This is a genomic window from Oceanobacillus timonensis, from assembly GCF_900166635.1.
Classification (GTDB): domain Bacteria; phylum Bacillota; class Bacilli; order Bacillales; family Amphibacillaceae; genus Oceanobacillus; species Oceanobacillus timonensis.
Genome location: NZ_LT800497.1, coordinates 818,331 through 933,673, shown reverse-complemented (window position 1 = coordinate 933,673; position 115,343 = coordinate 818,331). Strand labels below are relative to the sequence as shown.

Here is a 115,343-nt window from a genome sequence, read left to right as displayed (position 1 = left end):
CAGCTTCTTCTGTATCAATATTATTATAACCTACAGCCATATTTGCAATGACTTTTAATTTATTTGCAGCATTCAATACCTCTCGATCTATTACTTCTGTTAACAAACAAAAGAGGCCGTCTGCTTGTTCTATTTCATGTAATAGTACTTCTCGAGGAACAGGTTCATTCTCCTCTTTCCACATTCTTACCTGACATACTTCCTCTATTTTATTTATAATAGATTCAGGGAGTTTCCTTGTAATATATACTTTGGGTTTCATTTCTAATCACTCCAATTTCTTTAAACTAATGTTATATTTTCATCCGATAACTTGAAAAAATCTTTGAGCATTGGATAAAGTTTAATGAACTTTTTATAATAAGAATCATAATCTTTAAATGTAGTCATATCTGGTTTAACGGTATACAGTGTTTGATTTCTTACATATGGGGCAATATCTTGCATATCAGAAAAATAGCCAATGGTTTTCGCCCCTATTAAACAGCTTCCATAAACACCTGTCTCTGATATTTGTTGAATATCTATTTCTGTTTTTAGTACATTGGCCTTTATTTGTGCCCATATTTTATTATGTGCGCCACCACCAATTGATCTGAGACGTTGAATATGCAAACAATAGTTATTTTCTATAATTTCATATATTTGTCTTAATCCAAAAGCAGATCCTTCTAAAATAGCTCTAAGCATATCTGCTTTCGATGTCTGTAAGTGCATTCCAGCAAACACTCCACGAGCATTCTGATCCCAGATTGGGCTTCTTTCTCCTTGCATATAAGGTAAGAAAAAAACGCCGTTTGCTCCTATTTCCGATTGTTTAGGTAAGTATTCGAGAATATCTGATTTTTCATTTTCTTCTAGGAAAGTATGATGAAACCATTTAATAGAGGCTCCAGGAGTAGACATAGCTCCATGTGAAAGCCACTGATCCTTCCAGACAAAGCATCGATTTAAAAAACGGGTATCCAGTTGTTCTGGTTTATTTGTACATACTGTGAGTACATTGGAAGTACCTACAGATTCAAATATTTCATCTGGCTTTAAATCCAAGGCTAGTCCAGAGCTTGCCGTATCTGCTGCTCCAGCAATAACAGGAATCTGTTCAAACTCACCAATATAATCAAATGGACTAACTACTTTTGGTAAAATAGACATATCTATACCAAGGTTTTCACAAATATCTGTAGACCATTGGTATTTCAAAACATCAAATATACCGGTGTAAGAAGCTTGCGTCCAATCCATGACAAACTTTCCCGTCAATTTATGATGGATAAATGTAGATAAGTTTCCCCATTTATACGTTTGACGAAATAAATCCAAATGATTTTCCATTTTCCATAACATTGACGTAACCGTATACATTCCTGGCTCCACTCTATTTCGAGTAATTTTATAAAGAAATTCTTCGCCAATCATACGATAAATTCGTTCCGCTTGTTCTTTACTACGGCTATCCAAATACATAATTCCATTTGATAAAGCATTTCCATCCTTGTTCATCAGTACAGAAGAATTGCAAAAAGTGGAGAGGGAAATTGCATCCACTTCTCCACCATTATTTCTTATATTATAAATAGCTTCATATATCATTTGCTGTGTTTTATTCCATACATCATGAACATTTATTTCCATCCAACCATTTCTAGGATATATAAGGGAATATGCTTGTTTATTCATGATATCCAAATTGAAATTTTTGTCCATCATTCCTATTTTTATCGAACTAGTACCAATATCCACACCAATGATATGCGACATATAATCACCTTTTTCAATTATTAATTTTCATTTAAAAGCTGTTCATGAAGTTCCATTGCTTCTTTTACTGTACCATTATGATGAATGATATGCTTAAATGCTTTCACAACGGCTGTTGGGTTCTGGCGGTTCCATACTATTCGACCAAATGTGATTCCTGTTCCGCCTGCATCCATCACGTCATGCACCATTTGAAAATAATCTTCAATATTATTACCGATATCTCCACCAGCAACAACCACTTTGGCAGGTGTGGAAGAAACTACTTTATGGAATGATTCCGGATCGCCAGTATATTTTGTTTTGACAATATCTACCCCAACCTCGGCACCTGTACGTACTGCATAAGCAGCATGTCTCCAATCATTTAATTCCGTTTTTGGAATTTGATTTCCTCGTGGATATATATGAGCAATCACAGGCAATCCTACTTTATGTGCTTCTCCTGCTATCACAGCCAGATTCTGTAGCTGTTCTGGCTGATCATCCCCGCCAACAATACATCCCATAGATATGGCATCCGCTCCGAAACGTATCGCTTCTTCCACATTAGCTACCTGTACGTCAGAATTTGGCTGCCACGGGGAAAAAGTAGATGCTTTAAATATAAGACTCGTTTTCCCTGCATGTTTATGAAAACAAGTATCTGCAATTCCTTTATGCATCGTCATCGCATCTGGTCGCGCAGCAGCGATTTCATCGATTTTTCTTTCAATCGGCATTAGTTCATCAAAAACTCCTCTGGCAGTTGCTTGATCCACAGCAACTCCTAATAAACGACCATCTTCATGCAATAATCGCTTTAAACGAATTTCTTTACCTAATAATGACATATAAAACACTCCTGTAAATAGATTTTTTAATAGATTCCTAGTTTTCCATGTTTACGTCATTTCAATTAGCGATTTCATTCCCACTCCGTCTCGGACATCTTCAATAGCTTGTTGAACTTCATCCAGGGTATAACCCGGTGTTGTAATAACTTCCGTATTGATTTTCCCATCCGCAATTAATGATAAAGATTCGTGATAATTAGAACGCGTTAAAGAGGAAGTTCCATTTACATTGATCTCATTATAGTGAATCACATTAGGATCTACCTCAGAAAAAACGCCTTTCGTAAAACCAGCAAATAAATTTAATGTTCCTCCTTTCTTTAACAAGGTTGCTCCCTGATTGACTAATTGCGGAATACCTATTGCCATAATGACAACATCAGCTCCGAGCTGGTTGGTTGCGTCTAAAACGATCTCCTCGATGGATTCCTCTCCAGGATTAACAACTATATCAGCACCAGCTACTTTTCCTTTGTCTCTCCTATGTTCTACCAGCTCACTCAAAATAACTTGTTTCGCACCTGCTATCTTAGCCAGCTGCACGTGCATCATCCCAATTGGCCCGCCGCCAATCACAACAACCGTATCATTCATCTTCACATTTGCTTTTTTATTGCCGTTTAAACAACAAGCTAAAGGTTCTGTAATAACAGCCTCCTGGAAACTGACATGGTCAGGGATTATCACTACATTTCCAGCTTGGATAGCCGCTGCTGGAATCCGAACATACTCTGCAAATCCCCCATCAAACTCATAGCCAATTGCTTTACGATTAGCGCAAACGTTTTCCATCCCATTTTGGCAATAATGGCAATTCCCACAAGGAATAACTGGTATAACGCCTACTCGGTTTCCTGTTTCATAACCAGTGACTTCTCTCCCTACCTCAACAATTGTACCGACAAGCTCATGTCCAATCGTAGAAGGCGTGCGAACTCCTTTTGTTTTTTTTCCTAAATATATCCGTACGTCTGTCCCACATACCGCACTCATATTGACTTTGAGTAATATTTCTTTTTCTGTAATTTCTGGCTTTTTAACTTCTTCTAATTTCAAATCATTTGGTCCATAAAATACAGCAGCTTTCACCTGAACAACCCCTCTACAAATATTAAATATAGCGTTAGTATAACAAAGAAGGAAATTTCCTTCAATATTATTTAAATAAAAATGAATATTTTCTTCATTAATGAGCATAATAACCTTTTATCGAGCTTATGCTCTAATTAGGCTGAATCCAATTAAGAGGCCCTGTTAAAAGAACTGGGAAAATAATAAAGAGCAATAGAATAAACATCGTTATAAAAATCCATGGTACAACTGCCTTTGATACTTTCTCGATACTTAAACCAGTTACATTACTTGCAGCATATAGTGCTACACCAACTGGCGGTGTTACTAATCCAAAAGATAAAGCTAAAACTAAAAATATAACGAAGTACAACGGATCAATGCCAACCTCTGTCACAATAGGCATCAATATTGGAACAAGAATAAAAATAGCAGCTGTCGCATCCATAAACATGCCCACAATAATTAAAAATACAAACATGACAAGTAAAATAACAAATGAACTTTCACTAACATTCGTAATACTAGATGCAATCCGGGTTGGTAAACCATCATATTCAAATGCCCAACTAGCAGATTGTGCAGTTACCGCGATAAAAAGTATTGTCCCTGTCATATTGGTTGTTCTATAAAACATATTCGGCAACTGTTTAACAGTTATTACTTTATAGAAAAAAATAGCAATTATCAGAGAATAAATCACTGCAACCGCTGCGGCTTCTGTCGGAGTAAATATTCCACTTAAAATACCACCAAGCAGAATAACCGGAATCAGCAAAGCAGGAAGGGCTTTCATAAATTCTTTCATTAACACCTTAAAATCAAATGGAACAGGTTCTCCTATATTATTTTTCTTACTATAAACATGGTTACAAATCATGAAAATAACAGCCATGATTATCCCTGGAACCAATCCTCCAATCAATGCATCTCCAACAGATACTCCAGCAGTTGCAGCAGCTACAACCATTAAAATACTAGGCGGGATTACTGAAGCGAGAACAGAAGTTATTAGTGTTAACCCTGTAGAATATATAATTGGATAATTATTTCTTGTCATCGCATTAATCGTCATTCTTCCAGTACTGGCAATATCAGCAATCGAAGACCCTGCCATACCAGCAAACAAAAGACTCACCACAACATTAACATGACCTAATCCACCTCTCATCCAGCCTACAGCGCTATTAGCAAATGAAAATAATCGATTCGCTATCCCACCTTCATCCATAATAATACCTGCTAAGATAAATAAAGGAACTGCAACCATAATAAAACTATTCATCGAACTGTACATAGAATGAATGACTAAACTGATTGGCACGTCAGTAAATATCAAAATCGAAAGGATAACTGAAATACCTAAAGATGCAGCAATCGGGATACCAATAATCAACAGAATAAAAAATAAAATCAATAGAAATATTGACAAGTTTTTACACCTCCTTAAATTAAATTTTTGTGGTATATAAGAGACTGAATAATATTGAGTATTCCAAGAACACCAGATATAGGGACACTTATACCGACCAGCCATACCGGTATGAGTAAAACAGAGCTTGTTTCATTTAATGTTACTTGTTGATGTACTAAATGTACTCCGTAGATAACCATAAATAACAAAAAGCTTATAGAACCAACAATATATGTCCATCGTCCTAATTTTTGTATAGAAGATGGCATCCAATTTAAAAATACCGTAACCCTTGGTGACTCAGCTTTACGAAAACCAAGTCCAACTCCTATAAAAATCATCCATATAAACAAATACCTTGTCATTTCTTCTGTCCATGGAGATGGACTTCCTAACCATCTTCCTCCAATTTGCATCACCACTACTACTAAAAGAGCCACAGCAATAAGACCAGCTATAAAATTAGATGCTTTATTTAAAATGTTAAAGAAGAGGCTATATGGTTTTATTTGATTCTCTTCCATTTGCTTAATTCTCCTTCCAAGCTTTGAAGTTTTTCTATATTTTTGTCTAGACTATTATTATAATTTTAATTTTTCCCAACAAATTCAAGTACTTCATCAAAAAAAGCCTCGTCTCCTATAATTTCTCTAAAAGCTGGATATAATTGTTTTGAATTTTCAATAAACATTTCTTGTTGTTCTTTTGTTAACTTATTAACTTGCATCCCTTCAGTCTCTAAAAAGTCAATCGTTTCTTCTGTATTTGCTTTTTCCTCTTTTGCATTCCAAGCCTGTATTTCTTGAGAAGCTTCCAAAAGAATTTCTTGTTGTTCTTCCGTTAATTCATTAAATTTTTCTTGATTCATTCCTACTAACCAAGCTTCAGCCATATGGTTCGAAAGAGTTAAGTACTCTTGCACTTCATGCATTTGTGACGATTCAATCACTCCTATCGGATTTTCCTGTCCATCAATTGTTTCTAACTGAAGAGCATTATAAACTTCTCCAAAATCCATTGGTGTTGTTGCTGTTCCTGAATCCCCAAAGAATTCTACCCATAATGAATTATTCGGTACTCTTAATTTAATTCCATCTAAATCAGAAGGTTGCGTGATTGGCTGGACAGAATTAGTAATCTGTCTAAACTCACGTGTCCAATACCCAAGACCTTTAATGCCCATATCTTCTACAGAATAGAGCAGTTCTTCGCTAATATCACTATTTAAAAAATCAATAAATTGATCCGTATCATCAAATAAGTAAGGTATACTAATTGCGTTAAACTTTGGTTCAAAGTTTGTATACAAAGAGGTTGATAAAATAAGCATATCTAAACTTCCACCTCCAAGCTGTTTTACTGCTGCAGAAGGATCTCCTCCATATAACGATCCATTGGCATGAACACTAATCTGGATAGAACCATCACTTTTTTCTTCCACTACCTCCGCAAATTTTTGAGCAGCCATCGTAACTGGTGATGAATTAGGATCTGGTGTGGCTAATTTGAATGTCACCGTATCTCCCTTCTCTGCCCCCTCTCCTACTTTACTGCACCCAATTAAAGCAATTACTGCTACTACACTGAACAAAGAAACAATAATTTTCTTCACTATTTTCCTCCCCTTATTAGTATCATTCATTTTAATGACAGCGCTTTCTTTATTAAGAAAAAATTTAATAAAGAAAGAATTAACTTAATATGAATTTACCGAAATAAATTTTCAGTAAATTCATATTAACATACGGTGGTAATTTCCTTCAATATATTACTAAAAAAAATAAATATAATTTTCATGTTTATATTTTTTTATTGGTTGTGGAATTTCTAGTCTTCTGTAAATCACTGTAACTTTGATCATAATTTTGAATTGCCAAGGCTGCTACTAAAATATCAATGATGGTTAATTGCGCAATTCTAGAAGATATTGCATCTGTTCTGAATAAAGTTTCGTTGGATGCTGTCTGCAGAATAATATCTGAAATTTGTGTAATAGGGGATTTAGATGAACTAGTGATGCAAATCAAAGTTGCACCTGTCTCTTTAGCCAATTTCATTGCATGTAATACTTCTTTATTAGACCCTGTATGCGAAATTCCAATAACAACGTCGTTTTCTCCTAACACACTGGCTGACATGGATTGTAAGGTTGAATCATTATAAGCAAAAGATTTAATCCCTAATTTTAATAGTTTATGTTGAGCATCTGTCGCTACCGAACCAGAACCACCAGTTCCGTAAAATTCAATCAAATTTGCATTATATATAGCATTTACTGCATGTACGAGCTGTTCATCTTTACATACTTCTAAAGAATCATACAATGCTTGAATATTTGCCTGAAAAATTTTCTTTTTTACCATAAGAACATCATCATCTTTTTCAATAACCTCATGTATCTGTTTTTCAGGAGAAATTACTTCTTTCGCAAAGTGAATTTTCATATCTTGAAAACCTTTATAACCTAGCCTTTTACACAACCGTACTACAGAAGACTCACTTGTTTGACTTCTTTCAGCAACTTCTGTTATCGATAAATGAATAATTTCTTCTCGATTTTTCTCAATAAACCTTACTACTTTTTTTTCTGCTCCTTTTAATTTTGGCTCAATCGCCTCTATCCTTGTAAAGAGCCCGGGATTCTTATTTACATTTAAATCATTCACAGAATATTCCTCCTCGCCTCGTTTAATACAATTTATCTCTATACTTACAGCAAGTAAATTATAGCATATCACCATCCAGTAGCCACGCTAAACCATTCATTTTTCTATTTTGTTCAATCAAATTCAGTTATCAATTATAGAACACTTTGTAATTTATTAATAAAAACCATTCACTAACACTCTATCCACATCTCCCAAACAAGAAAATAAAAAGAAATACCTTTCCACTCTCAAACCAACCCCACAAAAATCAGCAACATAAACACAATAACCAAATAATTCACCGAATAAAGGAAATTCCATTGCGCCCATTTCCGCTGATCCTTCACCCAAAATCCAGCTAATGCTAATACAATCCACCCAATGTTAACCATGGTGGCAATCACAACAAAAAGAATGCCTAATTGCGCAATCAAAAAAGGTAAGGGGAACAAACAGATAATATATACGAGCATCTGTCTTCTTGTTATATCAAAACCATATACGACAGGAAGCATAGGAACCCCTGCCGCACGATACTCTTCACTTCTTTTTATGGCAATGGCAAATGTGTGTGGTACTTGCCAGATAAATAAGAGTAAGAACACGGTCAAAGGAATAATATGAATCGCCGAATCCACTACCGCCCAGCCAATCAGTGGAGTGACAGCTCCAGAGATACTGCCGATAATTGTATTTAGCGTATATTTTCTTTTCGACCACATTGTGTATAAAATAACATATGTAAACCAGCCGATGAATGCATAGAAGGTAACTTCCAGATTAACAACAAGAAGCAAGATAAACCCTGACACCGTCGCTCCAAGTCCCGTGATGAATACTTGCCTTTTTGTAAACTTTCCTGTTACTGTCGGGCGTTTTTTCGTTCGTTCCATTTTGGCATCAATATCAGCATCATACCAATTATTGATGATTAATGCCCCCGCCATCACGAAGGCAGATCCAATACAAGCAAGCAGAAATAAAAGCCAATAATCCTGAAATACAGCATTCGAACTAGCAATAGCCAAGACAAAACCCGTTATTACCGGAAGCACATTGGCTACGAGTACATTCCATTTAATTAGTCGTTTGATATCATCTAAGACATGGGATTGTTTTTTTCTTTGCACGATGCATCATCCTTTTTTGACACGTATTCCAATATTCCATTTCCAAATTCTATTAACTATCTATATTGAATTTCACCATAGCTTAAGCTAAACTTATTATGAACTCTTAAGAAAAGTCAGGTGACGAACATGACAAATTTCACCCATTTTAATGACGATGGACGGGCAAAAATGGTCGATGTTTCAAACAAAAATGAAACAGCCCGTAAAGCCATTGCAAGATCCAGTATCCAGATGAACCGAATCGTTTATGAAAATATTACACAGCAAAAGATTAAAAAAGGGGACGTATTATCTGTCGCACAGGTTGCAGGGATTATGGCCGCAAAACAAACGTCTTCTCTCATACCGATGTGCCATCCGATCCCGATAAGTGGCGTTGATTTATCTTTTGAATGGGTTCATACGGAAAAAGACATGTATGAACTTCTTATCGATGCCGAGGTGAAAACAGTTGGTAATACTGGTGTGGAGATGGAGGCATTAACTGCTGCTTCCGCAACCGCATTAACTGTTTATGATATGTGCAAAGCGGTGGATAAAGGCATGGTTATCGGACAGACATATTTACTTGAAAAAAGCGGCGGTAAAAGCGGCGATTATAAAAGATAATGCAGACGGGTATTTATTCCTGTCTAATTCCCCCTCTATCCTTTATACGCAGCTCAACAAACACCATAGAGCCTGTACGCACAACTCACAGGCTCTATCCACATTTTACTCATTTGATTTCATTCGATTAATAAGAAACAGAAGCAGAAAAGAAAAGCCGATGCTGATTAACACGTAATACCAGGCAATTGTCGTTTCTCCCGTTTCGATAGCTAGATAAATTGCTGTTGGGATGGTTTGCGTTTTTCCGGGTATATTGCCAGCAAACATTAAGGTAGCACCAAATTCTCCAAATCCCCTGGTAAATCCAAGTACCGCACTTGTGGTAAGTGAACGATACGATAGCGGGAGAATGACTTTTACCAGGACAGCCCAATCATTTGCGCCATCTACTTTGGCAGCTCCAATAATATTTTTATCCACCGATAAGAATCCAGTTTTGATGGATTGATAGATAAGCGGAAATGCGACAACAGTAGCTGCAATGATGGCAGCTGTTGAGGTGAACAATACACTCTCACCGGCTATTTTCTCTATCATTTGGCCGACCCAGCTATTGGTACCAAACATCATAATAAGAAAAAATCCTACAACTGTCGGCGGTAACACCAAGGGCAGGAAAAAGATTGTCTCTATGATTGCTTTCCCTTTCCTATCTTTCCGAATGATCCAAAAGGCAGATAGAATAGCTAGAAGAAAGGCAATAACGGTCGCGATTGTTGCTACATAAAAGGATAACTGAACAGGATGCCATGACCATTGCATGTTACCCACCTACTCCGCTGGTTGGAATCCGTATTTTTCAAATACGTCTTCAGCTGTTTGACTGGATATAAATTGATAAAATGCATCTTTTGCTTGCGCCACGTCCTCTTCCTGTTCTTCATTTTGAAGCGTAGCTATATAATATTCAATGGGGGAATGCAGGTTGGAATCAACGTTTTGGATCACCGTGACACCTTCTTCATCGATGACATCACTGGCATACACAACTCCGACATCAGCAGCTCCTTCTTTCACTAATGTAAGTACCTGCGTAACATCTTTTGTATACACAAGCCGGCTTTCTTCATCCAATTGTTCCCATAAATCTAATTCTTGTAATGCTTCTTGCGCATAAGAACCGGCTGGAACCGCATCTGGTGTACCCACTGCCATCACTTGATTTCCTGCTACAAAATCGTCCAAAGAGTCTACGTCCCCCTCATTTGGTTTGATTAAAACGAGTTGATTGGAAAGTATTGCCTTCCCTTCATCAACATGGCCTTTCTCAACTAATTTTTCATAGTCTATACTTGATGCAGACAGAAATATATCAACTGGAGCCCCTTGTTCAATTTGTTTTCGCAAAGAGCCGGAACCACCATAGTTATAAGAAATAGCAATGTTAGGATGTTCCTCTTCAAACATTGCCGTCAACTCTGTTAAACTTTCTGTCATACTAGCTGCGGCAGAAATGTTTAATTCTACTTCCTCCGTCTTACCTTGTGAACATCCTGCAGCAAATAAAATAAATATAAACATCAGCATATAATACTTTCTCATAGGAAACATCCTTCTTATTCGTGTTTAACGTCTTTATGAATTTCTTGAACCATATGACCAACTTCCGGCAAAATAATTTTTTCCATTGCTAATGTTACCGCACCTGTTGACCCCGGAATGGAAAAAAGAATGCAATGCTTTCGAACGCCGCAAATTGCTCTCGATAAAATACTGGCTGTACCAATATCATATTGAAAACTCAAATGTCGAAATAATTCACCAAAACCAGGAAGCTGTTTTTCAAATAAAGGTTCAATCGCTTCTATCGTGACATCTCGATTAGATATCCCTGTTCCGCCATTGACAATAACTGCGTCTATTTTTCCACTGTCAATCGCTTTTTCCACCGTCGTCCGAATTTGTTCTCCCTCGTCTGGAATAATTTCATAAAAATGCACTTGATGTTCCTGATTGATTAATAAATCGATTATTTTTTTCCCGCTTTTATCGGTTTCTTTTGTTCTTGTATCGCTAACCGTAATAACTGCACATACAAGATGTTTCGCAGCATGTTTTCGATGATCTGTGAGCATCTAAAAAATCCCCTTTATTCTTTTTCATTTCTCAATCAACAATCCACCGATGATAATCCGCCTGCCGATTTATATTATAAAAAAACCTTTCCTCTTCCATCGGGACATAGACCACATTTAAGTGCCCCAGTAATTGATGAGCAGATAATTCTGTTTGTTGAAGCTGGTCAAAAATGACTTTTTTCACACTACCATGGTAAATGGAAAGAAGCGGTTGAATTTTTCCGGAAACGATAGGCACAATGGCATCGATCCCCTCTTTTTTATAGGTTAATAACGTTTGGAAAACCGATGTATCCATAAATGGCACATCAATGGGCGCAGTCAAATACCAATCTGCCGAAACATATTCCATTCCCGTATACATCCCCGCTAACGGCCCCAAGCCTTTCACATGCGTTTGATCTGTTAGAATAGCAACATTCTCTTCTTCATCGTGGAAAAATGCTTCCAATTCTTCATTGGTTACCAGAACAATAGAATCTGTAAACGTCCTTACAGAATCGATGGAATATTGATAGAAATATTTCCCGTCTCTTTGCAGAAAAGCTTTGGGGCTGCCAAATCTTCTTGATTGCCCTCCTGCCAAAAGGATACCTGCTATTGTTTCCATACCATGCGCCTCCTTTCTTAAACTTCACAAATTCGTAACGGAAAATAAGTCAACGTAAATATACGAATGTTAAAATGGAGATAGGATATTTCATCCACAAAGGAGTTGACTGCTATGCAAACGAGCGCATTATTACAATCAAAAACAGGAAGGGACAGCATTTCTCAAGAGCTTAGAGCGGTTTTAAATTCCATTGGCACTGTAAAAAGAATGGAGAAACACATGTATCTTTTCAATGAAGGTACAGAATCAGAACAAATATTTATCATTAAGTCAGGACTGGTTCAAGTTTCTAAATTGACAGCTGACGGGAAAGAAATGATTCTTCGTATTTGTAAACATCAAGATATCATTGGTGAATTAACCATCTTCAGTGATGATTCCAGATATATGCTCAGTGCGAAAGTGATTGAAAGCGGTGAAGTGTTGGTTGTTCAAAAAGATCAATTAGAAAAAGCATTAATGTCAAACCCGCACGTCACATTCGAATATTTAAAATGGGCAAGCAGCCATATGCGAAAATTTCAATCCAAAATGCGAGACTTACTGTTAAACGGAAAGAAAGGTGCATTATATTCCACCATAATCCGTCTTTCTAATAGCTATGGCATACCTAAAAAGGATGGCATATTAATCGATTTAGTTCTGACCAATCAAGAATTAGCAAAGTTCTGTGCTGCAACCCGTGAAAGCGTAAATCGGATGCTGGTCGATTTAAGGAAACATGATATCATTTCCATGGACAAATCCGGCCGAATCTTCATTAAAGATATGGCATACTTACGGGAACAAATTGGCTGTGAAGACTGCCCAATAGACATATGCAATATCAATTAGAACATGCAGCCGTGTTTTTATTTTTTTAATTGTCCCTCCAGCCACTTACAAATCCGGTTTATCTCAAAAGAATGAAAAACTGGAAATGGATAGGAATTTTTTTCAAGGGCTACCCGGGTAATGATAGCTTGTACGTTTTCAACTTGATCTAATAAGTCGAGCTCCTCTTTCCTGCTTATGAGCAGCACTTTTGGAAAGGGATAGGATTTAAAACCTTCCATAATGAGCAAATCGATGTGCATCATGTTGTAAATGGGAATCATTTCATCCACTGTCCAGTTTTCTTTGGATAGCTGGAATACACTGCCTCCCTCGACACCAGAAATAATAGCCCCTGCCAGCCTATGTTTTTCACTATCTGTATCCTTGATTCCCTCTGGAATACCGCCATGGCCATGATGTTTTAAAGACGCTGTACGAATCCCTTTTTTTGTTGCATATTCAATGAATGTAGTTGCGACCGTTGTTTTTCCGCTATTTTTATAGCCGACAATTTGAATAATATCCATTTAGCCACCACTGACTGGCGGAATAAAAGCGACTGTATCTCCAGCTTTCACCATATCCTCTTCCATTGCATATTCCTCATTTACCGCTGTCATGACGTGATCTATTTCCAATAGTCCATATGCTGTTTTAAGTTTTTCTTTTAACTCTTTGATCATGATAGAATCACATGCATACGTCAATGTATCTTTACCAATCTTTTCTTGTATATCTGCGAAAAATAAAATGCGAATCATTATTTCACATCCTTTATATATGGACTTCCATCAGGATATGGAACCTTTTCTAATTGATCTCCTATCCAGGTCGCGCCATCTTCCCAATGTTCTTTCTTCCAGATTGGCACCATTTGTTTGATTCTTTCTATTGCATATTCATTTGCTTCATATGCTGCTTTTCGATGCGGAGACGAAACACAGATGACAACAGCGATATCTGAAATATCCAACCGGCCAATGCGATGGGTAATGGCTGCCTTTGTGTCTGGCCATTTTTCTTCCATTTCCCAACCAATTTTTTCAAGCATTTTGACAGCCATCGGTTGATAAGCTTGATAGGTTAAATACATCGTACGTTTCCCATAGGTCCACTCACGTACCGTTCCAATAAACGTATTAATCGCTCCCGCTTCTCTGCGTTCCACTTTTCGAATGACTTCCTCAACGTTGATCGGCTTTTCTACAACCTCATATAACGAATAACTCATCCGCCTTCGACCCTTTCTGCCATTTCTAAATCGCTATCTATAAATTGCTCCATTGTCATTCCTTCCTGGTCTTCTAACAGCAGGACAGAGACGTTCCTTCCTGCTTCATACCCGCTTGTTCCTCCTGGAAGCTGAATAAGAATATTGGCTTCCGCTAAAGACGAAACAACATTTGATTTATCCAATCCAACCGGGGTGGCAACGAGCTGTCCATGTTGATACCGAATATGTCCTCTTACAAAACGATCAAACGGATTGGGCTTCAGAAGATCGGCGTCAAGTCGAGCCGTTGCTTTCTGTATAAATGGCGTCCCGCTATACAAAAAGGTACGGATGGCAGGCCGCGTATATAATTCAAAACCTACAAAACAGGCGGATGGATTCCCGGATAAACCGTATAATAACTTGCCGTCCTTTTCAGCTACCGTTGTTACACTGCCAGGTCGCATTCTGATTTTATTGAACAAAACATTACACCCAAGCTTGGCATAAATATCTGGTAAATAGTCATAATCACCGACAGAGACGCCTCCGGTAGTAATCAGCATATCCACCTCATCCAGCGCATTTTTCACCTGGTTATAGCATAGTTCCAAATCATCACTAAACTGCCCAAAGTAAAGCGGTTCCCCACCTGCGCGAATAATTTGCGATTGAATCATAGAAGCATTGCTATTACGAATTTTCCCCGGCACCAAAGGAGCATCGATCTCTAATAGTTCACTTCCCGTGGCAATCACGCCAATTTTAGGTTTCTTGGCTACGGGGACATTTTTATAGCCGAATGTTGCCAGCAATGCTACTATCCCAGGTGTGATATAGGTTCCCTTCTTGGTAAGAAGACTGTCTTTTTTCGTATCCTCTCCGGTAAACGAAATATTGTTTCCTGACTGGATATTCCGTTTTATTTGGATATAGATATTTCCGTTTTTTTCTATTTCTTTTACTTCTTCAAGCATCACAACAGCATCACAGCCCTCAGGAATCTGTGCTCCCGTCATAATTCGTACAGTTTCTCCTGCTGCTACAGGACGCTCAAATACATATCCAGCACCAATTTCTCCGGCTACTTCCAATTCTGCCGGGCTATGACGAGACGCATGATTCGTATCCATCGCGCGTATCGCAAACCCATCATACGGAGAACGGTCAAATGGCGGAACATGATGGTCAGCGATTAAATGTTCTCCCAAGAAGCGACCATAACTCGCTTCAATCGGAACATATTCCACACTTCCTGTTTTGGCAACATTCATCACACGTGCAATGGCTTCTGTTACTTTAATCGGTTGTCTTTTTTCTACCACAGCTATTCACCTTCATCCTGCTAACTGATAATATATACTTTTTGCTTTTTCGATGGAATTGGTTCCATGAATCAACGTTCTTCCATCTGGAAAGAAAACCAGACGGTATGTCTTATATTCAACAGATACTAAAAAATCATTTGCCTTCACCGATCCAATTTTTTTTAACCGTTCCTTTAATACATGGACATTTGGTTGGCGGGAGGTTCTAATCTGCACAGTATTTCTGCCGCAGAGCACTTCTGATTTGGTACTGGACGAATCATGTAGCGCTGGATAGCTAGGATGCTCCCCACATGATGGACAAGCCTTTTTCTTCGCCCGTTCCACTTTCATGGTATGATAATGGTTATTCCATAAATCAAACGTCAGAAGGGATGTACGCAGTGCCTCTTTATCCCCTACCAGGATTTTCAAGGCTTCGGTCGTTTGATGGGCAACCACCATCTGTACAGCTGGCGAAATGATCCCCGCCGAATCACAGGTTGCACCATTGATAGGTATAGTATCCAGTAAACATCTCAGACATGGGGACTCATTTGGAAAAATCGTATAACTCATTCCCGTACTGCCAACACACGATCCAAATATCCATGGCAATGGATGTTGCTGTAATAAATCATTCAGCAGAAAACGGGTATCAAAATTATCCGTCGCATCAATCACCAAATCAATTCCATCTAATAACGGCTTTAAAGAAGTTGCGTCAGCATCCAGCACTCGGGCTTCTATCTCCACCTCAGAGTTGATGGCTTGCAATCTTGCTTTTGCTGCAACAGCTTTTGGCATTTGTTTATCTACGTCTTCTTCTGTATATAGTTGTTGTCTTTGAAGATTGCTTTCCTCCACATAGTCTCGATCAACAAGTACTAACCCGCCGATACCTGCACGAGTCAAATTTTCAGCATTTGCTGAACCAAGCGCTCCACATCCAATAATAAGCACACGCTTCTTGGAAAGTTTGCGTTGGCCATCTTCTCCTATAGGGGTAAATAATGTTTGTCGAGCATATCGATTCATCTTCATCACTTTCCTTTAACCGCCCATATAAGACATTTCCATTTTATTTCTATTTTTGGCTGATTCTTCTGTTCGTTCATCGGAGTAGCGATCGGTTCGCTGATTCCAGATGTTAACAATGTGCGCTTTTATATCTTCATTCTGCATACCGGAGCGTAGCATGTCTCTAAAGTCAAATCCGTTTTCAGCAAATAAGCAGGTATACATTTTTCCGTCTGCCGCTATTCTTGCTCTTGTACATGTGGAACAGAAGGATTCTGATACAGAGGTAATAAATCCGACCTCTGTGTTTGTCCCGCGATAACGGTACCGTTTGGCAACTTCACCAAGATATGCCGGTTCCACAGGTTCCAAATCAAAATGGTTATTCAACGCTTGGAAGATTTGTTTTTTCGTGATAACCTTGCTGAAATCCCAGCCGTTGGATTGACCCACATCCATAAATTCAATATATCTTAATGCAATTCCCTGTTCTTTAAAATAGGTTGCCATCGGAATAATTTCCTTGTCATTCATCCCTTTTTTCACAACCATATTCACCTTTACTTCCAGGCCTGCTTCTTTTGCTTTTGCGATCCCTTTTAATACGCGTTCGGGCTTAACATTACTATCATTTATGGATTGGAATAATGTCTCGTCCAATGCATCTAAACTCACGTTGACACGTTGAAGACCGGCTTTTTTTAATTTCTCTGCCATATGACCCAGTAAAGAACCATTTGTCGTTAAACCGATATCTTCTATCCCATCGATTCCTATTAATTTTTGTATTAAATTGGGCAAATCTCTTCTTAAAAGAGGCTCTCCCCCGGTTATTCTTATTTTTCGAACGCCCAAATCTGCAAAAATACGAGCTAAGCGTTCGATTTCTTCAAAGTCTAGTAATTGATCTTTTGGCATAAAGACAAAATCTTTTCCAAAAATTTCTTTCGGCATACAATAGGTACATCGAAAATTACAACGATCAATGACAGAAATACGAAGATCCTTTAACGGGCGGCCCAATTTATCTGTTATAACGGACATTTTGGATCCCTCCTTTTATCTATCATAGGCATAGTTTACATGTTTCGGTCTGCGCAGGCTGTGAAAAATGTCACTAACCCAAGCTGATTCTATGATTTTTTATAACTTGAGACTTGTTATGATTTCTTATTTACGAGCTTCACAAATTTATCTTCATAGCGCTGCTTTTTCTTCGGCTGATTATTTCGATTGTAAAAGTCAATCATGCCGGCCAAAGCTTCTTCCAGCAGTTCTTGATTACGGGTTTTTTCGATTTGTTTAAAACCTTTTTCATAACATTGATCCGCTTTTGAGATATCTTGCTTCTCTCTGTTTTCGTAACAGTATCCCAGCCGGATGAGGGTCAGTCCCTTTTCCTCTTTAACATTTGGTATTTTTTCGTAGATAGCCAGTGCTTCCTTGTAACGTTCAAAAGCTTGTTCTATTTGATCCTGTTCAATATGATTAAAGGCCATCGCTTGAAGTGTATTTCCGTACGCAATGGAATTTTTCCGGTCATCCTTCTCCAGTCCTTCTAAAAACGCTGTAAAAACCTTTTGTGCTTGGTCATAGGTTTTTTCATCGGAATATATCTTCCCTAATGCATATAGAAATTGCATTCGGATTTTTGGAAATGGATGCGATAAGGTTAACCCTTTTTCTAAATAGGATTTCGCTTGATCTTTTTTTAAGGTTCGGATCGAGAGCGTTCCGATTTTAGAATAAATATATACAATCATAAAATGATCTTTTTCATAGACTTTCGTTAACTGGTCCAGTGCCTGTTTATAATAATTGATTGCTCTTGGAAAGCTTCCCATATTTTCATCGATTTCGGCGAGCATCAATACAGCCTTGGATATGTCTAATGGAAATGCTTCTGACAGTCTGTGATTTCTTTAATTGCTTTCGTAATGATTTTTCGTGCTTCTTTTAAATCGATATAAAAGTGTATTTCTCCAATTTTTAATAATTCTCTAGCTTCGGAAAGCTTATCTTTCTCTTTCTTATAAGCATTCCCCAGTTGCTGATGCAGATTGACAGCATCGTTGTAATTTTCAATCTGAACCAATACATCCGATAATTCATATATAGCAGCAATCATCACGGGGTGTGTTTCAGGAAGTGCTTCTTTATAATAGCTCAAAGCTTTCTCATACTGTTTAACACTATTTTCTATATCGCCCTCTTTAAAGGATATTTTCGCTAAGTCCCTAAAAATAACCCCATAAGTGTACATATCCGGATAATGATTTGTATCTAACATAGCTAATAACTTCGCAAGCTCTATCCTGCCGTTGGATTCTTGTCCATATTCTATTTCCAAATGCGCATAATCCAAATACGTATCAATGACTTCCTCCACATGCTCCTGCTCCACATGTTTAGAAAACCGAATAGCCTCACGAAAATACGTTCCAGCTTTATCATAATTTTTTACTTTACGATAATATTTCCCTAAAATACTTCGCACATAGAATGCTTCTGTTGCGGAACATGCATGCTCCTCCAACTGTTGTTCTAATTCTTGAACCCTTTCTGTCACTTCATCGATATGTCCAGCTTTAATCTCTCCCCTTAATGCTTGATAAAAAGAGAAAACATTATCTACATTTACCACCATCAACACGCACCACCTTCTTGTTTATTTTCTATCAATTTTTAAACGATAGCCAAAAAGAGAGCATACTTATAAGCTCTCTTTGGTTGAATGTGTTGGTACACGTTTTTTATAAATCACATAGCTTCTGCGCAAATAACGGAGCGGAAAACTAAATGCATGCACCAACCTTGTAAATGGCCAAACAACATATAAAGCAAAGGTGCAATAAATGTGTATCTTAAACCAAATAGGGACAGACTGCATCAGCTCCGGTTGTACGTTAAAAATAAATAATCCTCTTAACCACGGCGCAATTGTTGTTCGATAATCAAAACCTTGGGCATCCACATTGAAAGAAGTAGCGATGAGACCAGAAAGAAGTGCTACCAGAACAAAAATTAAAGCAACCCAGTCACTCGCAGAAGTCGTTGCTTTGATTCGTTTCACGCTAATCCTTCGATAGGTTAATAGAAGAATCCCTGCAAATGCTGCGATTCCAGCAGGTACACCAAAGCCGATGGCAATGACATGATACATATGCTCCGTAATTCCCAAGGCATTATAGAAACCGACAGGAATAATCAGTCCGAGCACATGTCCTCCAAACACGAAGAGAAGCCCCCAGTGAAATAACAGCGAACCTATCCGGAGCCGCTTCTTCTCCAAAAACTCACTTGATTTCGTTGTCCAGCCGAATTGATCTTTCTGATAACGGTAAACATGTCCTAAAATAAAAATGGTTATTACAATATAAGGAAATACGCCCCATAATAATAGGTCCATCAGTTTCCCTCCTAAACGGCATCTTCTGCTGCAATGTGCAGTCCATGAGCTTCCATCTGATTGAATAGAGCATCGAATAATAAATAATAAAAATTATGTTGCTCCCTTAATTTCTTCTGGATTTCCGCAATGGTTTTTCCATGCATCTCCAGCAACTCATTGCTTGTTTCTATGGGAACTCGAGCACAGAACTCCAATAGAAGCGGTAAGTAATCTGGCAATTCCTTATCGGTTACTTCAAATCCATGTGCCTCATAATATTTTTTTAGCTTTAATAACTCCAGTCCTCTTTCCCGCTGCTCGCCTAATTTCAAATACGTTACATACAGGTTGGTTACTCTGCCGAAATCAAAGTTGTCAATATAATACGTCACCCACTCATCCAGGGACATATCTTCCACTTTTTGAATAAACTTCCGCAGGTTTTCTGCTACGTCCTCATTGGAAATATCTTCTACTTCTTCTCTTATTTCTGGTAATGTTTCTTTCATTTGTTGATTAGGATAAGCTAAAAGAAAAGAAATCAATTGATAGATTGTGGAATTCATCCTCTTCACTCCTTATTGAAAGCCAGGATTGGTAAAACAATGTTTACCAATCCTGCTTCTTTATTGCAATACACCGCAGCTTCCCGGTCCGCCAGCAAAATCCAAACCGCATGCACCTTGCTCTGCGTATAGATCTGCGACTTCTTCTTTATGACTTTTAGGGATGACAAAGCGATCATCATATTTTGCAATGGCTAATAAACGATACATTTCTTTGATTGCTTTTTCGGTTAAGTCAAGTTCCGTAATTAAATCACGGTCAAAGTCTTTTCCAGTTTGTTCAGCCCGCATATAACTGCGCATCACGGCCATTTTTTTAAGCACCTTCCGAATATGATCGGTATCTCCAGCAGTCAATAAATTAGCCAGGTACTCGATTGGAATACGCATATCATCGATTGCCGGGAAAATGTCCGCTGTATCTGCTGTACTTCCTTTTCCTTCAATCATATTCATCACCGGACTAAGCGGTGGTACATACCAAACCATCGGCATCGTTCTATATTCCGGATGTAATGGTAAGGCAATTTTCCAATCAATAATCATTTTATAAAGCGGTGATTGTTGTGCCGCTTCAATCCAATCCATTGGAATACCATCTTTTTTCGCTTGCTCGATGACTTCCGGATCATTTGGGTCAAGAAAAATATCAAGTTGCGCATGATAGAGATCTTTTTCATCTTCTACAGATGCTGCCTCCAGGACACGGTCCACATCATACAGCATGATTCCGATATAACGGATACGTCCCACACATGTCTCGGAACAAATCGTCGGCTGTCCATTTTCAATTCTTGGATAACACATCGTACATTTTTCTGCTTTATTGGTTTGCCAGTTAAAATACACTTTTTTATACGGGCAAGAAGTCGTACAGTGTCTCCAAGCACGGCATGCATTTTGATCAACCAGCACGATGCCGTCTTCATCCCGTTTGTACATCGCACCTGATGGACAAGAAGATACACAAGGGGCATTAATGCAATGTTCACAAATACGTGGAAGATACATCATAAATACTTCTTCAAATTCCGTTTTAATGGATTCTTCCATCTGCACAACGTTTGGATCACGCAGCCCGGTAATATGACCTCCAGCCAGGTCATCCTCCCAGTTTGGGCCCCATTCTATATCCATGAATTCGCCAGTGATTGCTGATTTTGCCCGGGCAACCGGCTGATGATTTTTTTCCGGACTATTGGTTAACGTTTCATAATCATAGTTCCACGGTTCATAATAATCATCCATCTCTGGCTGGTGCGGGTTATGAAACAGGTTCATTAAACGGTTTGTTTTGGAACCTGATTTTAAACGCAATTCCCCCTTATGCAGTTCCCAGCCGCCTTTATATTTTTCCTGGTCTTCCCATTGTTTCGGATAACCAATACCAGGTTTGGTTTCTACGTTATTGAAGTACATATATTCTGCACCCGGCCGGTTTGTCCATGTATTTTTACAAGTCACACTACATGTATGGCATCCAATACATTTATCCAGGTTCATTACCATTCCTACTTGCGCTTTAATCCTCAAGCCAATCCACCTCCTTCAATTTGCGAATGACTACATTTAAGTCCCGCTGGTTTCCTGTTGGTCCATAATAATTGAATCCGTAGCTTAATTGACCATATCCGCCAATCATATGCGTTGGTTTAACGTGAATGCGTGTTGGACTATTATGGGTACCGCCGCGATTCTTTGTTAAATTGGTTCCCGGTGTATGAATATGACGGTCCTGCGCATGGTGCATAAACGCCATGGTTCTTGGAATCCGGTGGGAAACAACCGCTCTTCCGACTACCACCCCATTCCGGTTAAAACATTCAATCCAATCATTATCCTCCACATCCACTTCTGCAGCATCCTCATTATTCAACCAAATCGTCGGACCTCCACGGAATAGGGTCAACATGGGCTGTGCATCAAAGTACATACTATGGATGGACCATTTATTATGCGGTGTTAAGAAATTTAATGTGATTTCTTTCCCTTCGATTTCCGGACGGTTTGACCGAAAAGGTTTTTGATTCAAAATAGGTTTAAATACCGCAAAGGATTCGCCAAATTCCTTCATCGTTTCATGATCCACAAAGTAAGATTGCCGACCCGTAATCGTTCTAAATGGAATCATTCGTTCAATATTCGTCGTAAAAGGAGAATACCTTCTTCCACCCTTTTCCGAACCACTAAATGCCGGAGACGTAATTACCGTCTTGGGCTGCGCATTGATTTGCTCCATCGTAAATAATTCTTCTTCCCGCTCTTCCGCCAAATCTTTCAGTTCAAGATTTGTTTTTTCTTCTAACGCTTCCCATGCTTTGACAGCAACCTTTCCATTTGTTGTCGAAGAAAGCATGAGAATGGCTTCAGAAGCATCCTTGGCATTTGTAATGTCTGGATGACCATCTGCAATCGAATCATTATCTATCGTTCCCAACGTGCGTTTAGCATGTTCATATTCTTCTTCCATAGACCAATTAATCCCTTTTTCTCCATAAGGTCCTTTGGCGATATTCGGTCCGAGCGAAGTCATTTTATGATAAATGTTTTTATAATCCCGTTCGACAACATGAATCTGCGGCATGGTTTTGCCGGGAATCGGTTCACATTCCCCTTTCGACCAATCTTTTATTTCTCCAAATGGTTGGGCCATTTCCGCTTTGGTATCATGATTCAATGGCGTAGCAACAATTTCATTCATCGTATCCATATCAACTTCTTCTGCTAAATTAGATACGCCTTTTGCCAATGCTTTAAAAATATCCCAGTCCGATTTTGCTTCCCAAGGAGCTGAAATAGCCGGATTGAACGGATGAACAAACGGATGCATGTCTGTACTGGATAAATCATATTTTTCGTACCAAGTGGAAGCTGGTAAAATGACATCTGAATATAACGCCGTTCCTGCCATGCGGAAATCCAGGTTGATCAGAAGGTCTACTTTTCCTTCAGGAGCTTCTTCCCGCCATTTTATTTCCTCCGGACGAAGACTGTCTTCGTCTGTATTTAACACACCATGGGACGCACCAAGTAAATGCTTCAGGAAATATTCATGACCTTTTCCGGAACTGGAGATTAAGTTCGCTCTCCAAACAAATAAATTTCTTGGAAAGTTTATTGGGTTATCCGGATCTTCAATCGCAAATTCCAATTTTCTCTCTTTTAATTGTTCCGCTACATACTTCCCGATTTGTTCCGTTGTTTCATTTCCTGCTTCCAATGCTTCGTTATACAAATCAATCCCATTCTTATTAAAAGTCGGATACGATGGTAACCAGCCCAGGCGTGCTGCCAAAACATTGTAATCTGCGGGATGATCATATCTTGCTTTATCCACCGTTGGACTCGCTAATTCATTGATCGACGTCTCTTCATAACGCCATTGGTCCGTTGCAAAATAGAAGAATGAAGTACCATTTTGCAATCTTGCCGGGCCGCCCCAGTCTTTTCCTGATTGAATGGTTGTCCAACCCTCTACCGGACGTAATTTTTCTTGGCCGACATAGTGCGCCCAGCCGCCGCCATTGACTCCCTGCGCTCCAACCATGAGAACAAGATTGACAACAGCTCTGTAAATCGTATCGGAATGGTACCAATGATTGATTCCCGCTCCCATAATAATCATGGAACGGCCATTGGTATCAATCGCATTTTGAGCAAATTCACGGGCAATTTTAATCACTAAGTTGCGGTCCACACCGGTAATCTGTTCTTGCCATGCAGGCGAAAACGGCGCAATCTCATCATAGGACGCAGCAGCTTCCCCGCCCAGACCACGATCAATGCCGTAGTTTGCAAGCATTAAATCATAAACGGTTGCGATATATTCTGTCTCGCCATCTATCTCCATTTTCTTCACAGGCACCGTACGAGAGAGCACTTTCTTAGTCTCTGCGTCAAAGTACGGCATATCCACAGACACCACGTCATCTTCTTTGCCGAGAAAACTTAATACCGGCTCAATTTTTTCATTTGTTCTTTCATCAAATAGTTTTAAATTCCATTTACCCTGATCATCCCAGCGAGACCCCATCGTGCCATGCGGAATCGAAAAACCGTCTGTCAGGTTGTTATACATTGCTGGCTTCCATTCATTGTTCTCTAATTCCATTCCAAGATCTTTCGCATGTAAAAAACGATCTGCTGTGAACTTTCCATTTTCCTTTTTCAAACGTACAGAAAACGGAAAATCGGTATATTTCTTTGCGTAGTCTTCAAAATAAGGTGTCATGTTTTGCGCATAAAACTCATTCAAAATAACATGCCCCATCGCCATGGCCACAGCACCATCTGTCCCTTGTTTGACAGATAACCAGTCATCGGAAAACTTCGTGGACTCTGCATAGTCCGGACTTACGGAAATAACCTTGGTGCCCTTATATCTAGCTTCGACTAAAAAGTGTGCGTCCGGCGTACGTGTTAACGGAACATTCGAACCCCAGGTAATAATGTAGCTCGAATTAAACCAGTCCGAACTTTCTGGTACGTCCGTCTGATCTCCCCAAATCTGCGGAGATGCTGGCGGTAAGTCTGCATACCAGTCATAAAAACTCAACATCTGTCCGCCAAGAAGGTGCATAAAGCGACTGCCTGATGCGTAACTAACCATGGACATGGCAGGAATAGGAGAAAATCCAACATTTCGATCCGGACCATATTTCATCGCAGTATATAGACAGGATGCAGCAACTAGTTTGGTTACCTCTCCCCAATCCGCACGAGCCAGGCCACCTTTTCCTCTTGCTTGTTTATAGGACGCTGCCTTCTCTTTATCTTCTACAATACTTTTCCAAGCTTCTAATGGATTATCATGGGTTTGTAATGCTTCTCTCCATAAATCAAGCAATCTTTTTCTGACGTAAGGATATTTCACACGTAAAGGGCTGTATAGATACCAGGAGAAACTTGCTCCTCTAGGACACCCACGCGGCTCAAATTCCGGCATATCCGGACCCGTGGTCGGATAATCCAACGCCTGTCCTTCCCATGTCACGATGCCGTCTTTTACATAGATGTTCCAGCTGCATGACCCGGTGCAATTGACACCATGGGTAGAACGAATAACCTTATCATGCTGCCATCTTTTTCTATAAACATTTTCCCAATCACGATTTCCTTCTTGTAATTGGCTATGATTATTGGAATATTTCTCTTTCGGCTTTAAGTAATTCAATCTTTGCCAAAGTGGAGATGGTTTCTTCGCCATCTAAATCCCTCCTAATGGAATTGCTAATCAATCTGGTGCCTATTAAATCATTTCTCATTCCCCTTCGTTGTGAAAAACATCACACGGATGGCAGAAGTCAAAATTTAGTCAAATTTAGATGGTTTGTTATTAGGGGGCTTTAAAAAGTACTGTTACAGTTAACGAAAAAATCTATCTTAAGATCTTAAAAAAACATTATTCTTAAGATCTTAAAAAAACATTATATGGATGTTCTACCGACATTTCCCCATAACCAATACGTATTTTCAAAAAGATGACACAAATTATGTGATTTATTTCACTACGTATTTGTTAAAGAAAGATTAAAATTTTCACCGTAATCGCATCAATAAACAAACGGACACCTTATGAAGAGCACAAGCTCTCGCCTCCTTCATCAGAAAAAGGAGACACTCGATTCGACGTTCTTTAAATGATTGCATTCTTACACTTCCTTATCGTGTAAGAAAAAGAATGACTTCATATTGGAAGGAGATCAAACATGAAAAAACCTGGATTACAATTAACCTTACAAACTTCAAATCTCGTTGTTGGATTTATGGTGTGGGTATTGATTTCATCACTCATGCCATATATTACAACGGACATTCCATTAACAGGCGGACAAGCATCTATCGTTACAGCTATTCCTGTTATTTTAGGATCCCTGTTGCGTATTCCAATCGGTTTTTACGCAGACCGTTTTGGCGCAAGAATGATTTTCCTGATCAGCTTCCTGATTTTACTATTTCCTGTTTTCTACTTGAGCATCGCGAACTCTTTTGTGGATTTAGTTATCGGCGGTTTCATTTTGGGGTTAGGCGGAGCTGTATTCTCTATCGGCGTTACATCGCTTCCGAAATATTACCCGAAAGAAAGACATGGATTTATTAATGGAGTATACGGTGTTGGTAACGCTGGTACAGCCATTACAACTTTTGGTGCTCCTGTCATCGCGCAGGCAATCGGTTGGCAAGGAACGATACGCATCTTTCTGATTATCTTACTTTTATTTGCCGCACTTGTGTTTATCTTTGGTGACCGTAAAGAAGAAAAAGTCAAGAAATCAATGGCCGAACAACTGAAAGGTGTCTATAAAAATACCACCTTATGGTTCTTAAGCTTATTCTATTTCATTACATTTGGAGCTTTTGTTGCGTTTACCATGTTCCTCCCAAGCTTTTTAGTAGATAACTTCGGATTAGAACCGGTAGATTCCGGTATTCGTACAGCTATCTTTATTGTGCTTGCGACAGGATTAAGACCAATTGGCGGTTTATTGGCTGATAAATTCAATGCATTTATCATCTTAATGTTTGTATTTATCGGTGTGGCATTCTCAGGTATCTTACTGTCCTTTTCACCAGGAATCGGCTGGTATACAGTCGGGGCATTAGCCGTTGCCATAACAGTAGGAATTGGAAATGGTACTGTCTTTAAATTAGTTCCATTATATTTTTCCAACCAAGCTGGTATTGTAAATGGTATTGTTTCTGCCATGGGCGGACTGGGTGGATTCTTCCCGCCATTACTATTAACAGGAGTTGCGAATATCACCGGCCACCATGCGATTGCATTTATGTTAATGTCCGAGTTTGCTATCGTCAGCTTTGTCATTGTTATATTTATGTACTATCAAGATCGGGTAAATACAGAAGGGAAAATTATTGAAGGCGTTGCTGAAGGCATGATGATAACCAATAAAAATAAAGTCATCCAACACGTTAATCCTGCTTTCACACGAATTACTGGTTATTCCCAAGAAGAAATCGTTGGCCATACACCTAAAAAGATTAGTTCCGGAGAACATCATAAGACATTTTATGAAGACATGTGGGATTCCATTAACAATAAAGGCTTCTGGCAAGGAGAAATTCGAAACAAGCGAAAAAATGGGGAAATATATAAGGAACTCCTCTCCATTAGTCCAGTCAGAAATAATGTTGGTGACATCATACAGTATGTTGGGGTGTTTAATGATATCTCGCATATGAAAAACCGGGAGTAGACAGCCATTTTTTCTTAAAAATAATCGAAGCAGCTCATACCACGTATGGGCTGCTACCTATTAAAATACAATTAGTTGCATATCCTCTTTTATTGATTTCTCTTTCTTCATTATAAGTCATTATCACGAATATCATTTTTACCATTGTGTTAGAAAAAGCATCTTTAACTGAAAATATACCGATAAAGCGAATCCTTTGTAAACGCTCCTTCCATTCCAGGTTTGGTTAAAAAATAAGCCACAATCTCCTCTTGAGAAAGACCGATTTCTTTTAACCCGCTGGAAATCATAGATAAATAGGAACGAGGCGGGGTAGTATACGCATGCGTTCCCATTGTATCAGGAGCTGTAAATGTAAACATCGGTGCCCCTTCTTCTTTTCCCAAGTAAATAACCCTTCCATACCAGCCTGCTGTTAAGTCAGCATAGCCTTTATCTATAATCTCCTGCACATCGATATTTAAAGAATCAACGTTATTTTCCTGCTCCACAACTTCCCTGAATTGCTCATCTGTAATTAGATACTTTCTGGCATATGTCTTTGTACTTTTATTCGGTGTATGTCCAATAAAGGCAACGCCCCCTTTTCCCCATTTACTTTGCTCTCTCATAAAATAAAGTGGATAAGGGAGCATCACTTTTTTTATTTCCTTTGGTGGCGTGGTATTTTCACAGCCTCTTTCCTCTTTCTCCGATCCTTCAAGCATACCACCCTCGATATAACAAGAAAAGCGTTTTTCGCTAATATTGGAACCGTAGCTTACATACCATACGTCCATCTTGAGGCCTCCTTGCTTCGTATCACTTTGAATCAATCTATAAATGATAATGTTTTATGGCAATTTCATCTAAGCCCGTTTCTTTAAGTGTAGATACAGGTGCTAAAAATGTAACTGTTACAACTCCAGGATTACGTCCAATATCAACAGATCCAGTAATGGTTGCGCGGTTCATAACTTCCGGAACACTCATCCCAAGTATAGAAGCAGCACGTTCTAAACCATTATCTGTTGCTTCATTTAAATCTGCACCAGTTCCAATAAACGACGAGATTGGAGCAGTATCCTCAATTTCCTCAAAACCATGCGCTTTAGCAACTTTTAAAGCCTCGGACTTTTCATGCTCAGATAATGGCTTCGCGTTATATGGAAGGTCTTCCTCAACAGGTAACAAAATAGGTCCTTCTATCTTGATTCCTTTTAGTAAGTCTACTTTTAAAGTAGCAATTCCAGAAACGTCTGTAGTATGACCGGCAATTTCCCCATTTCCTTGCATCGCATGCATATCTCCAAGATAAATGCCGCCACCTTCCGTTTTTACAGGACAAATTAAAATTGCCCCTTCCCGGACTCGATTAATATCCATATGCCCATCTGTACGTTCTTTCAGCTGTTCTTTTTTTATACCATAATCGTGAGGAGCATCCAGCAAAAATTGGCCGAAGTCTCCCGCATTATGAGAATCCGGCATGGCTCTGGCCGGTGTTGTTCCAATTTGCCCTAAAAAAGGACGAGTCCTTGCAACCATTCCTACAATATCATGAGGAGCAATAGATACGATTGGATGTTGTACAGAGTGCTCAGGTGTACACATATTTCTATGTCCTTCTTTTCCCAATTCTTCAGCTGCGTCTTTGGGTAAGGTGACTCCTATTGTTTTATCATCATCAAAGGCAATGGTATACCCACTCGTAAACTTAAAAGGGGTGACTACTGCTCCACAATTTGAACAACGAACTGCATTTTCCCCAACATCCGTTATAGTCGTATTCGGATTCACGGTTCCACATTCAGGACATTTCCCATCAACAAATGGATCTGAAACGGAATGACCTTCTACAACACGGTCATTTCCAGAAGCTGTTACCATGGAGGTTACTTGAATGGAGGAAATATGAATAGCAACCGCATCTCCAACCTCTGCCCCTTCAACATAAACTGGTTGCGTTACTTCATGTCCCCCTTGAAGAGATGGTGTAATCATCGGCCCCCAACATCCAGGTGCAGTATTAGCAATAATATATCCTCCGTCTTTTACCGGCCCAAGCATTGCTTTTTCCGGATCCAGAATCCCATCCGTAAAAGTGTTCACATATACAATTTGCTTTGCTTCTTCATTTTTCATTTTCATCTCCTCCTTAAATATATTGTAACCCTTTTCATAACCTGATACAAAGGAATGAATCAGCTGCTAATAAACACTCATTACCAAAGAAAATATATATTTAAAAAACAACTACAACCCGGATTATTTCATATATGCTAAATTCATTGCATATGTAGAAAGAAACGATGGCTTCTCTTTGTGGATAGGTAAAATCGGCATTCCAATAAAAATCCTGGTGTAGTTTCCTAATCACAATGAAGCAATTACGCTTTTAAATCAGTCTTGTTTAGTGTACGATAATTTACAGTATGTTTAGTTTTTAAAACCTTGAATTGGATTGAAGGCATATGTTTGATGTATTAAAAAATTATGAAGAACTGACAGTAAGCGAGAAGAAAGTGCTAAACTATATCATGGAAAACCAAAATTTGATTCCACATATAAAAATTAATGATCTAGCAGAAGCAACTTATGTTTCAAAAACAGTCATCATCAATTTGGCACAAAAACTGGGTTTTAACGGATTCAGAGAAATGAAATATTATATGAACCAGACGATGATTGAAAAATTATCTGATCAGAAAGTTAGCACGGTTTCATATCGGGATACTTTAAAACAGTCCATTGATAAAACTTTTTCCCTTGTTACCGAAGAGAAACTGCAGGAAACAGCAAGTAAAATCAAGTCGGCAAATAACGTATATATTATGGCTAGAGGAACTAGTAAAGCAGCTGGTTACTATTTAGAACATCTCTTATTAACTATTGGAATTCAATGTATTTTTATAAAAGATTATAATCTATCGGAATTATTTACAGATTTTGTGATTGAAGATGATATTGTCATCTTTATTTCCATATCAGGGGAAACGAAAAAAATCATCGATACGGTGAAGAAAATTCATTTAAAAAAAGCCGATATCGTCAGTATTACGTCATTTAAGACGAATGCATTGACCCGATATACGACGGATAATCTTTTTTGTTATTCTGATCACGATAACACGAGCAAGAATGATATCATTTCAAGAATTGGCTTTTTTCTCACTATAGATTTGTTGATCGATAAGTTAACAAAACTTTAAATTGTTTATATCGCGTAATTATGTTCTAAAAATATAAAGAGTCCATTAAATAACACAGAATAAAGCAAAAAAGTGATAAAGACATAAAGAAAGTATTTAATTTAAAACGAATCACGCACAAAAACAGCAGAAGAAAGAGGCTGTACCTCTGCAGAGGAAAAACATAGGTGAGACACTGTAGTTCTTCAGTACAAGGCTACTCACCTATGTTTCCTCTGCAAAGTGGGAACCCTATTTTCTAAGCGGCTATCTGCATAATCTTTATTCGAATTTATCGGTGGAAACACGTTACCCTAACCTTTTAAACTCTTATTGATTAGACTTCATAGTTTTTAGTAATTTTTTTAGCTGTCTCTTTTGCCCTTTCTGCCTCTGTTTCTGCTAAAGTAACAGATAAACCAATATAGTTTCTTGGATCAATCATATGTTTTAGTTCTTCATCAGAGAAATTCGAACTGATTTGTTCGTTTTTTCTTAAATTATCATAGAACGCTTCCCCTTCAGCAGCCGTCTTCATCGCAATATCATACATAAGCGAATGAGCATTATCCTTGCCCAGTTTCTCTGCCAGTTTCATCATAACGTATTCGCTATTATCAAGACCTTTGTTACGCTCGGCGTTATGAAGCATTCTGTCTTTGTGAACTGTCAGAGTACGAGTTAATTCTTCACACCTTATTAAAATTTCAGTCATCAGCTCCATCGATTCTTCCAGCAATCCATCAAATAGCATGTAAGAACTACTATCACCTTCGTACGGACGCACTGCTGAATTCATACCTGTACTTGGAAGGGAGTACAGCTTCTGAGAATTAGCGATGATCCCTTTAGCAAGTTTGGGATTGATTTTATGTGGCATCGTGCTGCTGCCGACTGTCCCCTTGCTGAATCCTTCAGATACTTCAGCAATTTCTTCCAAAGTTGTACTATACACTTCCTCAGCAATTTTGTGACAATGATTTGCCAACAAGGTCAAGTTCGACATATACTCTAATTTGTGTGTACTTATGTTTCTTGACGGTACCGGCATTGGGTACATACCTACTAACTCAGCCACTCGATTTTGAACTTTCACCCCTATGTCGGGCATAGAACTGAAGGTGCCTACCGCACCGCCCATCATTATCTGAAATACTCTTTTTTCTGATTCAGCTATTCGTTGATAACAACTGATGAATTCGCTGATCCAAACAGATACTTTATATCCGTAAGTAATAGGAATGGCATGTCGTCCATGGGTTCGCCCGGTCATAACCGTATCCTTATTATCAAACGCGAGCACACTTAAATTTTCTAAAATCTGCCCGATAATCCTCATAAATTTATGGTGTGCTTTCTTTAAAATATAAAGCTGGGAACTTTGTTGAATATTTTGTGTTGTTATTCCATAATGGACATATTTTCCGCTATCTTCTGGGCAGGCTTTGACCAAAACCTTTAAAAATGGGACAAAACCATGCCCAATTTTTTTATAAATACGATCCATTTCTTCCAGATCCAAGTTTTCAATTTTAGCTGCTTTCTTAATTTCATTCGCAGCGGTTTGAGGGATGAACCCAAATTCAGCTTGAGCCTGAGCTAATGCTGATTCAAACAACAGCCATGTTTTATACTTTTCTTCCTGTGTGAATAATTGTTTCAAACCTTGATCATCAATCGTTTTACTTTTAGAATCATATAAAGCTTTCATGATACCAACTCCTTGCACTATATTTTTTCATCGACTGCATTTTTTATAAACTCGACTTGTGTGCCATAAACGATATGAATATGCTTGGCTGTTGGAAAAAAGAATCCCGAGCATCCCGTTTTGTTTAATAAATCTTTATCAATATCTCTTACTTCTTTCAAGTCAATCCGAAGCCGCGTAATACAATTGTCCACGTTTACAATATTTTCTTTCCCTCCTAATGCTTCTATTACCTTGTCTGCAATTTCATCATATCGTTTTTCTTTTAACAATGTACTGTCTACATTCTCCATTTTCTCTCTGCCTGGTGTTTTTATATCGAACCGGACAATTGCCCAATAAAAGATGAAATAGGTAATTACAGCCAACCCTAAACCAATTAAAACAAGAAAAATCCAGCGAGAGTTTTCATACAATAATCCGAAAATCGTGAAATCAAAAATGGTACCTCGTATATACCCAATCGACACATCAGCAAGTGACAGCAATACTGCACCGATCCCAACTATACCGGCGTAAACAACGTATAATAACGGCGCTAGGAAAACAAATGTAAACTCCAGCGGCTCTGTCACGTTACCAAGAAAAGCAGTGAGAACCATTGTAACTAACATCGATTTCACATATGTTTTATTTTCCTTATAAGCCGTTCTATACATGGCAAGTGCAATGGCAGGAAATAAGAACAAGACTACGAGCATTTGCTGCTGCGCCATGAAGCGTGATAGACTCGGCATCATTGACCAGTATTCACTATTTGGTCCTTGGTTAAATAGAATTTCCGTTATAGCAGGGACAACGCCAACAAATGTTTCCCCATCAATGGTGTAGGTCCCGCCTGCTTCTGTGAATCTAAATAGGGCATTCCAGACATGGTGGAGACCAAACGGTATGAACAAACGTTCACCTGCAGCAGTAAAAAAGGGACCAAAAACACTTAAAAATAAGGATGACAGGTTTGTAAGCAGACTTACAAAATAGGTCCAAATAAAAGGAAGAAGCAAACCTACTGCCGTCATAAAACCAATCGTGATAATAGGTACTGATTTTTTACCGGAAAAGAATGCGAGGGCTGCTGGAAGTTCCAGGTTATAGTATCTGTCTGTAGCCCAAGCAGCAATCAGTCCAGTTATAATTCCTCCGGCGGCACTGATATTCACGGTTTGAATACCAAGTATTTCGATTTGTCCCTGTTGCGTCATAACATCTGGATCTGCCATTTGCCCTGTAACAGTCAACCATACATTCATAGCAACAATCAGGGTCAAATAACCTGCTGTAGAAGCAAATACGGCAATCCCTTTGTCTTTTTTACTCATGCCATAGGCAACGCCCATTGCAAATAGTAAAGGGATGTTATCAAAGACAATATTACTAATCGATTGAATACTTTCTAACACAGTGTTTACGATTTCATTTCCTAAAAAAGGAACTTTTTCAACCATATAATCTTGCGTAAGTGCCCCACTAATCCCCAATAACATACCAATTGGGGCTAATACACCAATCGGAAGAAGTAACGTTCTGCCGAATTGTTGAATAGCATTACTGATTTTTCTTTTTTTCATCACCTGAAACCTCCCTATACATATACCTAATTTCTATTTATTTTCCACTTTCGAAATTCATACGAAAGGTCGGAACAATAATTGAAAACCTGTTATTTGATTCCATTCTATCAATTAGAATAAATTGTGGAAGTTCCTTCATTTTTTATTAACTTATATAGGTCAGAAAAAATGACCTAGGTCATTAAAAATTGATTTTTCATGTAATGATTTATCCTGTACCAAATGATATAGTTAAAGTGTTACCAATTGAATTGAACTGAAAATAAAAGATATATTTCTCAAAAATACATACAGAGGGTGAATGTTGGTATGGATATAAAGTTACTTGCGTTGGACATGGATGGTACTACATTGAATGATGAAAAATGCATTACGAGTTTGACGAAAAATCAAATTTTGAAAGCATATGATTCAGGGGTAATCATCGTTTTATGCACCGGAAGACCCTTTCAGCATTGCTATCCTTATATTCAAGACTTACATTTAAACTCCCATTTAATAACCTGTAACGGAGGACAAATATATTCAAGCGATTATACTGTTATTACGCAACACTTGTTAGATGCTGACGCCCTCGCTTCTTTATTTCATTTTGCACAAGGATTGGGAACGAATACCTGGGTGTTTTCCACAGAAGAAGCATATTACAACGAGTTGCCGCTTAATTACAACGAAATACAATGGTTAAAATTTAGTTGTTATTATAAAAATGAAAAAGTTTTAAATCATATGTTGAAGAAATTGTCATATGTGGAAGGAGCAGAGATAAGCAACACCACATCCAAGACGATTGAAATCAACCCTCCAGGTGTTAATAAGGCCATGGCTCTCAAACTAGTCTGTGATAGATTAGGAATAACAATGGAAAATGTAATGGCGGTAGGAGACAGCCTAAATGATAGCAAAATGATACAAACCTCAGGAATTGGGGTAGCAATGGAAAATGCCCAAAAAGAAGTTAAGCAAGTTGCCGATGCTATCACAGATACCAATAATAACGACGGTGTTGGAAAAGCAATTGAAAAATTCATTTTATCTGCGAAGGTGTAATTTAATAAAATGCTTCTTTTACTTTACAGCTCTATATTTGGTATGAGTGTAAACTTTAGGAAAGAGATGCAAATCCCCCTCAAGATAAAGATTTTGTATAGTGATTCTTAAGCGTGTTTACATGATTCCATAGCACTCCCATTTTTAAAATTTTATCGATTTTATCAATAATCATCGATATAACCAAGACAAATCGTTACATTTCAAACTGTTCATTGTTAGCATAAAGCTAGTTACCAAGAGAAAATAAAAATAACCTGACACCGTTGGAATATCGGTATCAGGTTATTTTTATTTTTATATTTCAGTATCACATCATACTCGACAAGGATGAAACCAAGCGCAGTACATAGCCTTATCTTTCTCTATCATTTTGTTCATCAGAATGATTCAGCGTATCTTTCACATCGCCTTTTGTGTCTTTGGCTGCACCTTTGGCTTTGTCCGCCTTTCCTTCTGCTTGTTTTTTCTTGTCATCTGTTATTTTGCCAAATGCTTCTTTTGCTTCTCCTTTTACTTTATCTCCTGCACCTCTCATTTTATCTTTAAAACCGTCACTCATGTTGATTAACCTCCTTGTGATTAAAAAATGATTGTGCTTTATTTTATTTTATATTAATAGATTACCGCTGCGTTATAGATATAAACATAAAATTTTGATACGCTTTTTATATAAATACACACAAACGTATCGACGGTACGATTGTTTCATGATATTAAGCGTATTTTACAAAAATATTACTAGTATGTTATATTCAAAACAACAGTTACTTTTGGTAAAAAATACTAGTAATATTTAAATCATATGGTAACTGTTAAATGATTAAATACATATAGGAGGAGTGAGAAAATGAAAAGAACACGTTTAACGTTTGTTGCCCTTCTTTCCGTTCTTTTGATGTTCGGTACAGCTCAATCTGTTTTTGCTGCGGACAACTTGAACTGTGAAGATTTTGACACGCAACAAGAGGCTCAGGAACATTACGATGCTGATCCAAGTGATCCGGATAGGTTGGATAATGATAACGACGGCATCCCTTGTGAAAACCTTCCTGGTGGCGACTCTACTTCCAGCGATAACGAAGCATCCGAGCCTTCCAACGAATCGGTAGAATCTGAAGACACATCAGCGGATGAATCTAGTTCTTCTGAAGATGCTGCAACATCCGAAGAAGATACTACTTCCTCTGAAGATGCTGCAACCACAGAAGAAGAAACGACAGCTTCTGAGGATAATGCAGCTGCAGAAGAAACAACATCTTCTGAGGAAGATGGCGGCGATTTACCAGATACTGCAACAGCACTACCACTTGGTATGCTAGGTGGATTAGGCGCTATGATTCTTGGCGGACTTGGTTTACGCAAGCGTCAATAAAATGTAAGGCAGGCGAGTCATTCGTCTGCCTTTCTCTTAAGCAAGGGGGACAGACGAATGATTCGTAAATTATCACTGCTCTTATTTATAGCCGGTTTCCTTATTGTTGCATACAATGGTTGGAATTATTTTCAAGCAACCAAATCGGTTCAGGATATTCCAGAAACAGAAAATAAGACAGAAGCAGCGCCTGTGGATACACCTGAAAAAGATATCCCGGAGAAGGAAACGCCGGAAAAAACGGAAGAAACAATCGATCCATCAACACTTCATTATGATATCAAAGAAGGTTCAGAGGTAGCAACCCTGGACATTCCGGACATGGGGAAACGTTTTACAACCTACTGGGGAGCGGATGAGAGCACTCTTGAACAAGGTGTAGGCATGTATGTAAGTGAATGGACGACCGTTCCAAACCGTGAAGGTGGCCATACGGTTCTCTCGGGTCATCGCGACACCGTTTTTACCGGATTGGGTGAATTAGGTGAAGGAGATACATTGGAAGTTCATTACGACGGGGAAACTTTTGAATATGAAATCAATAAAACATGGATTACCGATCCGGATGATCGAACCGTTATCGTCGAAAAAGAGGAACCTACATTGACGCTGACAACATGTTATCCATTTGATTTTATCGGGGCTGCCCCTGAGCGTTATATTGTAGAGGCTACGCTGGTTGAGTGAATGGGCGGGAATAGAGCCGCCCTTAGGTTGTTTACTCATAGAAATCTCAATAGACTTACTCTTAGATATTATTTGTAACTATATTTTTGAAATATGGTTGGTATGCTAAGTTTTCAACTCTTCAAGAAAATCTTCATCCTCTCCCCCTATTAATTGAAAAGTACTGCTTGTTGAAAATATAATGTCTTCATCTTTCTCATTTATAAGTTTTAGAGGTTATTTACCTTCTGATTTTAACGACAAAAACACTTCCACCCATAATATGAACAGAAGTGTTTTCCTATTACTGCGCTTTGCTTACTGGTTGAACATAATCATCATCTTTTGTGTAAATAGTTAATCCTTTAATATTTTTTCCTTTATCAGAGAATGCAAAACTTGCTAGATAACCGACAATAAAAGAAACCAGAAAGGAAACCATACTAACTGCAAATGGTGTTAAATCAGTACCTTGAACAAAATATGCTACAGCTGCCGCTGTTCCTAGACCAATAAACACTCCGGGCGTATTTGCCCTTTTCGTTAATATCCCTAATGCAAAAACAGCAGCAATTGGAACACCAAACAATCCAGTTATATCTAAAAATAAGTTCCATGTTTCTGCCCTATTTGTAGAAACCAGGTATAGTGCAGCTGTCATTCCCAATATGCCAGCAATAATAACTATCATCCTTGCAAGTAATACATCATTACCCCGTCTCTCTTTTTCGAAAAAACGTTGTTTAAAATCTGTAATTACACAAGCTGAAATACTATTTAAGCTGGAAGAAATCGTTGATTGAGCAGCTGCAAATATCGCAGCAATTAATAATCCTGCTACGCCTGCCGGAAGCGTTGTCACTATAAAATAAGGGACAACGGCTGAGGTATTTACTCCTTCAGGCAAACCACCTGAATTCGAATAATAACTGAACAACATTGTCCCCATTCCATAAAATAACGGAATAGTGACTAATGCAAGAATCCCGTTAGTCCAAAGTGATTTGTTCGTTTCTTTAATAGATTTGGTTGTCTGATAGCGCTGGACAACATCCTGGCTCGCTGTATATTGATGCAAATTATTGAAAATTGACCCTAAAAAGATGATTGGTATGGCAGCAGCTGCCGTTCCAAACTGAAAATTACCTGATGTTATCAATTTATCATTCTCCAAAGCATCCGTGACAATTGTTGAAAGACCACCATTTATATAATTTATTCCAATAGCAATGATAAAGACAGCTCCCCCCAAGAGAATAACACCTTGGATAACATCGCTCCATATTACTCCTTCCATACCTCCTAAGAAGGTATATATAATACACAAGATACCAATGATGGAAGCTACCAATATAGGGTTTATATCTGAAACCGCTGTAATAGCAAGTGTAGGCAAATAAACAACAATCGCTATACGACCAATATGAAATAAAATAAATAATAGACTTCCTGCCACTCTTAATGATGCGCCAAACCTTACTTCTAAATATTCATAAGCACTTGTAACATTCAATTTTCTAAAAAACGGTATATAAAAATAGATCAAGATAGGGATAATCGCAAAAATAGCAAGATTTCCCGCTGCATAAGACCAATCAGTCAAAAATGCCTGTTCAGGTGTAGACATATACGTAATCGCGCTTAATGTTGTAGCATAGATACTAAAACCCGCTGCCCAAGCAGGTATTTTTCCACCAGCTGTAAAAAATTCATCTGTATTTTTACCAGCTCTTTTTGTAAAATAAAGTCCAACTGCCAACATCGCAATTAAATATGTAATGATTACCACCCAGTTAAATGTTCCAAGCCCTACTTTATCCATCTTATTTCACTCCCATAACAAAAATATTTTTAGTCAACTTACTGCTAAAGCGCTTTCTAAACTAGATATAAAAGCCATTATAAAAATGGCTTTTGCCTACCCCTACAATTGAAATTGCTCTACTAATGCAACTACTTCCTCACGCTTTGATTCATCAAAAGCTTTCATTGGTTTCTTCGTAGTCCCTGCATCGATCCCTTTTACCTTTAAAATTTCTTTTAACGTCTGATAAATTCCTAATTCAAGAACTTTTTCAATCAAATCATTGGTAGTATGCTGAACCTCATAAGCATCAGAAACATTGCCCTGTTGACAGAGGTGTAATATCTGCTTTGCCCGTTTACCATTAACATTAAATGTACTTCCAATCGCTCCATCTACTCCAGAAATTGCTCCGTAAATTAACATTTCATCAAAACCAGAATAAATTAGCTTATTGGGAAACTTGTTTCGAAGTCTTTCCAACAAAAATAAGTTGCTATCTGTAAATTTGACCCCGATTACTTTTTCATGTTGAAACAATTCTTCAAATTGATCAGTCGTAATGCCTACACCAGTCAAAGCTGGAATAGCATAAATAATCATATTATTGTTCGTTTTTTCAATAATTGTTTCATAATAAGCTTTTATTTCTTCAAAACTAAATGGATAATAAAACGGCGTAACAGCAGATAGACTGTCATAACCTAGATCCGTAGCGTATTGTCCCAGTTCTACAGCTTCATCTAAATTAATAGAACCAACCTGCGCAATTAACATTACATCTGATTTCGCTTCTTCTTTTACAGTTTTGAAAATAAACTTTTTTTGTTCCAGCGATAACATGAAGTTTTCCCCAGAGCTCCCATTTACATATAATCCATCGACTTCCTGCTCATCTATATTCTGTCTTACAATTTCCCGTAAACCATTTTCCTTTACCTTTCCTTCTTCATCAAAAGGAACCAATAACGCTGAGAAAATACCTTTCATCCTAAAAACCTCCAAAGTAGTTGAAATAAATAAACTCAATATATATAATATGGTCAGACCAATTTTAATATGTTTATCATAGAAGGTGCTACCTGAAATGTCAAGATAATTTTTAGTAAATTTCGATTCCTGTATGCGTTTTACATTTTAAATTCTTGGTAATAAGTCGGTTGGAAAGATTATTCTTTTGGATGCAAAAATAATTAAGAGCTTCTTTTTTGCCTTCTGCTTACACGGCTTCCTTATATGTTATGATTATTTTAATAGGAGTGGTGTAGATGGCAATTCAAAAAACATCATTAGTAGAAATAGCAATGGATCGGATTAAAACATATATTCTTGAAAATAAATTAAAAGAAAATGATAAACTGCCAACGGAAAAAGAACTTACTGCCAAACTGCAAGTAAGCAGGACAGTAGTAAGAGAGTCATTAAGATCATTAGAATCTATTGGCATCTTAACAATCAAACCCGGCGGCGGGGTTTTTGTCGGGGACGCTGATTTCCGTTCCATTAAATCCATTCTCAAACATCATTATGAAACACACGGAGTAAAAATTAGAGAGCTGGTTGAGATCAGAAAAATTTTGGAGCTGGGCGCTTTACGACTGATTATCGAAAAAAATGTAGAGGTCGATTTCGATTATCTGGAAAACCTGAATCAAGAATACTACGAGGCTATTACCCATCATCAGGATACCAAAAAATACGATCAGCTTTTCCATCAACATATTATTCGAGAAGCAGATAACAAAACATTTTATAATTTCACAGAGGTCATACAAGAGTATTTTTCACTTGTAAAAATTGACTTAATGCAAAGTCAGGAGGATTTGTTAGCATCTTATCAGGAACATAATGAGATACTGACAGGCCTTAAAGACAATAACTTAGAATACAGCCACAAAATGATGTCTGCACATTTTGAACCTATCTTTGACTATATTTATGAAATGGAAGGGTTAAAAGAAAATGGAACCAATTAATGCATCGGAAAGAAAATCCTTAAAACAAACAATCATTCAAGAAGTAAAACAATACATTATCGACAACAATTTAAGAGCAGGCGACAGGCTACCTGCAGAAAGAAAGTTTATGGAGATATTTGGGGTGAGTCGTTCTGTTATCAGGGAAGCGTTAAGTTATTTGGAAAATACAGGTGTTGTCAGAGTCCGGCAAGGACAAGGTGCTGTTTTAAATGAATCGAATATTGAGAAATTACTCGATAGTTTCTTTTTCCTGTGGCAGGTGAATGGCGGCAATCTAAAAGATATTCAAAGCTTGCGCGTGATCTTTGAATCCAGCGCCATGGAGGAAATCATAAAAAATGAAAACACTGCAGATCTTCTGAAACTGAAAGAATCCATCTTAAAATATAGAGAAGCTGTAACGAAAGAGGCGTTTATAGAAGCAGACATGAACTTCCATAAACAGCTGTTAGAAGCAACGAATAATATTTTGTTCATACAAATGACCAATATGATCACCAGCTACTTTTTTGAATCAGCATCACGTATTGATATCTCCTATCAAGAATTTCAAAAAATAAATGATGAACACGAAAAAATGGTAGATATGCTCATTAAAAAGGACGTGCAAGGAGCTAAAAGTCTCTTAACGGCTCACATAAATAATACAAAGAAAGCATAGGTGGTGGAAGGTGAATTATGTATCGATAGATATTGGAGGCACTTTCATAAAATACAGCGTGTTGGACGCGAATCACGTCTTCCAATTTCAACACAAGGTGGAGACAAAAGAAAATATAGACGATGCGATTTATCACCAGGTTGAAGCCATTATCACGGACCAAATGCATAACGGTTCGATTTCCGGAATTGGCATCAGTACAGCTGGAATTGTGGACAGAAATAAAGGAGAAATCATCTATGCTGGGCCAACTATCCCCAATTATACGGGCACAGCTTTTAAAAAAAGATTGACTAAAAAATTTAAACTGCCCGTACATGTTGAAAATGATGTGAATGCAGCCATGCTGGGGGAAGTTTGGAAAGGTGCGGCCCAAGGAGCGGATAACGTATATTGTTTAACACTTGGGACTGGTATCGGAGGCGCTCATTACGATAACCAGCAAATCATAGATGGAGCTCATTTAAAAGCTGACTCTATTGGCTATCTTTTATATGACCCGGAAACAAAGCTAAATTATGAGGCAAGAGCCTCCACTTCTGCACTGAATCATGCATTAAAACAAAAGCTCGGAAACACGTTTCATGCTGAAAAAGCTTTTGAACTTGCACGTTCCGGTGACAAGGATTGCTACGATACAATCTGCCAATGGGCTGCAGAAATAGCAAAAGGATTAGCCCAAATCATTCTTATGAAAGACCCTGCGATTATTCTAATTGGCGGAGGAATTTCCAGACAAGGTGATTATCTGCTCGACCTCATAAAAAAACAACTAAATACATTTTTACCAGCTAACTTTTTAAATACAGAATTAAAAATAGCACAACTTTATAACGATGCTGCTTTATATGGAGCAGTTTTCCCATTTTTTAAGGAGGATTTATAATATGCTAGAAAAAGTGGAAAAAGCTTTGATTGTTTCCTGTCAGGCATTACCTGATGAACCGCTGCACAGCTCTTTTATAATGTCTAAAATGGCATTAGCAGCTAAAGAAGGCGGTGCTGCCGGCATCCGAGCCAATACCAAAGAAGATATTTTAGCAATTAAAAAGGAAGTAAATTTACCAGTTGTTGGCATTGTTAAAAGAGATTATCCTGACAGCCCTGTTTTTATTACTGCCACATATAAAGAAATCGATGAACTGTTAGAAAGCGGCTGTGAAATGATTGCGCTCGACGCCACAGCAAGAAAACGGCCAAATAATATAGAGCTCGGCGAATTAGTAGATTACATTCGCAGGCAGAACAGCAATGTGGAAATCATGGCAGATATCGCTACACTAGAGGATGCCAAGGTAGCTGAGAATTTAGGATTTGACTGTATTTCTACTACGCTTCATGGGTATACAGAGGAAACAAGTGGGGAAAAACTTTATCATCGTGATTTTCAATTTTTAAAAGACGTATTAGAGACAGTCCAAATTCCTGTTATTGCAGAGGGGAACGTCATCACTCCAGAGATGTTTAAACGTTGCCTGGATTTGGGTGCTTATGCAAGTGTTGTTGGCGGTGCAATTACTCGACCAAAGGACATTACAAGAAGATTTATTGAGGATTGATAATTTAAAAGGTTATTTTTTTATAAATATACCAGTAAATACAAAAAGAAGGTATTGTTCCAATTATGCGTATCATACATTTTGTAACAGTTCCTTCTTTTTTATATACATATTCTACTGTTGTAAAAGCATTAATCAGCTTTTGCAATATAGTTACAATGATAATTCAAAGCATCATATTCTTTACGCTTCAAGTTCACTCTATCATCTACTAAATCACTCACACCCAATACCATCTCCATCACGGTCTAAATGAGACGCATATCCAGGGTCTCCTTCATGTACTGGTGCTGCACCAGCTTCTCTCGCTTCGGTACAATTCTTATAATACACACTGGAACCAGAGGACGATTCACTTGAACTCGAATCAGACTCTGACCCGTTACTCGTACTCGATTCAGATCCAGAGTCACTGCTGGTGCTTGATTCAGAACTAGACCCAGAACTTGAATCAGAGGAGCTGCTGCTACTTGCAGTGGCAGTATTAGATTCTGCACTCGCAAGATCTGATTCCAAATCACTTATTGTATCATTTAAGGAATCATTCTCTGCGGATAACTCATCAATTTCATCATTCAACGAATCAATTTGCTCATTTTCCTCTTCCAATTCCGCTATCTGTTCTTCGTATTCTTCCAGGTTACCGGAGGATTCTTCTATTTCTGCGGTTAAATCAGCTATTTCTTCCTCATGTTGTTGTTCTAATTCGGAAAGTGCTGTTTCATGATCAGAGTCAATACTTTCTAATTCATCGTTGAGTTCCTCATTTTCCTCGGTTAACGTTTCGACCTTCTCCGCATTTTCATCTTCCGTTAAAAACCCGCTTCCGAAAAACGTAAGCACTAGTCCCGTTATCAAAGAACCATAGAAAACCTTTTTATTTAGTACTTTGTCACGTTTCGAACCTCGTTTTTGAACAAAGTAGATAATGATATAAACAATTGCAAACAATAAGGCTAATGACCCCAGGTTCATTATTGCAGTAACCAATTTTCTTATCTCCCCTTTTATAAATTGCTGCACCTCACATACATGAGGTACGCTGCTTGCACTTATGCCCTAATATAAACCCTAAAAATAACAATTCTTTTCATTATGTATCCAAAATATAAGAGCGTTCTTTATTTCAATTACTTTCAAGACAGCACATAGGAATTTCTAATAGGATATAAGATTACAATACCATTATCATAGTTAATTATACCTTAAAAAACAAGAGGAAATTGAAATTTATTATAAATACATATAAATTTTTAACATTGACTTTATAACTTAGAAAGATAGATGTCTTCATATAACGTATACAGTCTTTTAACACTTTTTGAAGCAGAAAAGCATTCTTCTGTTAGACCAACATTCAATGCGAAAAGCTTAAAAAATTGGCACAGGGTTCAATTAGTTATACCTATTTAAATTTACTAATGTTACGGGAATTAAAAACCCCTGTATTCCTAATATACATAGCACCCGCTCTATGACATTAAGAATACAGAGGTTGATAGAATTTATACTTTTTAACTACCCTTTGACAGCTCCACTTGTTAACGCTCCTACAATAAATCTTTGTAATAAAACAAATAAGATCATAACTGGCAATATGGAAAGAATACTTCCCGCAGCTAAATAATGTGTTGTAATAGCTTGTTGTGTCGATTGAAGATTAATTATTCCCACCGATACTGGATAAAGATCGATATTATCTAATAAAATAAAAGGAATAACAAACTGCGACCAACTTTGCACAGATACTAAGATAATAACGGAAATAATCCCTGGAATACTTGACGGAAGTATAACTTTGACTAAAGTTTGGAACTTATTGCATCCATCTACAGTAGCTGCTTCATCCAATTCTTTAGGTATTGTATCAATATAACCCTTTAAGAACCAAGTAGAAAATGGAAGCACTACAGCAACGTATACAACAATTAAAAAACCAAGATTATTAATTAAACCTAAATTGATAAATAATCGATACAAAGGAATCGCAATAACTACTGCCGAAATCATTTGCGTCATTAATATAGTAATTAATATGATTGGTTTTAATTTAAATTTATATCTTGATAATGCAAAAGCAGCCGGCACAGCTATAATTAATACAAGAAGAACTGTGAGAAAAACAATCTTTGTTGAATTTGCAAGATAAAGAAATATATCATTGTTTTGTATAACATGAAGGTAATTATCAAAGTGTAAACTTTCTGGTATAAGGCTTGGAGGTACTTTGTATAATTCATCAGATGTCTTAAAAGATAATGATAGTACCCAAAATAAAGGGAAGGTAAAGAATAATACAATGACAACAAAACTCGCGTATAAACTCAGCTTTGTTAATAAATCACGAATCGGTTTTCGCATTATTTATTCCCTCCTCTACCTAAAAACAATATATAAACAATGGTCATAACAACATTTATACCTAATAAGACAACAGATGTAGCAGCACCTTGCCCCAGATTAAATTGATTGAATATAGAACTATAGATACTTAAAGAAATAACTTCTGTACTCTGGCCAGGTCCCCCGCCAGTTAATGCCATCACCATATCAAACGTATTAAACGTATCTATTGAGATAATTACTAAGTTTATTAGTAACATTGGGGCTAACATTGGCAAGATAACTTTTAACGTACGTTGCAACACATTAGCACCATCTATTTTTGCCGCTTCAATAACGTCGGTTGGCAATGTTTTTAATCCAGCATAAATTAAAATCATACTAAAAGCTGTTCCCCGCCATATATTTGCAAAAATTACTGCAAATAAAGCCACTTCCGGATCGGATAAAAACGGAATTGTATCTAAACCACCTAGACTTAGCAGGTAATTAACGATACCTGCATCTGTTTCATTATAAAGAATTCTCCAAATGACCCCTATTACTACGCCTGGAATGGCCCATGCGGTTAAAACCGCTGTTCTGGTTATTACTGTTCCTTTTAAACCCCTTTTTTGACCTTGGTCAATGATTGTAGCTACAATAAAGCCTAATAACATCTGAAAAATAATACTGATAGAAACAAAAATACCTGTGGTTATCAACGTTTGAAAAAAATTAGGATTTGAAAATATATTCTTATAAGAATCAAGCGTATAGTTATAATTATTATCTATTAATGTAGCATCCGTAAAACTAAGACGAACAATCTCAAATACTGGATAGAAATATACAAAAAGCAAAATTATACCAATCGGCATTAACCAGGGTAATGCCGATTGGGAAAACATTTTATGAATTACCGTACCTTTTGAGTTCATATATATTCATCCTTATTCTGTATTTACTACTCTCCAAGCATCATCCACTGCTTCTTCCGGCTCTTTATTACCGGAAATAACATCAGAAATTGCAATTTGCATTTCGTTAGAAATCTCAGGATAATATTCTGAACCAGGGCGTACCCTAGCATAGTCATCAAGCATTTCTTTATATTCGTTACTAAATTTAGTGCCTTCATAATGTTCAGAGTCGTAAACTGAAAATCTTGCAGGTAAACCTCCGTGTACTGATGCGAAATCCCCCATACCTTCTTCACTTATAAAAGTATTGTAAACTAAGTCAAATGCAGCTTCTTGTTTTTCAGGATCGTCAGTGAAAATTCCCCATACCCATCCACCTGCAGTTGTTGTGTTTTCACCGCCTTCAAGTGTCGGTACTGGAGCAATATCCCACTTTTCAAACTCTTCTTCACTTAATGTATCTTTCAAAGTTGCCTCTTGCCAACTGCCTCCAATAAACATTCCAATATTTCCTCCAGCTATTTCTTCATTTTGGTCATTTTCGCTGCCATATCCTGCTACTCGTTGAGGTAATACGCCTTCAGCTACGGAATTTTGAATTGTCTCCAGAACTTCAATCATAATTTCTCTATTTTCTCCCTCACCAAAAACTGGTTTTCCTTCATCATCTACCAATTTGCCGCCTTTCCCCCAGAACAAAGGCCATAATGTTGTTACAGAGGTTCCCTCGCCTCTTCCGCCAGGTGTCGTGATTGCATCGTAGCCATTTTCATTTAATTCTTTGCCAACCTCAACAACTTCTTCCCATGTCTCAGGAGGTTCAGGTACTAATTCTTTGTTATAAAACAAAACTCTCGTATCTGTAGTCATATATAAGCCATATATTTTACCATCTGGTCCAGTTATTACATCTTCTGCAAATGACAAAAAGTCATCTGGTTCTAATCCATGTTGTTCCATTAAATCATCTAGTGGTTGTAAATAATCAATATATTGTGGAAATAAATAAGAATCGATTACGGCAAGATCAGGGGCTCTTCCTTGGTTGGCTTGTTCTAATAATCTGGACATTGCCTCTGCAATATTTGTAGATTGTATTTGTGTATTAAGTTCTATATCCGGGTAATCGCTTTCAAATTTTTCTACCTTCCCAGATATATATTCAGCTGTAGCAGTCGTAGTGGACTGCGGTGAATAACCCGTTGTAGTATACCAACTTAATTCATTACTGTCAGCATCACCAGATTCCCCTGATTGGCAACCTGCCAGGAATGTAGCAGTTAGCAAAAGCACAAAGATAATGTATTTTTTCACTTTTACAACTCTCCCTATTTTAGGTTTATAATTCTATAGCTTTCGAGCTTGAAAAGTATTTTTCTTAAATACTTAGTTTCTATTATCATTTACATTTATCCAGCTAACTTCTTTATTTGATTTAGCTGCTGCTTCATTTATCAAAGTTAAATGCATAACATCAGATCGTTTAATGGTTGGAGTGGTTTTATCTACGATAGCTGATACCCATTGTTCCATGGGAATTGGCAATGCTTCCGGCGGCTTATCGAGGTTTGTCCACTCGTTATTCCCTAATGAATAACGGATTTGGCTACCTTCAATTCGTATCGTTCCTTCTGTTCCGTAAAGTTCTAATTGAAATGGACTTCCTTGAGATAGGAAACCAGTCTCGATGATACCCATTGCCCCAGATTCGTACGCTAGTAAAACGACTGCATTGTCATCCACTTCAAACTCGTTTGTATGCTGCATATGGGCAACCAGTGTTTTCACTTCACCAGCTAAACGGTTTGTTAAATAGATTGGATGGGCGCCCAGATCAATTAATGAGCCACCTCCACATTGTTCTTTTTTCAGAAAACGTTGAGGTAACCAACCTTCTCTCTTCTCCGGACTTGCAACCGCACCATTATGTGCAAGACGGCACCGAATCGTAGTAAGCTTTCCAATCCACCCATTATCTATTACTCTTTGCGCATATAAATAATATGGCTCTGTTAACCTTGGAAGGGAAACCATTAATTGGACTTCATATTGATCTACCGCATTATAAATTTCTTCACAATCTTTTACCGTAAAGGCTAGAACCTTTTCAGTAAAAATATGTTTCTTATTTTTTGCAGCTGCTAGAATGACTTCTTTATGCAGATTTGTTGGAGTATTAACAACAACCCCATCAATTAACGTATTTGTTAACACTTTTTGAATATCAGCTTCAAAGGGAACCCCTAATTCCTCTGCCCACTTTTTACCCCTTTCCACATTTTCATCCCATACAAGCTGGATAGATAAATGATCATTATTCTGAATTTGACGAACATAGTCATCAGCATGTACATGCCATCTACTTAACAATGCAACATTAATCAATTAAAATCCTCCCTAATCATTATCAAACATGCACCCAGTTACCTTCTCGTTTTAAACTGCTAATTAAAATATACAGCTTGCCCAGTCCGCGCAGATTCATATATCGCTTCCAATATTTGCGTAACAACAAGTGCCTCTCTTGGCTTCACGATTGGTTCGGTATCATTGATAATACTTTCAATCCAATTTCTTGCTTCCACATCAGGATCACTTTCAGATGTACCGTCATAAAAAGCAACCCCTCCAGCATCCAGTTCTATATTTTGCGTATATAATTTACCGAAGTTTTCTCCATTAATTCGTAGTCCATTTTTCATATCTGCACCACTTTTCGTACCGCTAAGCGAACATTTTGCTTCATCCACATCTAATGAATTCAATGCCCAACTAGATTCAAGAACAATTGTTGCTCCATTTTCCATCGTTATAAAACCAAATGCAGCATCTTCTACTGTAAACTTTTCTGGATTCCAAGAGCCCCATGCATTTGCCGCATTTTCTTTGTTTCCTAACTTATGATAAGTTGTTCCCATAACCGATTTTGGTTTATAGTTGTTCATCATCCATAATGTTAGGTCAAGTGCATGTGTACCAATATCAATTAATGGTCCGCCTCCTTGCTTTTCTTCATCTAAAAACACTCCCCATGTAGGTACTGCCCTCCGCCTTATAGCATGTGCTTTGGCATAATATATTTCTCCTAAATCTCCACGCTGACAAATTTTGTGCAAATACTGACTATCTGTCCTAAACCTGTTATTATATCCAATCGTTAATTTTTTTCCCGTCCGTTCAGCTGCAGCTACCATCATTTTAGCTTCTTCCGTTGTTTTTGCCATCGGCTTCTCACACATGACGTGTTTTCCAGATTCCAATGCAGCAACTGTGATTTCAATATGGGAATTATTTGGGGTACATACATGAACAACGTCAATCGATGGATCTTTTAATAATTTCTTAAAGTCAACATATATTTTTGCATTTAACGTTCCGTATTTCTTTGCAGCTTTTTCTGCTTTTTCAATGACAACATCACAAAAAGCAGAAATTTCCACTTGTTCAAGTTTGCTAAGGCTTGGAAGATGTTTCCCGTTTGCAATTCCCCCACAGCCAATAATTGCTATTTTAAGTTTTCGTTCCATATAATATCCTCCTTCGAAAACGATTACATGTATCTTCATTTAAATCCAATCTAAATAACCTTGTCATTATGGACATATTAGGTTACCCACTCACTAGATATATTTTTCATATTCTTCATTATTAAGTAAACGATTTCATTTATTTCAATCGTTATCCCATGATAATTTGCCCTCCTCAGAAAACGTTTATAACTTGTTCGATAATCAATATATGAATCTGAAACAATAAAAATACGTATTATCTAGGATTCAAAAATTTATTCCGAGTTGATGCATCCTTCGCTAAATCTTGCTAACCAAGGCATATTTCCTGGTTCAAATAAATTTCATTATCTTAAAATAAAATTAGCTAGATTTGCAATATATACTTTGGTTATTACTACATAGCTCATAATAATGACAAAATAATATTTTTTTCGTTGGAAAAATTGAATTGGTTTTGAAAAGAGGAGCAACATAGGAAGGTAGTTCCACAATGAGAAGTTGTTTTTTTCATTATCGAATACACTTTCGTTTGAATTACAAATGTTGTTTGGAGATTATTAAAGCAGAAAATGTACCCAGGAATAATGTTGTGATTATAGCGTAATCAACTATATTCTCTATAAAATCTATAAAATTATTATTGTACTAGATTTATATTCTTTTATCTCAACATAGCTTACAATACGTCAAAAAACCTTAACTATGCTCATTTTTGGTTTTTTCACTATCTATGGTACATTAACAAACAAGTGTCTGATGTACCAAGAGATGAATATTAATCTATATTTTGAAAAGTACGATAAACCTTATAACAGCATAAAGTTGGTTACACATACACTTCAATTCAAGCATCTATAAAAACAAGGAGGAGAGAAAATGAAAAACAAGCTTTTGTGGACTTTCATATTTACACTTCTATTTGGAATGATTATATCTCCAAAAACAATGAAAGCACAGTCAGCTGAAGGATTTGACCCTGCTGACGAAATGTATATAAAAGCAGATACAGACCACTACTGGAAAGGACGTTATTCAAATGGTCGGGTCTTTGCTGAATATATTGCAAAAGAAGTAGCAGGTGATTATGATAATTTAACCAATTATGCAGTTGGCGGGGCTTTTTCCGGTGACATGGCAAATACGGAAGAGGAACAATCCAACTGGTCCTCGTGGCTAAAAGGCTGGGGTGGCGTAGAACAGACAGAAAAGTTTCTTACTGAGATGAACGGAGAGGCAGACCCTGAAGCACTTTATATTATCAGTATCGGCGGAAATGATACATATGCCATTGAAAACTTAGGAGTAGAACGTACAGCAGACCTTTCTAGTGATTATTCACTTGAAATGGTTCAAAACCTTGTAGAAGGAGGCGCAAAATATATCTTGTTGCCAAATCGCTTTGAGGATCAACGGAAAGATTTAACGGATTTCGATGATTTAAGAAATCAACAGGTTGTCCAAAAAGTGGAAGATTATCTTGCTCAAGATAGCACTCCTGATGATGTAGAGGTTATCTATGGACATAATCAGCAGTTACGTGAAAATATTGATGAGCAAGGTTTTGAAAACTTCGGGTATAAAAGCATGGGCTTCTATCTCGTTTCCGATTGGGTTCCAGCTTATGGTTATGGCTTAGCTTCGGAAGATAACAGTGATATCTTTCCTACCAGTGAAGCAGAAGATTTCTATGGGGCCTATGGCCAATACTCAACGGACAGCGAGTATTATAATCCCGAGGCAGCTGATTGGGAACCTGATGATTTCTATACTTACGACGAATATCATTTATCCAACAGAAGTCAAAAACACTTAGCAACATACCTTTTAAATTCTGATATCCATACAGATGACGGCGATGGCACCTTCGAACAAGTTTATAATGGAGAAGTCAGCGGTTTTGCTGAAGCAATTGCTGATGGGACAATTCCTTCCGATTATACGACCGTTTATACTTTTGGCGATAGTAGTATTGATACTGGGCGAGGCTTAGAAGTTACTACCGAGTTAGTAGAAAATCGTGGGAAACCAAAAGTATCTTCCTATGTCGTGACAAATGGTGACAATCTATGGAATATTGCAAAGGAAAATTATCATGGGGAGCAAACCAATGCGCAAATTCTAAAAGAAGTTCAAGCTATTTATCAAGCGAATCAAGATCAAATTCAAAACCCAGATTTAATATTTCCAAACCAAACAATAACATTACCTAAATTGGACGATTCTAAAAGAATGAAATAATATTCTAATCAAAGGAAGCTTTCGTAAAAAGAACTTTACGAAAGCTTCCTTTATCTATGTCATTTGAAATTCCCTCTTTCTTCTATAGTTAATTTACATTTATCCTTTTGATTCTGTTTAATAAGTTTGAGTAAACTAATTGATGCGCTTATTGATTTCTTTCATAGTTCGTTCAATGATAAAAAGTTGTGTTTTCATAGCGGAGAAAAATACTCAAAGATCCAGGAGCTCTCGTAAAAGACATATCATTCATTTTGCGACAGCTCCTGAATAAAAGTTTATGGTTTTTAAATCAAATGAAACCCAGTCTTAAACCCAACGTGTCGTGATAACTTTTTTGCGTGTATAGAATTCAACCCCATCTTTGCCATTAGCATGTAAATCGCCATAGAAGGAATCTTTCCAACCGGAAAATGGAAAGAAAGCCATTGGTGCTGGAACTCCAATATTAACACCCAACATACCTGCATCAATCGTTTCACGAAATTGACGTACACTTCCCCCATCTCTTGTGAATAGGCATGAACCGTTTGCAAAAGGAGACTTATTCGTTACATCTATTGCTTCCTCCAAATTTTTAACACGAATAATAGATAGTACCGGTGCAAAGATTTCATCTTTCCATATCTTCATATCTGTTGTAACACTATCAAAAATAGTCGGCCCGACAAAATACCCTTTTCCCTGCGCGTTGGCATCCTCCCGGCCATCACGCACTAACGTAGCTCCTTCTTTTTCTCCTGTTTCGATATAATGAAGTGTTCGTTCTTTATGCTGCTCACGGATAACCGGACCAAGGAAGACACCTTCATCAAGCCCATTACCAATTTTAACTTCATTCGCTTTTTGAACAAGTTGATCAATAAATTCATCTGCTACAGATTCTTCTACAGCTACTACTGAAGCTGCCATACAGCGCTCCCCAGCAGATCCGAATGCCGCGTTCAGAATTTGCGTCGATGCATTATCCATATTCGCATCGTTTAGTACAATCGAATGATTTTTAGCTCCAGCCAATGCTTGCACACGTTTCAGATTATCCGTGCCGCGTTTATATACATACTCTGCAACTGGTTGAGAGCCAACAAAGGAAATCGCCGAAACCTGTTTATGATCGATTAGACTATTTACCACTTCATGCGCTCCGTGCACAATATTAAATACTCCTTCAGGCAGTCCTGCATCCGTCAACAATTCAGCAAGTCGATTAGCTAAAAGCGGCGTGCGCTCAGATGGTTTTAATACAAATGTATTTCCAGTTGCTATTGCCATCGGAAACATCCAACAAGGAACCATCATCGGAAAATTAAATGGTGTAATGCCGCCAACTACGCCAATCGGATAACGATACACACCCGACTCCAACCCGGATGCAATAGAGGAAAGTTGATCTCCCATCATTAAATTAGGAGCACCTGCTGCAAATTCTACATTTTCAATCCCCCGCTGTACTTCTCCTTTTGCTTCCTGCAAATTTTTCCCATTTTCAATGGTAATAAGTTCGGCCAGTTCATCCGAATGTTCAACTAATAATTGTTGGTATTTAAATAAAATACGCGCCCGTTTTGGAACTGCTAATTCTCTCCATTCCTGAAATGCCTCATGTGCCACTTGTACTGCATAATCAACATCCTCACTGGATGAAACAGGGACATTTGCTATAACTTCTCCTGTTGCTGGATTATAAACAGATTCTGTCTTCTCACTTTTAGGTTCAATCCATTGACCTCCTACAAAATTTTGAAGTGTCTTTTGTTCTATTTTTGATTGTGTCACATTGAGTCCTCCCTACATGTTATTTATATATTGCTATTTTCATAGCAACCCACTACTATTCAATAATGCTACAACCGAAATATCATTCTAGGATGCATTCTCTTTGAAAACTTTTTTTATTACGGACAGGATGAAGTCTAAATCTTCATCTGTACTAGACAACGGCGGACATAGTGTTAGTATATTATTATATCCAGCTACGGTGTCGCCGTTCCTTCCAATAATTAAACCATTATCCTTACAATCACTTATAATTTTCTTTACACGTCCGTCATGTGCCGGCTCCTTTGTCTCTTTATCTTCTACCATTTCTATCCCCATTAAAAAGCCCTGATGTCGAATATCTCCCACATACGGATGCGCTTCCAGTTCCTTCAATTCACCTCTCAATCTATCACCTAAAACAGCAGCCCTATTTGTTAAATTATCCCTTTCTATTATTTCAATGTTTTTTAGTGCTAAAGCACAGGCTGCTGGATTTCCTCCAAATGTATTTACATGGCGGAAGTGGCTATTTTCATCCTCTGAGTTAAATGTTTCATATATATCTTTACGAACAGCTGTAACGGATAAAGGCAAATAAGCACTTGTTAATCCCTTTGCCATCGTGATGATATCAGGCTTTATATCATAATGCATATGTCCAAATGTTCTTCCTGTCCTTCCAAATCCACAAATCACTTCATCAATAATTAACAACACACCATATCGATTACAGATTTCCTGTACCTTTTCCACATATATCGGATCAGGTATTAATACTCCTCCGCCAGTAATCAATGGCTCCATAATAACAGCAGCGATAGTTTCTTTTTGCTCCCATATAATTTTTTCTTCAATTTCTTCGGCTTTTTGTATATTATATTCCTCAACAGATTGCCCTTTAGGTCTTCGATAGTTATCAGGAGGAGCAACATGTAAAAATCCAGAAGTAAGTGGTTCATATTTATATTTACGAAGGGATTGGCCTGTGGCAGCCAACGCTCCTAACGAACCACCATGATAAGCTCGGTAACGCGATATAAATTTATATCGTAAAGCATCCCCATTTTGCTGGTGATATTGACGAGCTATTTTAAAAGCAACCTCATTGGCATCCGAACCGCTATTAGAGTAAAAAATCATATAGTCTTCATCGAGCATTTCATTGAGCTTCTCAGCTAGTTTGATTCCTGGTAAGTGGCTTTGTGTCATTGAGATATATGACATCTCCTTTAACTGATCATAAGCCACTTGAGCTAATTCTTCACGTCCATAACCGACATTTACACACCAAAGACCAGACATGCCATCGAGATATTTCTTTCCATTATGATCCGTAATCCATGAGCCTTTTGCTTCTTTAGCAATCATCGGGTGCGTCTTTTCATCATACTTGGAGATATGATGCCATATATTTTTTTGGTCTTTTGCGAGTAATGATTGCGCTTCCTCTTTTACGTTTTTCATTTAACTTCTCCTCTCTATAAGAATATTAAATAAATACAAAAGCATCGTAAAAAATTTAACTGAGTGTCTAATTACTGATTTTATATCCTTCTAAAAACAACCACTCCTTATGCAACCAATCCATATTGACAACGGTTACAAATTCCATCATACTGTATTATATGAATTTTTTTAATTATTTTCATTTTACAATATGTTAAGTTGTACAGATTCTTTTTTTACAAGTTAACATAAAGAAGCGACAGAGGTACCTTTAATGCCTATATTATAGATCCTATAAACTTTCTTCTTAGCATATTTACAAGTAATTACTCATATCGTAGTTTCACCCTATTTAAATAAATACACCGTTTTCTTTTGTGGAGGTGTGGACCTTGATCGCTAAATTTGAATTAACTATGAACGATATTCTGCAAAGGGATATTTTTAAAAATGCCAAAGTAATTGCAGGAAGTCAGGGTTTAACGAAGCCTGTTAAATGGACACATATATTAGAAACAAATAAATTTGATTCTTTGATCAATGGTGATGAGTTAATTCTGACAACCGGTGCAGGTCTTAAACTTGACTCTTCTACGGAACTAAACCATATGAATAATTTGATTAAGAGAAACGTTGCAGGTATTTGTGTAGAAATAGGCACGCACGTCAATCATATTTCTAATGAAGTCATCCAGTTGGCAGATGATCATCAATTCCCCATTATTATATTTGATCAATTTGTAAAATTTGTGGATATTACCCAAGACCTTCATTCTCTAATCATTAACCGGCATCATCAAATGCTTCATCAATTAAACGAATTGTCAACCAAATTTAATGAACTTTCATTATTACCAAATGGGATTTTAAAGATACTACAAGAAATGTATATTTATTTAAAAAAAGATGCACTTTATATTACAGAAGAAGCACGGTCATATTACTATCCACCAGAAACAAAGCACATTGAACAGAAAATTCGAGCCCATTTCCCCTATTTAAACGAATATAATAAAAAGCAGCGATTAATTCCATTAGATGAAGGAAATTTTGTCTTAGTACCTGTAAAAGGATTAGGACAAATTTTGGGATATCTATGCCTGAAAATACAAGATAACAGTCTGGATAATTTTCTTTTTTCTGTTATGGACCGTGCAGCGTTGGCAATTGCACAAATCGTGTTACGAAATAAAACGATTGAAGAAAGAAAGCAAAATATTGAAAATAACATCGTTCGAAATTTATTACACGGAAAAGATTATGATTCCGATGAACTACAAACATTTTTACCTTTTTCCGCGTCAAATTTTCGGTACCGACTTTTTCTCATTCAAATGGACCAAGCTAATAGTGAAGAAGATGACTGGAATGAATTAAAACTGCAACGTTCTGCGATGTTCCGTTCCTTATTTAAACAACATGGTTTCTATCCTGCCGTATCTGTTGGAAAAAATGATATTGCTATCGTAGCATCCTTTAAAATAAAAGATAATGCCGATCAGGATATTGATAGGTTTTCTTCAATCTTGGATATGATTAAAAATACATATGCTAAGAATATATTTGATAGCAGCAAATGTATTTTTGGCATTAGTAAGGTCAATAAAGATATATCAGCTTTAGCAACGAGTTATCAGGAAGCCAAAAAAGTTCTTTTTTTACAGCGGATAAACATCACATCAGCCGTTTTTTATGAAAATATTGGTGTATATCGACTATTGTTAGACCAACAAAATGAACATTTAAAATCATACATTTATGATTGTTTGGAACCGATCATTAAATATGATAAGGATACCAACAGTGAACTTTTTCGAACCTTGGAAGTATATTTGAATAGCTGCGGTTCCAAAAAAGAAGCTGCAGACCAATTATTTATTGTTCGACAGACATTGTACCATCGTCTGAAAAAAATAGAAGAATTACTTGGAAGTGACTTCATGGAACCAAATAACCGTTTAGCTTTAGAGCTCGCTATCAAGGCATATTATATGTCGCGTGCGAATAGAAATGGTTGAAAGAAACAGATCTTTTAGATTTCTTTCAACCATTCGCTAAATAAGCCTGATTAAGCTTCATTTATTACTAGATCCAAAACGGTTTGTAACATGACATTAACTCCGTTTTCACAATCCTCCCAAGGTGTTAGTTCATCCTCCGAATGACTTTTTCCGTTTATACTTGGCACAAAGATCATAGCTGTAGGAATATAAGTAGCAATAAACTGTGCATCATGCCCAGCACCACTTACCATGCGCTTATAAGAATAGCCGCTATTTTTAGCGGATTTTTCCACTCTATCAACAAGGTTTTCATTAAACCATACGGTATCCCGGTCCCATTGTTTAGTTATTTGTACTTCACATTTTTCTTTACCAGGAGAAGCCGTAAGTTCCTGAATGATTTCCTCCACCTGTCTAATGGTTTCAGAATCTTGATGTCTTGCTTCAATGGTAAACACAACTTTATTTGGTATAACCGTATGAATGTTTGGACTGATATTAATCCTGCCAATTGTATAAACTAATTCATCATCTAATTTATTCATTTTCTCTCGTATTTCTGCAATTAAATTATTTGCAGCAAACAATGCATCTTTTCGCATTGACATAGGTGTTGTACCGGCATGATTGGACTCTCCGGTAATCTCGACTTCATAATTGACCATACCAACCACGCCTTCTACGACACCAATCTGCAAGGATTCACTTTCTAAGACTGGCCCCTGTTCAATGTGTAATTCTAAAAAGGCCGCAGCATCTTTTAACCGATTTTTTTCTTCCCCTTCAAAGCCGCTATTTTTGAGTGCCTCCCTAAATGTCATTCCTTCTGTATCCGTTTTCTGTAACATCGTTGCTTTATCAAATTTTCCTGAGATTACACCGGAACTCATCATAGCGGGCTCAAATCTTGCTCCTTCTTCATTGGTAATATTGGCAACAACAATAGGTACCTGCGGTTTAATGCCACTATGAACAATCGTTCGAACTATTTCCAGACCAGTAAGTACACCAAGCACACCGTCAAACCTTCCTCCTTTTTTCACGGAATCCAAATGAGATCCTACAACAACTGGAAGCTGATTATTATCGACTCCAGACAACGTTGCATACATATTCCCCATATCATCAGAGACAACTGTCATTCCAAGCTTTTCACACTCAGATTGGAAATGCCTTCTTACTTTAATGTCTGTATCCGATAATGCTAAACGGGTAACCCCGTTGTTTTCAGTCCTGCCAAAATCGGCGAACGCTTCAATTGTTTTCCGGAGTCTTTCTCCATGAATTAGAATTTTTTGTTTCTCCATCGTGCACTACCTCCTATTCTGTTTACGTATTATTTACGTCGTTGTTTTGTTGTTGCTGTTTGATGTACAATGTTGCAAAATACTTTCTACTATCTGGGTTGGTTAAACGTATTGATTTTTTATCGGATGTTTTTTTATGCTCAAAATCTACCACATCTCCATCAAGTGTTCCTTTTGAACCGGTTATGATATATCCATCTTTTACTAAATCATCCACTTGACGTTTTTCCGTTTGATAAGCATCATAGCTGGTCAATGTGACATCTCTCCTTTACCTCTTACTTATTTCTGTCTAACAATCTCCTCATCTTCATCAATTACCCAATCACGTCCAACCGTTATGCCCAAATATTTTTCGTCATTCGGATCTTTAATCTCTTCCTGTGGAAACTTTTTGAAGTACCAATACTTAGCCAGCACATAGTAAATGGCTCCTGCTACAACAAACCCCACAATAAATGAATAATCCATAAGAAGAATAGCTGCGAAACCACCAAGCACCCAGGCAAGGAAACCTACAATGTTTACACCTCCGTGATACGTAAACTGTCCTTTATGCTGATAAAGTTCCTGTACATTTACCCTTCTTTTACGCAACAAATAATAATCTACAACAAGAATCCCGCTGATCGCTGATAAAACCGCTCCGAAAAAGAGCAATGCTTGTGTCAATATTTCATAAACACTCCAAGGTTGAATAATTGTTCCTACAATCCCAACAACAAATACCGCTATCGCATTGGTTACCTTAGGCCCAAGTACATTTGAAAAAATAGCAGCAGCAGGAACAATATTTGCAGCCGTATTCGTCGACCATTGTGTCAGGACAATCATGAGAAGTAATATGGCCAACATCCAACCAGATGCAGTCTCTTGCAGAGCAATAACTGGATTAGAGCTGCCAGCAACCATAAATGCTGCCGCTCCAATCATAATCATAAATGTCTCCGTAAGCGGCATGGCAATCAGACTGCCTACCAAATTTGTTTTGTTTCGTTTAAACCAATTTCTTTCATATTTTGGAGCTTTAAAAAAACGTGATATCGTAGGGATGTCACACCCTAACGTTGCCCAAAAACCCATATTTGCAAAAATGACGACCATAAATGCTGTAATGGCCGCTCCTCCCGTGACTGGACTTTCTGCCCAAGCCCAGACGCTGCTTCCACTCTCTGCAATATCTGATGTCAACGTGTGATAAATAATTAAAGAAAGAATAATAATAATTGGAGCAGCGAAATCCGCAAAACGTTCCACCCATTTAATACCGGAAGCAGTATTAATCAGTTGTACAAGCGCAAATATGATATAACATAACAGCCAGTTATCAAAACCTGCGTTGATTGTATGGATAATGGAATTTATGGCTGTTGAACCAAAATACGTATTTAGCCCAAACCAAAATGAAGCTGTAACTGCTCGGGCTAACGATGGAATATGAGTGCCTAAGATACCAAAGGGAGCCCGCATGTAAACTGGAAAAGACAAACCATGTTCAACTCCGATATCTCCAACAATTGAAATAAAGATACCAACTGCAATACAACCGAGCAACGTTGCAAGTACTACCCAAGGTAAGGAAATACTTTGAACTCCAGAAGCTCCTATATCAAAGGTTGCTAAAAGTATGGCCATCCCAACCCACATTGCAAAAAATCCCCTGACTCCAATCTTCCGTTCGCGATGATTAATTGGAAGTAAATCCGGTGATTTTAGGTACGAGTTATTTCCAATATGCTTCCCCATCATTTATCCCCTTTTTATTTATTGAGCAGGCTGTTTAACTTATTAACAGCCTGCTCCTTAATTACTCATTTACATTCACTAACCCTCCACCTTTTTACGGATTATTTTGTAAGAAGTCGTACACATGGTAAATCTAAACATTAGTTGCTGCTATTCATCTCTCGTAAGGCCGCTTCTCGATCATTCCATGACATTGGCGGTTCGGTTGGCTTAAGGTCAATCATGTCAATCGCTCCTTCAACCGGGCAAACGATGGAACAGAGATTGCAGCCTACGCAATCGTCTTCTCTCACCTTTAAATAATCATTACCATGTTCATCTACCAGCATATCGATACACTGGTGAGAAGTATCTTCACAAGCAATATGACACTTATTGCAATTAATGCAAACATCATTATTAATACGAGCAACCATTCGATGATTTAGATCCAAATCGCTCCAGTCTGTATATTTTTCTACTGATTTGCCAATAAGTTCACTGACAGAAGCAATCCCTTTATCATCCAAATAATTACTTAAACCCTCTGTTAAATCTTCAATAATACTGAATCCGTGATGCATGGCTGCTGTACATACCTGTACACCACCAGATCCCATCAGCATAAACTCTACCGTATCTTGCCATGTCGAGATACCACCAATACCTGAAATTGGAATATTAAAATCGGGTTGCCGTGCGCATTCACCAATCATATTCAGCGCAATCGGTTTCACAGCAGGACCGCAATATCCGCCATGAGCAGCTTTTCCATTTACATTTGGAGTTGGGTTCCAAGTGTCCAAATCAACGCCTACTAAACTGTTAATCGTATTGATCATACTAACAGCATCAGCGCCGCCACGTTGTGCAGCTCTAGCTGTGGCAGTTATGTCCGTAATATTCGGCGTTAATTTCGTGATGACCGGTACTTCTGCAACTTCCTTGGCATATAGCGTTGATTTTTCAACTAAATCCGGATGTTGCCCCACCGCTGCTCCCATTCCCCGTTCAGACATCCCATGTGGACAACCAAGATTTAACTCAAATCCATCTACACCTACATCCTGAACTCGTTTTACAATTTCATGCCATTTATCCCGCTCGGGTTCCACCATTAATGATGCAATAATAACGCGATCCGGAAAGCGTTTTTTTGTTTCATAGATTTCTTTTAAATTTTCCTCAATAGGTCTGTCAGAAACTAATTCAATATTATTAAAACCTGCTACTCGTTGACCATTAAAGTGATGCGCTCCGAAACGAGAAGTCACATTCAATACCGGTTCACAAAGTGTCTTCCATACGGCACCTCCCCATCCTGCTTCGAATGCACGCTGAACTTGGTATCCTGTATTCGTTGGCGGTGCAGATGCAAGCCAGTATGGATTAGGCGATTTAATTCCTGCAAAATTAATGCTGATATCAGCCATATTCATCCTCCCATCTATTTACGTTAAATTTTCTTTTATCCCTTTTAACTGTTGGTGCACCGCATACGCTGTTTCTTTTCCCTGTTGTGATGCAGATACAGCCATCGCTTCACCGACGCCCTTCGCAAAAACTACGTCACCTGCAGCATAAACATTGGATTGGGAAGTTTTAAATGTTTCTGGATTTACGTTGACAACACCATCCTGATGTTCCAAATCAAATGCTTCAATTAACGGAAGATGTCTTTCTTGCCCAATCGCTTTGATAATGCTATCTACATCTATGAGAAATTCAGATCCCTTGATTGCTACTGGGCGCTTACGTCCATCAGATTCTGCTTCTTTTAATTCCATACGAATGCATTCCATCTGCTTAACATGGCCATGCTCATCTCCGATTAAGCGTTTTGGAGCAGTTAACCATCTAAACTCAACCCCATCCTGCTTAGCAAATTCATATTCAAAGTCATACGCAGACATTTCCGCCTCTGTCCGCCTGTAAAGGATTTTAACATTATCTGCGCCCAGTCTTACTGCTGTCGTTGCACCATCAATTGCCGTATTTCCAGCTCCAATCACCGCAACACGCTTCCCAGCGAATTCCGTTGGATAATTTTCATTCTTTGTTTCTTCAACTAAGTCAATAGCATCATAAATACCCGCTAAGTCCTCTCCTTCGATTCCGAGCTTTGGAACCTTTGCCATCCCTGCCGCAACAATAACCGCATCATAATCATCCATAAGATCTGCCGCCTGAATATCTTTACCAACAGTAGTATTTGTTTGAATTTCTACACCCAAATGTTCAACCTGTTCTACTTCCCATAAAGCAATATCCTTTGGAAGTCGAAACGGAACAATACCATGTGTATCTAAACCGCCAGCTTCATGTTTAGCTTCAAAAATAGTTACCTTATAGCCTAGTCTTCCGAGTTCGCGCGCTGCCGATAAACCAGCAGGGCCGCTGCCAACAATAGCAATATGCTTGCCATTTTTCTTTCCAGACTTAAATAATACTTGTTCATTTTTAATTGCCCAGTCCGTTGCATAACGCTGCAGATCACCAATCATAATCGGTTTTGTGGAATGATTAAGTACACAAGCTCCCTCACACAATTCCTCTGTAGGACAAACACGTGCACAACTTGCTCCAATAGGATTTGCTTCCATAATTGTTTTTGCTGAGCCTTTTATATTCCCAGATGCAATCTTTTTAATAAAACTCGGAATATTAATACCCGTTGGACAAGCTGTAATGCAAGGTGCATCATAACAATAAAGACAACGATTCGCCTCATCTAATGCTTCCTGGGCATTATAACTAGGCTTAGATTCATCAAAATTTGTTGCTAAGTCTTTCGTCGACATTAGATTTTGCAATAAATGTTCCAATGAAAAGCCTCCTTTTTGAGGTTGCCTTGCTATAACTCTGGCAAAACTCCTTTATTCACAGCATACATACTTATAATCTGAAATCCCCCTTGAATGCCAATTACGAATTAGAAGTACCAACGCTTTAAAGTAAGCGGTCACATAATATATCTAGTATTATATTATTTTAATTCTTTAATATATTTTACATTGTGTAACAATTATAAAGTGATTATAAGTCGTTTTGTAATAAAGGAGTTATATCGGCAGTTTCACTTCAATTCAATAATAAAAAAGAAGAATTGTTCTTCCATCGTCGAGTTAAGTCGTGGAGTATTTGTTTGGATAAGTTTAATAAGGTTAGTAAATATTTATCACAGTGTAACTGGCCGGGACTGGAATTACCAATGTTGTCAGGTTAATGAATTTTATAAAAATGATAGTTACTACAAGTAGATAGCAATAAAACTATCTAGCGAAGGAAAAACACGGAGACTCCTGTGGGAATGCGCAGTGGGAAGACCCCGCAGAAAAAAGTGAACTTCTTTTTTTACCCGCGGGGCATAAGAGCGACTTTAGCTCTGTCTGCGCCTTTCGACTTGCCAATCGCTAAGTCTCCTTTATCGAGGAGGCTGAGCACAAGCCCACGGAAAGCGTAGTGTTTTTCCGTAGCGGTCGGATTAACCTGACAACCTTGCTGCGGTTACTCGTCCCAGTCCCAATCCAAAGGGCGTTGCGAACTCTGCCCTTGTTCCTTTAAGATTCAGTGAGGGGAGGGAAGCAGGTTAAGTTCGCGACGTCGTGTCTCAAGCGTCTGCACTAGCATATCCATATCCGTCGAAAACCCCACTAAAGAAAATTTTACTTTAGTGGAAGAGATAGACGGTATTCAACTCTGCTGTTTTTTTAATTTCATTTATATACGTTTTAGCTCTTTCTTTTCCTTTACATCATCAAAACAAAGCGCAAATGGCTTGCCAGGAATAAATTTTCCATCGCCTTTTTCACCAATAAACGCCCCTTCATCAACAACAAGTTTGCCTCTGAGGAATACTTTAGCCACTTTTCCATCCTGTTTATACCCTTCAAATGTGCTATAGTCAACACCATGTAAACTGTTTTCATTTGAAATAACAGAAGAACCATTAGGATCATATATAACAATATCTGCATCCATACCAACGCCAATATGTCCTTTGCAATGATCTAATCCCATGTTCTTAGCTGGCGTAGTGGCAAATAAATCAACAAATCGCTGTTTGGAAATTTTTCCAGTGTTCACACCATATGTCCAAAGAATACCTAGACGATTTTCGACACCCGGTGCGCCGTTCGGTATATTCGTAAAGTCATTGACTCCCATATGTTTTTGTGATTTCCAGTCGAATCCACAATGATCTGTACTTATAGCATTAAGCCAACCATTATCAACCGCTTGCCATAAGGCTTCCTGATCAGATTTTGTACGTAATGCTGGTGACATCACGTATTTGGCCCCTTCAAAATTTGGTTTGGCTAAATCATCTTCATCAAGCATGAGATACTGAACACACGTTTCTCCGTAAACTGGAAGTCCTTCATTTTTAGCAGATCGAATGGATTCCATAACACTTTCTGCTGTAACATGAACAATATAGACAGGTGCTCCTACCATAGCTGCCAGATTAATCACGCGTTGTGTAGCTTCCAATTCTACTCTTTCGGGTCTGGATACTGCATGGTAATATGGGTCCGTCTTTCCTTCCGAAATCATTTTCTTTTGAAGAAGATCAATAACATCAGCATTTTCACAATGAACCATAACCGTTACGCCAGCTTCTTTTGCTGCTTTTAGCGCTTTATACAGAGCCTCATCATCACTATGAAACGGCATCCCTTTATAAGCCATAAACAATTTAACCGTAGAAATCCCTCTACTAGGTAAATCATTAATTTCCTCAAAAGTTGCATCTACTGGATCGCATACGACAGCATGATATGAGTAATCTGCCATGGCTTGATTAGATACTTCTTTTTTATCCATATCAAAAATCGTATCTGCCATACCCTTGCCCTGCTCTTGATTGACAAATTCAACAACCGTGGTAGTTCCGCCTGCAACAGCAGCATTCGATGTTTCAAATCCTCTTACCCGTTCTCCTTTAAATTCAAAGGAATAATGAACATGTTGATCAACACCGCCTGGAAGAACATATTTCCCCTTAGCGTCGACGGTTTCATCAGCAATTGCGTCTAATTGTGTACCCACAGCAACTATTTTTTCTCCTTCAATTAATACATCCCCAACAAATTCATCGATAGCAGTTATAATCGTTCCATTTTTAATTAATGTACGCATGCATATCCTCCTCTTAGAAATTCGTAAGCGATTACAATAATGATTCATATGCTTCCTGGCTTTTGGCAGCTAAGTTATGAACTACACGAAGTAATCAATCACCTCCCAATTTAATATCTTCCTCTTACGTATATTCGTCAGGCGAGTGACTTTTTCCTCCCGTACTTGGAATAAAAATCATTCCCACATCAGCTACATTCATCATCATTGCCGCATCGCGAACGGTGCTACGATTCATTTTTATATAGTTATAACCATGTTCGATATATTATTCACTTCTTAAAACCTCAAGCACCATACGTGCTACAAAAGCACCTCTAACAGCAATATCTTCTGTATTAATATATTCCTTGCCAGGCTGGTGCGCGAAATCCCCGCTCATTCCCATGCCATCAAGTGTTGGACAACCAACAGACGCAATGAAATTACCGTCAGTCCCTGCTCTGCCAACATATCCTTTCATATTCATATCAAACATTTTCCCAACCTCTTTAGCGAGCTCATAAAGTTTTCTATGGGCAGCGTCCTTTTCATCAAAAGTCGGTTTTTCTATCCCTCCCTTTGTTGTTATTTTAACCTTAGCATTAAAAGGTTCAAGATTTTGAAACAGTGAATCGTACTTTTTAGCAATTTTTTCTGAAGAAAATCTGGCATCTATGGTAAGTTCTCCATTTCCAGGAACAGTTGGCCAGCCAGCATTACCGCTATTTAAACAAGTACAAGCAACTGTCACACCCTTTTCTAGGTCCGTAAGGCTTTCAAGATAGATAGCCTGCTCTGCCAGTTCTTTTAAACCACTTTCGGCTTTTTCAGGCTCTTGGCCAGAGTGTGCCGGGCTCCCTTCTACAACAAATGTATAGTTCCCCCGAGAATAGCGTCCAGTTGTTAAACCAGCAGTGCAGTCTCCAAAAGTAGGCTCCATAACAAAAGAAGCTTTACTCTTTTTGGCAAGCTCCTGATAGTGTCTATGTGACGTAGGACTACCTGCTTCTTCATCAGAGCTTAGAAAAAATACAATTTTTTTGTTTTCAGGTAAAAGTTCAAGCTCCTTCAGTGCTTTTACAACCATATAAACCTGTACATCTCCACCCTTCATATCAAAAGCACCTGGTCCCGATATTTTTGTACCTTCTTGTTCCCATAAGCTCCCAAATGTACCCTTTTCATATACAGTATCATAGTGACCTACAAAAAGTATCTGCTCATCGCCCTCTCCAAATTCCATGTAAAGATGATCTCCATAACGGCTATCATTACTTGGTACAACATGGCACTTGAAGCCTATACTTGAGAATATTCTTGCAAAATAATCTCTGCATTTTTCTAAATCTGCTTTATTTCCCTCAGTCGGGGATTCTAATTTCACAGCTTCTTTTAACATATCCAAAAACGCTTCATTATGTTTTTCCATATATTCTAACAACATTTTTTCTTCCGACATTAAAATCTCTCCTCTTTTGTAAAATAAGTTGCCAGCATCCACTGCGTCCAAGTATTATTCGTTGGCGCTTATCTTTCTCATCTATATTTCAAGTTTTGAAGAGTAGATTTTATCACTCCTTTCTGTTCCTCCAGAATTCTGTCATGCTATTAATGTAGCCATTTCCCCTATGCTCTTCATATCCTTCACCATGTATTTTTAATATTTCATAATCTGGTGCCTATACTTTATTCCATTCTTAGAAGTAATTCAGAATGACTGATTTATCATTTCACAAGGCTTCCCTTTCATCCAAGACAATTTCTTAGCTGTCAAATCCATAACAATGCTGAAGACTGTTTCCATTCCTGAAAACTTTGAAGTGTTCTCATCAAAAGCATGGCGGCAGATGGAGGCTGGATAATTCTCATGGTCTGAAAGCAGTAAAAATAAATCTTCTGCTTTTATATTTTCTTTTGTTAAATTTCTTGTTAATTTATCAATTGTAAGGAGGCGATCATAGGAATCTGCAGAAACCTCTTCTCGCACTTTCTGCTTCATTTCTTCTGCACAAATATGATTCGTATGAATTAACGCACCATTTTTCGCATGTATTTGTTCTGTGTGGATAGGCGAAACCTCCATATTTACGGATTGGCCAGTATGTGAAGCTATTAAAAAATTAGCTGGAGATGCTATTTGGTTGTTATCCACTTTAGAAATAGCCTTTTCAATTGAATCCGACTCAAGTATGGCTCTTAATCCTAAATGTAAGGGAACTTTAGGTTCCCAAGTATTTGTCACTAATGCATTAAGACATACACCAATTCCTTCACTATTACAACCTATTTTTCCAATAATTCCTGCTTCTGTTACAAATTGCAGTGTTGGAAGATTTGCTTGTTGAATTTCTAAAGATATTAATGAATCCGTTTGTTCTCCCTTCCAATCCCAATTTTGAGCTAGCCAGGTTCTATGCGTCTTGGGACTTGTTAAAGCAAATGACGTGCAACCATCCGGTGAGTCCGCTAAAGCAATTTCACTTCTAGTATTAAGGGTGAGAATGTCTTCAAATTTAACATTGGCACCAGCAGCTACTCCTTCCATTTCTTTCATATAATTTAGATTATATTCTTCAATAGCTGTTAAATGTAATAAAGCTTTCTCACAGGCCTCTTTCCATGAATATCCTACTGTCTCTCTAAACATTTTTTCATACGTTGCTAAGCTATTATGGACTTTTTCTTTCAAAGTACTGCCATGCTTATATCCAATTTGATATGATGTACCTGATAATTTAAGTGTTGCATCCCCATTTAATGAAAATTCCGTCACTTTATCACCATCCTCTCTTTTTTCTTCTTTGTTTACTGGAATAGTATATCAATCCAAAAACAGATATGGCCGCTCCACTATATTTATTTAAAATGGGCTGAAATGTCACTTTCATCTTCGTAAAGTTCATCTATCATTTCAGGGAAAAATCGTTCGACAGTATCTTTAGAAACCGGCTGAGTAATTAATGAAACAGAAAAAAACACGATAGAGTTAGCTAATAATCCCCAAATTCCAGCATGTATATCAAGTGGATGTACAATAACGAAAGAAAAGATTAATGTAACAATAAAACCTGCAACTATTCCCCATAAAGCTCCATGCTTAGTTCCTCTAGGCCACATAAAAACCCCTATTATCGCTGGAAATGCTTGGGCAATAAACCCATATCCAATTAACAATATATATACCAGACTTGCGGGTTCCATAATAGAAACCGGTGCAACAATAAACAACATAATCGGAAATATTAATCGTCTTGTCCATCTACCTGCAACTTCATCGTTCCATTTTAGTAGTGGCTTCAATATATCGTTACTATAACTTAAGGCAGTTGCATGAATACATGGTTCACTAGAAGACATGGATGCTGCAAGAGTTCCAGCACCTAACAATCCAGCTATAACCACCGGCATATTATCTACAGCTAATTGAATGGCAATATGATCCGGGTTACCTAATTCTGGATACATAAATATTCCAATAAAACCAACAACAATCATTGGTATGAGAACAATATAGTATAGGGGCAATAACCTTGCTGATTTTCTAATAGCTTGTTCAGATTTTGCTCCCATCCACTGAATCCAATGATATTGCCAAATTGAGAAAAATGATATTAGTATTGACGTTGTCCAAAAGGTAGCATTCATATCACCTAAAGCTCCAGGAAGTGTAAAAAACTCTGGAAGATCCTGTTTTACTCTTTCAAATATAGGTGCGAATGAAAAACCGCCGGTAAAATGATTAGTCGCCCATAGACCAACAAAAAAGGATACAAATAACATCAACGCTCCTTGGAGAGCATTTGTTAAGCCAATCGCTTTTAGACCGCTTTTATAAAGGTAAATGGAAACTGCGCCTAATGCTATGAATACACCTACCCAGGTTGGAACCAACCCATAACTCATCACGTTCAAAATATAAGCCGCCCCAGTAGTCTGAACAACTGCATAAGATAAAACTCCAATTGAGGTGACAATAGAAGTTAGTCCACCTAAAGCTTTGCTTTCATAACGATCAGCAATAGCACCTGGTTGAGTGAGATGTTTGTATTTTTTCCCAAGTTTCCATACCTTTGGACCAAAATACCAAGCAATAATTGCCATATAAGTTAGGTAAACAACAACGTATAATGCAGGAACTCCTTTGGAAAAAGCCCATCCCGGAGAACCCATAAATGTGTATGCACTTACTCCGCTAGCCCCCATTAAAAGAAAAGCCATGACAGGATTAAAACTTCTGCTGCCAACTCCCCAATTTTCCGTACTATCCATGTTCTGTCCTCTGCCAGCCAGGGACCCCACTATTACGGCAATTACAACATATGAAAGAGTTATAATGAAGGGTAAATATTCATACATTAATCCCTTCCCCCAATCTTATCTATTATTATCATGGCTAAAGTTGTTAATAAAATAATCGCGATAGACCAAACCATCAATAAAGGCATCCCAAATAAAATGATTTCTTTATCAAATAGATGTATCACCGGCCAAGAACCTAAAGAAATTACGAATATAATTAAACCAACACTAATCCAACCTCTTTTCGTTTTTGGTAGTTTAAAAGTAGCTTTCATGAGAATTCTCCTCCCAATAAATTTAATTGTCACAATGGATGATATTGACCTGTAACCCCATCGACAATAAAATTCGGATCACTTTGCATTTCATTGTTTTGAGATACAATCCAATACGGTCTATAAAAAAGCGCTTGTTTTTCCAATTTAATATTAGAAAAAGAAATCATTCTCATTTTTAAAGATAAAGATCGGTGGATAAAAGACTCTGACATTGACAAACAATCATCAAGTGACTGAGACTTCTCCAATAACTGATTTACAGGTATATCGATTAATTCTAATTTGGGATTTGAATCTATTAATGAACCCCTGCAGCTAACAGCATCTACTACACATCCCATTTTTTCTTCTAATGGCATAAAAATTCGTTTCGCATTTACGCTATAGATAAAATAATAATAAGGATAGTAAATAATACGTTCAGCAAAAAACGTTGAATCGGAATATACTTTCTTGAAACTTAATTCGATCTTCTCCTTTTCATAATTAATCGTCTGTGCTAATATTTTTTCTCTCATTGATTACCCCTCAAAGTTCAAATCTAGTTTTGGATGAAGCTGACTTACATTCTTCGCTTCTTTAGATAGCGTATTATTTGGTTTTCCTTTTACTTCTATAAATTCAGAAATATTTCTCGCTTCTACTGCAAGATCTTCATATATCCCTTTTTCCAAATTCTTTGGTATCCGTTTATTTGATTTAGCAAGATCAAAAGCTTCTAAAACTTTATTGGAAGGAGGAGTTCCGAACAGATTGCCAATTAACATGGCAATAATAGACAAAATCAAACCAGCTAAGAAAGGATGTAATCCGGTTACATCTTGCAAAGTAAATGCTTCCCAGATTATATTTGTAATGGAGCCGGCCACCATCGCACATAAAACGCCAACTTTGTTTGCTTTTCTAGAGTATACAGAAGCTATAAAAGGGACAAGAAATGTATTTCCCAATACACCGAAAGCAAAGACAACAAGTGCAAATACCGTTGGAGGCTCATACACAGCAACAATAATACCAATGATACCCCCAATTAAAATACATAATCTGGAGACTAATAATTGTTTTTTATGACTAGCTTTCTTATTAATAAACCGGCTGTAAACATCACGTGAAAGTGTTGTACCAGCTTGCATGAGCAACGAATCGCATGTGGACATAATTGCGGCCATAATAGCGGATAATAAGATAGCAGCTAATATACCTGGAAATACATAATAAATCATTTCCGGAATAACCATTTCAGGATCTGCTATTCTAGGCATAATAACAATGGCTGACAACCCTAACAAATAAGGTGTAAATGTAAATAACTGATTGAATCCCGCTGACCAGAGAACAGCATTTTTTGTTGTATTCGTATCTGTCATAGACATATGTCTAACAGTAACGTGGGGTAATCCCATATAACCAATAGCATAGATGAGTACAGCACCTAGGATAACTCCCCACTGCCCATAATAAATTAAATCCTTCCCCCAAATACTAAGATATGTTGGATCTATTGCTGCAAGTTGTGCATTCAATCCTGATAAACCACCTACTTGAGGAAGTACCATAATGGCGATGACACTGACACCGATTAGCATAATAATCCCTTGTATGAAACCACTAACTGCTACAGCGAGATATCCTCCAGCCACTGTATAAAGAACAATGACCCCAACACCAATAATGAGCGCCCACTCATAAGAAAAACTTGACATAGACTCTAATGCTTTACCTGCAGCAATAAACTGCGCGAAGGCATAAGCAAACAGAAATATAATTCCAATAGCTGCTCCGTATACACGAATACCAACTCCTTCGAATCTCTTTTCTAAGTACTCTATTGGCGAAAGGGCAGCTAAAAGCTGTGACATTTTCCTCATTCTTTTTCCTAAGACAGACAAATTCACAATCGAACCGCCAGCGTCACCAATCGCATACCATAATGCAGTCCAGCCTTCTTGAAATGCTTGAGCTGGTCCACCCATAAACATAAATCCACTCATCGATGTACTTTGCATACTTATCGCAGTAATTGGAGCACCAATTTTTCGGTCTCCAAGTAAATAATGATCTGCAGATGTTGATGCTCTTCTAGTAAAATACAGTCCTATACCTAACATAGATAATAAATAAATGAAAAAAATAACAATATCTAAATTCATATACAATCATGTCCCCCTTGTATACTTCATATTAATTTTCTTCCTTTTCAAGCTTCTCGTCCCGCCGGAGTTTAAAATACATGAATAAAGCTAGTGCTACCCAAATGATTGGCCAAGGTAACATCAACAAAGCTGTTTCTATAGGTAAATTAAACACTATCTCCCCTCCCTTTCACCATTCATGAAATTCTTTTCATACTATGCTATATTTCACAGAATTACTAGTAGTATAATTACTGTATGTCTATTCAAATAAAGTATGAAAGATGAAACAGTTTAAAATTAATTCTTTAAAGCTTGGTTCTAGATATCATGTTCATTTAACCATCTAAATAAAATTAGTTAAGCGCTTTCAAATAAATTGAGTTGATAGATATTATATTTTTTTACATATTTAAATACATTAGACGCAATGTTAACTATATTTTGTTTTTTATATGACATTCCGTGAAGAGATATAATGACAACAAACGAATCAACCGTTTTTCCGTGTACAAAAGTAGAAGAAGAAAATGAATTAAGATGTACTTTCATGGCATTATACTTATAGGAATATATCATCATGAAAACATGCCGTTAAAAAAAGGTCCGATTATCATAAACGATAATCAGACCCGTCTCTAAGTGATTATTCGGGATACATGTCCCAGTCTCAATTATATTTCACTGCAACATTTTTTATCTGTGTATAATTATAAAGCGCAATCCAACCTTTTTCCCGACCAATACCGCTCTTTTTATAGCCACCAAATGGCATTTGCACACCGCCGCCGGCACCGTAATTATTGATAAAAACTTGTCCAGAGTCGATTCTGCTTGCCAAGTAATGCGCGCGGTTGATATCCTGCGTCCAAATACCGGTAACCAATCCGTAATCTGTGCTATTGGCTAAATCCAGCGCTTCAGATTCTTCAATAAACGTAAATACTGTCAATACTGGGCCAAAAATCTCTTCTTGAGCAAGTTTGCTGTCCTTGCTAACCTCATCAATAATCGTTGGCTGCACATAAAAGCCGCCTTCATTTCCTTTTAAAGTCACTGGATTTCCACCCGTCACAACGGAAGCTTCTTTTTTTGCCTGTTCAATAAAATGTAGTACATGATTATATTGTTTTTCATTCAATATAGGTCCAAGATTTTTATCATCTATTCCTGCCCCAACGGTTAAACCTTCAAACTTCTCTACTACTTTCTGCAAGAATACATCTTTAAATGATGCTTCAACCAAGAGCCTCGCACCTGCTGAACAGGTTTGTCCAGCATTTTGGATAATAGATTGAACGACTCCTTCGACAGTTTTTTCAAGATCACAATCAGAAAATACAATATTGGGCGATTTACCACCAAGTTCCAAAGTAGATGGAACCACATTTTCCATTGCTGCCTTTCCTACCTCTATTCCCGTCCTTACTGATCCGGTGAATGTCACATGATTAATCAACGGATGAGCAGATAAAGCTGCTCCTGCTTCATATCCAAATCCTGTAACATGGTTAAACACACCTGCAGGTAAATCCAGTGCATCAAAAAATTCTGTCAGACGCATGGCCGTCATTGGTGTGTCCTCCGCACTTTTCACTACAACAGTATTGCCCATTGCAATAGCTGCAGCAACACTCCTTGAAATTATTTGTAACGGATAATTCCAAGGAACAATATGCGCAGTCACCCCCAACGGTTCACGTACGACATAATCCAACAGTCCATCTTCAATTGGGATTGTATCTCCCATCACTTTATCTGCTGCTCCACCATAAAACCGGAAATATCGAATCGCAGCATCCACATCAGCATACGCTTGAGATAGCGGTTTCCCGACATCCATAGATTCCAGTCTTGCCAACTCATCTCTGTCAGCTTTCATTTTACCTGCAATATCAAATAAAATATCACCTCGTTCATAAGGCTTTATACTTCTCCATGTCTCACTCATAAAAGCAGCACGGGCTGCATTCACAGCATCCTCTACATCCTCCTGTGTTCCTCTGGGTATACTAGCAAATACACTTCCACTGGATGGATTTTTTACATCAATATGCTCCTTATTTTTACTATCTACCCAGTTTCCATTTATATACATTTTAAAGTGCTTCATTAAATTCCTCCATTATCCACTATATTTGAAATTTGTCTTTTCTCCTTCTTATCCAATAGTAAAATCAGATATTCCGGCCACCATCGACATGTAAAACGGCACCTGTAACCATTTTTGCTTCATCAGAAAGTAGATATTTAATGGAATGAGCAATATTTTCCGGCTTCAACAGACTCCCAAGAGGAACGCTTTTTTCAAAAATTTCCTTCTTGGTTTGGTCCACGCTTGCACTTTCCGCGGAAAATTGACCAAGCATCGCCGTATCTGACGGACCAGGGTGAAGTACATTTACATTAATTTGATAGGGAGCTAGTTCCAGTGCCATTGCTTTAGAGAAAGCCTCTACTGCCCCCTTCGACGCAACATAAGATTGTAAACCTGGTCTTGGTCTGGTTGCAGATACGGATCCAATATTTATCATACTCCCTTGTTTCTTTTCTTTCATATATACAGAAGCTTCACGACAAGTTAGAAACATCATTGTCACATTAATATCCATAATGCGTCGCCATTCATCCAAACTAACTTCATCAATAGGTGTGGAACTTTGCGCAATCCCTGCAATATTGACCAGGCCATCAATATTTCCAAATTGATTAGCTGTTTCTTTAAAAATGTCTTTTACAATATCTTCATCCAATAAATCCCCTTTGAATGCTATAAATTTATTCGTATTCTTATATTTTGAAAGATTATCGGTATGAAGGTCACAGCCAGCTACGTTTGCTCCGCTATCTAGCAAAAGCTTCACTGTCTCCTCTCCCATACCTCCACCTGCGCCGGTAACAATGAATGTTTTATTTTCAAATGTCATGCAAATCCCATCCTTTTTTGAAGTTTACGTACAATGGCGTCCCCTACTTGTTCCGTAGTTGCTTTCCCACCAATATCTGGCGTCAATGTTCTCTTTTCTTCCAATACATCTTCTATAGAAAAAAGAACTTTATCATGTAAATCCGAGCGGCCAAAATTCTGTAGCATTAAGGCTAAAGACCAAATTTGTGCTACCGGGTTGGCAATACCTTTCCCTGCTATGTCCGGAGCAGATCCATGTACTGGTTCAAACATGGAAGGGTACTCTCCATTAGGGTTGATATTGGCAGATGGAGCGACACCCAGTCCTCCAGCAATAGCTGACCCTAAATCTGACAATATATCTCCAAATAAATTAGAAGCAAGAACCAACTGTAAATCTTTAGGACGTTCTACAAACAGAGCAGCTATCGCATCCACATAGTATTTTTCATAGGAAATTTCTTTAAAATCATTTGCTATCTCTTCAACTACCGAATCCCATAATGTCATCGTATGTATGATGGCATTTGACTTCGTAGCATTGGTTACTTTAGGTAATTTATGATCCCTAGCATATTGAAATGCATAGGTTGCAATTTTGGAAACCCCTTCTCTAGTCATAATCGTGTTCTGTACAGCAAGCTCCCGTGATTCCCCTTGGTACATCTTTCCACCAGAAGTAGAATATTCTCCTTCCGCATTTTCTCGTATAATTACAAAATCTATATCTTCTTTTTGTTGTAATGGCGTTTCCAAACCCCTCAGCAATTTTATCGGCCTAAAATTAATATACTGTTGAAAGTTTTTACGGATAGGCATGATCAGCTCCCATATCGGGATATGCTCTGATACTCTTGAATCACCAGCAGCACCGAATAGAATACTGTCAAATGACTTTAGTTGCTTCAGACCATTTTCAGGCATCATTAAACCGTGTTTCATATAATAATCTGTATTCCAATTCAATTCTGTTATTTCATAGTCAAATGTTGAATCAATATCGGATAGCGTTTTCAATACTTTTAAAGCTTCGTTCATCACTTCAGGACCAATTCCGTCTCCAGGCAATACCGCAATCTTATATACTTTCATATAAAATCATCCTTTTTCTAAATGACATGTTTATAAATTATCTATCTTAGCGCCATAAATATATTTTTCTTATTTCTTAACACAAAGCAGCTCCCAGCATCATTAAATCGTAGTTACATGATTAACTGGTCTCCGTCCATGGTTCCAGTTTCCATTTAATTCTCTTTCGATTTGGGCACCCAACTGCAGCAATAAACCATCTTTTCCTTGTGGAGCAAGCATATGCATTCCCAATGGCAATCCATTCTCCAATTCAGCCATCGGTAATGAAATTCCAGGTAGTCCGCAAATATTGGCAATCGGCGTATAAGAAAAAATACTCCACAGATTTTCAAACCAATCAAAGACAGAAGGATTATCACTAATCGTCAGGTACTCTCTGGTTCCAATCAATGGTGTGGGTTTGGCCATAGTTGGTGTAAGAATCAGGTCCCAGTCCTCAAAGAATGTCGCCATATGTCGAGAAATTTCATTAAACATTGCCTCCATTTTGACACGATCCGCATAGGAGGCAAAACGACCTTCTTCCCAAACCCTTATACACATAGGTTCAATGAGACCTGCTGGCGGATACTCCATATTTTTTTGTTCAAGTATATCTGAAATTGTTTGTGCAAACTTCATAATGTAGGCTGCAGTCTGTGCCTCATAACTAGCACGGAGATCAAGATTCGGGACTGCCCATTCAACGTAATGACCAAGTCCTTCAAGGTAATCTGCCGTCTTCTTCAATTCGGATACTATATGCGGTGTGGCTTTATAGTCACCCCACTCATGGGAAACAGCAATACGAAGCTTTTTCGGATTTCGCTTTATCAATTCGGAATACGTCTCCTGCTGGGTCCAATAAGGCATAAACTCACCTGGAGCTCCTCCCCTGCAATGATCGACAAAGGCAGCAGTATCACGTATTGTACGAGTATGGCATCCTTGCGCAGAAACAACGTTCATGAGGTCTGAACTATCTGGTGCTCCTGAAAAAACACCCCGCGATGGTTTTAAACCTATGTTGCCATTGACACCTGCAGGAATTCGAATCGATCCTCCTCCGTCCGTAGCATGAGCGATGGGAATAATTCCTGCTGCAACGGAAGCCGCAGTTCCTGCTGACGAACCGCAAGTTGTATAATCAAGATTCCAAGGGTTCCTTGTAATATAGACTTCCGGGTTCTCTGCAGAACTGCAGAGCCCAAACTCCGGCGTTGTCGTTCGCCCCATAATATTGAGACCAGCCTGTCGGAATTGTTTTGTCAGAAAACTATCCTCTATAGAGCGATTTCCTTGCATGAGCAGCGATCCTCTTTCCTGTAATCTTCCTTTAATAGCAGGCCCCAGATCCTTCATAAAAAAAGGCACTCCTGCCAAAACGCCGTTAGGATTCATTCCATCACTTAAAGGATCATTAACTACGTCGTCGAAAATCTCAATAACAGCGTTAATTTGAGGATTTAATTCCTGAACTCCTTTCGTAACCTGGTTTGCTACTTCCTGTGGAGTAACTTCACCTTTTTTTACTAACTCGGCAATCCCCATAGCATCAAGGTTAGCCCATTCATTCCAGTTTATTGCTACATTCACAAAACTTCACTCCTTCATCATTGACGCGGTTTTGATATTAACTAGATTTTATTATCCTTTATTTCCCTTGCAGAACCTTTTGCCATCCTTATGAAACTTTCTCTATAAATCTATAATATTTAGGCTTCTTTCTTAATATTTTGCGTTGGAAACGCATATGCTTCCTGCTTAAATAACAAACTAAATACTACAAAAATAATCAACGAAAAGAAAACTGGAATCGTAACCGCATGTACACCTAATAAATCCCCATATGCCTCATTATATAAATGAATGGCAATATAAGAGCCAATGCCTGCAATCATGGATGCAACCGCACCGCTTTTATTCGCATACCTCCAATACAACCCCATGATAAACGGCCACATAAACGCCGCTTGCAAACCACCAAATGCAAATAAGTTTAAGAATATCAATAAATCTGGCGGGCTGATAGCTAAAAGGAAAGCAACAACTCCTATTACTGCAGTTACCCCCATACTTACATTTTTCACTTGATTTACGGTTGCTTTTGGCTTGACATAATTGATATAAACGTCCTTAACTACAGAAGAACTAACGAGCAACAATAACGAGTCAACAGTAGACATAATGGCTGCCAGAGGTGCGGCAAGTATCATACCAGCAATCCATGGTGGTAAAACTTCCAAAGCAACAAGTGGAATAACTTGATCTGCCACTTCAATTCCTGGCATTATTGGTCTTGCAAACACGCCAATCAAGTGCATGCCAAGTATGATTGTTCCTACCACTACCGTCCCAATCATGATTGCTCTGTGCATAGATTTGGAATCTTTATAAGACATCGCCCTTACAGCAATTTGCGGCAGGGCAACTACACCGACACCGACAAGAATCCAGTAAGAGGATACATAAGCAGCAGTTAATGAACCGTCATTTCCAAAAGGCGTAATCAAGTTGGGATTAATAGATACCAAATCAGAAAATACATTGGATAGCCCTCCCCCTGCGACAATGACAGCAACAAGCAATACTAATGTACCAAAAAACATAACAATGCCCTGAATTGTATCTGTAATTACTACAGCACGAAATCCACCAATAATGACGTATATTAAAACAGATAATGTGAAAATAAATAAAGCACCTATATAACTAATACCTGTTAAGGATTGGATCAGATAAGCTCCGCCTACCCATTGAGCTGCCATTGCAGAAAACATAAATATGATAATACTAAAAGCCGACAACAATACAACCGTTTTACTTTGATATCTTTCCTTCAAAAAATCGATAAACGTAACAGCATTATACCTTCTAGATACGATAGCAAACTTCTTTCCTAACACGAGTAATACGAAATATCCTGTCGCTACCTGGGACATAGCAAGCAAAACCCAGCCGAATCCAATAGAATAAGCTGCTCCAGGCCCACCTAAAAAACTGGATGCACTCCCATAGGTTGCAACCATGGTCATAGCGAGTACCAATCCTCCGAACTCTCGGCTCCCTAGAAAGTAATCACTAAGAAAACCATCTGTTTTATTTAATTTTCGATTGGACCACATGCCGACCATAAAAATAATCATTAAAAATAGTAGTAATGGTATCACCACATTCCAATTCATATATTACTCACCTCATCTTCCTCACCCTCTTCTTCTTCATTCTCATCTTCTAACGGTATTTCGGTCAGCATAAATTTCACAACAAAAAACACTAGTGCAAACATTAAAATTGTACCCAAAATTAAACTGAAAAAAATCCATGCCGGGAATCCCAATATATACGTATATTCTTCAGGAGGTTTTGAACCCAGGCCATATGCAAATCCATACCACCATATAAAATTAATGACAGCTAGCACACAACCGATTCGAGCTTCCCGATTAGCTATGATAAAACGCCACTCCTGCTTTCTTTTATTTTTCATATTCATACCCCTTTCGTAAATGAAAATGATTAAAATAAGAATTCAAATATAAATTTCCTATGAAAGGTCCCAGACTTCCTCATCTTGAATTCGGATACTACATTTAAGCAACATACTTATTTAAAATTCCAACAATTCAATTGACATGGGCTTATCACTCCTTTATTCAAAAAACATTTTTCAGTATTAAACATTTTATTGACAGCGATTTCATTCATTTGGATAATTAATTTCCTGAAATCAATTATTACACTAAATCCCAATGATTTTCGTGTTAAAAAAGCTTGTATATAAAGCATTTACATATTACGTACGATGTAGTATGTTGTACATAGACTAGCAAAATAATAAATAATTGTAAATAGTTAATAACAGAAAAGTTTTATTTAACAAAAAATTAAAAATGTATTATAATAATAAAGCTCATCGTAGATGGGGCTTTTAGGAGTTGAGAAAATGGCTTTATCTTTTGAAAAAATCAACCTAAACCGGACCATATCCTCAGAAATTGTATTAATTATAAAAGATAATCTTCTTAACGGCTCATTAAAACCAGGCGATAAATTACCCACCGAAAAGGAATTAATGGAACAATTAGGAGTGAGCAGAACTCCTGTCAGAGAATCAATAAAGATTCTGGAAGCTATTGGTGTCATACAAATAAAACGCGGTGAAGGTATGTTTATAACGAATAGTCTCTCGCAGTTCACATTAAATCCACTAATATTCAGTTTAATTATGCATGGCAATGATATAGAAAAACTTATAGAATTTCGCCAGCATTTTGAAGTACTATTAATGAACATGATCATCGCAGAAGAAAACGATATCAAAAATATTGAAGATGTTTATCACTCCCAGGTAAAAAGAATGAATCCAAATTTAGATCCTGAGGAACTCGCCAATATTGATTTAGAATTCCATTATGCTGTTCTGGAAGCAACGAATAATCCATTTATTATAGAAATTGGAAAAACCATTTATGAAATTATCAAGCCAAATATGGTTCATTTCAAGCACACAAGCAATATTGAGCGAACATTAAAAACCCATCATTATTATTTAGAATTGCTGCGTGGCAACGTCGATTTTAATCCTATCCTGTTGGTGCAACAGATGATAAAAAACAATGAGGAAATGATTGAATAGGTAACAATATCACAAAAAAGAGTAGTTTTGTATTAGACAACCTAAACAACATTTAAAAATTTCCAATCAATACAAAAAGAAGGAACTGTCTCCAAAATGCACATCAGACATTTAGTAACAGCTCCTTCTTTTTCTTAAATGAAAAAAGTACATGCCACCCTTTATTTGAAACTACTATAATGAAACTAAAATACGTAGCATCACTGCATCAAACACTTCCATTACTAAAACTTAATAACTTTACTCATTATCATATATTATTAAAGTAACGCTTTAAAAAGTTTAACAACGTTCTCAACAGTAAATCCAAATTCTTTAATTACTTGCTCTCCAGATCCAGATGCTCCAAATGTATCTATACTCATAATAGAACCAGCACTTCCAGCATACTCTCTCCAACCAACTTTAGAACCCATTTCTATCGTTAAACGCTTTTCCAAATTACTTGGCAGCACTTTTTCCCACTCAACCAATATTTCTTCCAGCATAGTTTTCACTGAATTTATGAAGTATCAAAAGTGTTACGAACTTTTCGATATTTTTTCTTCCGATTCTGTATCTTTACTCACAGAATCGGAGGACATATTGTTTTCTTGTTCTTTATGATTCCCTTCAAGTTTTTCTTCTTTCAAGGATTTAAAAAATGAAAAACACATCGCTAAGATTATTAAAGAAAACGGTAAGCCAGCAGCAGCTGATATTGTTTGCAACGGCGTTAAGCCTCCACTGAAAAGTAAAGCGATAGCTACTCCTGCAATTACAATCCCCCAAAGTATTTTACTTTTATTAGAAGGTTCCATGGTTTCCTCACTATACATTCCTAACACATATACTGTAGAATCCGCAGACGTTACAAAAAATATGATTAAAGAAACAAACGTCATCCCAATAATAATAGAACTAAAAGGGAAAAGCTCTAAAAAGTAAAAAAGAGCGGTATCCATATTCTCCATAATTTGGTTACTTAATTCATTGTTTCCTAAGTTAATGATATTGTAAAGGGCGCTCCCTCCAAAAGTAGAATACCAAATAGTAGTCGCTAATGTTGGAATAAGCATCGCACCAATAATAAATTCTCTTATGGTTCTTCCTTTGGATATTCTAGCAATAAAAATACCAACAAAAACACCAAAGCTAATTGCCCATCCCCAGTAGAAGAAATCCCAACCTCCTTGCCATGTATAATCGTTAAGAAAAGGTTCTAAATGAAAACTCATACCTATGAAATTCTCTATATAATCACCTGTAGAATTCACAAAAGTTTCCATTATGTTTCTTGTTGGTCCTAATACAAAAATTAACATCATGATTGCTAAAGCAATAATTATGTTGATGTTTGATAGCCACTTTATACCTCTTTGAATACCTGTACTCGCAGAGATGATAAACATAACAGTTAAACTTAAGATGAGAATAGTTTGATTCAATGGTGAATTATTTATACCTAACACATAATCAAAACCAGCCCCTATTTGTGTGGCTCCCAGACCAAGAGAAGTCGTTATCCCACTAATTATAGCAAAAATAGCAAAAATAGCAACAATATTAATAAATTTCCCTATCCATCCGTAAATTTTTTCTCCTAGCAAGGGGTATAATGCATGGTTTATTAAAGGTGGATTATTCTTTCTATATTGAAAATATGCCATTAATAATCCTATAATTGTATATGTTCCCCAACTATGCAAACCCCAATGAAAAAAAGTATATCGCATAGCTGTTTCAGCAGATTCCTTTGTCTGACCCGAACCAAAAGGCGGTTCAATGTACATTAATACAGGTTCTGCAACTCCCCAAAAGAATAAGCTTATGGCAAGGCCCGAACTATATAACATGGCAATCCAAGTAAATCTACTAAACTCAGGTTTATCCGTGTCTTTACCTAACCTGATTTTCCCATATTTCGAAAAGGCAACATACAGACAGATTGATACAAATGAAAAGGCAACGAGCATATAATACCATCCAAAGTTTTCACTTATAAAAGTATAAAGAACGTATTCAGAAATCTGTCCTAATGTATTTGGAACAAAAATTCCCAAAACAACAAATATAAAGGTAACGATAAGCGATACTATTACTACTATATTTTTTCGCATAAATCCTCCCACTTTGCCTTAGTAATTATTAATTTTCTCTAGACGGGATAACCCAATGATCTTTACCTCTTTCTGTTGTTATATACTCTGGCCAGCGAAAATGAATTGGTGGTTCATAATCACAAAGTGGTGCTTCCCAATCTGTCCCTCCTATACCGCCCCCTGTACGATTATTAAATTCATCTTTTGCTTTTTTAAGTAGTTCTGGTTTTGTTAATAAGTCAATAATTGTCATTCCAACTGTCTTAGATGCAGTCATAATCATTGGATCAATACATTCAGGAATACCACCCAACGCGTTCATAACCCAAGTCGGATAGTTAAATCCAGATACCGGAGATTTTAGAGCAGGCCTTCCTATATAAAGTCGAACAGTTGGAGCATGCCAACAATATTCTGTGTAATCATCTGATGTAAAATGCTCCTGCCAATATGGTAGTATTGTACGCATTTTTCTTTCTGCTTCTTGAGGAGAAATTAATTCCTCAATTTCATCTAAGAACGGATCATCCATTGCCTCTAAACCAAGATTTTTTTGAATATTTTGTGCTGTTTTTATTGCTTTTTCACCAAACTGAGGAGCTCCAACTATTTGTAAATTTTCATATGTTACTTCTGCCATTGTGTGATTAGCCAATCCTGTTCTTGACTTTGTAATCCAATTCCGTTCCCAATTACAGTGAGCAGCTAGTGAAGCACTTTTAGCATTTTGATCTAGTACTTTGACAACGTTTTTCGCCATTTCCACGTTAGGTACACGAATAAAATAATAAATTTGCGACATTTCGCCAGGAATATTATCTGCTGTGGCTTGTCCAGTATTCAAGATAGTTTCATTCATCGACCAACCCATGTTGTTTGATAACATATGTTCTCGATACATTTTTGATAGACTATACATATTAACTACAGCATCTGTAGCTCCAGGCGCTCGAGCATCAGCATGTGATGCAGGTATTGGTGAACCATCACCCGAAGAAAACCATGTTTCCGGCTCATCACATGTAAACGTATACATAACAGAAAAAGCAACAGCACAATGAGTGTCCCAACGAGTTGTATTACATAGAGGAAGCATGTAAAACGGATGAAAGCTAATTGCTCCATCAAGATCATCATAATATCCTTTTGCAGCATGGATAGGTTTCGAACCTCTCAATTTCTCTGCAGGTTCGCCAAAAAATTTTAATTTACCTTTTATATTGTATTTCTCCATCACTTCTTTTGCTGCTAAAAAACCACCAAGGGATCCTATACCTAGTGCAGAATGGGGGTCAGTGTGTCCCCCTGCATATTTACTTAACCCTTTTCTTGGCTGTTCTTCTGTACTAGCTGACTGACAATTTCCTGGTACAGCATCATATTCTGCATATCCTCCAATTACCGGTCCATCTCCATTTTCCCATGTAGCACAAAAAGCAGTAGGCATGCCTCCACTTCCTTCCTCTACATTGAACCCTTCTTCTTTTAGCTGATTTACATACCATGCAGAAGATTTATATTCTCTCCAAGCAGTTTCACCATAATCCCAAATAATCTGGTTCCAATCAGATAGTTTCTTCTTATTATTTGTTACCCAATCCTTAACAGATTGCTTTTCTTGAGAGACCATTATATACACCTCATTTTATCTATAGTTTAAACATTAACAAATTCAGTATTTTGGAAAACTTTTTTTCCACTTATCCATGTTTCACTTATTTGTATATCTTTTATTTTTTCAATAGGTACGTTATATGGGTTTTCTGCTAATACGACTAAATCAGCTAATTTACCTTCTTCAATAGAACCGATTAAACTTTCCTGATGCATGGCTTTTGCCGCCTCGATTGTATACCCTTGCAAAGCCTCATTTAAGGTTATTTTATGATCTGGTCCAACTACGTTACCCTGAACCGTAGAACGAGTCACAGCAGCATATATAGCAAGTAAGGGGTGTGGAGGAGCAACAGGTGCATCAGATGAAAGCACTATAGGAATATTGTTTTTCTTAAACCAACCATAAGGAGAATAGTTTTCACCATAATCACCGACTGCATGCACGACACCATTACCAAATTGATAGACATGCTGAGGTTGTGGTACTGGCCAAAGTTTCATTTCAGCAATGTCATTAATTTGTATTGTAGAAGGTAAACCACAATGTTCAATTCTGTGTCGTATATCTTCTTTTGGGCATTGACTTTGCGCCTCTTTAACGGAATCAATAACCAATTGAATAGCGCCGTCTCCTTGTGCATGTGTTAAAGTCTGAAATCCATTGACATGGGCTTTAACTAATAACTCTTGAAATTCCTCAGGTTCATGGAAAAGATAACCCTTATTTCGACTGCTATCTCTAAATTCAGTTGATAGATAAGCTGTCCCAGAATTTAATGAACCATCAGCATACAATTTGATCGGCCCTAGCGATAATTGATCATCGCCAAAATTCTGCTTTAAGCCAAGTTTAATGACATCATTCAAATAATTTGACAAAAATGACATCTTTACTCTCAATTTTAACAATCCATTAACTTGAGCTTGTTGGTACGATTTCATCTCTTGTTTTGTAACTTGTGGATCATTTATTGCAGTTATACCAGAAGCTAAAAATTGCTCTTGAGCAACCGATATTAAATTTTGCAAATTATCATCTGAATCAGGCATATGAATATTAGGACCATGTTCTCCTATAATAACCCCAGATTGTTTGGCTATATAATCATTTGCACTATCATATAATTGCCCGTTAAGTTCTCCATTGGCATCTCTTCCAAGTACACCGCCTTCAGGATCTTCCGTATTTTTATCAATACCTAATAAATCAAGAAAATAATGATTTAAAACGTTACAGTGTCCACTAACATGCATAATTTGTACAGGGCGATCAGTAGCTACCTTGTCTAATTCAGCTGCGGTTGGGTAACGCTTTTCTTTTAAGTTTCTTTGGTCAAATCCAAATCCACGGATCATACCTTCTTCAGATACATTTTCCTTATGCTTAGATAATATATCAATTAAATCACTAATACTTTGTACCTTGGGGTAACTTATATCTATCCAAGAATAAGACATCCCATACATCATAAGATGAGCATGTGGATCAATGAATCCTGGTAAAAGACATTGTCCTTCCAAATTAACCTCACTTACTTCTTCTCCACTTAATAAGTTTTTACATTCTTCAAGCGTACCTGCATATATAATTTTATTTTCTCTGACAGCGCAGGCTTCTACTTCTTCTTTTTCATTCATAGTCAAAATAGTTCCACCATAGAATAATAAAAAATCTTTTTTCATTATTTCTCCTCCTTGTAATCCAAAAAAATATAATTTTTTTATCTATACATTGTTGCTAATTTAAATATAAAATACCTTACCAGATTAATATTTACTACAAACCTCCAACTGACAAATACTTCGTCTCCAAATAAGGCTCGATTCCCTCAACACCACCTTCTCGTCCAAGACCGCTTTCCTTCATTCCTCCAAAAGGAGCTTGAGCAGCAGACGGGGCTCCATCATTCCATCCAATAACACCAAAGTCTAAATGGTCGTGTAAATAAGTGCCGATCTTATAATTATCCGTAAAGAAATATGCCGCTAAGCCAAAGGGTGTATTATTTGCAATCTCTATCGCTTGATCAATATCATGAAATAATGTAATGGGAATTACTGGACCAAACGTCTCTTCGTGCATAATCTTCATATCCAAATCCACATGTTGTAATACGGTTGGATGTACGAAGAAATAACCTTGTTCCTTATCTGCGTCATATCGATTTCCACAAAGAACCTCCGCACCTTGATCGATAGCATCATTGATTTGGGAAACAATTTTATCGTATCCTTTTTCATTAATGACTGGGCCTACCTGTGTATCTTTCTTTAATCCATTGCCCACTTTTAATTTATTTATCTTTTCAGTTAATTTCCCAACAAATTCTTCGGTAATACTGTCATGAACAATCACACGATTAGCACATATACAGGTCTGGCCGGCATTTCTGAATTTCGAAGCGATTGTCTGATCTACGGCAACGTCTATTTCTGCATCTTCTGCTACAATTAAGGGGGCATGGCCTCCTAATTCCATCGATACATGCTTAACGGTATCAGCACTATTTTTGATTAATGATTTTCCAACAGGAGTCGAACCGGTAAATGTAATCTTACGAACAAAATCACTCTCGGTAAATAGCGGTCCAACTTCACTTCCTCTTCCATTTATTACTTGTACTGCATTCTCAGGAATCCCAATTTCATGAGCAAGTTCAACCAATTTCATCGTTGTTAGTGGCGTTTCTTCTGCTGGTTTAACGATAAATGTACATCCTGCAGCTAAAGCTGGTGCTGCCTTTCTCGTCATCATCGCTGCCGGGAAATTCCAAGGTGTAATCGCCGCAACAAGTCCCACTGGCTGCTTACTGACAATGATTCGTTTTGTTTCAGAAGCAGCTGGAATAGTACGTCCATATAGACGTTTTGCTTCTTCTGCATACCAATCAATATAGCTGGTAGCATAGTTGACTTCACCCAATGATTCCTGTAGTGGCTTCCCACTTTCCAGTGTCATCACTTCTGCAATTTTCTCCTTATTATCATGTATCTTTTGAGACCAAGATTTTAACAATCGTGAGCGCTCATACGCATTCACATTTCGCCATTCTTGGAAATAATTATTCCCCCGCTTTAAAGCTTCATAAATCTCTTTTTCAGTATCAATCTTAACTTCTTGGATGACCTCACCTGTTGCAGGATTTTTTACTTGAATCAATTCCGTCATCGTTTTGCCTCTCCTTTATAAATGAACTATTGTTTTCCTTACGATTCAAATGCTTCTTCCAATATCAATAGTCCTTTTTCTAATTCCGTATCTGTAATGACTAACGGGGCCAAAAAACGAATAACATTTCCGTTTAAGCCTGCAGATAATAACAAGAGGCCATTTTCATTTGCATAATTTGTTATAGCAGCTGTCCTTGCTTTGTTTGGAAACTTATTCACTCGATTCTCAACAATTTCTATAGCAACCATAGCTCCTAAACGACGGATATCACCAATACATTCATGTTTATCAGCTAATTCTGTTAATTTATCTTCTATATTTTGACCCAGTACTTCTGATTTTGCGACTAACTCTTCTTCCTCTATCACATCAATAACAGCTAAAGCAGCAGCACATGCTACTGGATTTCCAGCGAAGGTTCCGCCTAATTCTCCCGGAGAGGCAGCATTTAATATTTCCTTTTTACCAACCACGCCACTTAAAGGCAATCCAGCTGCTAACGATTTTGAAACAGTCATTAGATCCGGAACAACATCAAAATGCTCGATTCCAAATAATTTTCCCGTTCGGCCAAATCCAGTTTGAATCTCATCTGCTACAAAAACAATACCATGTTTTTTACAGAAATCACTTACAAATTGCACGAATTTTTTAGGTGGAATAATAAATCCTCCCTCGCCTTGAACAGGTTCCATAACTACACATGCTACATTTTCCGGAGCTACAGTTGCTGTGAAAAATTCTTTGAATTGCTCAATCGATTGATTTAGGTAAGCTTCCTCTAATAATTCCTCCGGTTTATGATAAAGATATGGAAATGGCGCTTGATATACTTCGGGAGCGAATGGTCCAAATCCAAATTTATAAGGTTTCACTTTACTAGTCATGCTCATCGTCATATTTGTTCTACCATGAAAACCACGAACAAAAGAAACCACTGCTTGCCTGCCAGTATATTTACGAGAAGCTTTGATTGCATTCTCCACTGCTTCTGCTCCAGAATTTAATAAAATCGTTTGCTTTTCAAAATGACCTGGCGTTATCCGGCATAGCTTTTCAGCCAAATTAATATATCCCTCATACATCATCACATTAAATCCAGGATGCAAAAACTTTTCCACTTGCTTCTGAACTGCTTCCGTCACTTTGGGATGACTGTGACCAACATTCAAAACACCAATCGCCCCAGCAAAATCAATCCAATCATTATAATCTAAATCAGTAATCGTTGCACTGGACGCATGATCAGCGATGAATAAATTGCCGTTACTTACACCACGCGGTACATACTTGTTCCGTTTATTTTGTAAATCCTCCGTTGATAGCGTTATCATAATTCACTCCTCCTTTTGCAAGAATATGTAGATTATTATGACAATAAATTGGTATAATGAAAAGTACCAGAATACTAATAATTATGGAACCAGAAAAGGATGTGATAGAAAATGATTTTTTTTAACATCGACAAAAACGATAAATCAGCCCATATATATCAACAAATCTATCATGAATTGAAAAAAAGTATATTAGCACATAAAATACCGGCAAATGAAAAATTACCTTCCAAACGAAAGTTAGCAGATACATTGCGTGTCAGTATTAATTCTGTCACAAATGCCTATGAACAGTTAATTGAAGAAGGTTATATATATACCTTGGAAAGAAAAGGATACTTCGTTGAAAATATTACTCAATTTAACCATCGCAACAACACGGAGAACTTGCAAATACCCAGTGATTTGAAAGAAAAAGAGATAGATAGGGAAGGATGGCTCTCCCTCTCTCATATGACTGCCGACACATCAATGTTTCCTTTTAAAGAATGGATAAAAAGTCAAAATAAGGCAATTAAAAACCATAAAGATGAACTTTCTGAGATTTCCCATCCCCAAGGGCCATATCTGGTAAGAAAAACAATCGCTCGTATGATCGCACTCACCCGGGGTGTAGTATGTGAACCCGAACAAATTGTCATCGGTACGGGGACCCAACCCCTTATTCGTCAATTAATGCAAATGCAAATAAATAATACCAAAATAGCTGTAGAGAATCCCGGATATTCTCGTATCTATTCTTTGTTAAGAAATATGAAATTTGACGTGTCTGCCGTACCATTGGATAAAAAAGGTATACAAGTAGAGGCAATTGAATCTATCAATCCTCAATTTTTATTTATCACACCATCCCATCAATTTCCAACTGGAATCATTATGCCGATTTCCCGTCGTATAGAACTTTTAAATTGGGCGGCTCTTTCGCAAAATAGATATATTATCGAGGACGATTATGACAGTGAATTTAAATATGGTACAGATAATATTCCATCGTTACAAAGTTTAGATCGCAATCAGCGCGTCATCTATAGCGGTACTTTTTCCAAAACACTGCTACCTAGTTTACGCATCAGTTATATCGTACTGCCCCCTGATTTACTAAGGGCATACCGTTGTCATTATGCAGACTGGATACAAGGGAGTAATTCACTCAGTCTATTTACATTACATTATTTTATAGAGAGCGGAGAATATGCTAAACACATGAAACGAATGAATCACCATTATGAAATAAAGAGGAAAGCTCTCATAAACGAACTTCAATTGCGGTTTAAAGAAGACATAAGTATTAAAGATGTACCTGCTGGTCTTCATTTTCTCGCGCAATTGAAGACAACAAAAGGATACAAAGAAATTGAAGCAAAAGCACACCTCGAAAAACTTGAAATCTACACACTACGGAGATTTATGCTTGGTAGTGAACTAGCAGACACAAATATAATTAAGTTGGTAGTAGGTTTTGCCAGGATAGAAAATGAAGAGATTACGGAAGCCGTGGATAGGTTGTATCGAATTATTACATAAAATAAATCTTGATATACACACGGACTAATTACTCGTTATTCTCTATAACTGATAATACCATTTGTCTTTTTTACAGATATTAAACAAGTTCGTGATTTGATTTAGTAGTATATCTGAAATCGAATCCAGCTTGTAATGATAAAACATAAAAATTAGTACTTTTCTACATAGAGTACCTACCTATATTTAATCCAACTCCCGTTTCAAAGGGGTTAAAACAAGCAAAATAGCCCTACAAAATCTCTTCACGAAGAACTTACTACTTTTAGGGCTATTTATCATGGTGTTATAGAGTACTTCTTATGACCATTATACGACAACCAAGCCTATTTGGCATCCAATAATTATATGACATAGAACCTATCCAAAACTAAGAAGCGATTATTTCAGCGATTGACCTGGATCGTATTTATCATGAAATGAATAAGAAATCTCAGCTGGGAGCGCCTGTTGAGCTAAATGATGCAGGGATGATTATTTCTTTTTTTATTCGCTACATCTAGCGTATCTCAACCATTAAAGATTGAATCAAGCATCTAAATGATGACTTTATCTTTAAAATGAACTGCGGTTTTCTTGTTTCCGACGCTACGCTGCCTATTCCCGCTTGATAACGAAACTGAAACTGAGATAAAAACAGTTGGAAGTACCGGGGGCGAAATGGAGGCACTTACTGCCGCTTCCGTAACCGCGGTGGCCGTTTACGATATGTGTAAAGCGGTAGACAAAGGCGTGGTTATCGGCCAAACATACTTACTTGAAAAAAGCGGCGGTAACAGCGGTGATTATAAAAGATAATTCAGAGGGGGGGGACTCTACTGTTCTATTTTCCTATACACAAAGTATGAATATTCACTCAAATTCACAGCTCTCATATTCCCAGCTTACAGGCTCTATCCGCATTTTAATCATTTGGTTTCATTCGATTAATGATAAACAGCAATAAAAAAGATAAACCAATACTAATTAAAACATAATACCAAGCAAGCGTCGTTGCTCCTGTTTCTATTGCCAAATAAATCGCTGTCGGAATCGTTTGGGTTTTCCCAGGTATATTTCCAGCAAACATCAATGTGGCACCGAACTCGCCGAATCCCCTTGTAAATCCGAGTACCGCTCCCGTGGTAAGTGAGCGATACGACAGCGGAAGGGTTATCTTTAGAAGTGTGGCCCAATCATTTGCACCATCTACTTTGGCAGCTCCAATAATATTTTTATCGACCGATAAAAATCCTGTTTTGATAGATTGGTAAATCAACGGAAATGCGACAACAATTGCTGCAATGACAGCTGCTGTCGATGTAAATAATATACTCTTGCCGGCTATATCCTCTATCATCTGACCAATCCAACTATTTGTACCGAATATCATGATAAGAAAAAAACCTACAACTGTCGGCGGCAGCACCAATGGCAAAAAAAAGACCGTCTCTATGATCGCCTTTCCTTTTCTATCTTTACGAATTATCCAAAAGGCAGATAAAATGGCTAAAAGGAATGCAATTATTGTTGCTATTGTTGCTACATAAAATGATAACTCAACAGGATGCCATGACCATTGCATGTTACTCACCTACTCCACAGGTTGAAACCCATAATTTTCAAATACTTCATTAGCTGCTTCGGTTGATAAAAATTCATAAAAAGCATCTTTTGCCTCTGCCACATTCTCCTCCTGTTCTTCATTTTGAAGTGTAGCTATATAATACTCAATTGGAGAGTGCAGATTGGAATCAAAGGTCTGGATAACCGTTACACCCTCTTCATCAATCACATCACTGGCATACACAATTCCGACATCAGCAGCTCCTTCTTTTACTAATATAAGCACCTGCGTAACATCTTTCGTGTATACAAGCCGGCTTTGTTCCTCCAGCTGCTCCCATAAGTCTAATTCTTGCAGTGCTTCTTCCGCATAAGATCCTGCTGGAACTGCATCTGGTGTGCCGACCGCAATTACTTGATCCCCTGCTATAAAATCGTCCAGAGAGTCTATGTCGCCTTCATTTGGTTTGATTAAAACGAGTTGATTTGTAAGTATTGCCTTTCCTTCATCAACGTTGTCCTTATCTGCTAATTTTTCATAGTCAATACTTGACGCAGAAAGAAAAATATCTACTGGAGCTCCTTGTTCAATTTGTTTTCGCAATGAACCAGAACCGCCATAGTTATAAGAAATGTGAATATTCGGGTGCTCCTCTGCAAACATTTCTGTCAGTTCTGTTAAACTCTCTGTCATACTAGCTGCAGCAGAAATATTTAATTCTACATCATCTGCTGTATTTTGAGAACATCCTGCTACAAATAACATCAAGATAAACATAAGTATGAACACACAATACTTTTTCATACTAAACATCCTTTCTCCCTATTCTAAGTCCTTATGAATTTCTCTGACCATGTGTCCAACTTCCGGCAAAATGATTTTTTCCATTGCTAATGTTACCGCACCAGTTGACCCCGGAATAGAAAAAATAATGCAATGATTACAAACCCCGCAAATCGCTCTTGATAAAATACTGGCTGTCCCAATATCATATTGAAAACTCAAATGTCTAAACAATTCTCCGAAGCCGGGGAGTTGTTTGTCAAATAAAGGCTCGATAGATTCAATGGTAACATCTCGATGAGATATACCTGTCCCGCCATTTACAATAACCGCCTCTATGTTTTCACCGTAAATCGATTTTTCTACGGTCCTTCGAATTTGATCTCCTTCATCTGGAATGATTTCATACAAATTCACTTGATGTTCATGATTTGTTAATTGATCAATGATTTTCTTTCCACTTTTATCGGTTTCTTTTGTCCTTGTATCGCTAACCGTGATAACAGCACATGAAATATGTTTTGCAGCATGTTTTCGATGAGTTGTGGACATTTAAAAACTCCTCTATTTTATTTTCATTTTCAGGACCAGTAATCCACCTATTATAAAAGATTCTTTCTTTTTCCATAAGGACATATGTTATATTTAACTTCTACAGTAATCGTTAAGCGGATAATATCTTACATACGATGTACTTTCCTTCAACAAATTTGCAACTGAAAAAACTAGCATAAATATACAAATGTCAAAATAGAAATAGGAAGTTACATCCATGATGGAATTGACTGCTATGTAAGCGAACAATTATTACCATCAAAACAGAAAAGGACAGTATTTCACAAGAGCTTCTTTGTTACAATCGTTATTTTGCCACTATTTTTATATCCTACCATCTGAATAATATCCACTTACCCACCACTAACTGGGGGGATAAAAGCTACTGTGTCTCCAGATTTCACAATATCATCCTCCGTTGCATATTCCTCATTTATCGCCATCATTACTTGATCTATTTTAGATAATCCATATGCTGTTTTGAGTTGTACTTTTAATTCTCTAATCGTTATAGAGTCACATTTATACTCTAAACTAGCTTTTCCCAAATTTTCCTGTAAATCTGCAAAAAGTAAAATATGAATCATTATTTCACACCCCTTATATCTGGACTTCCCTCAGGATATGCAACATTTTCTAATTGGTCTCCCATCCAAGTCTCTCCATCTTCCCAATGTTCTTTCTTCCAAATAGGTACCATTTGTTTAATTCTTTCTATCGCATATTCATTTGCTTCATATGATGCCTTTCGGTGTGGAGACGAGACACAGATAACCACAGCAATATCTAAAATATCCAACTCACCAATTCGATGTGTAATAGCTGTTTTCGAGTTCGGCCATTTCTTTTCAATTTCTGCACCTATTTTCTGTAACATTTTTACGGCCATCGGTTGGTAAGCTTGATATTTTAAATACATCGTACGTTTACCGCCTGTCCACTCGCGCACCGTACCAATAAAAGTATTAATTGCTCCCGCTTCTCTACGTTCTACTTTCTTAATAATCTCTTTTACTTCTATTGGCTCCTCAACGATCTCGTATAATGAATTAACCATCATTTCTCTAACCCTTTCTGGAATTGACATCCCTATCAAAAAATTGTTCCATTGCCATTCCTTCCTGATCTTCTAATAGAATGACTGGTATATCCATCCCTGTTTCATAACCTCTGGTTCCTCCTGGCAGCATAATGAGAATATTGGCTTTCGCTAAGGACGAAACAACATTTGGTTTATCCAACCCAACTGAATTTGCAACTAAACGACCGTTTTGATAGCTCATATGTCCCCTTATAAAACGATCAAATGGATTGGTCTTTAGAAAATCCGCACCAAGTTGAGCCATTTCTTTCTTTAAAAATGGGTGACTATTATGCAAAAACTTACGAACAGCAGGCCGAGTATAAAGTTCAAAACCGACATAGCATGAGGATGGGTTCCCGGATAGTCCAAATAATAATTTCCCGTTTTTTTCAGCTACCGTTGTCACACTGCCAGGTCGCATTTTAATTTTATTGAACAAAACATTACAATCAAGCTTTGCATAAATATCTGGTAAATAGTCATAATCGCCGACAGATACGCCTCCAGTAGTAATTAGCATATCCACCTCGTCAATGGCATCTTTCACTTGTTTATAGCATACTTCAAAATCATCACTAAGTTGTCCTAGGTATAGAGCTTTTCCACCTGCACGAGTAATTTGTGATTGAATCATATAGGCATTGCTGTTCCGAATTTTCCCTGGTTCCAAAGCTTCATCCACCTCTAATAATTCACTGCCAGTTGCAATGATTCCAATTATAGGCTTCTTGGCTACCGGCACTTTTTTGTAACCAAATGTTGCAAGTAGTGCTACTACCCCAGGAGTGATATATATTCCCTTCTTTGTAAGTATTGTTCCTTTTTTGGTATCCTCACCAGTAAAAGAAATATTTTTTCCTGATTTCACACTTCTTTTTATCTGAATATATTTTTTTCCATTTTTTTCTGATTCGTTTACCTCTTCAAGCATAAAGACAGCGTTACAACCGTTAGGAATCTGTGCTCCAGTCATAATTCGAACGACTTCCCCTTCTGCTACCGGACGTTCAAAAACACTCCCAGCACCAACCTCTCCTACTATTTTCAGTTCGACTGGACTATTACTAGAAGCATGATCCGTATCCATTGCACGCACAGCAAAACCATCATATGGAGAGCGGTCAAATGGAGGGACATGGTGGTCGGCGATTAAATCTTCTCCCAGAAAACGACCATAACTTTTTTCAATTGGAATGTATTCTACACTTCCTTCTTTTGCAAAATTCATCATACGTGTGATGGCTTCATTTACTTTAATTGGCTTTCTACTTTCTACCACAGTTATTCACCTTCATCCTGTTAACTGATAATATATACTTTTTGCCTTTTCAATTGAATTGGTTCCATGAATTAACGTTCTTCCATCTTGAAAGAAAACCAAACGATATGTCTCATATTCAATAGATATTAAAAAATCATTTGCTTTCACTAATCCAATTCTTTTTAATTGTTCTTTCAATAAATGTAAATTACGTTCTTGGGATGTTCTAATTTGAACCGTATTTCTGCCACAAAGCACCTCTGATTTTGTACTGAATTGATAATTTAGCGATGGATAGCTTGGTTTTTCTCCACATGATGGACAACTCTTTTTTTTCGCTCGTTCCACCTTCATGGTATGATAATGATTATTCCATAAATCAAATGTTAAGAGTGATGTACGGAGAGCCTTTTTATCTTCCACCAAAATTTTTAATGCTTCTGCCGTTTGATGGGCAACCACCATCTGTACAGCTGGTGAAATAATTCCTACAGAATCACAAGTTGCCCCTGACGCTGGTATCGTATCCATTAAGCATTCAAGACAAGGCGTCTCATCTGGTAAAATTGTAAAACTCATCCCTGTGCTACCAACACAAGATCCATAAATCCATGGAATATGCTGCTTATTGGATAAGTCGTTTAACATAAATCTCGTTTCAAAATTATCGGTAGCATCAATTATTACATCTACATTTTTTAACAATGGTTGAAGCGTCACTGGTATGGAATCCATAATATGTGCCTCGATAACAACTGAGGAATTGATTTCTTGTAAACGTTGTTTAGCTGCTATCGCTTTCGGAATTTGTTCATAGACCTCTTTTTCAGTATACAATTGCTGCCTTTGTAAATTACTTAATTCGACATAGTCTCTATCTATCATCGTTAGCTTACCAATCCCAGCACGTACTAAGTTTTCAGCATTAGCTGTTCCTAACGCCCCACAGCCTAAGATGAGAACATGCTTATTTCGAATCTTTTCTTGTCCACCTTCACCAATTGGTTTGAAAAGCGTTTGTCGTGAATATCTATTTCCCATCACTTATTTCTCCTATCCACCAATATAAGACATCTCAATTTTCTTTTTATGTTTAGCTGATTCTTCTGTTCGCTCATCAGAATAGCGATCCGTCCGGTTACTCCATATACTCATGATTTCTTTTTTTATTTCTTCATCCGTTTTCTTAGATCGTAAGCTTTGACGAAAATCAAAACCATTTTCTGCAAATAGACAGTTGTACATTTTTCCATCTGCGGCAATTCTCGCTCTTGTGCAACTAGAACAGAAAGAATTGGATACCGATGTGATAAATCCAACTTCCGTGTTTGTTCCAATATAACGATAACGTTTGGCTACTTCACCTACGTATGCAGGATCTACAGCTTCCATCTCGAAATGTTTAGATAGCTCCTGGAAGATTTCTTTTTTGGTTACTACTTTATTGAAGTTCCACCCATTTGACTGACCAACATCCATAAACTCAATATATCTTAATGCAATCCCTTGTTCTTTAAAGTACATTGCCATTGGAACAATTTCCTCGTCATTCATACCTTTTTTTACGACCATATTCACTTTTACTTCTAAGCCAACTTCTTTGGCTTTTTCGATACCCTTTAATATCTTTTCTGGACCCACACCACTATCATTAATCGATTTAAATAACGTATTATCCAATGCATCTAAACTTACATTCACACGTTTTAGCCCTGCGTCTTTTAATTTTTGTGCCATATTAAAAAGTAAGGAGCCATTTGTTGTTAAACCTATATCTTCTACCCCTTCGATTCGCACTAATTTTTCAATTAGTACAGGCAAGTCTCTTCTGAGTAATGGTTCTCCACCAGTTAATCGTATTTTTTTAATTCCTAAATCTACAAATAACTTTGCAATATGTTCTATTTCTTCAAAACTTAATAGTTGCTCTTTAGGCATAAATACAAAGTCTCTTCCAAATATTTCTTTTGGCATACAATATCTACATCTAAAATTACAACGATCAATAACAGAGATACGAAGATCCTTCATAGGACGGCCAAATTTGTCTGTTATTACTGTCATACGGATTTATCTCTCCTTTTTCTCTGTTTATCTAATAATATAAAAGTAATCAATCCTCTTTAACGTTAAAAAATGTCATTTCCTCTCTTTCCATCATGTTATCTTTTAAAAAAAGATATTTTCCAGTGTTACTGAAATAATTAGCCGACAACACTTTCATAAGGTTTCGTTTAACATACCTTTGCTTGCACTGCGTCAACCTATTTTATAAATGTTTCCAATCATTGTATGATTAATATTTACAGTGACATTCTTTTGGGTTCGTGTTATTCCACTGCTATTTCTACAACTTTTTGCTTACACGAAACGACTTCTCAAAGCTAAATGTATGTTAGTGGTAAGAAAAATTAGTTCTAATTATGATTCTATGCAAATATATATCAAAAATTGGGTTTGATGATTATTTAAGCTCTTTAATTTTCCATATTAGCCAAAAATGCAATTTATATCTCACATAGGAAATTAATGATTTTTTAAGTAACTTATATTAAACACCCATCTGTGATAACTCCTCTTGTTTATTTTCATCACCTATAGATTCAACATTAAAATCCTTATTCTCAAGTATCAAAGAAACAAGTACACCGCCGATTAAAGCCCAAAAAGGAGAACTTACTCCAAAGAAACTAATTCCAGACATGGCAATAATTAGTGAAAAGAATGCTCCAATTTGAAACTTTTTCCCTGTAAAGGCCGTTTGTAAGGATGCTACAAGCACACCAACCATTGCTAACCCTGCAACAGTAGCAATTAGTACACTTGGTAATACAACCACAAATGATACGGCAATACCGGCAACTAAACCAAAAATACCAAATAAGATACCGTTGACCAAAACAGAAACATATCTTCCCTCTTTGTCACCAGATTCTTCAGATGCACAAATTGCTGTCATGGGCCCAGCTATATTTGCATTATGCCCCCCAAAGAAAGATGTTACAATTCCACCAATACCACTAATAATCGTCATTGCATTTATTGGTGGTTTATAACCTTCTGCCATTAGAACACCAATAGACTGTGCGTTTTCTGCACCAATTACTAATAAAGCTAAAGGAATACCTACAGAGATAATCGCTTCAATATTAAACACAGGCATCAAAATTTGAGGAAGTGCTAAACCAGTTTGCATTTCTCCCACTTGAAATTGACCAGTAAAGGCGGCTAAAATACATCCAATAATAAATGCAATTAGTATTGGTGGTAATTTTGGGATTAACCGCGATGATAACAAATAAGCTACAATTGCCCCACCAACAATTAACGGTGCTCCCTGTATGGAAACAATCATATCCGTACCAAATTTAATCATTGCTCCCACAATCATCGCCATGACAATTGGAACAGGAATCCAATTCATAATTTTTCCAATTAATCCACTTAATCCTAATATTAATACGATAATACCAGCAGCTAAATAAGCACCCGATATTTCATTCAATGAATAGGACTGTAACCCCGCGGCAACTAATACTGCTCCAGGAATAGAATAGGCTCCAACAATAGGTTGTTTATACTTCAATGCCATGTAAATTCCTATTAAACTACCAAAAAAGTAAACAGCGAAAAGCCATGAAATCATTTGTTCTGTTGTTAGACCTGCATCTCTTGCGCCACCAATAATTATTAATGCAGGGCCCGTACATCCAAAGATTGTCGCAAGGATACCAGTACTTAAAGTTTTTTCATTAAGATACTTCGTAACATTTTTAAAATTATTACTGATTGATTTCATCTATTTCTCCCCTTTTGTCGATTTCACAACAGTCAACAAAATGCTAAATTCCTTTATTTTAAAGGAAGGGAAAATCCATGTTAAAGACTCTCCCTGCCTAACTTGTTTTTTACTATTTATCCAGTAGTTTATTTCCCCTTAAATTTTGGTTTCTCTTTATTCTCGAAAGCTTGAACGCCTTCATTAAAATCTTCTGTTGAACGAAGCATTCCGTATGCAAACCCTTCAATTTCCATTCCAGTACTTAGTGACGAATCTTGTGCTGTATTAAGTACTCGTTTTAATACTTTCAATGTCATTGGTGACTTGGAGGTTAAATCTTTTACAATTTTATTGGTTTCTTCTTCTAGGTTTTCAGAACTTGTTACCGCTGTTACTAACCCCCAGTTATGCGCCTCGTGAGCAGGAACTCTTCTACCACGTAAGATCATATCTTTCGCTCTTCCAATTCCTGCAATTTTTGTTACTCGCTGAGAACCACCACTTCCTGGGATCATTCCTATATTAATTTCTGGCAATGCAAGTAATGTATTATCTGCAGCTACACGAAAATCACATGCCAAAGCAATTTCTAGCCCCACTCCGAATGTATATCCTTGAAGTTGAGCGATTACTGGTTTGGGAGAGCGTTCCGGTGCGGCAACATTGACATGGAGCTCGGAAAGTTCTACTGGATGTCTTTCCATAAATTGAGCAATGTCCCCCCCTGAAGTAAATGCTTTTTCACCAGCACCTTTTATTAATATAACTTTTACATCATCATCATTGTTTAAAATATCAAAAATCTGCGATAAATGTGATCGTGCAATAAAGCTAAGCGTATTCATTTTTTCAGGGCGATCTAATGTGATTGTTGCTGTTTTCTCCTCCACATTTTTTTCAACCGTAATATGATCCCATTCCTGTACTATACTGTTAACCATGTTATACACTCTCCTTTATTTCCCCTTGATAGGTATCTTTTAAAATTCTTCTTAAAATTTTACCAACTGGACTCTTCGGTATTTCTTTCACAAAACGATATTCTTTTGGACGTTTAAAATTAGCTAGGTTATTCGAATTTTTGCAATAAATATCAAGTTCCTCTGAAGTTAAATTTTTGCTACCGCTTACAATATAAGCAACTACTTTTTCACCCCAGTGACTATCTGTAATTCCAACAATCGTTACTTCCAATACTTCTGGATGTCCAGCTAGTACGTTTTCCACCTCTAATGGGTGGATATTTTCCCCTCCAGAAATTATCATGTCATCTACTCTACCAACAACATTTAAGTCCTCATCTTCATCAAGAACCCCCATATCACCGGTGAAGTACCAACCAGATCTAATCGCTTTTTTATTCGTATCTGGTCGGTTCCAATAACCTTTGAAAGCCTCTAGTGAATCGATATTTACAATAATTTCTCCTGGTTCACCTATAGGAACTAAATCGTTTGGATCAGCATTTCCTTCAGGATCTGGTTTAATCAAACGTAATTCTTGATGAAACCCTGGTTTTCCAGCACAACCTGGTTTCTTATCCAAATAATCACAAATAGAGAACGTATATACTTCTGTACTTCCATAGTGATTTACAAATACTTCCGGTTTGAATTTTTCGAAACATTTTTCCGTTAGCTCAGTTGTCATTGCGGCACCTGCATAGCCAATTTTCTTAAGATTTCGCAAATTGAACTCATCAAAATCTTTGTGATGTATAATATCATGAAAAATTGTTGGAATAAGATAAACACAAGTAATTTTTTCTTTATCTAGTACTTTTAACGTATTTTCCACATTGTAATCAGGTGTCATAACAAACTTCCCATTTAAAAGCCCCATGGTCACTAAGGAACGCATACCCATGGTGTGGTAAAGCGGCATTGCGCCTATCGTGCTTTCATGTTTAGTATAATTATTTTGAATAATGTGTGCAGTTGCAGCACTATACTCATTCATATGAGAGCGTGGAACTCCTTTTGGTTTTCCAGTTGTTCCTGATGTATACAACATGAGACATATATCATTCATGTCAATATACGGCACATCATAATCTTCATTCTCTTGTTGGAGCATTTCCTCGTATGTTATGTCACCACCTTTAGCTCCCAAAATACTAACAAGTATCGGTTTTTTAATAAAGTTAGATTGTAATACAACCTCTTCACTAATTGGTTCATAAATAACTGCCTTTGCTTCTGCATTGTTGACACAATATGCAACTTCATCTGTGGATAATCGAAAATTAATTGGAGTAAACACCGCACCAATTTTTTGAATAGCCCAATAAAGTGCAACTGTTTCTAGTCGGTTTTTTAAAATAATTACGACACGGTCTCCTTTTTCAATGCCAGATTCTTGTAAGGATACGGCTAACTTATTGATTTGGCTATTAAATTCTCGATAAGTATACCTTTTATTTTCTTCTACAATTGCAGTGTTTTCAGGGAAACGTTTTACTGAAAACTCAAACATATTTCCAAGATTCACATTTTTCACTCCTTACTTTTCCTATCAAATGCTTTTTCAATTGCCTCAATGATTCCCTCATATCCTGTGCAACGGCACAAATGTCCTGAGAGTATTTCTTTTATTTCTTTTTTTGATGGTCTTGTATCACTTTGTAAAATTTCATAAGCTGACATTAAAATTCCTGGTGTACAGAATCCACATTGCAAACCATGTGATTCAATAAACGCCTCTTGTAATGAACTCATTTCTCCATTTTCAAATAAACCTTCGATAGTTTTTATCTCTGAACCATCTGCTTGTACGGTAAACATAAGACAACTTCTTACCGCAGATCCATTAAATAGGATAGTACAAGATCCACAGACACCGTGTTCACAGCCTACATGGGTACCTGTAAGTGCAAGGTCTTCACGAATAAAATCACTTAGTAACCTTCGTGGCTCTACATATTTTTCTACTACTCTCCCATTGATTGTTAAACTAACTTTAGCCCTTTGATCTTGAACAATTTCAACCATTATTCCTCCCCCCTATCTCCATGTTATAAGCTTTTTGTATTGCTTTTTTCGTTAGTGTCTTCGCTAGATGTAAGCGATAATCAATAGATGCATGCAAATCTTCATCTGGGTCAGCATTTTCGATGGCTAATTCTGCTGCTTCTTCTAACACTTTTTCAGTAGGTTCTTTTCCAATAAGAAAATCCATTGCTTCATCAGCCAAAACAGGGACTGCATCAATTCCGCCTAACACAAGTCGTACAGAATCAATTTTTGCGTCATTATCTATAGATAAAAGACAAACAACTGAAACCAATGCAAAATCACCATGTCTTCTACTAAATTCTTCAAAGGCATACCCTTTCGGCTGCTGGATTGGTACACGAATTTCTGTTAAAATCTCATCTGGCATCATATCTGTTGTTAAATACGTCAAGAAAAATTCATTAATATCAGCCGTTCTTGTATCGCTAGCACTTTGCACTATGATTTCTGCATTTAGTGCAAGGAAAGATAGTGGTAATTCCGCACTTGGATCTGCATGCGCTACACTACCTCCTACGGTTCCCCTATTCCTTGTTTGAACATGGCCAATAAACTTAACTGCTTGCTCAAGAACTGGAAAATTTTCTTTAATCAGCACACTTTCTTCTAAATTTCGTTGTGTTGTCAATGCGCCAATTTTTATGACGTTGTCTTCTAACCGTATTCCCTCTAGCTCCTTTAATAGGTGAATGTCAATTAAATATTCAGGCTCTGACATGCGCATATTTAAAATAGGAACAAAACTTTGACCACCGGCAATAATTTTACCTTCGTCTCCATATTCAGTTAATAGATCCATCGCTTCTTCTATCGTTGATGGACATAAATAGGAAAAGGCTGCTGGTTTCATTAGCGAAGTTCTCCTTCCATGTTACTCACTTTTTCTAATTCTTTTTTCACTTTCTTAAAGAAATCGTTAATGATTAACTTTGCTACTCCACTTAGCATCCTTTGACCAATAGAAGCTACTTTCCCGCCAACTTGAGCTTCATACGTATAATTTAATTCCGTTATATTGTTTTCAACTGTTACTAGCTGGATTTCTGCTTCCGCATCAACAAATCCTGGTCCCCCTTCGCCATGTACGATTAATCGATAACTTTTCGGAGCCTCTACGTCTGCTAAACGAATCGTTGCATCGTATTTTCCCTTAACCGCTGCCACCCCAACAGATAAATCTACTTGGTATACATTCTCTTCTTGTTGATTAAGTTCTTTACAACCCATAATGCAATTCTTCAATACTTCTGGGTTCAATAGGCTTGCGAAAACTGTTTCTTTATTTCCTTGTAGCTTGATACTTCCTTTTCCATCCATTGAATACCCTCCTATTCTATACTTCCACTATTTTCTTTTTGTGAATTTTATTCCAAATATAATCTGGTGATAGAGGTAACTGCTCAATCGTAACCCCTAGTGGTTTTAGTGCATCCGTTACAGCATTGGCAATAACTGCTGGTGCACTCATTGTATTTCCTTCACCAAGTCCCTTTGCACCAAGAACTGTCAGTGGTGATGGTGTTTCAATATGCTTAATTGTAATATTTGGTATTTCCGTTGCAGTTGGAACGAGATAATCCATGAAGCTTCCAGTGAGTAACTGGCCATTTTTGTCATAGACTAGGTTTTCATAGATTGCTGCTCCTAAACCATGGGTAAGTCCCCCAAGAATCTGTCCATTTGCGATTTTAGGATTTAAAAGTTTACCAGCATCGTGAACTGTGAAATAGTCTAATATTTTTACTTCTCCAGTATTAATATCAACTTCCACCTTCACAGCATCAAAAACAAATCCATAGGTGACAGATCCATTCACAGTATCTAATTCCGTTGGTGCCTTAGCCTCTGGTAAAGTATAAAAAGCGGATTCATGAAGTCCAGGTTCTAGACCCTCTGGTAGTACTTCTGGATTCCAGTGCGTTGTACCGATCAATCGTTTTAGAGAAATACTAATCCCTGGATTCGATTCTTTATACACTTTTCCATTTCCCATTGTTAATTCTTCTACAGTTGTTTCTAATTGCTTCGCTGCAATTTTTAGTAGTTTTGTTTTTACTTTATGTGCAGCTAAATAAATGGCACTTGAACCAATAGGAGCAAAGCGACTGGAATAACTTCCTGAAGCTACTGTCCAGGGACTTGTTGAAGTATCAAGCTCCGCAATTACTTTTACCATACTTGACTCAACTCCAAGCGTATCTGCAACGATTTGCGCTGCAACTGTTTCATGCCCTTGCCCTGTAGGTACTGTACTAATTCGAACAGTGATACCACCCATTGGGTCAATTGATACGGTCGCCCCCTCTGCAGCTCCAGATTTTGGAAGTCCTTTTGCTCTTTCCTCCGGTGTTAACGCCAAAGTGACATATCCCATATTCGACCCAGAGGGTTCTACAATACTAGCAAAACCAATACCTAAATATTTTCCTTGTTTCCAACCTTCCTTTTGTTTTTTCTTAAAATCTTTATAATTAATAGAATCCAATGCTAATTGCAATGCTGTATGATAATCACCACTATCATACATCCCACCTGAAGCAGTTAGATATGGGAATTCATCTTTTTGAATTAAGTTTCTTTCCACCACTTCAACAACATCGATATTTAATTCCTCGGAAATAATTTGTATCATTCGCTCTAGCGGGAAATAATGTTGCGGACCACCATATCCTCGAATAAGTCCTGTCGGTGATTTATTCGTTGTAACTGCAATTGCCTCTAATCGGACATTTTGAATTCGGTAAGCACCAGTAATATTAGAATGATTCCGATATAGTGATGCTGGTTCCGGCGCACGGATATAAGCACCAACATTATCAGCATATTTCATCTTAAGACCTAAAATTGTTCCATTGTTCTTCACTGCTGCTTCAACCCATGTGACACGATCTGTACCACTGGAACTTGCCATTAAATGTTCCTGTCTATCTTCAATCCATTTCACTGGAACACCGACAATTCTTGAAACAACTGCTATGAGGACCATGTATGGGTAAACACCTGATTTAATCCCGTAACTTCCCCCAATATCTTTCGGTGTAATAATTCGAAGTTGATTACTTGGGACATTCAGTGCTGCCTTCATAACAGAATGAAGGGTAAAAGGGCCATGGAAGTTAGACCAAATCGTATAGTTTTCTTCACTGCTTGTGTAATCGGCGATAACTCCATAATTTTCAACTGGAGTTGCGTTTACTTTCGGAAACTCAAACTTCCTTTTTATGATGTAATTGGCATCTTCAAATGCTTGATCAACATTACCATAATCAAAATGACGTTCATTCAGAATGTTACTTCCAACCTCTTCATGTAATGGTATAGAATCTTCTGAAAGCGCATCTGAAATTTGAACAACTGTTTGAAGCGGTTCATACTCTACTTTTATTTTTTCTAACGCATCTTCTGCAATATATCTGTTCTCCGCAACGATCACGACAACAGGTTCTCCAACATAGCGAACTTTATCAACAGCAATCGGATAATATGCTTGTGGTGCACTCACCCCTACAGGGAGTGGCTGTGTTAATTGTTTGACTTGTTGTCCATCAACTACACCAATGACTCCCGGAGTTTTTCTTGCCTCTTCCACGTCAATTTTCTTAATAACAGCATGGGCATGAGGACTACGAAGAATGGCGGCATGTTGTATATTTGATAATGGAGATAAATCATCAATGTACGTCCCTTCTCCAGAAACCAAGCGTTTATCTTCAACCCTTCTTATTGACTTACCTATATATGACAATCTATTTCCTCCTTTACTGTAATTATCTATGGATTGGAGTTTCCTTATATCTCAGGGAATTATTACTTGCCAAATTCCTACGAGACATAATTTCTGCAGCGATACTTAAGGCTATTTCTTCTGGTGTCTCCGATCCAATGTCTAATCCGATAGGGGTGTAAATACGGTTCTCTACTTCTTCCGAAATCGTTATTCCTTCTTTCCTTAACCGTTCTTTCAATTGCGAATAGCGCTTTTTAGGACCCAAAAGTCCAATATAAGGAATACTTTTTTGAAGTAATCCTTTTAGATAATTTAAATCGTTTTCAAAATGATGGGTCATTAACACAATAAAGGTATTATGATTAAATGAGATTGTATTTGGAAATTCTCCACGTTTTACTAGTTGGAATTGATCAGCACTTGGAAAATTCTCCTCTACTAAGTATCCTGGTCTATGATCAACAACGGTTACTTGCCAATTTAGTTGTTTAATTTGCTTCACAACTGCTTGTGCATCTTGGCCAGATCCAAAAATCACGACATTGGGAATTGGATCAACTTTCTCTATGAAGATTGTCGTATTCACCAATTTCCCATTAACAGAATAACGGAAGTTCTCCTGGATCCCTTTCTTCTCAACGTGCACGTTTTCTAATGGAAGAAACGTATTTAATGGAAGAATTTCTTCATAATCGCACGAAATTACTGTTCCGACGAAAAATGGGCCAATTCCATCATACTGTTTATTAAGCGCTTTCAATATTTTGATTGCTTCCATTCGATTACCTAACGGGTCAATCAACCCTAACCAAATCGTTATAGCTCCGTTACAACCAACACCCATCCCCCATGGTGTATCCTCATCATTTTTTAAATCATAGAAAACTTTTTTTGGTTTCTTTGTAAGAAAGACATCTTTTGCATGTTCTGTTAAATCTTCTTCAATACATCCACCACTAAGAACTCCGTGTATTATTCCATTTTCTAAGATGACACTTTTGGCACCAACCTGACGATAAGATGATCCTTCTTTATCGATGATTGTTGCAAGAACTCCCTTTTTATTTTGTTTTACACAACTTTCAATATGCTTCGCTAACATTCCTCTTCACCTCAATTCCGTTCCTTTTTATGAGTTGTGTTTTTAAGTTAGTTATAATTATAGTTGTCTAACTTAAATAACAGTTATAAAATTCTGCTTTTACCGTTTTCAATTTTTGAAAATCACCAAACAGTAATATCGATTTCTTTGTTCAAAAGGCATCCTATACACCAATTTGACCCAATTTAACGATAAAATAAAACTTTTTTAGCGATTGATAGTTACTAACATTTCTTGTCTGCTTAGTACAAAATTTAATATATTTCGCTAGCATTTTCCTAGTATTCAAGCGCATAATAATTTAAATTAAATATAATTTATAAAATTTTGCTATTTACACTTTCACTTTTTTAAATTTCAAATACTACAATAAAATAAAACTTTCTTCAGTAAGGATTTATCAACGCACAGCTCTTTACGGTGGGACGAGTAAGCGCAGTCTCTGTCCTAGTCCCAGCCAGTTATACTGCGATAAACATTGACCCATGTACCTTAATTGCTCCTTTTATAGTAGACAAAGGAATAATAAAACTTCTCTTTCTACAAGGGAGTATTTATTATTTCTAAAAAGATTACGCAGAATAAACAAATTCGAGTGGTATAAAGTGCACTAGACAAGAAGAAACCTTTAAGCTTTATAGCTAAAACATAGGAAGTAAATATGAAAAATTTGGAAGACAAGCAATTCGGATTGCTTTGGGAAGACAATAGAAACAAAGCCAAATCTAACCGAAGAAGGAAAATTAAAGTTTCGAATCAAAGAAATCAAAGGAGAAATCGTACGATGAGAGAAACAAGTCTCTATATTTCGAGCAATTCATAATTATCATGAAGAAAATCCAAGAGATTTTTAAACTGTATGGTGAAATCTATGGCTATCGACGAATCAGGATGATGATTCAGTCCAAGTGCGGAAATTGATATAGCCTGAAACACGTTCGTAAGCGAGAAATAATAGACCGCATTCTAATATAATGGAACTACCTCTATACTTGGATTTAACAAGTAACAGGAGGTAGTTTTTTCATGAAGGAAAACCCGATTGTTCCCGTAACGATCTCAGCACCATCTTCCTCTACACCTGTAAATCCAGTAGCGGAAGTTTCTTGCCATTCTCTACAGCTAACGATTTTTGAAGGTTGTCAGGAGTCGTTGGCAACAGCCTTAATCAAGGAGGCGTGCCGCCATGCTCGTTGACTTCTCTCAGATGAAAAATTGTTATTTAGTCTGTGGCTATACGGATCTTCGCAAAGGCATTGATGGTCTGGCTTCAGTAATCACCAGCCAATTTCAATTGGATCTTCTAGATGAATCTGTTTTCTTATTCTGCGGGAGAAGAACAGATCGATTTAAAGCTCTCTGGTTTGATGGAGAAGGTTTTTATTTACTATATAAGCGATATGATCAGGGGAAATTAACATGGCCACGTTCGCAAACTGATGTAGAAAAATTGACACCGAAACAAATTGAGTGGCTATTTGACGGTTTCTCCATCTATCAGAAACAAAAAATTCAGCCTGCCAAATTGGGTGTCCTCACTTAATCGCGAGAATAGAGTTCATTTTTAAAATTTTTCTTCCCTTTTTGATAAAATATGATACGATAAAAGAAATTATTTGGACATAGGGGGTGAATACGTTGACAGAATTGGAAAAGAAGCTGATGAAACAAATCGAACATTTGACGATCCAGAATGAAAAACAAGCAAAACAAATTGAACAGCTGATTAACCAGCTGACCAATATGAATCGTCGTCTGTTTGGAACATCATCTGAAAAAACTTCTCAAGGTCAACTTTCCTTCTTCGAAGAAGATAATAACTCCCCTTTTAGCGAGGCAGAGCAACCTGCAGACAAAGCCGTTGAGATAGAGACAATCTCTTATCAGCGAAAAAAATATAAAGGGCAGCGGACCGACATCACAAGAGATTTGCCTATCGTGGTGGAAGAACATACTCTTCCGTCTGATAGTCAAGTCTGTTCGTGTTGTGCCAGCCCATTAAAACATCTTGGAAAACGAGAAGCTCGAACGGAACTGGAGTTTATCCCAGCTCATTTAGTCAAGCATATCCATTATGAACATGCTTATGAATGCTTAACCTGTAAGAAAACAGGCCAGAATCACATTCTCCGTCAAAAAGCACCCGAACCTGCCTTAGCCAAAAGCTTAGCTGGACCGAGCGTGTTAGCCTGGAATCTCTATCAAAAGCTGGAGATGAGTATTCCCTATCATCGCCAGGAAAAAGAATGGGCACGATATGGGTAGAAGGTTTCCCGGCGAACGTTGGCAAACTGGACGATTCGGAGTTCTGAAGAATGGCTGGAGCCATTGTATCAACAAATGAGAGAGAAATTACTTCTGGAGCCTGTGCTCTCCGCTGATGAAACGACCTATCAAATTTTACGCCGAGCAGATGAAAAGCCAGCTTCAGCCGATGCAAGGATATGGTTATTTCGAACAGCGGAAACCGCAAAACATCCCATTATTCTTTATCATTCTTCTGAGACACGACGGTTTGAAGTAGCAGAAACCTTTCTTAAAGGATTTCAAGGACTGCTTCATTGTGATGGATATGCCGTCTATCAAAAATTGGAGGATGTGCAGCTTCAAACGTGCTGGGCACATGTTCGTCGGAAATTTTTGGAGACCAATGATCTAAACGGGCAAGGCGCCGTCGGCGTCCATTACTGTGACCAGCTTTTCAAGCTGGAAAGGCAATGGAAAGATCTATCTCCAGACGAACGATTACAGCAACGCCAGCTGGAAAGCAAACCGTTACTGAAGGAGTTCTGGGAATGGCTGGACGCCCTCGTTACGATGAAAGGTCCTTTACAAAAAGCTGTGGATTATACACAAAAGTTAAGGGATTCTCTTCAACGCTTTTTAACAGACGGACGACTTTTCATAAGTAATAATCTCGCAGAACGTTCCATTCGGCCTGTCACTGTCGGACGTAAAAACTGGTATTTTTCAACCAGCGCAGCTGGAGCTCATGCGAATACCATTGGGTATAGTATCATCCAAACAGCGAAGGAAAATGGAATTGATCCGTTTGAATACTTAACCGTTTTATTTATGGAACTTCCACAGCTTAATATTTTTCAACACCCAGAACAATGGGAAAACTATTTTCCGTGGAGTGCTTATATTCAAGCCAAGGTAAAGCCACTTTCAAAACATATAAAACGTGCATAATAGCCCTATCGGAGCTTCTTTACGAAAAGTTTACTCCTTTTAGGGCTGTTTGTCATGGCGTCATATTATTTCCCGCTTACACACGTTCGCCTTTTGATGATTCAATTAATTAGGCTTAAAATCTTTTATATGTAGTATTAATGCATATTCCACGATAACCAGTTACGTTAACATCGAAAAAATATACTGAACCTGAAGTTTACGCGGACATACCAAATCAAAAATGAATAAAGGTTTCACGTATTTAAAATACATCTTGATCAATACAAAAAGATTACTTAAATGTCATTAATAAAATTTATAACGATTTTATTGTTGCTTATAAATCTGGGTACTATAACATTCACAAGCTAATATATAAAGATTTAGTGAGGATATTGATATTCTATAATAAAGCACGTTACCATAGAAATTAAACAGCCTGACGCCATTAGAATGATAGGTGCCAGACTCTTTGTATAGATTTTTTACTTTTTTTCTTGTCTAGTGGATTAGGAGCAATTCAATCCAGATTCATTTTTATTTTGAGTCAAATAACGATCGGTATTCTGAAGGAGTGCATCCTTCTTTCTTTCTAAATGCAGTAGAAAAATATGCACCAGTGGTAAATCCTACTTGATTGGCAATCACTTCCATTGGTAAGGTCGTCATTTTTAATAGAGATTTAGATTGGTCAATTCGATAGGTCATTAAATAATCAACAAACGTTACCCCAATTTCATCTTTAAAGAGACGACTGAAATAGGAGGTGCTTAAATAAACCGACTGGGCAACTTCATCTAAGGTAATTTGTTCCTTATAACTGCTTTGTATAAATTGTAAAGCTGTCTGTATTGGATTCGCTAAATCGGGGTGTCGTTCTTTCTTATTCTCTTTATAAAAAAGGTCTTTTGATTCTGTAAAGAGACTATGAGTATGGATTCGTTCTGTAAGTTTATGAACTTCTGTTTTAGAAAAAGGTTTTAATAAATATCCTACAAATCCGAGATTTATACTACTGAGAACTAGGTCGAATTCTTTTAAATAAGTCATAATAATAATACTGATATCAGGGCTCCATTCCAACGCCTTTTGGCCTAAATCCATTCCATTTCCATCTATTAAGGAAACTTCCAGAAATAAAATACTAGGTTTTATTTTTTTTAATAATAGCTCCCCTTTTTCAAGAGTAACTGCCTCATGTACCGTGTAATAACCAATACTACTTGTTGCAAGGTAGTCCATTACAGCATTTCTACTTTCAAATTCATCATCGACGATTAAAATATTCGGCAAATTATCCCCCCTCTCTTTCTACTTTTAAAATTACAATAATTCAAAAATTCAATATATTATAGATTTATTTTTTTACGAAATATTTTTCCGGATGCGGTTTTCAGTAGAGATGCCCTGAAAATATACCTTCTTGGCCGTTTATAATTTGATAAGCTTGAATGTTTTTTACAAAAAATATCCAGTTCTTCTGCCGTTAAAAATTCATCATTTGGCACAATATAGGCGACAACAACTTGTCCCCACCGTTCATCTTCCTCCCCAACAACCATTACTTCTTTTACCTCTGGATGCTTTAATAAAATATTCTCGATTTCGATAGGAAAAATATTCTCACCAGCATGTAAAATCATTTCATCAACACGACCAACAATGCAAATATCATCAGATTCATCCTTATACCCTAAGTCTCCGGTATAATACCAATCATTTTTTACACTTTTCTTCGTAATTTCTGGTTTATTCCAATAACCTTTGAATGCCTCTGGTGAACCCATATGTACAATAATTTCTCCAATCTCTCCATTAGAGACAACATCTTCCTCTGATTTTATGCGCTCGATGTCTGCTTCAATTATTTTAATTTTTTGATGAATACCAGGCTTTCCGACACACCTGGGCTTATTTATAACATCTTGACAAATGCAATGTGTAAATATTTCTGTGCTCCCATACTGATTAATAAAATAAGTCGGCTGAAAAACTACCTGACATTTTTGTATCAGTTTATTTGTCATCGGAGCACCAGCATAAGAAATAACGCGCAACTGTTCGAAATTATATTGCTGGATATCTGTAAGTGTCACCATTTCGTGATACATACTTGGTAATAAATAAAGACTAGTCACTTTTTGATCTTGAATCAGCTGACAAGCTTCATTAGGATCAAACTCTTTTAAAAGAATAATCGTCCCATTTAATAGAAACGTGCTAAGCAAGGAACGCATCCCCATTGTATGATGTAACGAAATAACACCTAAGGAAGTATCCATCCATTTATAATGGCAATGAAAAACATAAGTTAAAGTAGATGAATATTCATTCAGATGAGTTCGGGGCACACCTTTTGGTATTCCAGACGTACCAGATGTATAAAGGATTATCGATAAATCTTCTTCATAAATTGGAATATAAAAAAAATCATTCTCATTTTCTTGTAATAATTCATTATATGTAACATCATCTTCTCCATCAATGGTGATAAATAGTGGACGATAATCAATCTTTCCGCGCTCAATGAGATGCTCAGTTGATTTTTCAGTTACAATCATTTTAACGTCTAAATCATTGATACAATAATGAATGATTTCTGTAGATTGTTTGATATTAATTGGAGAAAACACTGCACCGACTTTCTGAGTTGCCCAAAATAATACAATGGCTTCCATACGATTTCTAAGTAAAATGGCAATTCGGTCCCCCTTTTTTATTCCTAAGCGGTAAAGAGAGGAAGCAACATGATTTACAATGTTCTTTACCTCTTTATAAGAATAATGATTATTTCCTTCCACAATGGCAACTTCATTAGGATTTCTTTCAACAGCATAATCAAACATTCTGACTAGATTCATTAATACCCCTCCCAAATGTAAAACGCTTTCATTTTTGCGTTTTTTATTCTGAAATAGTATAGTAAAAAAATTCTATCTTTTTACTACTATACCTTATTTGATAAGTAAATTTGAATATTTTTAACCTTAACTACAAAAATAATTTATATACGTGGATTTTTATAAAAATAAAACTCATAACTAATTCGAATATTTAAACAAATGACCCACTTTCTTTTTTTAGCGCTTACTCCTAGGGCACATTTCCCTCGTCAGATAGCTTTACTCTTCACGAGTTGAAAACTTCGTTCTTTGCTAGAACATCCTTGGTAGATGTTTATTTATGTTTCTTATTCAGCAGTGTTACTGCCTTTTCATAATCTTCTGGGGTGTCGATATCAAACAAAATCCCCTCGTCTAAAACTTCTACTTCTGTACGGTTGTGAATTTGCTTTAGGATTAATTTTACGCCTTGATCTCCTTGTAATTGATTGAACCATCCGCGTTCAATATTCCCCAAAAAAACTGGATGACCAACCTTCCCTTTCAACTTTGGTCTAACGACAAAGGGTTCACGTATACTCTGCAATTTCTTCTTCCCCACATTAAAAACCGTTTGAATTGTTTCTGACTTAAGAAATGGTAAATCTCCTAAAAAAATTATAACATTTATTGGGGTTCCCGATGTATGTTCAATCGCTTTATGTAAAGAAGTGCTTTGACCTTTTTCAAAATTTGGATTAATAACCCATTGAAAACGCGGGTCACCGATGGTAATTGCTTTTTGAATAGTTTCCGCTTCCCTACCTATGACGGTCAATATTTCAGTAAAATCCTCTGATGATACAAGACGAATCACTGTATCAAGGAGATTATTGTTACCAAAAGAAAGTAATTGTTTTGGTTTCCCCATTCGACTCGATGTTCCAGCTGCAAGAATAATGGCATATATTGATGTTTCCGATGCTCTCATAATAACAACTCCTAGCAATAAAAAATTACACACATGATATATCCAAAATCTCACTCAATAAAATGATATTTCACTCTGTTAGAGTTTTTCCTTCCCCCTTAAAATGTTAATTCAAAAGAAACCGGGTTTTACAGCAAGTTTCCTCTCACTTGTAGTATTTCGATGACTTTACATTCTTAAGTGGGGACTTTACTGCAGTTTAATTCAGGATAAAACTCTACTGGTTGACCATTTCATATAATACCTAATCAAGTCTGACTTAAATGCGCTTAGATCAATGTTAACGTAAATATATTATACACAATCAATAGGACTTGTTGACATTACCTATGTTTTCTTTCTTCTTTTCAGAACATTATACCTATTTTTTTCATATAATTCCATAACAAATATCACTTAAACAATCATTTTGACGATTATATAAGTTGAATTTATGATTTTAACTTATATCCTGACACAAAGCTGATCGATAATTGTATCCTTACACTATTAATACCACCAATAAATTCTCTGACCTTGAGCGCAATTTTTCAGACATCTGGAAAAAACATTGTTAATGACAGATTCTTTCAGCCATTCCCGTAAACATTCAATGAGGTTGAGCTCTGGGCTGTAGGGAGATAAGTACACAAGGTCCAGCCGTCCTTTGTTTTCATCCAAAAATGGGCGAAGGAGTTTGGCGTGGTGAATCTGGGCATTGTCTTATATGATAACTATTTTACCGACAGGATAATGTTCGAGTGCCACAGTTAAAAATGTTAGAAAAGCAGCTGCATCAAACTTTTCTTCTTCGATGCAGCATATTTTACCAGTTTCAAAGTTCAATGTGCCAACCAGTTTTA

At 37.3% G+C, this 115,343-nt stretch carries 103 protein-coding genes and 3 pseudogenes (2 of these 106 cut by a window edge); 20 read left to right on the top strand and 86 right to left on the bottom strand.

All coding sequences use genetic code 11. From position 1 onward, the window contains the following. From B7E05_RS04670 to cyoE, 9 genes are all read right to left on the bottom strand, one after another. A protein-coding gene (locus B7E05_RS04670) for a 2-hydroxyacid dehydrogenase (RefSeq protein ID WP_080872895.1) crosses the window boundary here: on the bottom strand, positions 1–262 show its start. The gene continues 704 nt to the left of window position 1, outside the view; the window shows 262 of its 966 coding nt (coding positions 1–262); its start codon is at positions 260–262; its stop codon lies off the left edge, out of view. A gap of 20 nt (positions 263–282) precedes the next feature. Continuing rightward, on the bottom strand, positions 283–1,761 hold the full coding sequence (locus B7E05_RS04665; protein WP_080872893.1) for a xylulokinase: 1,479 nt from the start codon (positions 1,759–1,761) through the stop codon (positions 283–285). Positions 1,762–1,781: 20 nt separating this feature from the next. Continuing rightward, positions 1,782–2,594: a class I fructose-bisphosphate aldolase gene (locus tag B7E05_RS04660; protein ID WP_080872892.1), complete on the bottom strand. Its 813-nt coding sequence runs from the start codon at positions 2,592–2,594 to the stop codon at positions 1,782–1,784. 51 nt (positions 2,595–2,645) lie between these two features. Further along, on the bottom strand, positions 2,646–3,686 hold the full coding sequence (locus tag B7E05_RS04655) for a zinc-dependent dehydrogenase (protein WP_080876217.1): 1,041 nt from the start codon (positions 3,684–3,686) through the stop codon (positions 2,646–2,648). A 133-nt stretch (positions 3,687–3,819) separates the two neighbouring features. Beyond that, entirely contained in the window at positions 3,820–5,100 is a 1,281-nt protein-coding gene (locus B7E05_RS04650; protein WP_080872891.1) for a TRAP transporter large permease, read from the bottom strand. Between the two features lie 14 nt (positions 5,101–5,114). After that, the gene (locus tag B7E05_RS04645) at positions 5,115–5,606 is read right to left on the bottom strand and encodes a TRAP transporter small permease (RefSeq protein WP_080872889.1); all 492 of its coding nucleotides are present in this window, start codon (positions 5,604–5,606) and stop codon (positions 5,115–5,117) included. A 65-nt stretch (positions 5,607–5,671) separates the two neighbouring features. Next, positions 5,672–6,694: a DctP family TRAP transporter solute-binding subunit gene (locus B7E05_RS04640; RefSeq protein WP_245832959.1), complete on the bottom strand. Its 1,023-nt coding sequence runs from the start codon at positions 6,692–6,694 to the stop codon at positions 5,672–5,674. Between the two features lie 187 nt (positions 6,695–6,881). Further along, positions 6,882–7,748, bottom strand: a complete 867-nt coding sequence (locus B7E05_RS04635; RefSeq protein ID WP_080872887.1) for a MurR/RpiR family transcriptional regulator — start codon at positions 7,746–7,748, stop codon at positions 6,882–6,884. A 230-nt stretch (positions 7,749–7,978) separates the two neighbouring features. Further along, positions 7,979–8,860: a heme o synthase gene (gene cyoE, locus B7E05_RS04630; protein ID WP_080872885.1), complete on the bottom strand. Its 882-nt coding sequence runs from the start codon at positions 8,858–8,860 to the stop codon at positions 7,979–7,981. 129 nt (positions 8,861–8,989) lie between these two features. Between cyoE and moaC the strand changes: the two genes are divergently transcribed. Next, the gene (gene moaC, locus B7E05_RS04625) at positions 8,990–9,472 is read left to right on the top strand and encodes a cyclic pyranopterin monophosphate synthase MoaC (protein WP_080872884.1); all 483 of its coding nucleotides are present in this window, start codon (positions 8,990–8,992) and stop codon (positions 9,470–9,472) included. Positions 9,473–9,577: 105 nt separating this feature from the next. Here moaC and modB (B7E05_RS04620) read toward each other — a convergent pair whose 3' ends face one another. From modB (B7E05_RS04620) to mobA, 4 genes are read right to left on the bottom strand one after another with little or no spacing between them, the layout of a single operon-like run. Beyond that, positions 9,578–10,237 (bottom strand): molybdate ABC transporter permease subunit, encoded by a 660-nt coding sequence (gene modB / locus B7E05_RS04620; protein WP_080872883.1) that lies wholly within the window; start codon positions 10,235–10,237, stop codon positions 9,578–9,580. 9 nt (positions 10,238–10,246) lie between these two features. Next, positions 10,247–11,017: a molybdate ABC transporter substrate-binding protein gene (gene modA / locus B7E05_RS04615; protein ID WP_179134463.1), complete on the bottom strand. Its 771-nt coding sequence runs from the start codon at positions 11,015–11,017 to the stop codon at positions 10,247–10,249. 14 nt (positions 11,018–11,031) lie between these two features. Beyond that, entirely contained in the window at positions 11,032–11,550 is a 519-nt protein-coding gene (locus tag B7E05_RS04610) for a MogA/MoaB family molybdenum cofactor biosynthesis protein (protein WP_080872880.1), read from the bottom strand. A 31-nt stretch (positions 11,551–11,581) separates the two neighbouring features. After that, positions 11,582–12,163 (bottom strand): molybdenum cofactor guanylyltransferase, encoded by a 582-nt coding sequence (gene mobA, locus B7E05_RS04605; RefSeq protein ID WP_080872878.1) that lies wholly within the window; start codon positions 12,161–12,163, stop codon positions 11,582–11,584. A gap of 114 nt (positions 12,164–12,277) precedes the next feature. Here mobA and B7E05_RS04600 point away from each other — a divergent pair, with 114 nt between their 5' ends. After that, positions 12,278–13,000 carry a Crp/Fnr family transcriptional regulator gene (locus B7E05_RS04600; RefSeq protein ID WP_080872876.1) on the top strand — a complete coding sequence of 241 codons (723 nt, stop codon included), beginning with the start codon at positions 12,278–12,280 and terminating at the stop codon, positions 12,998–13,000. A 17-nt stretch (positions 13,001–13,017) separates the two neighbouring features. On the opposite strand, the gene mobB is transcribed toward B7E05_RS04600, so the two are convergent. The 12 genes from mobB to B7E05_RS04540 form a co-directional block, all read right to left on the bottom strand. After that, positions 13,018–13,509: a molybdopterin-guanine dinucleotide biosynthesis protein B gene (gene mobB / locus B7E05_RS04595; protein WP_080872874.1), complete on the bottom strand. Its 492-nt coding sequence runs from the start codon at positions 13,507–13,509 to the stop codon at positions 13,018–13,020. Next, complete coding sequence (moaD, locus tag B7E05_RS04590; RefSeq protein WP_080872872.1) at positions 13,510–13,743, bottom strand: molybdopterin converting factor subunit 1; 234 nt, start codon at positions 13,741–13,743, stop codon at positions 13,510–13,512. It abuts the gene before it with no gap. Continuing rightward, positions 13,743–14,213 carry a molybdenum cofactor biosynthesis protein MoaE gene (locus B7E05_RS04585; protein ID WP_080872870.1) on the bottom strand — a complete coding sequence of 157 codons (471 nt, stop codon included), beginning with the start codon at positions 14,211–14,213 and terminating at the stop codon, positions 13,743–13,745. Before B7E05_RS04585 ends, moaD (B7E05_RS04590) begins: the two co-directional genes overlap by 1 nt. Then, the gene (locus B7E05_RS04580) at positions 14,210–15,520 is read right to left on the bottom strand and encodes a molybdopterin molybdotransferase MoeA (RefSeq protein ID WP_080872868.1); all 1,311 of its coding nucleotides are present in this window, start codon (positions 15,518–15,520) and stop codon (positions 14,210–14,212) included. Before B7E05_RS04580 ends, B7E05_RS04585 begins: the two co-directional genes overlap by 4 nt. 12 nt (positions 15,521–15,532) lie before the next feature. Beyond that, complete coding sequence (locus B7E05_RS04575; protein WP_080872866.1) at positions 15,533–16,540, bottom strand: MoeB/ThiF family adenylyltransferase; 1,008 nt, start codon at positions 16,538–16,540, stop codon at positions 15,533–15,535. Between the two features lie 15 nt (positions 16,541–16,555). Continuing rightward, positions 16,556–17,566 carry a GTP 3',8-cyclase MoaA gene (moaA, locus tag B7E05_RS04570; protein ID WP_080872864.1) on the bottom strand — a complete coding sequence of 337 codons (1,011 nt, stop codon included), beginning with the start codon at positions 17,564–17,566 and terminating at the stop codon, positions 16,556–16,558. Between the two features lie 116 nt (positions 17,567–17,682). Next, complete coding sequence (locus B7E05_RS04565) at positions 17,683–18,390, bottom strand: tetratricopeptide repeat protein (RefSeq protein ID WP_080872862.1); 708 nt, start codon at positions 18,388–18,390, stop codon at positions 17,683–17,685. 20 nt (positions 18,391–18,410) lie between these two features. Beyond that, on the bottom strand, positions 18,411–19,169 hold the full coding sequence (locus tag B7E05_RS04560) for a tetratricopeptide repeat protein (protein WP_080872859.1): 759 nt from the start codon (positions 19,167–19,169) through the stop codon (positions 18,411–18,413). Between the two features lie 66 nt (positions 19,170–19,235). Then, positions 19,236–19,934, bottom strand: coding sequence for a respiratory nitrate reductase subunit gamma (gene narI / locus B7E05_RS04555; protein ID WP_080872857.1), 699 nt, complete (start codon positions 19,932–19,934; stop codon positions 19,236–19,238). Positions 19,935–19,942: 8 nt separating this feature from the next. Beyond that, positions 19,943–20,479: a nitrate reductase molybdenum cofactor assembly chaperone gene (gene narJ / locus B7E05_RS04550; RefSeq protein ID WP_080872856.1), complete on the bottom strand. Its 537-nt coding sequence runs from the start codon at positions 20,477–20,479 to the stop codon at positions 19,943–19,945. 60 nt (positions 20,480–20,539) lie between these two features. Beyond that, positions 20,540–22,012: a nitrate reductase subunit beta gene (narH, locus tag B7E05_RS04545; protein ID WP_080872854.1), complete on the bottom strand. Its 1,473-nt coding sequence runs from the start codon at positions 22,010–22,012 to the stop codon at positions 20,540–20,542. Beyond that, on the bottom strand, positions 22,002–25,685 hold the full coding sequence (locus tag B7E05_RS04540; RefSeq protein WP_080872853.1) for a nitrate reductase subunit alpha: 3,684 nt from the start codon (positions 25,683–25,685) through the stop codon (positions 22,002–22,004). The genes narH and B7E05_RS04540 overlap by 11 nt, the downstream gene beginning before the upstream one ends. A 502-nt stretch (positions 25,686–26,187) precedes the next feature. Here B7E05_RS04540 and B7E05_RS04535 point away from each other — a divergent pair. Continuing rightward, the gene (locus B7E05_RS04535) at positions 26,188–27,693 is read left to right on the top strand and encodes a nitrate/nitrite transporter (protein WP_080872851.1); all 1,506 of its coding nucleotides are present in this window, start codon (positions 26,188–26,190) and stop codon (positions 27,691–27,693) included. A 164-nt stretch (positions 27,694–27,857) separates the two neighbouring features. Here B7E05_RS04535 and B7E05_RS04530 read toward each other — a convergent pair whose 3' ends face one another. Together B7E05_RS04530 and B7E05_RS04525 are read right to left on the bottom strand one after the other, a co-directional pair. Next, positions 27,858–28,472, bottom strand: a complete 615-nt coding sequence (locus B7E05_RS04530) for a hypothetical protein (protein WP_080872850.1) — start codon at positions 28,470–28,472, stop codon at positions 27,858–27,860. 37 nt (positions 28,473–28,509) lie between these two features. After that, positions 28,510–29,817, bottom strand: a complete 1,308-nt coding sequence (locus tag B7E05_RS04525) for an acetamidase/formamidase family protein (protein WP_080872848.1) — start codon at positions 29,815–29,817, stop codon at positions 28,510–28,512. Between the two features lie 329 nt (positions 29,818–30,146). Here B7E05_RS04525 and B7E05_RS04520 point away from each other — a divergent pair, with 329 nt between their 5' ends. Then, on the top strand, positions 30,147–30,884 hold the full coding sequence (locus B7E05_RS04520; protein WP_080872846.1) for a MurR/RpiR family transcriptional regulator: 738 nt from the start codon (positions 30,147–30,149) through the stop codon (positions 30,882–30,884). A gap of 316 nt (positions 30,885–31,200) precedes the next feature. Here the strand turns inward: B7E05_RS04520 and B7E05_RS04515 are convergent, their stop codons facing one another. Beyond that, the gene (locus tag B7E05_RS04515) at positions 31,201–32,574 is read right to left on the bottom strand and encodes a class-II fumarase/aspartase family protein (RefSeq protein ID WP_080872845.1); all 1,374 of its coding nucleotides are present in this window, start codon (positions 32,572–32,574) and stop codon (positions 31,201–31,203) included. A 17-nt stretch (positions 32,575–32,591) separates the two neighbouring features. Next, a complete protein-coding gene (locus B7E05_RS04510) occupies positions 32,592–34,142 on the bottom strand; it encodes a PTS transporter subunit EIIC (protein WP_080872843.1) in 1,551 nt (516 codons plus the stop codon). A gap of 312 nt (positions 34,143–34,454) precedes the next feature. Between B7E05_RS04510 and B7E05_RS04505 the strand changes: the two genes are divergently transcribed. After that, the gene (locus B7E05_RS04505) at positions 34,455–35,195 is read left to right on the top strand and encodes a Cof-type HAD-IIB family hydrolase (protein ID WP_080872842.1); all 741 of its coding nucleotides are present in this window, start codon (positions 34,455–34,457) and stop codon (positions 35,193–35,195) included. A gap of 355 nt (positions 35,196–35,550) precedes the next feature. Here the strand turns inward: B7E05_RS04505 and B7E05_RS04500 are convergent, their stop codons facing one another. Further along, positions 35,551–35,757, bottom strand: coding sequence for a CsbD family protein (locus B7E05_RS04500; RefSeq protein WP_080872840.1), 207 nt, complete (start codon positions 35,755–35,757; stop codon positions 35,551–35,553). A 288-nt stretch (positions 35,758–36,045) separates the two neighbouring features. Between B7E05_RS04500 and B7E05_RS04495 the strand changes: the two genes are divergently transcribed. Next, positions 36,046–36,570, top strand: a complete 525-nt coding sequence (locus B7E05_RS04495) for an excalibur calcium-binding domain-containing protein (protein WP_080872838.1) — start codon at positions 36,046–36,048, stop codon at positions 36,568–36,570. A gap of 57 nt (positions 36,571–36,627) precedes the next feature. Then, positions 36,628–37,257, top strand: coding sequence for a class D sortase (locus B7E05_RS04490; protein ID WP_080872836.1), 630 nt, complete (start codon positions 36,628–36,630; stop codon positions 37,255–37,257). Positions 37,258–37,540: 283 nt separating this feature from the next. Here B7E05_RS04490 and B7E05_RS04485 read toward each other — a convergent pair whose 3' ends face one another. After that, complete coding sequence (locus B7E05_RS04485; RefSeq protein ID WP_080872834.1) at positions 37,541–39,058, bottom strand: sodium:solute symporter family protein; 1,518 nt, start codon at positions 39,056–39,058, stop codon at positions 37,541–37,543. A 102-nt stretch (positions 39,059–39,160) separates the two neighbouring features. Then, positions 39,161–40,030 (bottom strand): N-acetylneuraminate lyase, encoded by an 870-nt coding sequence (locus B7E05_RS04480; RefSeq protein WP_080872832.1) that lies wholly within the window; start codon positions 40,028–40,030, stop codon positions 39,161–39,163. A 278-nt stretch (positions 40,031–40,308) separates the two neighbouring features. On the opposite strand from B7E05_RS04480, the gene B7E05_RS04475 reads away from it, so the two are divergent. The 4 genes from B7E05_RS04475 to B7E05_RS04460 are packed head-to-tail and all read left to right on the top strand — an operon-like array spanning position 40,309 to position 43,239. Beyond that, on the top strand, positions 40,309–41,016 hold the full coding sequence (locus B7E05_RS04475; protein ID WP_080872830.1) for a FadR/GntR family transcriptional regulator: 708 nt from the start codon (positions 40,309–40,311) through the stop codon (positions 41,014–41,016). Beyond that, positions 41,003–41,680, top strand: coding sequence for a FadR/GntR family transcriptional regulator (locus B7E05_RS04470; protein ID WP_080872829.1), 678 nt, complete (start codon positions 41,003–41,005; stop codon positions 41,678–41,680). Before B7E05_RS04475 ends, B7E05_RS04470 begins: the two co-directional genes overlap by 14 nt. Before the next feature lie 10 nt (positions 41,681–41,690). After that, the gene (locus B7E05_RS04465) at positions 41,691–42,566 is read left to right on the top strand and encodes an ROK family protein (RefSeq protein ID WP_080872828.1); all 876 of its coding nucleotides are present in this window, start codon (positions 41,691–41,693) and stop codon (positions 42,564–42,566) included. A gap of 1 nt (position 42,567) precedes the next feature. Then, entirely contained in the window at positions 42,568–43,239 is a 672-nt protein-coding gene (locus tag B7E05_RS04460; protein ID WP_080872826.1) for an N-acetylmannosamine-6-phosphate 2-epimerase, read from the top strand. A gap of 216 nt (positions 43,240–43,455) precedes the next feature. Here B7E05_RS04460 and B7E05_RS04455 read toward each other — a convergent pair whose 3' ends face one another. From B7E05_RS04455 to B7E05_RS04430, 6 genes are all read right to left on the bottom strand, one after another. After that, positions 43,456–44,229 carry an excalibur calcium-binding domain-containing protein gene (locus tag B7E05_RS04455; protein ID WP_218672693.1) on the bottom strand — a complete coding sequence of 258 codons (774 nt, stop codon included), beginning with the start codon at positions 44,227–44,229 and terminating at the stop codon, positions 43,456–43,458. Between the two features lie 528 nt (positions 44,230–44,757). Beyond that, complete coding sequence (locus B7E05_RS04450) at positions 44,758–45,600, bottom strand: carbohydrate ABC transporter permease (protein ID WP_080872825.1); 843 nt, start codon at positions 45,598–45,600, stop codon at positions 44,758–44,760. Beyond that, positions 45,600–46,502 (bottom strand): carbohydrate ABC transporter permease, encoded by a 903-nt coding sequence (locus tag B7E05_RS04445; protein ID WP_080872824.1) that lies wholly within the window; start codon positions 46,500–46,502, stop codon positions 45,600–45,602. The genes B7E05_RS04450 and B7E05_RS04445 overlap by 1 nt, the downstream gene beginning before the upstream one ends. A 12-nt stretch (positions 46,503–46,514) precedes the next feature. Continuing rightward, on the bottom strand, positions 46,515–47,798 hold the full coding sequence (locus B7E05_RS04440; protein WP_179134462.1) for an extracellular solute-binding protein: 1,284 nt from the start codon (positions 47,796–47,798) through the stop codon (positions 46,515–46,517). Between the two features lie 72 nt (positions 47,799–47,870). After that, complete coding sequence (locus B7E05_RS04435) at positions 47,871–48,869, bottom strand: Gfo/Idh/MocA family protein (protein WP_080872821.1); 999 nt, start codon at positions 48,867–48,869, stop codon at positions 47,871–47,873. A gap of 59 nt (positions 48,870–48,928) precedes the next feature. Further along, complete coding sequence (locus B7E05_RS04430; RefSeq protein ID WP_080872820.1) at positions 48,929–50,011, bottom strand: Gfo/Idh/MocA family protein; 1,083 nt, start codon at positions 50,009–50,011, stop codon at positions 48,929–48,931. Between the two features lie 861 nt (positions 50,012–50,872). Between B7E05_RS04430 and B7E05_RS04425 the strand changes: the two genes are divergently transcribed. Then, positions 50,873–52,234 (top strand): SGNH/GDSL hydrolase family protein, encoded by a 1,362-nt coding sequence (locus B7E05_RS04425; protein ID WP_080872819.1) that lies wholly within the window; start codon positions 50,873–50,875, stop codon positions 52,232–52,234. Between the two features lie 309 nt (positions 52,235–52,543). On the opposite strand, the gene B7E05_RS04420 is transcribed toward B7E05_RS04425, so the two are convergent. Together B7E05_RS04420 and B7E05_RS04415 are read right to left on the bottom strand one after the other, a co-directional pair. Then, positions 52,544–53,995 (bottom strand): CoA-acylating methylmalonate-semialdehyde dehydrogenase, encoded by a 1,452-nt coding sequence (locus B7E05_RS04420; RefSeq protein WP_425435105.1) that lies wholly within the window; start codon positions 53,993–53,995, stop codon positions 52,544–52,546. Between the two features lie 102 nt (positions 53,996–54,097). After that, complete coding sequence (locus tag B7E05_RS04415) at positions 54,098–55,459, bottom strand: aspartate aminotransferase family protein (protein ID WP_080872816.1); 1,362 nt, start codon at positions 55,457–55,459, stop codon at positions 54,098–54,100. A 374-nt stretch (positions 55,460–55,833) separates the two neighbouring features. Between B7E05_RS04415 and B7E05_RS04410 the strand changes: the two genes are divergently transcribed. Continuing rightward, the gene (locus tag B7E05_RS04410; RefSeq protein WP_245832955.1) at positions 55,834–57,459 is read left to right on the top strand and encodes a PucR family transcriptional regulator; all 1,626 of its coding nucleotides are present in this window, start codon (positions 55,834–55,836) and stop codon (positions 57,457–57,459) included. A gap of 50 nt (positions 57,460–57,509) precedes the next feature. Here the strand turns inward: B7E05_RS04410 and B7E05_RS04405 are convergent, their stop codons facing one another. The 19 genes from B7E05_RS04405 to B7E05_RS04320 form a co-directional block, all read right to left on the bottom strand. After that, positions 57,510–58,751 carry a Zn-dependent hydrolase gene (locus B7E05_RS04405; protein WP_080872815.1) on the bottom strand — a complete coding sequence of 414 codons (1,242 nt, stop codon included), beginning with the start codon at positions 58,749–58,751 and terminating at the stop codon, positions 57,510–57,512. Positions 58,752–58,773: 22 nt separating this feature from the next. After that, positions 58,774–59,007, bottom strand: coding sequence for a hypothetical protein (locus B7E05_RS04400; protein WP_080872813.1), 234 nt, complete (start codon positions 59,005–59,007; stop codon positions 58,774–58,776). A 26-nt stretch (positions 59,008–59,033) separates the two neighbouring features. Then, on the bottom strand, positions 59,034–60,497 hold the full coding sequence (locus B7E05_RS04395) for an NCS1 family transporter (RefSeq protein WP_080872812.1): 1,464 nt from the start codon (positions 60,495–60,497) through the stop codon (positions 59,034–59,036). A gap of 140 nt (positions 60,498–60,637) precedes the next feature. After that, positions 60,638–61,909, bottom strand: a complete 1,272-nt coding sequence (gene preA, locus B7E05_RS04390) for an NAD-dependent dihydropyrimidine dehydrogenase subunit PreA (RefSeq protein ID WP_080872811.1) — start codon at positions 61,907–61,909, stop codon at positions 60,638–60,640. 18 nt (positions 61,910–61,927) lie between these two features. After that, positions 61,928–63,277 carry an NAD(P)-dependent oxidoreductase gene (locus B7E05_RS04385; RefSeq protein WP_080876214.1) on the bottom strand — a complete coding sequence of 450 codons (1,350 nt, stop codon included), beginning with the start codon at positions 63,275–63,277 and terminating at the stop codon, positions 61,928–61,930. 919 nt (positions 63,278–64,196) lie between these two features. Continuing rightward, complete coding sequence (gene hydA, locus B7E05_RS04380) at positions 64,197–65,618, bottom strand: dihydropyrimidinase (RefSeq protein WP_080872810.1); 1,422 nt, start codon at positions 65,616–65,618, stop codon at positions 64,197–64,199. Between the two features lie 268 nt (positions 65,619–65,886). Then, positions 65,887–67,059 (bottom strand): M20/M25/M40 family metallo-hydrolase, encoded by a 1,173-nt coding sequence (locus B7E05_RS04375; RefSeq protein ID WP_080872808.1) that lies wholly within the window; start codon positions 67,057–67,059, stop codon positions 65,887–65,889. Between the two features lie 249 nt (positions 67,060–67,308). Beyond that, positions 67,309–68,373, bottom strand: a complete 1,065-nt coding sequence (locus B7E05_RS04370; protein ID WP_245832953.1) for a C45 family autoproteolytic acyltransferase/hydrolase — start codon at positions 68,371–68,373, stop codon at positions 67,309–67,311. Between the two features lie 83 nt (positions 68,374–68,456). Next, complete coding sequence (locus B7E05_RS04365) at positions 68,457–69,956, bottom strand: sodium:solute symporter family protein (protein WP_080872807.1); 1,500 nt, start codon at positions 69,954–69,956, stop codon at positions 68,457–68,459. After that, on the bottom strand, positions 69,956–70,174 hold the full coding sequence (locus B7E05_RS04360) for a hypothetical protein (protein WP_080872806.1): 219 nt from the start codon (positions 70,172–70,174) through the stop codon (positions 69,956–69,958). Before B7E05_RS04360 ends, B7E05_RS04365 begins: the two co-directional genes overlap by 1 nt. A gap of 29 nt (positions 70,175–70,203) precedes the next feature. Then, positions 70,204–70,695 carry a hypothetical protein gene (locus tag B7E05_RS04355; protein ID WP_080872805.1) on the bottom strand — a complete coding sequence of 164 codons (492 nt, stop codon included), beginning with the start codon at positions 70,693–70,695 and terminating at the stop codon, positions 70,204–70,206. A 3-nt stretch (positions 70,696–70,698) separates the two neighbouring features. Beyond that, on the bottom strand, positions 70,699–72,327 hold the full coding sequence (locus tag B7E05_RS04350) for a sodium/proline symporter (protein ID WP_080876212.1): 1,629 nt from the start codon (positions 72,325–72,327) through the stop codon (positions 70,699–70,701). Positions 72,328–72,358: 31 nt separating this feature from the next. Continuing rightward, positions 72,359–72,484 carry a hypothetical protein gene (locus tag B7E05_RS22500; protein ID WP_281252436.1) on the bottom strand — a complete coding sequence of 42 codons (126 nt, stop codon included), beginning with the start codon at positions 72,482–72,484 and terminating at the stop codon, positions 72,359–72,361. A gap of 495 nt (positions 72,485–72,979) precedes the next feature. Then, on the bottom strand, positions 72,980–74,422 hold the full coding sequence (locus B7E05_RS04345) for an aldehyde dehydrogenase family protein (protein ID WP_080872803.1): 1,443 nt from the start codon (positions 74,420–74,422) through the stop codon (positions 72,980–72,982). 64 nt (positions 74,423–74,486) lie between these two features. Next, positions 74,487–75,236 (bottom strand): SDR family NAD(P)-dependent oxidoreductase, encoded by a 750-nt coding sequence (locus B7E05_RS04340; RefSeq protein WP_080872801.1) that lies wholly within the window; start codon positions 75,234–75,236, stop codon positions 74,487–74,489. Beyond that, on the bottom strand, positions 75,233–76,309 hold the full coding sequence (locus B7E05_RS04335; RefSeq protein WP_080872800.1) for a tartrate dehydrogenase: 1,077 nt from the start codon (positions 76,307–76,309) through the stop codon (positions 75,233–75,235). Before B7E05_RS04335 ends, B7E05_RS04340 begins: the two co-directional genes overlap by 4 nt. Positions 76,310–76,411: 102 nt before the next feature. Further along, complete coding sequence (locus B7E05_RS04330; protein ID WP_080872799.1) at positions 76,412–77,887, bottom strand: amidase; 1,476 nt, start codon at positions 77,885–77,887, stop codon at positions 76,412–76,414. A 119-nt stretch (positions 77,888–78,006) separates the two neighbouring features. Continuing rightward, on the bottom strand, positions 78,007–79,476 hold the full coding sequence (gene panF, locus B7E05_RS04325; protein ID WP_080872798.1) for a sodium/pantothenate symporter: 1,470 nt from the start codon (positions 79,474–79,476) through the stop codon (positions 78,007–78,009). Then, a complete protein-coding gene (locus B7E05_RS04320; RefSeq protein ID WP_080872797.1) occupies positions 79,473–79,781 on the bottom strand; it encodes a YhdT family protein in 309 nt (102 codons plus the stop codon). Before B7E05_RS04320 ends, panF begins: the two co-directional genes overlap by 4 nt. 456 nt (positions 79,782–80,237) lie before the next feature. Between B7E05_RS04320 and B7E05_RS04315 the strand changes: the two genes are divergently transcribed. After that, a complete protein-coding gene (locus B7E05_RS04315) occupies positions 80,238–80,930 on the top strand; it encodes a FadR/GntR family transcriptional regulator (protein ID WP_080872795.1) in 693 nt (230 codons plus the stop codon). 260 nt (positions 80,931–81,190) lie between these two features. On the opposite strand, the gene B7E05_RS04310 is transcribed toward B7E05_RS04315, so the two are convergent. The 6 genes from B7E05_RS04310 to gabT all read right to left on the bottom strand — a co-directional run bounded on the left by B7E05_RS04310 (position 81,191) and on the right by gabT (position 89,134). Continuing rightward, positions 81,191–81,403 carry a transketolase-like TK C-terminal-containing protein gene (locus B7E05_RS04310; protein WP_080872794.1) on the bottom strand — a complete coding sequence of 71 codons (213 nt, stop codon included), beginning with the start codon at positions 81,401–81,403 and terminating at the stop codon, positions 81,191–81,193. A 48-nt stretch (positions 81,404–81,451) separates the two neighbouring features. Beyond that, complete coding sequence (locus tag B7E05_RS04305; RefSeq protein WP_080872793.1) at positions 81,452–83,029, bottom strand: BCCT family transporter; 1,578 nt, start codon at positions 83,027–83,029, stop codon at positions 81,452–81,454. 28 nt (positions 83,030–83,057) lie between these two features. Then, on the bottom strand, positions 83,058–84,641 hold the full coding sequence (locus B7E05_RS04300; RefSeq protein WP_080872792.1) for a zinc-binding metallopeptidase family protein: 1,584 nt from the start codon (positions 84,639–84,641) through the stop codon (positions 83,058–83,060). Positions 84,642–84,667: 26 nt separating this feature from the next. Then, complete coding sequence (locus B7E05_RS04295; RefSeq protein WP_080872791.1) at positions 84,668–86,311, bottom strand: amidohydrolase; 1,644 nt, start codon at positions 86,309–86,311, stop codon at positions 84,668–84,670. Positions 86,312–86,405: 94 nt separating this feature from the next. Next, a complete protein-coding gene (locus B7E05_RS04290; protein WP_080872790.1) occupies positions 86,406–87,797 on the bottom strand; it encodes an NAD-dependent succinate-semialdehyde dehydrogenase in 1,392 nt (463 codons plus the stop codon). A gap of 38 nt (positions 87,798–87,835) precedes the next feature. Beyond that, on the bottom strand, positions 87,836–89,134 hold the full coding sequence (gabT, locus tag B7E05_RS04285; protein WP_080872788.1) for a 4-aminobutyrate--2-oxoglutarate transaminase: 1,299 nt from the start codon (positions 89,132–89,134) through the stop codon (positions 87,836–87,838). Positions 89,135–89,245: 111 nt separating this feature from the next. Here gabT and gabR point away from each other — a divergent pair, with 111 nt between their 5' ends. The 3 genes and pseudogenes from gabR to B7E05_RS04275 all read left to right on the top strand — a co-directional run. Further along, the gene (gene gabR, locus B7E05_RS04280) at positions 89,246–90,658 is read left to right on the top strand and encodes a MocR-like transcriptional regulator GabR (RefSeq protein WP_080872786.1); all 1,413 of its coding nucleotides are present in this window, start codon (positions 89,246–89,248) and stop codon (positions 90,656–90,658) included. Between the two features lie 353 nt (positions 90,659–91,011). Then, positions 91,012–91,283, top strand: a pseudogene (locus B7E05_RS22355) (IS5/IS1182 family transposase); the annotation flags it as partial. Then, positions 91,280–91,456, top strand: a pseudogene (locus B7E05_RS04275) (cyclic pyranopterin monophosphate synthase MoaC); the annotation flags it as partial. The pseudogenes B7E05_RS22355 and B7E05_RS04275, both read left to right, overlap by 4 nt. Before the next feature lie 106 nt (positions 91,457–91,562). Here B7E05_RS04275 and modB (B7E05_RS04270) read toward each other — a convergent pair. The 16 genes from modB (B7E05_RS04270) to B7E05_RS04195 all read right to left on the bottom strand — a co-directional run bounded on the left by modB (B7E05_RS04270) (position 91,563) and on the right by B7E05_RS04195 (position 107,511). Continuing rightward, complete coding sequence (modB, locus tag B7E05_RS04270) at positions 91,563–92,222, bottom strand: molybdate ABC transporter permease subunit (RefSeq protein WP_080872782.1); 660 nt, start codon at positions 92,220–92,222, stop codon at positions 91,563–91,565. 9 nt (positions 92,223–92,231) lie between these two features. Next, positions 92,232–93,008, bottom strand: coding sequence for a molybdate ABC transporter substrate-binding protein (modA, locus tag B7E05_RS04265; protein WP_179134461.1), 777 nt, complete (start codon positions 93,006–93,008; stop codon positions 92,232–92,234). Positions 93,009–93,026: 18 nt separating this feature from the next. Continuing rightward, complete coding sequence (locus B7E05_RS04260) at positions 93,027–93,539, bottom strand: MogA/MoaB family molybdenum cofactor biosynthesis protein (protein ID WP_080872778.1); 513 nt, start codon at positions 93,537–93,539, stop codon at positions 93,027–93,029. Positions 93,540–93,895: 356 nt separating this feature from the next. After that, the gene (gene moaD, locus B7E05_RS04255) at positions 93,896–94,129 is read right to left on the bottom strand and encodes a molybdopterin converting factor subunit 1 (RefSeq protein ID WP_080872777.1); all 234 of its coding nucleotides are present in this window, start codon (positions 94,127–94,129) and stop codon (positions 93,896–93,898) included. Continuing rightward, positions 94,129–94,599: a molybdenum cofactor biosynthesis protein MoaE gene (locus B7E05_RS04250; protein ID WP_080876211.1), complete on the bottom strand. Its 471-nt coding sequence runs from the start codon at positions 94,597–94,599 to the stop codon at positions 94,129–94,131. Before B7E05_RS04250 ends, moaD (B7E05_RS04255) begins: the two co-directional genes overlap by 1 nt. A gap of 7 nt (positions 94,600–94,606) precedes the next feature. Next, positions 94,607–95,911 (bottom strand): molybdopterin molybdotransferase MoeA, encoded by a 1,305-nt coding sequence (locus B7E05_RS04245; RefSeq protein WP_080872775.1) that lies wholly within the window; start codon positions 95,909–95,911, stop codon positions 94,607–94,609. Between the two features lie 6 nt (positions 95,912–95,917). Continuing rightward, positions 95,918–96,928: a MoeB/ThiF family adenylyltransferase gene (locus B7E05_RS04240; RefSeq protein ID WP_080872773.1), complete on the bottom strand. Its 1,011-nt coding sequence runs from the start codon at positions 96,926–96,928 to the stop codon at positions 95,918–95,920. Between the two features lie 12 nt (positions 96,929–96,940). After that, complete coding sequence (gene moaA, locus B7E05_RS04235; RefSeq protein WP_080872772.1) at positions 96,941–97,951, bottom strand: GTP 3',8-cyclase MoaA; 1,011 nt, start codon at positions 97,949–97,951, stop codon at positions 96,941–96,943. A 487-nt stretch (positions 97,952–98,438) separates the two neighbouring features. Next, the gene (locus tag B7E05_RS04230) at positions 98,439–99,686 is read right to left on the bottom strand and encodes a benzoate/H(+) symporter BenE family transporter (protein WP_080872770.1); all 1,248 of its coding nucleotides are present in this window, start codon (positions 99,684–99,686) and stop codon (positions 98,439–98,441) included. Positions 99,687–99,814: 128 nt separating this feature from the next. Next, positions 99,815–100,609, bottom strand: coding sequence for an enoyl-CoA hydratase/isomerase family protein (locus tag B7E05_RS04225; protein WP_080872768.1), 795 nt, complete (start codon positions 100,607–100,609; stop codon positions 99,815–99,817). A gap of 1 nt (position 100,610) precedes the next feature. Further along, a complete protein-coding gene (locus B7E05_RS04220) occupies positions 100,611–102,158 on the bottom strand; it encodes a class I adenylate-forming enzyme family protein (protein WP_080872765.1) in 1,548 nt (515 codons plus the stop codon). A 5-nt stretch (positions 102,159–102,163) separates the two neighbouring features. Continuing rightward, complete coding sequence (locus tag B7E05_RS04215; RefSeq protein WP_080872763.1) at positions 102,164–102,658, bottom strand: (2Fe-2S)-binding protein; 495 nt, start codon at positions 102,656–102,658, stop codon at positions 102,164–102,166. Continuing rightward, the gene (locus tag B7E05_RS04210; RefSeq protein ID WP_080872762.1) at positions 102,651–103,532 is read right to left on the bottom strand and encodes an FAD binding domain-containing protein; all 882 of its coding nucleotides are present in this window, start codon (positions 103,530–103,532) and stop codon (positions 102,651–102,653) included. The genes B7E05_RS04215 and B7E05_RS04210 overlap by 8 nt, the downstream gene beginning before the upstream one ends. Continuing rightward, positions 103,532–103,999 (bottom strand): SRPBCC family protein, encoded by a 468-nt coding sequence (locus B7E05_RS04205; RefSeq protein ID WP_080872760.1) that lies wholly within the window; start codon positions 103,997–103,999, stop codon positions 103,532–103,534. Before B7E05_RS04205 ends, B7E05_RS04210 begins: the two co-directional genes overlap by 1 nt. 16 nt (positions 104,000–104,015) lie before the next feature. Then, positions 104,016–106,427: a xanthine dehydrogenase family protein molybdopterin-binding subunit gene (locus B7E05_RS04200; RefSeq protein WP_080872759.1), complete on the bottom strand. Its 2,412-nt coding sequence runs from the start codon at positions 106,425–106,427 to the stop codon at positions 104,016–104,018. 22 nt (positions 106,428–106,449) lie between these two features. Beyond that, the gene (locus tag B7E05_RS04195) at positions 106,450–107,511 is read right to left on the bottom strand and encodes an XdhC family protein (RefSeq protein ID WP_080872757.1); all 1,062 of its coding nucleotides are present in this window, start codon (positions 107,509–107,511) and stop codon (positions 106,450–106,452) included. Between the two features lie 1,186 nt (positions 107,512–108,697). On the opposite strand from B7E05_RS04195, the gene tnpB reads away from it, so the two are divergent. From tnpB to tnpC, 3 genes and pseudogenes are all read left to right on the top strand, one after another. Then, on the top strand, positions 108,698–109,054 hold the full coding sequence (tnpB, locus tag B7E05_RS04190) for an IS66 family insertion sequence element accessory protein TnpB (protein ID WP_080872755.1): 357 nt from the start codon (positions 108,698–108,700) through the stop codon (positions 109,052–109,054). A 95-nt stretch (positions 109,055–109,149) separates the two neighbouring features. Beyond that, positions 109,150–109,776: an IS66 family transposase gene (locus B7E05_RS04185; protein ID WP_080872753.1), complete on the top strand. Its 627-nt coding sequence runs from the start codon at positions 109,150–109,152 to the stop codon at positions 109,774–109,776. A gap of 12 nt (positions 109,777–109,788) precedes the next feature. Further along, positions 109,789–110,706, top strand: a pseudogene (tnpC, locus tag B7E05_RS04180) (IS66 family transposase); the annotation flags it as partial. Positions 110,707–111,225: 519 nt separating this feature from the next. Here tnpC and B7E05_RS04175 read toward each other — a convergent pair. The 5 genes from B7E05_RS04175 to B7E05_RS22040 form a co-directional block, all read right to left on the bottom strand. Further along, positions 111,226–111,981, bottom strand: a complete 756-nt coding sequence (locus B7E05_RS04175) for a helix-turn-helix domain-containing protein (RefSeq protein WP_080872750.1) — start codon at positions 111,979–111,981, stop codon at positions 111,226–111,228. A gap of 56 nt (positions 111,982–112,037) precedes the next feature. Then, entirely contained in the window at positions 112,038–113,549 is a 1,512-nt protein-coding gene (locus B7E05_RS04170; protein WP_080872748.1) for a class I adenylate-forming enzyme family protein, read from the bottom strand. Between the two features lie 316 nt (positions 113,550–113,865). Continuing rightward, on the bottom strand, positions 113,866–114,501 hold the full coding sequence (locus B7E05_RS04165) for a nucleotidyltransferase family protein (RefSeq protein ID WP_080872747.1): 636 nt from the start codon (positions 114,499–114,501) through the stop codon (positions 113,866–113,868). A 489-nt stretch (positions 114,502–114,990) separates the two neighbouring features. Further along, on the bottom strand, positions 114,991–115,191 hold the full coding sequence (locus B7E05_RS22645; protein WP_080872746.1) for a transposase: 201 nt from the start codon (positions 115,189–115,191) through the stop codon (positions 114,991–114,993). Positions 115,192–115,203: 12 nt separating this feature from the next. After that, on the bottom strand, positions 115,204–115,343 hold the 3' portion of the coding sequence (locus B7E05_RS22040) for a hypothetical protein (RefSeq protein WP_179134459.1). It continues 22 nt past the right edge of the window; the window shows 140 of its 162 coding nt (coding positions 23–162); its start codon lies off the right edge, out of view; it ends in the stop codon at positions 115,204–115,206.

Excerpts from the sequence above, each read along its gene's own strand:
- B7E05_RS04335 (WP_080872800.1), bottom strand. The coding sequence starts at position 76,309 with ATGAAAGTATATAAGATTGCGGTATTGCCTGGAGACGGAATTGGTCCT.
- panF (WP_080872798.1), bottom strand. The coding sequence starts at position 79,476 with ATGAATTGGAATGTGGTGATACCATTACTACTATTTTTAATGATTATT.
- B7E05_RS04450 (WP_080872825.1), bottom strand. The coding sequence starts at position 45,600 with ATGCGAAAACCGATTCGTGATTTATTAACAAAGCTGAGTTTATACGCG.
- B7E05_RS04560 (WP_080872859.1), bottom strand. The coding sequence starts at position 19,169 with ATGGTGGTAAATGTAGATAATGTTTTCTCTTTTTATCAAGCATTAAGG.
- B7E05_RS04500 (WP_080872840.1), bottom strand. The coding sequence starts at position 35,757 with ATGAGTGACGGTTTTAAAGATAAAATGAGAGGTGCAGGAGATAAAGTA.
- B7E05_RS04170 (WP_080872748.1), bottom strand. The coding sequence starts at position 113,549 with ATGAATCTAGTCAGAATGTTTGATTATGCTGTTGAAAGAAATCCTAAT.
- B7E05_RS04365 (WP_080872807.1), bottom strand. The coding sequence starts at position 69,956 with ATGTATGAATATTTACCCTTCATTATAACTCTTTCATATGTTGTAATT.
- mobB (WP_080872874.1), bottom strand. The coding sequence starts at position 13,509 with ATGGATATTATTCAAATTGTCGGCTATAAAAATAGCGGAAAAACAACG.
- B7E05_RS04225 (WP_080872768.1), bottom strand. The coding sequence starts at position 100,609 with ATGGTTAACAGTATAGTACAGGAATGGGATCATATTACGGTTGAAAAA.
- tnpB (WP_080872755.1), top strand. The coding sequence starts at position 108,698 with ATGCTCGTTGACTTCTCTCAGATGAAAAATTGTTATTTAGTCTGTGGC.
- B7E05_RS04230 (WP_080872770.1), bottom strand. The coding sequence starts at position 99,686 with ATGAAATCAATCAGTAATAATTTTAAAAATGTTACGAAGTATCTTAAT.
- moaD (WP_080872777.1), bottom strand. The coding sequence starts at position 94,129 with ATGATTCATATTTTACTTTTTGCAGATTTACAGGAAAATTTGGGAAAA.
- B7E05_RS04385 (WP_080876214.1), bottom strand. The coding sequence starts at position 63,277 with ATGTCGACGAAAGACTTAGCAACAAATTTTGATGAATCTAAGCCTAGT.
- B7E05_RS04540 (WP_080872853.1), bottom strand. The coding sequence starts at position 25,685 with ATGGCGAAGAAACCATCTCCACTTTGGCAAAGATTGAATTACTTAAAG.
- B7E05_RS04320 (WP_080872797.1), bottom strand. The coding sequence starts at position 79,781 with ATGAAAAATAAAAGAAAGCAGGAGTGGCGTTTTATCATAGCTAATCGG.
- modB (WP_080872883.1), bottom strand. The coding sequence starts at position 10,237 with ATGCAATGGTCATGGCATCCTGTTCAGTTATCCTTTTATGTAGCAACA.
- B7E05_RS04490 (WP_080872836.1), top strand. The coding sequence starts at position 36,628 with ATGATTCGTAAATTATCACTGCTCTTATTTATAGCCGGTTTCCTTATT.
- B7E05_RS04260 (WP_080872778.1), bottom strand. The coding sequence starts at position 93,539 with ATGTCCACAACTCATCGAAAACATGCTGCAAAACATATTTCATGTGCT.
- B7E05_RS04475 (WP_080872830.1), top strand. The coding sequence starts at position 40,309 with ATGGCAATTCAAAAAACATCATTAGTAGAAATAGCAATGGATCGGATT.
- B7E05_RS04315 (WP_080872795.1), top strand. The coding sequence starts at position 80,238 with ATGGCTTTATCTTTTGAAAAAATCAACCTAAACCGGACCATATCCTCA.
- B7E05_RS04430 (WP_080872820.1), bottom strand. The coding sequence starts at position 50,011 with ATGGAACGAAAACTTAAAATAGCAATTATTGGCTGTGGGGGAATTGCA.
- moaC (WP_080872884.1), top strand. The coding sequence starts at position 8,990 with ATGACAAATTTCACCCATTTTAATGACGATGGACGGGCAAAAATGGTC.
- B7E05_RS04425 (WP_080872819.1), top strand. The coding sequence starts at position 50,873 with ATGAAAAACAAGCTTTTGTGGACTTTCATATTTACACTTCTATTTGGA.
- B7E05_RS04165 (WP_080872747.1), bottom strand. The coding sequence starts at position 114,501 with ATGAGAGCATCGGAAACATCAATATATGCCATTATTCTTGCAGCTGGA.
- B7E05_RS04240 (WP_080872773.1), bottom strand. The coding sequence starts at position 96,928 with ATGGGAAATAGATATTCACGACAAACGCTTTTCAAACCAATTGGTGAA.
- B7E05_RS04195 (WP_080872757.1), bottom strand. The coding sequence starts at position 107,511 with ATGTTAGCGAAGCATATTGAAAGTTGTGTAAAACAAAATAAAAAGGGA.
- modA (WP_179134461.1), bottom strand. The coding sequence starts at position 93,008 with ATGAAAAAGTATTGTGTGTTCATACTTATGTTTATCTTGATGTTATTT.
- hydA (WP_080872810.1), bottom strand. The coding sequence starts at position 65,618 with ATGCGTACATTAATTAAAAATGGAACGATTATAACTGCTATCGATGAA.
- B7E05_RS04565 (WP_080872862.1), bottom strand. The coding sequence starts at position 18,390 with ATGCTCGCCGAAATCGATGAAAATATGGGAAGCTTTCCAAGAGCAATC.
- mobA (WP_080872878.1), bottom strand. The coding sequence starts at position 12,163 with ATGGAAACAATAGCAGGTATCCTTTTGGCAGGAGGGCAATCAAGAAGA.
- B7E05_RS04660 (WP_080872892.1), bottom strand. The coding sequence starts at position 2,594 with ATGTCATTATTAGGTAAAGAAATTCGTTTAAAGCGATTATTGCATGAA.
- B7E05_RS04610 (WP_080872880.1), bottom strand. The coding sequence starts at position 11,550 with ATGCTCACAGATCATCGAAAACATGCTGCGAAACATCTTGTATGTGCA.
- B7E05_RS04530 (WP_080872850.1), bottom strand. The coding sequence starts at position 28,472 with ATGGACGTATGGTATGTAAGCTACGGTTCCAATATTAGCGAAAAACGC.
- B7E05_RS04470 (WP_080872829.1), top strand. The coding sequence starts at position 41,003 with ATGGAACCAATTAATGCATCGGAAAGAAAATCCTTAAAACAAACAATC.
- B7E05_RS04350 (WP_080876212.1), bottom strand. The coding sequence starts at position 72,327 with ATGAATTTAGATATTGTTATTTTTTTCATTTATTTATTATCTATGTTA.
- moaA (WP_080872864.1), bottom strand. The coding sequence starts at position 17,566 with ATGTCCGTTATAACAGATAAATTGGGCCGCCCGTTAAAGGATCTTCGT.
- moaD (WP_080872872.1), bottom strand. The coding sequence starts at position 13,743 with ATGATTCGCATTTTATTTTTCGCAGATATACAAGAAAAGATTGGTAAA.
- B7E05_RS04515 (WP_080872845.1), bottom strand. The coding sequence starts at position 32,574 with ATGAAAGCTTTATATGATTCTAAAAGTAAAACGATTGATGATCAAGGT.
- B7E05_RS04205 (WP_080872760.1), bottom strand. The coding sequence starts at position 103,999 with ATGGATGGAAAAGGAAGTATCAAGCTACAAGGAAATAAAGAAACAGTT.
- B7E05_RS04510 (WP_080872843.1), bottom strand. The coding sequence starts at position 34,142 with ATGAAAAAAAGAAAAATCAGTAATGCTATTCAACAATTCGGCAGAACG.
- B7E05_RS04485 (WP_080872834.1), bottom strand. The coding sequence starts at position 39,058 with ATGGATAAAGTAGGGCTTGGAACATTTAACTGGGTGGTAATCATTACA.
- narJ (WP_080872856.1), bottom strand. The coding sequence starts at position 20,479 with ATGAATTCCACAATCTATCAATTGATTTCTTTTCTTTTAGCTTATCCT.
- B7E05_RS04415 (WP_080872816.1), bottom strand. The coding sequence starts at position 55,459 with ATGAAAAACGTAAAAGAGGAAGCGCAATCATTACTCGCAAAAGACCAA.
- B7E05_RS04585 (WP_080872870.1), bottom strand. The coding sequence starts at position 14,213 with ATGAGTTATTCGTTATATGAGGTTGTAGAAAAGCCGATCAACGTTGAG.
- modA (WP_179134463.1), bottom strand. The coding sequence starts at position 11,017 with ATGAGAAAGTATTATATGCTGATGTTTATATTTATTTTATTTGCTGCA.
- B7E05_RS04395 (WP_080872812.1), bottom strand. The coding sequence starts at position 60,497 with ATGGGGAAGCATATTGGAAATAACTCGTACCTAAAATCACCGGATTTA.
- gabR (WP_080872786.1), top strand. The coding sequence starts at position 89,246 with ATGATTTTTTTTAACATCGACAAAAACGATAAATCAGCCCATATATAT.
- B7E05_RS04375 (WP_080872808.1), bottom strand. The coding sequence starts at position 67,059 with ATGTCGGAAGAAAAAATGTTGTTAGAATATATGGAAAAACATAATGAA.
- modB (WP_080872782.1), bottom strand. The coding sequence starts at position 92,222 with ATGCAATGGTCATGGCATCCTGTTGAGTTATCATTTTATGTAGCAACA.
- B7E05_RS04525 (WP_080872848.1), bottom strand. The coding sequence starts at position 29,817 with ATGAAAAATGAAGAAGCAAAGCAAATTGTATATGTGAACACTTTTACG.
- B7E05_RS04340 (WP_080872801.1), bottom strand. The coding sequence starts at position 75,236 with ATGACATTTGAAAATAAAACATTCATTGTTACCGGCGCAGGTGGAGGT.
- B7E05_RS04250 (WP_080876211.1), bottom strand. The coding sequence starts at position 94,599 with ATGGTTAATTCATTATACGAGATCGTTGAGGAGCCAATAGAAGTAAAA.
- preA (WP_080872811.1), bottom strand. The coding sequence starts at position 61,909 with ATGGCTGATATCAGCATTAATTTTGCAGGAATTAAATCGCCTAATCCA.
- B7E05_RS04210 (WP_080872762.1), bottom strand. The coding sequence starts at position 103,532 with ATGAAACCAGCAGCCTTTTCCTATTTATGTCCATCAACGATAGAAGAA.
- B7E05_RS04460 (WP_080872826.1), top strand. The coding sequence starts at position 42,568 with ATGCTAGAAAAAGTGGAAAAAGCTTTGATTGTTTCCTGTCAGGCATTA.
- B7E05_RS04600 (WP_080872876.1), top strand. The coding sequence starts at position 12,278 with ATGCAAACGAGCGCATTATTACAATCAAAAACAGGAAGGGACAGCATT.
- B7E05_RS04575 (WP_080872866.1), bottom strand. The coding sequence starts at position 16,540 with ATGAATCGATATGCTCGACAAACATTATTTACCCCTATAGGAGAAGAT.
- B7E05_RS04295 (WP_080872791.1), bottom strand. The coding sequence starts at position 86,311 with ATGAAAAAAGATTTTTTATTATTCTATGGTGGAACTATTTTGACTATG.
- B7E05_RS04405 (WP_080872815.1), bottom strand. The coding sequence starts at position 58,751 with ATGGAGAAACAAAAAATTCTAATTCATGGAGAAAGACTCCGGAAAACA.
- B7E05_RS04495 (WP_080872838.1), top strand. The coding sequence starts at position 36,046 with ATGAAAAGAACACGTTTAACGTTTGTTGCCCTTCTTTCCGTTCTTTTG.
- B7E05_RS04290 (WP_080872790.1), bottom strand. The coding sequence starts at position 87,797 with ATGACGGAATTGATTCAAGTAAAAAATCCTGCAACAGGTGAGGTCATC.
- B7E05_RS04535 (WP_080872851.1), top strand. The coding sequence starts at position 26,188 with ATGAAAAAACCTGGATTACAATTAACCTTACAAACTTCAAATCTCGTT.
- B7E05_RS04480 (WP_080872832.1), bottom strand. The coding sequence starts at position 40,030 with ATGAAAGGTATTTTCTCAGCGTTATTGGTTCCTTTTGATGAAGAAGGA.
- B7E05_RS04505 (WP_080872842.1), top strand. The coding sequence starts at position 34,455 with ATGGATATAAAGTTACTTGCGTTGGACATGGATGGTACTACATTGAAT.
- B7E05_RS04305 (WP_080872793.1), bottom strand. The coding sequence starts at position 83,029 with ATGCGAAAAAATATAGTAGTAATAGTATCGCTTATCGTTACCTTTATA.
- B7E05_RS04355 (WP_080872805.1), bottom strand. The coding sequence starts at position 70,695 with ATGAGAGAAAAAATATTAGCACAGACGATTAATTATGAAAAGGAGAAG.
- B7E05_RS04520 (WP_080872846.1), top strand. The coding sequence starts at position 30,147 with ATGTTTGATGTATTAAAAAATTATGAAGAACTGACAGTAAGCGAGAAG.
- B7E05_RS04215 (WP_080872763.1), bottom strand. The coding sequence starts at position 102,658 with ATGGTTGAAATTGTTCAAGATCAAAGGGCTAAAGTTAGTTTAACAATC.
- B7E05_RS04360 (WP_080872806.1), bottom strand. The coding sequence starts at position 70,174 with ATGAAAGCTACTTTTAAACTACCAAAAACGAAAAGAGGTTGGATTAGT.
- B7E05_RS04665 (WP_080872893.1), bottom strand. The coding sequence starts at position 1,761 with ATGTCGCATATCATTGGTGTGGATATTGGTACTAGTTCGATAAAAATA.
- B7E05_RS04345 (WP_080872803.1), bottom strand. The coding sequence starts at position 74,422 with ATGAAGCACTTTAAAATGTATATAAATGGAAACTGGGTAGATAGTAAA.
- B7E05_RS04645 (WP_080872889.1), bottom strand. The coding sequence starts at position 5,606 with ATGGAAGAGAATCAAATAAAACCATATAGCCTCTTCTTTAACATTTTA.
- B7E05_RS04300 (WP_080872792.1), bottom strand. The coding sequence starts at position 84,641 with ATGGTCTCTCAAGAAAAGCAATCTGTTAAGGATTGGGTAACAAATAAT.
- moaA (WP_080872772.1), bottom strand. The coding sequence starts at position 97,951 with ATGACAGTAATAACAGACAAATTTGGCCGTCCTATGAAGGATCTTCGT.
- gabT (WP_080872788.1), bottom strand. The coding sequence starts at position 89,134 with ATGATAACGCTATCAACGGAGGATTTACAAAATAAACGGAACAAGTAT.
- B7E05_RS04445 (WP_080872824.1), bottom strand. The coding sequence starts at position 46,502 with ATGAACTCAAAAGGTACGGTAATTCATAAAATGTTTTCCCAATCGGCA.